Source organism: Rhizobium laguerreae (genome assembly GCF_019778565.1).
GTDB lineage: Bacteria > Pseudomonadota > Alphaproteobacteria > Rhizobiales > Rhizobiaceae > Rhizobium > Rhizobium laguerreae.
The window spans coordinates 339,096-423,209 of record NZ_JAAXQT010000002.1; the positions used below are offsets into that span (position 1 = coordinate 339,096).

Below are 84,114 nucleotides of genomic sequence, written 5' to 3' on the forward strand. Positions count from 1 at the left end.
CCGCGATCAGTCGGCCGCGCTGCAGGAAGTCAACGGTTCGGTCAACGCCATGGACCAGATGACCCAGAAGAACGCGGCGATGGTTGCCGAGACGACGCAGGCAAGCCGCCTGCTTGCTGGCGAGGCCGATACGCTGATGGCGCTGATCGAGCGGTTCCGCATCGTCGCAGAATCGGCACCGGCTCATCTCGGAGCGAGAAGAGTCGCCTGAACCGCGCAACCGCTGCCACTGCGGGATTGCGCCGCGCCCTTGCGCCGCCTTCCGAGGTGGAGGTCGAGCGACGTCAGCCAGGCGGCAAAGCCAATAAGGCTATTGTTTCCGAACTCGGCATAGAATTTGTCCTCTTCCGCCTTGCCATCGCTTCGCTGGGGATAGTGCCGATAGCCGATGGTGCCTGCGATGGTGAGCATGTCGATCATGACAATGTCCTTTCCTATGTAAGACATCACCTGATCTAGGCGTCGAATTTCTCTTTATAAACGGGAAAAATCCCGCTATGTTTTTCATCCATGAAAAATGCGAGTTGGGATTCCTATCAGCTTTTCCTGCAGGTGGCCCGGCTCGGCGGGCTGACGGGGGCAAGCACCGCAAGCGGGCTCAGTCCTGCGACCGTCGGTCGGCGCATGCTCGATCTCGAGCAAGAGATTGGCCGCGCATTGTTTTCGCGCAGCCAGACCGGATATCGTCTGACCCAGGATGGCCAGGCGCTGCTCGATCACCTGCAGGAAATGGAGGCCGCCGCCCGCAAGGTGGCGGCGTGGCGGCAATCCGGCGAGGGCGCCACGACCGTCAGGGTCGCCGCCGGCACCTGGCTCGCCTGGCTGTTGACCGAGAATTTCGCCGCAATCCGCGTGCCGGGCGATGCCTTCGCCATTTCGCTCACCATCGGCGAGGCGCGAGCGAGCCTTGCCTATCGCGAAAGCGATATCGGTATTCGCGCCTTCGAGCCCGAGGAGGCCAATCTTGCCGCACGTCAACTCGGGGAGGTGGCCTATGCCGTCTATGTCAGGCGCAATGCCGCCGAGACCGACGAGCGCTGGATTGCCGTCGCCGAGGAAGAGGCGATATCGGCCTATCTGCGCTGGCCGCACGCCCATGCGGCAGCGGGGATCGTCGCCACCGTCAATCGGCCGCGCTCGCTGCCGGATCTGGTGCGCGCCGGCGCCGGCAAGACCGTACTTCCCTGTTTCGTCGGCGATCTCCATCCCGAATTGCAGCGCCAGGGCGGCGAGTTGCCGGAATTGCGCCACCGGCAATGGATCGTCATGAATGCCGAGGACCGCCACCGCCCGGAGATCCGGACGGTCGCCGACCGCATGACCAAGCTGATCAAAAGTTATGCCGATCTCTTCGCCGGAAAACGACCGAGCCGCGGCTAGAGCATGATGCCGAAAAGTGTGAGCTGTTTTCGGACGACATCCTGTTCTAATGAAATTGTCACTTCGCATGACCGTCTGGCAGAAGTACTCGGCTTGCAAGATTGGCAATTCCGATGACTCCAGCCCGTGCAGCGAGTTTAGCGGGCACTATATTCGATCTTATGGCGGAAGGGATTTGAATGCTGACGTCGCGAACGAGATCGAGATAACCTTCGGCAAGGCCGACTCCGCCGCCGATCACAATCTCTGCGGGATCAAGTATAAGTTGAATATCCCGGCAAAGCATGGCGATCCCATGTGCCGATCGTCCAACGATCGCTTTCGCCCAAGTTTCGTCGTTCCGCGCAGCGTTAAAAATGTCGCGGGCGGACGTGTCGCCAAATCCCTGCCGCGCCGCTTCTGCCTGCATCCAGCGCCCGGACACTTGGTCCTCCAGATAGGTGGAACTGCCACCAAAATTTTGCGTCAGCCCGAAATGCCCGGCGAGACCGCCAAGTGGCCGACCGTTGATAACGATACCTCCACCGACACCCGTCGATACGGTCAGAAAAACCAGATCGCCACCAGACCCGGCGCCAAACCGATACTCACCCCACGCCGCCGCCTGAGCGTCGTTCATCGCTACTGTGCGCGCGCCAAACAAGGCCGAGGTTTTGTCAACCAGAGGATAGTTTTCAGGTATTCCCAATGTCTCAGGATTCATGGCCGACCAAAGCCCATTGCGGATGAAGCCGGTCACCGCAAGGCCGATTGCATCATATTCACCATGCCAACGCTCTGCGGCAGCGTGGGCATTGGCGAGCCAGGTATCCGGTCCCTCAGAACGCTGCGTTGGAACGGTCATTTCATCAAGGACCTCGGCGTCCGACACGAGCGCCGTCATCGTTTTTGTTCCACCGATATCGATGGCAAGCACCGGCCTCGTCACGCGTTAATCTCCAACGCCAGTATGCGATCAAGCTCGTGGGCGGCGTCCCTGTCCAGCACAATGGTCGTATGGGCATGGCGTGCAAGCGCGGAGCCGGGAATGGCATCTGTTATTGGCCCTGCAGGGCTTGCCGCAACTGCGCCGGCCTTGTCGATACCGGTCGCCAGAACAACGATGCTCCGCGATTCCAGAATAGTGCCGATTCCCATCGTGATGGCATGCGTGGGTTGGCGTGAGCCCGGTGCGAAATAGCGCGCATTGGCTTCCATCGTCGAGGCTGTCAGCGCAACCCGGCGGGTGCGGGTGTCATGCGGGGATCCCGGTTCGTTAAAGCCGATGTGGGCGTTGCGGCCAAGGCCGAGAAACATCAGGTCGATGCCTCCACGCGCTGCAATCTGCGTTTCGTAGCGCGTGGCCTCCGCGCTCGCATCCGCAGCTGAACCGTCCGGAATATGGATATTTCTCTGCATGAAATCGATGTGCCGGAACAGGTTTTCACGCATGTAGAAGGCATAGGATGCAGTGTCGGTGCCCGAAATCCCGAGATACTCATCAAGATTGAAGGCGTGGGCACGATTGTAGCAACCACGGCCGTTTCGAAAGTCCTCAATCAGACGAGCGTACACCCCAAGCGGCGTCGCTCCCGTCGGCAAGCCGAGCGCGCTGTCCGGCTTTTCTTCGACTTGCCGGATCAGAATTTCCGCGACGATGGCAGAGGCTTCGTCGACTGTATCCTTGACGATGATTTCCATGGTTTTTCCGTTCAATTCAGGCGCTGTCCAGTCGCGGCGTCGAAAAGGGACGCTTTCTCGGCCGCTATCTGTACCTTGATCGTCTGCCCAGGGGCGGTGCTCCCGGTTTCCAGCCTGGCTGTCGCCGTCTGTCCGTTGATCGATAAAGTGACGTTGTCCTCAGGGCCTGTCGACTCGACCAGGTCGACGATGGCGTCATGACCCTCCTCATCGTGACGGGCCAGCTTTATGTGTTCCGGCCGCACACCAAGAATGACGTCTCCCGAAATGCCTTCGGAAAGTCCTGGGAGCGGAAGAGGCAGTTTCCAATCCTTTCCATCCGTGAAGATCACTGCGGTCCCATCCATAACAAGGCGGCCGCTGATAAACTGCATGGACGGCGAGCCGACGAACCGGGCCACAAAGGTGTTGGCCGGTTTGTGATAGATCTCATAGGGCGAGCCGACCTGCTGAATATCGCCCTTGTTCATCACGACAATTCTGGTCGCTAGTGTCATGGCCTCGATCTGGTCGTGGGTCACATAAACCATTGTCTTTCCGACGCGCTCGTGCAGTCTCTTGATCTCGGCGCGTGTCTCGACACGCAACGTCGCATCAAGATTCGACAGCGGCTCGTCAAAGAGGAAAATCTTCGGGTCGCGCACAAGAGCCCGTCCGATGGCAACACGCTGGCGCTGGCCACCCGAAAGCTCGCGCGGCTTCCGCTCGAGAAGCGGTTCAATTTGCAAGAGGCGTGCGACCTCCGACACCCTTTGCGAAATTGTCTCACGCGAGAGTTTGCGCATCCGGAGCGGAAAGCCGATGTTCTGCGCAACCGTCATGTTCGGGTAGAGCGCATAGGATTGGAACACCATTGCGACATCGCGCTCCCGTGTCGGGATGTGTGTCACTGGTCGACCCTCGATCACGATTTCTCCAGAGTCGATCGAATGCAGACCCGCGATCGCATGCAGCAGGGTGGATTTGCCGCAGCCGGAGGGGCCGAGAAGGACGACGAACTCGCCTTCATCGACCTCGACATCAATCCCTTTCAGCACCGAGATCGGGCCATAGGATTTTGTGATTTTCCGTAGGGAAAGCGACTGCTTGCTGGCCTGGATCATGCCGGTCATCCTTTTATACTTCCGAGTGACATGCCACGTACGACCTGGCCTTGAACCAACATGCCGAGAACGAGCATCGGCAGCATGACAAGCGTTGCGGCTGCCGTGAGCGGTCCCCACTGCACCCCCTGAAAAGTCAGGAACGACGTGATACTGACGGGCAATGTCTGGGTGTCCCGCCCGGTCAGGACGAGGGCGATGAAGAACTCATTCCATGTAAACAGCACACACAGGATCATCGTCGCGACGATGCCGCCCTTGGCAACCGGCAGGAACACGTTCCAGAAGATCGTCAGTTCGCGCGCGCCGTCGACTTTTGCCGCGTCGCGCAACTCCTTCGGTATGTCCTCGAAGAAGGTGATGAGCAGCGATATGGCAAAGGGCACATTGATGAAGGCGTAGACCGCAATGATCACCCAGTGATTGTTGAGCAATTTCAACTGCGCGGCCAGAAAATACGCGGGAATGATGAAGATCAGGGGTGGTGCTATCCTGAGGCTCAGCACGAACTTTTCATTGCTGCGGCGCACCGGTTCTTCCTGTGCCACGAGCCCATAGGCGACAAGCGCACCGATCGCGACCGATATGGCGCTTGCCGTAATTGAGATAAGGACGCTGTTCATGAAGGCGCGAATGAAGACGCCATTGTTGAGAACGCGTTGGTAGTTTTCCCAGGTCGGTTCGAAGAACCAAACCGGCGGGATCGCAAAGGCGTCCTTCGTCGTCTTTACCGATGTGACGACCACCCAGTAGAGCGGAAACAGCACGACCACGATGAGAACGAGGATGGCGATATAGAAGGCCATTTTGCGCATCATGAAGCTCCCCGTGCTTTGGCCTTGAAGGCCAGATTGTACAGCAACAGCAGCGCGACATTGGTGAAGATCGTCAACACCATCGCAACGGTCAGGGCGTAGGAAATGTCGAAATTGGTGAATGCCGAAATATAGCCGTAGAGGTTGAGTGTTTCCGTCGACAACGCTGGTCCGCCGCGGGTCATGATGTAGAAGATGTCAAAGGTCTTCACACTGTCGATGGCGCGGATGAGGGCGACGACAAGAAGCGCACGGTGAAGCGCCGGCAAGGTCATGTGCCAGAGAACCTGCCACTCCCGGGCGCCATCGACACGCGCGGCGTTTTGCGGATCGCCCGGCAGCGCTTCCAGTGATGCCAGCGTCAAGAGTACGACAAAGGGTGTCCACTGCCAGATGTCGGCAATCATGACCGAGAACAAGGCGACGTTTGGGTTGCCAAGCCAATCGACCGGACCGAGATGAAGCAGGGACAGGAGGTAATTCGCCATGCCGCTCGACGGGTCGAACATGAAACGCCATGTCAGCCCGACGACGATGGGCGTCATCACGATGGGCACGAGCATGATAGCTCGCGCGATCCTCTTGCCATGGAATTCCCGGTCGAGCAGCAAGGCGATGAAAAGGCCGATGATCAGTTCAATGGTCGTGGCCAGCACGGTGAAGAGGACCGTGCGCCAGAGAGCATTGAGGCCACGTGGGTCGAGCAGAAGCCGCACGTAGTTGTCCAGCCCTATGAACTGTTCCTGCCCTGGCCGCATCAGACTGATATTGTGCAATGTCAGCCACACGACATAGATCGTGATGACCACCGAGACCGCGCCGAAAAAGGCAATCACCGGCTGATAGAAAAGCTTCGTTGTGTCGTTGAACATAATGATCCCCGCGGTGTAGCCACGTCCGGAAATCCGGACGTGGCGCCCGTTTGTTAGCGGGCGAGTGCTGCGTCGTTGGCCGTGTTGGCTTCCGCCAGTGCGTCCTTTGCCGAAGCGGTGCCGGCTAGCGCCTTGGATACGGCGATACCAGCATTGTTGATGATTTCGTTCGCAGCCGTAACCGTCGGCAGATATTGCGGATTGCCCTGTTTGATCGAAGCCAGCATCGCTTCCTTGAAGGCTCCGTAGCGCTTGTTGAATTCATCCGAATTCAACGCAGCTTCAGACGTGACGCCGGAGTTGGGCGCGATGCTGAACGACTTGATTTGCTGCTCTTTCGCCGTTGCCCACGACACAAACAGCCATGCTGCTTCTTTCTGGGCGGAGGCGGACGTGATATAAAGGCTGTGCACAGCGAGGGACGATGAGCCACCCTTCAATGCGTCGGTTTGTATGGGAACCGGCACGTAGCCAACCTTGCCGACCACTGATGACACAGCCGGGTCCTCGTTGAATGCTCCGTTGACCGTTGCATCCATTGTCATGCCGGCCTTGCCCTGCTGGAAGAGAACGTGGTTTTCTTCCCAACCGAAATTGGCAGCACCGACGGGACCGTAGTCGCGTAGGACTTTTGCAAAGGCATCGAGTGAGGCGGCGGCCTCTGGTGTTCCAAGGGCCGATTTTCCATCCTTGGTGAGGAATTCGCCGCCGTAACCCCATAGCCAGCCCGCCCAGACATAGACGTTCTGGATACCTTGGGCGCCACGCATGGTAATGCCTGCGATCTCGCCGTTGGACTTTTCCTTGATGGTCTTGGCGGCGCTGATAACCTCGTCAAAAGTCTTCGGCGGGGTGAGACCGTATTGCTCGAACAGATCCTTGCGATACATCAGGAACGTGCTCTCGCCGTAAACCGGCAGGCCGTAGAGTTTGCCGTCGACAATATTCGTGTTGAGGTAGCCGGGCACGAAATCGGCGCGGTCCAGATGTTTGGGCAGCTTTTTCGTCAGATCGTCGAGTGGATCGATATATCCGGCCTTAACGAAGCCCGGAATATAGATGATGTTGTTTTGGACGACATCGTAGCGGCCAGAGCCGGAGGAGAACTCCAGGAGCATCTTGGCGGTGATGTCGGATTCCGGGATGACCTCGAGTTCCACCTCGATGCCGGTTTCCTTGGTGAACTCCGGTAACAGCTTCTGGATGCCGTCGGTGGTCGGGTGGCCTTCCATCAGAACCGCAATATGCGTTCCCGCATAGGGCTGATCGGCGTTCTGCGCCATTGCCGGCAAGGCCGAAGAGGTCGCAAGCGCAAGCGTGAGTGCAAGTAGTTGGCGTCGTTTCATGTCATTCCCCTTTTTTTGAACTGTCCATGCGTTGCGTTGAATTGCTTGATCGATGATGCGCTAGAGTCTCTCCACCTCGCCGCTTTCCGCCGAGCGGATGAGGGCTCGGGTCAAATCCAACGAGCGAATGGCTTCTTCGCCGCTGGCCACCTGAGAGGGACCGCCGTCGAGCCATTCGAGAACGCTGGCAAGCTGGAGCTTGAGGTCGCCGCCAACCCGATTTTCGACGATCGGCCAATGCTGGGTGTCGATGTCGCGGGATGTCTGGTTGTCTGCGAAATAAAGCCCGCTATCGCCGCACTGCACTTCGAATGAACCCTCGGTGCCGATGAGTTCCAGGCGTGCGTCGATCATGTGGCGAGCGCCGGCAGGCAATGACCAGGCGCTTTCAAACGTCACGACGGTTCCGCCCGAGAAGCGTACAACCGCCGCGATCGTATCCTGCGTGCCGAGCGATCCGAGGAGAATGTCAGTCTGTTGGGCGTAGACGGAAACCGGAGTCTGACCCTCAAGCATCCAAAGCACCATGTCGACATCATGCACTGTGACATGCAGTGCGAGCGGCAAGGTGCCGCCGTAGCGCTTGGGGCCTTCGGTTCGTGCGCTGTTGCGGCGGGCATAGATGTGAATAGGCGTGCCGATCTTGCCCGACGTAATCAGTTCGCGCGCCTTGTAGTAGCGTGGGTCGAACCGAAGCAGATAGCCGACCCCCAGCTTGACGCCCGCCGCCTTGCACGCCGCGACAATCTTGGCTGCATCTTCCATGGTCGAGGCGATCGGCTTTTCAACGAAGAGATTTATGCCCTTTGCCGCAATGGCGAGCGCCGGATCGAGATGAAGGTGATCCGGGGTGCAGATGCTGACCAGATCAAGCTCTTCGGCAGCCAGCAGTTCCAGATGGGAGCTGTAGGCTTTGACGTTGCCGCGCAACTCACCTGCCAGCGCAGCGGCGCGTCCGATGTCGCTATCGACGACGGCGACGAGTTCAGCGCGGGGTTCGTTTGCGAAAATTGAAGCATGCATAGAGCCCATGAAGCCGGCTCCGATCACGGCAACACGAAATTTCCTTGTCATCTGCTTTCTCCATTGAATTCAGGCGTTGTGCGCGCACCGGCCACAGCATCCGCAAACCGCCGCGTGATCACATCGGGACGGGTGATGGCAGAACCGACCACGACAAACGCTGCGCCATATTCGATGGCTCTACGTGCATCGGTTGGTTCCCAGATGCGGCCCTCGGCCACAAACGGGATGCCCGCGCGGAAAAGATCTTCCATCAGCTTAAAATCCGGCGCCTCGGTCTGTGGCGAATAGGGCGTGTATCCAGACAGGGTCGTGCCCGCGAAGTCGGCACCTGCGGCAACCGCCGCCCGCCCTTCCTCCAAGGTGCTGATATCGGCCATGGCGATCCGGCCCGCCTGATGCACCGCCTCGACAAGGGCAGCGACGCTGTAGGGTCTTGGTCTCGCCGTGGCGTCAAACGCCACAATGTCTGCGCCCGCCTCGCAAAGCTGGCGAACGTCCTCCAGCGTCGGCGTGATGTAAATCTCTGAATCCGGATGCTCGATCTTGGTAATGCCGATGATGGGGACTCTGACGGCATTTCGCACGGCGGACACATTTGTGACGCCCTCGATACGAACCGCCTTCGCGCCACCCAGCACCGCCGCCTTGGCAAGTGCCACAATGTGATCTGTCGGCTGCAAGGGGCTGCCGTCAGCCGCTTGACAGGAAACGGCAAGTGTTCCGCGCAAGGCTTCAAGGATGCTCAAGTTCCAATACCCTTCGTCTCAAATTCGAGTTCACGGTATCCCAGTGAAATAAACCGTCAAGAAATTATTTATGATGAAAATTTCCGTCAAACCGTAAGAGCAGAAATCAACCCGGCGAAAAAGGGGTGCTCGCAGGGGTCTTAAACGTTGCGGTCGGTAACGCTTTGGGCGGTGTCGAGAATGGTAATAAGGCGGTCCGGCTCAGCCATCGTCATATAGGACGCCAGAGCATCGACAATCAGTAACTGGCTGATCTTGGAGGGAAAGGCGCCCCCGGTAAGCGGTGTCTCCGGCCAGGATGCCAACAGCACATGCGTGCACGTGGCTGCCAACGGGCTTTTCGATCGATTGGTGATCCCGATCACGCGTGCGCCCCTCGCATGCGCAAGCTCGGCAATCTTGACCGTATCAAGGGTCGAGCCCGAACTTGAAATCAGGAAGTAGACATCAGCGGGATTTGAGGTGGCAGCGGCCATAGTTGCGAGATGCGCGTCACGGGCGATATGGGAATGTACACCCAGGCGTGCGAGCTTGTATTCCAGATATTGCGCTGTGATCGCCGAAGCGGCGACGCCAAAAATCTCGATGTGTTTTGCCTGCAGCAATTCCTGGGCTACGGCTTGTATTATGCCACGATCGAGCAGCCGCTCCGTTTCATCGAGGGCCGTTCTTGCGGTCTCCACAAGATTCTGAACCGGATCTCCCGTTGATATCGGGACGCTGGTCTGGCTCTGTGTCGCCAACTCCTGCGCCAAAGCCAGCTTGAAATTCTGGAACCCAGTGAATCCCAGTTCACGGCAGAACCGCATCACGCTGGCTTCGGAGGATTGCGCGTCTTCTGCAAGTTCGGTGATACTTTTGTAAAGTACCGCCTGCGGGTCTTCCAACGTGTAATCTGCGACACGCTGCAGCGCGCGCGTCATATTCGGAGCGCGTGAGCGAATACTCGCAACGAGAGCCATATGCGGTGTCGGATTCACGTGATGTCCTTAAAAATGTTCTCCGACCCAGGGGGGCGGGCCGGAAAATATGCGGTCGCATGCCATTACGCCATCACGATCACCGTTTATCCACCCTGCTCTTGCAAGAAAACTCGCGGAGCGAAAGCCGCTATAGAGTGTTGCAAGATGTTCACTTGCGATTTTCACGATGGGTAAGCCGGCTTCATGCGTTCGGCAATACGGTGTGCCGTTTTCGATGGAGAGCGATAGCGTCTCGACCTGTTCGCCCTTCATTATCTCCAACGTGACCTGCTCGGTCACTGAGTTGTAGCCACGCGCCAGAAGCGCGTCCCTTGCGGAAAGGACCCGCATTAGAAACTCCTCCTGGTGGACGAGACGCCATCCCTTGTCCGGCATCGCGAAAACCAACTTGTCCTGCGCCGAACCGTGCCACCGCACCCGCGGGTATACGGTCGAGAATGTCCCCAAAAACCGCAATATGCACCGAGCCGCCCGTCCGGACAGCGCCGCCCAATCCCGGATGATCATACATTCGGGATTGCTCGTATCGATGATCACATACGCAACGTCCTCGTCCTCGTCGAAGACGTAAATGGATGTCGGGGGATCCGGCCACGCCAAAAGAAGGGACCATTGTGCCGCACTACGCTGCAGATTACCTGCCTCCACCACGCATTGTCGCTCATGAATAGAGGCCAAGGTCGGCAGCGCGGCAGATAGCGTCAGCTCCCGGCAACGGTACTTTTCCTTGATTTTATAAAGCTCTGACGTTTCCGCTTCGTAGATGATTTCCGATCCGGCCAATTCATATCCACCTCTTCGATAAACGGGGCGGGTTGATGCAAACAAGGTTGTGAGAAAAGCGCCTCTGTTGGCAGCGATCGCACCCGCATCCTCCAGGATGGTATCTGCGAGACCCATGCCGCGGTATTCGGGTAGAATGGCCACATGTGCAATGTTGCATGCTGGCACGGCTCTGCCACCGAACCAGTGCCCGGTGGTGATGAGAGCGAAGACCGCCGCCGGCCTATCCTCATGGTCGGCGATATAAAAATTTTCGAGGCCCACCTTGCCCACATAGGCTTCAGTCTGTTGCACCGTAAACCCGAAGGACGTTGCATAGGCCTTCACGATGAAATCCGCATCCTGTGTTACTGCAATACGTGACGCCATGGTTCGCCTTGGTGATAATTGCCAGAAAAATTCTAACTCTGAAAAATATTTTTATACGAACGATGCGCAGCTGTCGAGGCCGCCAGCCTATCGGCTCGGTCATTTCCCGGAACGCCGAATAGGCGGCGGTGACAATTGCGACAAGTTGCGAAGAGCAGTGGCGCGCACAAGCCTAAATCGGATGAGCTTTCGAAAAGGATGAACGCCCGCCCGTCTCTCCGACTTGCAGGCGCTCTGATTGAGCAGCGGGGCCGCCACCGTCGGCCCGCCGGCCGGCTTTGGTCAATGCCGGTTGGTGACGACGACCGGAATCAGCAGGTCGCCCCAGTGGCCGTCGCCGCCGTGATGACGGGCCGAGCGCACCAGTTCGACCGAGACGCCAGCCTCGACGGCCTTCATGACCGATTGGTTCAGCCGATGCAGGTCGTTGGCGAGCATGCGGATCGTCGTCTGCTGATCCTCGCTCATGCTGCTTGCCTGCTCTTCGGCCCGTTCTCTGACGCGTGTAATGGATGCCATGATCTTCTCCTCCTCTTCGAGTTATTCCGCAGCCGGCTTGAACTGCGCATGTTCGGTCGAGCCGTGCATCGCCGTGGTCGAAGACCGACCACCGGTGATGGCGAGCGACACGGCGTCGAAATAGCCGGTGCCGACCTCGCGTTGATGTTTTGTGGCGGTATAGCCATTGACCTCAGCGGCGAATTCCGCCTGCTGCAGCTCGGAATAGGCCGACATCTGCCGCTGCCGGTAGCCGCGCGCCAGTTCGTACATGCCGTAGTTCAGCTGGTGGAAGCCAGCGAGCGTGATGAACTGGAACTTGTAGCCCATCGCCCCGAGTTCGCGCTGGAACCTTGCGATCGTCGCTTCGTCGAGGTTCTTCTTCCAGTTGAAGGAGGGCGAGCAATTATAAGCGAGCAGCTTGCCGGGATGAACCTTGTGCACGCCTTCGGCAAAACGCCGCGCCTGATCGAGGTCCGGCTTCGAGGTCTCGCACCAGATGAGATCGCAATGCGGCGCATAGGCGACGGCGCGCGCGATGCAGGGCTCGATGCCGTTTCGCACCTGATAGAAACCTTCGACCGTGCGCCCGGCATCATAGTCGACGAAGGGCTGGTCGCGCTCGTCGATGTCTGACGTCAAGAGCTTTGCCGCTTCCGCGTCGGTGCGGGCAATGACGAGCGTTGCAACGCCCATGACGTCGGCGGCAAGCCGTGCGGCGTCGAGATTGCGGATATGGGCGGCCGTCGGGATCAGCACTTTGCCGCCGAGATGGCCGCATTTCTTCTCCGAGGCGAGCTGGTCCTCGAAGTGCACGCCAGCAGCGCCGGCCTCGATATAGGCCTTCATGATTTCGAAAGCGTTGAGCGGTCCGCCAAAGCCTGCTTCCGCGTCGGCAACGATCGGCGCGAACCAGGTTTCGACGGAGAGCCCCTGGGCTTCCGCGGTCTCGATCTGATCGGCGCGCTGCAGCGTGCGGTTGATGCGTTTGGCAAGTTCCGGACCGGCATTGGCCGGATAAAGGGACTGGTCGGGATACATCGCCGACGCCGTATTGGCGTCGGCCGCCACCTGCCAGCCGGAGAGATAAATCGCCTTCAGCCCGGCGCGCACCATCTGCATGGCCTGGTTGCCGGAAAGTGCGCCGAGCGCATTGACGAAATCCTCCTGATGCAGAAGCCGCCACAACCGGTCCGCCCCCATTTCGGCCAGCGTATGGCTGAGCGCCACCGAGCCCCTCAGTCGCTGCACGTCATCGGCCGAGTACGGTCGGTCGATGCCGTCGAAACGATCGGCTGAAGCGTTTGGGACAAGCTTGTAAAAATCCGTCATGCTGTTCTCCTGACTAAAAGCTTGATAAAGGCTGCTGCGTGACAAGATTGACAATATGACGCGCTATGACCAGAAAAACCTTTGATTTCCGGAGTGGAAAGAGGTTAAGATGAGGAGGATTGACAGAGTGGCGCTGTGAATTTGTAAAATTTTGTAAATATGAGCGCTCCTTCCTGTCAAAGGGTGTGACATGGCGGAACGAAAGATATTCGCAGGCCCGAAAGTCAGGCGCATCCGCAATGCGCTGGCGCTGACGCAGACCGCCATGGCCGAAGCGCTGGAAATATCGCCGTCCTATCTGAACCTGATCGAGCGCAACCAGCGGCCGTTGACGGTGCAGCTCCTTCTCAAGCTTGCAAGCGTCTACAGGGTCGATCTGGAAGAGTTGCGGGGGCAGACCGGCGGCAGTCTCGGCCAGCTCAAGGAGGTCTTTGCCGATCCACTGCTTTTGGGCGAGCTGCCGGGTGATCAGGAGTTGGTGGAGGTGGCCGAGGCCGCACCCAATGCCGCGAGCGGCATGATCAAGCTCTACCGCGCCTATCGCGAGCAGGCGGCAAGGTTGTCCGATCTGACGGCGCTGATGGCCGCCGAAGGGCATGCGCCGGTCGCCGCCGGCCGCTTGCCGCTGGACGAGGTGCGCGAGACGCTGGAGCGTAGGTCCGGCTATTTCGGACAGATCGAGACGGCGGCGGAAGCCTTTGCCGCCACGCTGCCCCGGGGCGTCGATCTTGCCGCCGGGCTGAAGGATTGGCTGCGCTCCGAGCGCGGCATCGCGGTGCGTGTCTTGCCCGTCCACGTCATGCCGGATCTGCGCCGCCGTTTCGATCGCCATTCGATGCGGCTTTTCATCTCGGAGCGCCTGTCACAGGCCGACCGTGCGCATGAGATATCAATCGAGGCCGCGACTCTCGCTTTGCTGCCGGCAATCGATGCCGAACTCGCCGATCTCTCGCTCTCCTCCGCCGAGGCGCGCCGCATCGCTCGCTTCGAGCTTGCCCGTATCGCCGCGCTGGCGCTTGCAATGCCCTACGAGGCCTTTCTTTCGGCGGCGAAGGCAACGCGCTACGATATCGATATTCTGCGTGCGCGCTTCGGCGTCTCTTTCGGCCAGGCGGCCGCGCGCCTTGCCATGCTGCAGCGCCCGGGCGCGGCCGCCATTCCCTTCTTCCTGATCGAGATCGATGCCGCCGGCCACCGGCTGCGCAGGGCAGGCGCCCAGGGCTTCCCGCAGGCCCGTTTCGGCGGCGGCTGTCCGAAGCTCAATATCCATGCCGCCTTCCTGCAGCCGGGCCAGATCCTCGCCGAAACGGTCGTCATGCCTGACGGCGCATCCTTCCTGACGGTCGCCCGCACCCTGGGGGGACCGAGCGTCGAATTCGGCGAAAGGGTCAGACGCACCGCGATCCTGATCGGCTGCGATGCCGCCCTTGGCGAGGGCGTGGTCTATGGGCAGGCGATGGCGCTCGAGCCGGTCGCAGTCGGTCCAGCCTGTCGCCTTTGCGAGCGGCGTGGATGCCTTTCCCGGGCCGAGCCGCCGGTGACGAGACCGCTCGGGCTCGACGAGATGGTGGCAGGCCTCAGCGCCTTCGACTTCCAGTGATTGTGAAATCATTGAGCGCGCAGGATTTTGCGCTTGTGGGCTTAGAAATTCCTTCTTAGTCTGCGTCGAAAACCAGAGGGAAAAGATGCCCCGGGTGCGGAATCTTTGAAAAAAACAGGAGAAGTCATGAGGTCAACCATCCTATGCGTGACAGCCGCCGCCGTTACCGCACTCCTTGCTGCCGCGCCGGCCTATGCGCAGGAGCGCGTGGTCAACGTTTACAACTGGTCGGATTATATCGACGACTCCATCCTGACCGACTTCACCAAGGAAACCGGCATCAAGGTCGTCTACGACACCTTCGATTCCAACGAGACCGTGGAAACCAAGCTGCTTGCCGGCGGCACGGGTTATGACGTCGTCGTTCCCACTGCCGACTTCCTGCAGCGCCAGATCCAGGCCGGCGTCTTCCAGAAGCTCGACAAGTCGAAACTGCCGAACATTTCCAACATGTGGGATGTGATCCAGCAGCGCACCGCCGAATATGACGCCGGTAACGAACACGCGGTCGATTACATGTGGGGCACGGACGGCATCGGCTACAACGTCAAGAAGGTCGCTGAAATCCTCGGTCCCGATGTCAAGCCCGGCCTTGAAGTGATCTTCGATCCGAAGGTCGCCGAAAAGTTCAAGGATTGCGGCATTTACGTTCTCGACACGCCGAAGGACGTCATCTCCACGGCGTTCCGTTATCTCGGCCTCGACCCGAACTCCACAAAGGCTGAGGATTTCAAGAAGGCCGAAGAGCTGCTGACGGCCGTTCGCCCCAATATCCGCAAGTTCCACTCGTCCGAATATATCAACGCGCTTGCCAACGGCGACATCTGCATCGCCTTCGGCTATTCCGGCGACATGCTGCAGGCTCGCGACCGTGCGGCCGAAGCCAAGAATGGCGTCGAAGTCAATTATTCGATCCCCTCGCAGGGCGCCCAGATGTGGTTCGATATGATGGCGATCCCCGCCGATGCGCCCCATGTCGCGGAAGCCCACGAGTTCCTGAACTACATGATGAGGCCTGAGGTCATCGCCAAGGCCAGCGACCACACCTTCTATGCCAACGGCAACAAGGCTTCGCAGCAGTTCGTCAGCAAGGAGATTCTGGAAGACCCGGCGATCTATCCGACCGAAGAGGTGATGAAGAACCTCTTCACGGTCAAGCCGTGGGATCCGAAAACGCAGCGTCTGGGGACGCGCCTCTGGACGAAGGTCGTCACCGGCCAGTAATTCAGCCTTGGGCCCGGACGGAAACGTCCGGGCCTTTCAATTACCGGCAGGGGTGGAGGCCGGCAGAACCTTATATTTCGGGGAATAATATGAAGTCTCTCGGCAATATCCGCCGCGCTTTTGCGCCTTGGACCGATCCGTCTGCAAAACCCTTCATTGCTTTCAAGAATGTCACCAAGCGCTTTGGCGATTTTACCGCCGTCGACGATCTGTCGCTGAACATCTACCACCGCGAGTTCTTCGCGCTACTCGGCGCGTCGGGTTGCGGCAAGTCGACGCTCCTGCGCATGCTTGCCGGTTTCGAACAGCCGACCTCGGGCGAAATCGTGCTCGACGGCACCGACATGGCCGGCACGCCGCCCTACAGGCGCCCGGTCAACATGATGTTCCAGTCCTATGCGCTTTTCCCGCACATGACGGTCGAGAAGAATATTGCCTTCGGCCTGAGGCAGGACGGCATGTCGAAGGACGAGATGACTGACCGCGTCTCGCAGATGCTGAAGCTGGTCAAGCTGGAGCAGTTCGCTTCCCGAAAGCCGAACCAGCTTTCCGGCGGCCAGCGCCAGCGCGTGGCGCTGGCTCGCTCGCTTGCCAAGCGCCCGAAGGTGCTTCTGCTCGACGAACCGCTCGGCGCGCTCGACAAGAAGCTGCGCGAGGAAACCCAGTTCGAGCTGATGGACCTGCAGCAGAACCTCGGCCTCACCTTCGTCGTCGTCACCCACGACCAGGAAGAGGCGATGACCATGGCCGACCGCATCGCCGTCATGAGCCACGGCAAGGTCGTGCAGGTGGCGACGCCGGCGGAGATCTACGAGGCGCCGAATTCCCGCTTCGTCGCGGATTTCATCGGCGACGTGAACATCTTCGACGGCAAGGTCGCCTCATCGGGCAACGGCACCATCGAGATATCAATCGACAGCGGCTTCAGCGTGCGCGTTGCCGCCGCCGAGACACCCTCGGCCGGCAGCGCCGTCGGCTTCGCCATCCGGCCGGAAAAGATGCGGGTCGGGCGCACGCCTCCTGCCAACGCTTCGGTCAACGCCGCCAGGGGCGAACTCTGGGACATCGCCTATCTCGGCGACATGACCGTCTTCCATGTGAAATTGCAGAGCGGCAATATCGTCAAGGCCTCGTCCCTCAATGCGCAGCGCTCCGTCGACGACCCCTTCACCTACGACCAGGAAGTCTGGGTCTCTTTCGATGAGAACGCCGGCATTCTGCTGAAGGATTGACATCATGGGCAAGCTCACCTCCGGCCTCTACAATCGCCTCGTCATCGCCATCCCCTACACTTGGCTGCTGCTCTTCTTTCTGGCGCCCTTCTTCATCGTCTTCCGCATCTCACTGTCAACGACGGCGATCGCCATGCCGCCTTACGAGCCCGTCTTCTCACTTGCCGACGGTTGGGCCGGGCTCTGGAGCAAGATCGGAGAGCTCTCTTTCGACAATTACAGCTACCTCACCGAGGACTCGCTCTATTTCAATGCCTATGTCTCGAGCGTGGTGATTGCCGGGATCTCCACTTTCCTCACACTGCTGATCGCCTATCCGATCGCCTATGGCATGGCGCAAGCGCCGCGCAGCATCCGTCCGACGCTGGTGATGCTGGTCATCCTGCCGTTCTGGACGAGCTTCCTGATTCGCGTTTATTCCTGGATCGCGATCCTGAAGCCGGAAGGGCTTCTCAACCAGCTTCTCCTGTCGCTGCACATCATCGACAGCCCGCTGATCATCCTCAACACCAATACCGCCGTCTATATCGGCATCGTCTATTCCTATCTGCCTTTCATGGTGCTCCCGCTTTATTCGGCTCTGGAGAAGATGGACGGTACGCTGATCGAGGCGGCGCAGGATCTTGGTTGCACGCCGATCAAGGCCTTCTGGCGCGTCACCTTTCCGCTGTCGATCCCCGGCGTGGTGGCCGGCTGCATGCTGGTCTTCATTCCCGCCGTCGGTGAATTCGTCATTCCCGACCTGCTCGGTGGTTCGCAGACGCTGATGATCGGCAAGACGCTCTGGAACGAATTCAACGCCAACCGCGATTGGCCGGTCTCCTCGGCGGTCGCAACGATCCTGCTGATGATCCTGGTGATCCCGATCGTCTTCTTCCAGAACGCCCAGGCCAAGGCCGAAGAGCGGGGGAAATAACTCATGCTGAAATGGACCCGTTTCAACATCATCTCCGTCACGCTCGGCTTTGCCTTTCTCTACCTGCCGATCGTGCTCCTGGTGATCTTCTCCTTCAACGAATCGAAGCTCGTCACCGTCTGGGGCGGCTTCTCCACCAAGTGGTATGTCTCGCTGCTCTCGAACCAGGGCCTGCTTGACGCCGCCTGGGTGACGATCCGTGTCGGCCTGCTGTCGGCGACGGTCGCAACCATCCTCGGCACGATGGCGGCGCTGACGCTGGTGCGCTACACCCGCTTTCGTGGCCGCATGCTGTTTTCGGGCATGATTTACGCGCCGCTCGTCATGCCCGACGTCATCACCGGCCTGTCGCTGTTGCTGCTCTTCGTCGCGATCGGTTTCGACCGCGGCTTCTGGACGATCACGCTCGCGCATACGACGCTGACCATGTGCTTCGTCGCCGTCGTCGTGCAGTCGCGCCTGTTGAGCTTCGATCAATCGATTGAGGAAGCGGCGCAGGATCTCGGCGCGCCGCCGGTGCGGACTTTCTTCGAGATCACCCTGCCGATCATCGCGCCGGCTGTGCTCTCCGGCTGGATCCTTGCCTTCACCCTGTCGCTCGACGACCTGGTGATCGCCAGTTTCACGTCGGGGCCGGGCGCCACCACGCTGCCGATGAGGATCTACAGCCAGGTGCGCCTCGGCGTGACGCCTGAGATCAATGCGGTGTGCACGATCCTGATCGCGATCGTGACCGTTGGTGTCATCTGCGCCTCGGTCGTCACCAAGCGCCGTGAAATCCAGCGCCAGCGGGACGAGCGCGCGGCAGCCGCCGGCGCGTGAGGTCTAAAGCGCGAGCTCCTCGCGCTTTATTGCGCCTGAGGCGTATTGCCGAAAAGCGGAACCGGCGAGATCACCGGGTTCGGCCATGAGCCGCCGATGAAGAACGGCAGAAGCGGCAGCTCCGCCGCCTTGGCAGGATCGGTTGCATCAAGCGATCCGGAAAGCGCCAGCCCGTTCGACTGATAGGTGATGACGCCGGAAAGCGTCAGCGTCTGTGTGGCGCCGGCGATGCGGGCGTCGTGCATTTCGGCGGAACCGTTGGCAAAATCGGCCTGAAGGTTGAGCTGGTTGAAGGCGAAGGCGCCGCCTGCCGCCGCGCTCAGCGGAAAGAACGGTTTTTCGGCCGCCTGCGTCCGGAGTGCTGCGGCATCGATGCCGGGAATCGTACCTTCTCCCGTCCAGAAGTGCAGCTTGCCGGTGACGTCGGCAATGCCGGTCGTCCAGATCGCCTTCGGCGACTGCAGGTCGAGATCGAGCGATCCGGTTGCAAGCGGCAACGGACCTTTCAGCTGCAGGCGCTCGGCAAGGGCTGCGAAATTGGCATTGCGGATCGACAGCCGCAGCTTGCCGCCGCCGTCGAAGTCGCGCTGCGTCGCTTCCAGATGCGCGGTCATTTCACCGCCTTCGAACTGGCTGTCGCCAATATCGAATTTGGCCTCGCCACCGGCAACGATCATGCTGGCGCCGACATCGGAAAGCTCGAAGAGACCCATCTGTGCGCGCCGTGCCGAAAGCCTGACGTCGACATCGAGCGCCCGCAGCGGTCCGCTTATGCCGGCGGAGATTTCCTCCGCCTCGCCGGCGGCGAGCCTGAGCGCAAAGGCGTCGAGGAACGGCTTGAGGTTCATCTGGTCGAAGGCGAGCGTGCCGCCGATCTTCGGTCGTTTGCCGGGTTGGGTGAAAAGGTCCATCACCCCGGTGGCGCTCGCTTCGTTCAACGAAAGACTGAGATTGTTGAAACGCAGGCCGTTGCCCGACGACATGATGTCGGATTCCAGCGAAGCGCTCTTCAGCGTTGCGATGCCGGGGATCGATTTGCCCGACCATGTCAGAAGTGCGGGCAAATCGGGAATGCTGGCGGTGATATTGCCGGAAAGGGCCGAAAGATTGGCGATGCTGGCAATGCCCTGGAAGTGCGCGGTCAAAAGGTTTGATGTGAGCGACGTTCGTGTCTCGGCATTCCTGCCGGCAAAGGCGAGCAGTGGCTGGCGCGAGGCGAAATCGACCTTCAGGTCTTCGCCATTGATACGGGCGATGACCACCGCCGAGATCGCGCCGGATAGTCTCGGCCAGGCGATATCGGCGGTGACGCTGTCGAAGTGATAGGTCGTGGCGGACTTGATGTCGGTGACCACAAGCGTGCCGTCCTCGACGGTCACCGCGCCGATCTCGGCATCGAGATCGGGATCGAGCACCTCAGCTCCGTTTTCGTAACGCACGCCGCTGATCGCGCGTGCGAGCAGGCCGGCATAACTCCAGTCGATCAGCCCTTTCTCGTCGCGCGTCAGCGCCAGCTTGGGGCGCACCAGGTGGAATTCATGGAAGCTCGTCCGGCCTCTCAACGCATCGATGAGGCTAAAATCGGCCGACAGGCTTTCAATGCTGCCGAGCAGCTTGTCGCCGCTTTCGCGCGGCTGGCGGATGGTGATCTGGTTCAGCGTGATGCGCGGCGTCGGCCAGAATTCGAGAACCGGACTACCCTTGATCTCGGCATGGTAGCCGGTCCATTTCGACAGCGCGTCCTCGATACCGGAGCGCACGAAGCCGGTCGAGATGAGATAGGGTGCGGCAACCCTGAGCGCCACGAAAAGCGCCAGCGCGATCAGCAGGAACACCGTCGACAGGCGGGCAAAGGCCGGAAGCCAGCGCGAAACGGGTCCGATCTTCCTGCGCCACCTGCGATGTCTTGACGTGCTCATGATCTCCGCCGGCAAATTCAGCCGGTCATCCCGTTATGCGCTGATTTCGCCGGATATAGGAAATGCCAGGCATATGCAAATCTCTTAGAGCGCCGCACGTCTTTTCAGACGCGCAAAGGACGCTGTAAACTTTGAATTGACGGCATCGGATCGCGCCGGTTCCGTACTTTATAACGCAATGCAGCATGATATAAGGGCGGTATTGGGGAGGAGGATTGAATGCAAGATAACAGACCGCTTTGGGTGCCCTCGGAGGATGCCGTTGCAAAAAGCCCGATCCATGCCTTCATGGAGCGCTGCAATGCCGATTTCGGGCTTTCTCTTTCAGGCTTTGAGGATCTGCATGCATGGTCGGTGGCCGAGCGGGAGAATTTCTGGTCGACCGTCTGGGATTTCTGCGGCGTCAAGGGAGTGCGCGGCGTAGAGGTGTTAGCCAATGGCGACCGTATGCTGGATGCTCGCTTCTTTCCCGATGCGACGCTGAACTTCGCGGAGAATCTTCTGTCGGGCCGCGGTGACGGCGATGCGATCATCTTCCGCGGCGAGGACAAGGCCGAGGACCGCTGGTCGTGGGACCGGCTGCGTGTGCAGGTCTCGAAGCTGCAGCAGGCCTTCGCAGCACTCGGCATCGGCAAGGGCGACCGTATCGCCGCGATGATGCCGAACATGCCGGAAACCGTCGCCGCCATGCTCGCCGCCGCCTCGATCGGCGCCATCTGGTCGTCCTGTTCGCCTGATTTCGGCGAGCAGGGTGTGCTCGACCGCTTCGGCCAGATTGAGCCGAAGCTGTTCATTGCCTGCGATGCTTATTGGTATTCCGGCAAGCTGCAGGATGTCGGCGCCAAGGTCGCGACGGTCGCAAAAAATCTGGGTGTGCCCACAGTCATCGTCCACTACGCCGGCGATGCGGAGGCCGTGGCGCGTAAGACGCCGGGGGCTTTAACGCTTGAGGCCTTTGTCGCGCCCTATGAGGCAAGGGAGGTCGAGTTCACGCAGCTTGGTTTTTCGCACCCGCTCTACATTCTCTTTTCGTCGGGCACGACAGGCGTGCCGAAATGCATCGTGCATTCGGCCGGCGGCACGCTGCTGCAGCATCTCAAGGAGCAGCGGCTGCATTGCGGCCTGCAGGCGGGCGAGAAGCTGTTCTATTTCACCACCTGCGGCTGGATGATGTGGAACTGGCTGGTCAGCGGTCTCGCCAGCGGCGCGACGCTCTGCCTGTTCGACGGTTCGCCCTTCGCCCCCGATGGCAACGTGCTGTTCGACTATGCCGAGGCCGAAAAATTCGCCATCTTCGGCACCTCGGCGAAATATATCGATGCGGTGCGCAAGGGCGGGCTGACGCCGCGCGTCAGCCACGATCTCTCCAGCCTGCGGCTGATGACCTCCACCGGTTCGCCGCTGTCGCCGGAAGGGTTCACCTTCGTCTACGAGGGCATCAAGGAAGACGTACAGCTCGCCTCGATCTCAGGCGGCACCGATATCGTCTCCTGCTTCGTGCTCGGCAATCCGCTGCAGCCGGTCTGGCGCGGCGAAATCCAGGGGGCCGGCCTCGGCCTTGCGGTCGACGTCTGGAACGATGACGGCAAGCCGGTGCGTGGGGAGAAGGGTGAGCTCGTCTGCACCAAGGCCTTCCCCTCGATGCCGGTGATGTTCTGGAACGACCCCGATGGCGCCAAATATCGCGCCGCCTATTTCGACCGGTTCGACAATGTCTGGTGCCACGGCGATTTCGCCGAATGGACGGAGCATGGCGGCCTTGTCATTCACGGCCGCTCGGATGCGACGCTCAATCCTGGTGGTGTTCGAATCGGCACGGCCGAGATCTACAATCAGGTGGAGCAGATGGAGGAGGTGGCCGAGGCGCTCTGCATCGGCCAGGACTGGGACGACGACGTGCGCGTCATCCTCTTCGTCCGCCTTGCCCCGGATGTGACGCTGACCGAGGATCTCGTCAAGGCGATCAAGACCCGCATCCGCACCGGCGCCTCGCCGCGGCACGTGCCGGCGAAGATCATCGCGGTTGCCGATATTCCCCGCACCAAGTCCGGCAAGATCGTCGAGCTTGCCGTGCGCGAGGTCGTTCACGGCCGGCCGGTGAAGAACCAGGAAGCGCTTGCCAATCCAGAGGCGCTGGGGCTCTTCGCCGGGCTAAGCGAGCTGAAGGATTGACAGCGATCGTAGATTACAAGCTTTCACCCTTTATCAATTTCCTGTCATGGAAACCTTTCGTTAAGAAAGGTTTGTCAAAGGTGAAGCTAACTTGGGGGCCGCACATGAACTATGCGGCCTGGGGCCTTCGGGCCTCCGAAACATGACGTTGATCGACTGAGCTCTTGTTGAACAGCACCAAATTCAAAGGCGGCCTCCTGGCTGCCTTTTCTTTATCAACCGGCCAGCACCCGCTGCGACGGGAAGGTGATCTCGACGAGCGTGCCCTCGTTCGGCGCCGAATTGATCGAGAAGGTCGCTCGGTTGGCATCCACCATCGCCTTGGTCAACGGCAGGCCGAGCCCGGTGCCGTCACCGCGGTGACGCGATTGGGTCGAGGAGACCTGCCGGAACGGCTTCATCGCCTGGTCGAGTTCGTTGCGCGTCATGCCGATGCCGGTATCGCGGACCCTCAACACAACGCTGCCATTGGCTTCATAGGAGGTGGAAACGACGATCTGCCCGCCTGACGGGGTGAAGCGGATGGCGTTCGACAGGATGTTGAGCGCGATCTGCTTGATCGAGCGCAGATCCGCCACGACCTCGGGTACCGCATGCGACAGCGCCGTGCGGATGATGACGCGCTGGCCGTTCGCCTGCGGCTGTACCAGAGCCACAGCCTCGGAAACTGCCTCGTTGAGGCCGACGGCGGCAAAATCGAGATCCATCTCGCCCGCCTCGATCTTCGAAATGTCGAGCAGGTCGTTGACGATATCGAGGACGTGCCGGCCGGAGCGGCCGATGTCGTTGGCATATTCGATATAACGCGGATGGCCGATCGGCCCGAAGCGCTCGCCGGCCATCATGTCGGAAAAGCCGATGATGGCGTTGAGCGGCGTGCGGATCTCGTGACTGACGCGGGCGAGGAAATCGGTCTTGTGGGCGTTGGCGGTTTCGGCCGCACCCTTGGCGTTGCGCAGCTCGTCCTCGGTGCGCTTCCACTGGGTGATATCGCGGATGACGGCGCAATAGCCGTTGGAGGAGGTGAGCTGGCCCATCGTCATGAACAGCGGTACGAAGCCGCCGGCGGCCTCGCGGCCGATCACTTCGCGCCCGTCGTTCAACACGCTTGCCACGCCATGGTCGGAGAGGCCGTTCAGATAGTCGATGACTGCCTTCTGGCTCTCATGGGCAAACAGCATGACGAAGGGTTTGCCGCGAGTTTCCTGTTCGTCGTAATTGAAAAGCGCGCTGGCCGACCGGTTCATCGAGCGGATATCGCCCTCCGTGCCGATGACGACGACGCCGTCGGTCGCCGTTTCCAGGATCGAGCGCAATTCTTCCACTTCGACCTGGAGTTTAGCGACCTTCTCGACCATCCGCTCGGGGCGGCCTTCAGAGCGGCCCTCGGACCGGCCATCGGAGCGGCTTGCGTCGCTGCGGCCATCTTCCTTGCCTTCCACCGGCATCAGCGCCAGCATCAGGGCGTTGGCGTCTTCCCAGCGCACAGATTGCAGCCGCGCGGTCACCGGCGCCAGCGTATCATCAGCCTTGACGAGCATCATGGTGCCGGAGCCTGCGGCATTCTCCTCGAGTTCGCGGCGCTGCAGCAGGGCTTCGATGCCGCCCACTTCGCGCAATGCCTCGAGCGTGCCGTAGCCCGTCAGCCGCATGAATTCCGGATTGGCATGGATCAGCGCATCGCCGATATGGATGAGCACGGCAACAGGCAGTTGGTCGACCGTTCCCACCGAAAGCCCGTCCGTCATCTTGATGCGCGGCGGGATGAAGCTGGTGAGAACCTCGATCTGGCTGGTCGTCTCCTCAAGCCCTTCCGTTGCCTCGTCCTCGGCGATGACGTCAGGCTCTTCGGCGGCGCCATCGTCTTCGCGCTCCGCCTCGACGGCATTCTCGAGGATCGCTTCCTGCGGCGCGATCTCCTCGATCGACGATATGTCTGCCTCGTCGGTAGTGGGTGTTTCGCCCTCGAACGCTTCGGGTCCGGAGGCCTCTTCGAAGCCGGTTGTTTCCGTGGCGCTGGGTTCCATCGGCGCCGCGGCGTTGGGTTCCATCGGCGCCGGGGCGACAGGCTCTTCCTTGCGGGTGCCGAAGGCTTCGAGGCGCTTGGCGATCTCGCGGAAATTGGCCTGTTCGGCAGCCGTCAGTCCGGCGCCGCTGTTGTGGAGCTGAACGATCTTGTCGGAGAAACGGCGATTGGGCGTTTCCGAAATCCGAAGCGCCGGCGGCTCGTCCGAAACATCCGCTGCCGGCTCGGCGGCAGGTGCTTCGTCGGCGCCGACCGCCTGTTCTTCTACGGCATTCTCCGGCGCTGATGTCTGCACGATCGCCTTTTCGGCAGTGATCTCTTCCGATCCTGTCTCTTCGGTCTCCGGCTCGGCTGCCGTAAACGCTTGGTCGTCGATCTCTTCCGCTGCGATGGTTTCGGCCGAGACCTCTTGGGGGGCGGCTTCCGCTTCATCTGCCACTTCGGCGACGGGCTCTGCAACTGGACCGAGGCTCGCTGCATCATGGCCGATACCATCAGGGCCGAGTGTCAGGCCGAGCGCCAGCGGATCTTCCTGTGCATCGGAAAGCCGGACCACGCCGAAGCCGCGGAAGCCATCGAAGTCGCGGTTGCGGGTATAGGTCGGCAGCGCCGCCAGATCGACCGGAACGACGAGGCTGGTGCCTTCGACCGGCCAGAGGATCGTCTTGCCCGACCACGTGTCGCGGCGGGCGAGCGCCTCGGAAAGCTTGCCGTCAGGATCGAGATTGAAGAGGGCGGCGACATCGCCGAAGGCAGAACCGATAATGTCGGACGCATGCGGACCGACGGCCTCGGCAAATTCGTGGCTGACCTCTGTGAACCGGCCCTCGGCGTCGATCTTCCAGACGAAGCGCGTGGCGCGGCTGTTCGGCCTGAAGACGAAGCCGGGCTCAGCCGCAAGCTCAGGGGCAGGGGGCGTATCGGGGACGAGAGACGGTGCGATGGCGGGTTCTTCGTGAACCGCTGCCGGCGCCTCTTCGACAGGCGTTTCGCCGGCTTCAACAGGCGGTTCCGCCGCCGTCGCCGTTTCCACCGTCTCCGCAATGGAGGTCACATCGTCCTCGATGATCGCGGCGGGCTCGGTGGCCTCATCCGCGCTTCTATCGATCATGTCGCCGTCGCTCTCCGGCTCCGCATCCGCGGCAGGGTGGGTCTCTTCACTCGCCTCGTCTGCGGATGCCGCGTCTGTCTCGGCTGGCTGTTCGTTTTCGCCGGCGATCTCTTCGAGAGTCTCCTCGACCTCCTCGATCCCCGAAACGGCGTCGATGATTTCGGTAAAGCCTGCTGGGGTGACAGGGTCGTCTTGAAGCACTTCGGCCGGCGGCGCGCTTTCTTCCTGTGCGGGCGCATCGACCGGGTCGAGCGTGGACGCATCGACTGGATCGAGCGCGGGCGCGTCGAGCGGGTCGAGATGACCGATCGCGGTCTCCACCGCAAAGAGCAGATTAAGCGCCGGATCGTCGCTGAGCTTGCCGACCGCGGCCGGAAGATTGCCTCTGCCGGTCGCGACGGGTCGCTTCACCAATCGGTCGGGATGCGCGCCGGCAAGGTTGATCAAGGTCTTTGCAGTCTGCTCGGAGATCCCGAGCGAGGCAAAGCCCGGCGAAGCCGCGATGACTTCGCCATCGGCGCCGATCACCGCCATATGCGTATCGGGATCATCAAGTCCCTGCAGCATCTGGGCGGCCGATGCGCCGGCCGCGAGGGGCTTTGCCGAGACCGGCACCGAAAACAGGATGGCCTTTTCGCCCTGGGAAAGCCGGATCAGTTCGGCCGCCGCCTGCACCTGCGCACGCTGGAAGCCCCTGGCGACGCGGATCATCAGGCTGCGGCTGTCGCCGATATCGGTGAGCTGGCGCGCCGCCGTTTCCAGCTGGCGGAAGGTAATGTCGGTGCGGTCGACCCCCTGATCGAGCAGGTCATAGACTGCCGAATGGCCGAAAAGCTCCGCACCCGCACCGTTCGCCCAGAGCAGGCGCGCAAGATCGGCCGAAAACAGCACCATGGCCTCGCCGCGTGAAAAGCGTTCCCGCACCCGTGCATGCACGGCGATATCGATGAACGGATATTGGACTGCGGGCATGTTCGAACCTTGTCGCTGTCGGCCTTCTCAAATTAACGGCTTATTAATAACTGCGGGGCGCATGCCGGTCCAGAAGAGGAGGGGGTTTTCGGCCGGAAAGGTTAACGTCTTGTGCACTGCACAATAATTGTTGCAATGCACAATGAAATGTCTTATATAAGCATCATCCAACTAACGCAGGCAGCGGCTGCCTCAACCCAAAGGATGCGACCCATGGCTACCATAAAGACCGACGACGTTTTTTCAATCGCTTCTTTCGACCCGTCCAAGTTCACGGAATCCTTCCGTGAATTCGCCGAAAAGGGCGCTCAGCAGTCGAAGGATGCCTATGCCAAGCTGAAGACCGCTGGCGAGGAAGCCGGCAAGACGCTCGAAGCCACCGTCCAGACGGCTCAGGCCGGCAGCGTCGAGATCGGCCTGAAGGCGATCGACATCCTGCGCATCAACTCCGAGAACTCGCTGTCGCACTTCGAAGCGCTGCTCGGCGTCAAGTCCCCGGCCGAATTCTTCGAGCTGCAGACCTCGTTCATCCGCAAGCAGGCCGAACTCACCGTCGAGCAGGCGAAGTCGATCCAGGAAACCACCAAGCAGGTGGCCGAGAAGCTCGCAAAGCCCTCCAAGGACGCCGCCGAAAAGGCCATGGCTTCCTTCAAGGTTGCCTGATCGGTCTTTACCGATCGGAGATAAAAGTCTGGACCTCGCGTCCAGCCTTTTTGTATATTGACGAGGAATGGGGCTTGAATTCATCTCCAAGTCCTCGTATGTGACCCCCGTCGCGCCAAGCGCGATTTATGCGGTTGTAGCTCAGTTGGTTAGAGCGCAGGTTTGTGGCACCTGAGGTCGGAGGTTCGAGACCCCCCAACCGTACCATCTCCCACTTGTCCATATCGAAGACATAGGTAACAGATCGTCCCTAAGACATTGGGTGGCAACCTCGTGCAGAAACGGGTCGTCGATCGGTCGCAAAGTCCTTTGCTTGACGGCACGCGCACATCGCTGGCTAGGCGCTCGACCAGCAGTTCTCTGACCTTCCTGGTACCCCAATGCGGCTCCTTTTGCCAGATGATCATCGCCTCGACCGGCTGAGGTAGTTGGTTGGCGCAACGCACCAGGCGCAAGACAGATCCGTCAGGGCTTCCAGGCCGTCATCTTTGTAGCAATTGAAGATTTTGTAGCCGGTCGTGCCCGAGATGGCGAATTCCGTTCGCGCAGTTGGTCAATCGCATGAAAGCGAATCTCGCTTGATTATGTCGCTGCCAACTATTCCTCTAAGGGTCTCCAGGTGCCCTTCGCAAACCATCTTGACTAGTTCGAGCAGTAACGCAGTTTGTTCTGCGAGCCAGCCAAGCGCTTCCTCGCTGATTTCGAAATGTTTCGAATAGCGCGCCTTCACATATGACTCGTTCAACGTGTTGAACCAGGCGCGTTCACGATGCTGATCGCGAGGAAATGCCTCAGCTAACCGCCGATCCTGTTCTTCGGAAAGGGAGCGGAGGAATTTGATGTTGTGGGAAGGCGGGCCGTAATTTGTTAGGGTCAGGAGAACGCAGGAATAGGCTTGTTCCAACGCCTGATGGAGCTGGAATGCTGCGACTCGGAATTCCTTTTCGCTAACGCAAGATATTCCTATCTTTAGAAATGAGCGCGAAAGTGTTAGCCGATCCTCGTAATGTTCTTTCGCAATTCGCAGTCGATCTTCCGACGAAAGAGGCTCGGCCTCGGCCAGCGGCTCATCGTCGAGTTCGTAGAGAACAATGCCTTCCTTGCGAATGTCTGAGAAGAAATACTGCCCCTCCTTGAGGTAGGTATTCACTTCACGTCTGGAATGGACGATGAAGCTCACCGGTGTTTCGATCGACTTATCGTGCATTAGCCGGTCAGCCGCCTTGTACCAATATTCGGCGAACTCGCAGAGCTTGCGGTTGTTGACGATGATCAAGAGATCGAAATCGGAGCGATACCCCTTCATGGTAAAGGGTTCGTCGACCCATCCGCCCTTGGCGTAGGAGCCGAACAGGATGATCTTCAGGATCCTGCCACGCTTCTTGAAATCGGCCGTACCCTCTTTCAACGCGTCCTCGAATTCCTCGTGCAGGATTTCGAGAACCCGTCCGAGTTCTCGCTGCTTGCGAAGCGGCATATGTTCAAGCGACGATTTCATGAGCAATCGATAGGCGAAAGATCCAATATCGTCTACTGGCAATTTTAGCACCGCTCGACTCCCGTTTTGCCCCTGTGTCCCATCCGGTTGCCAACTCACGCTGGGGGATTGATGAAAAGATTCAAGCGCCTAGGGACAAGGATTATCCGATCCCGGCGTGGTTGGAACGCCGTGCAACAGGGCGAACAAAGCGTGAAATAGGTTTCAGATTAAACTATCTTGAATAAAACAGTTAAATCGCTTATTTGTCGCAGTTGATGTGGACCCGCGCGAAAAAGACCGGAGACAAGCGCGGAGCGAGTCAGTCGTTCGGCCCGACCATTGTAAGAGAGCGACGTCGCTCGCTGGTGCAACTGCTCCGGATATGCGAGGACAATCATGGCGATCATGTTCGTCAGAGCGCAGGTGATCAGCCGGGGAGCGGGACGCAACGTCGTCGCGGCCGCCGCCTATCGTCATCGCACTAGGATGATGGACGAACAGGCAGGCACGTCGTTCAGCTATCGGCGCGGGGCCTCCGAGCTGGTGCACGAGGAACTGGCCCTGCCGGATCAGATGCCGGATTGGCTGCGGTCGGCGGTCGAGGGGCGTTCCGTTGCTGGTGCCAGTGAAGCGCTGTGGAATGCTGTTGAAGCTTTCGAGAAACAGGCAAACGCGCGGCTGGCGCGCGAGCTGATCATCGCGCTGCCGGAAGAGCTGACGCGGGCCGAGAACATCGCCCTGGCGCGCGAGTTCGTCCGTGATAATTTCACGTCCGAGGCAATGGTCGCCGATTGGGTCTACCACGACAAGGATAGCAACCCGCATATTCATCTGCTGACGACCGTGAGACCGCTGACGGAAGAGGGATTTGGGCCGAAAAACGCTCCTGTCTTGGGAGAGAATGGCGAGCCACTGCGTTTCTTCCCGCCCGGGCGGCCCGGGGGTCGGATCGTCTATAAGTCCTGGGGCGGCGACAAGGAAACCTTGCAGGCGTGGAAGATCGCCTGGGCGGAGACGGCCAACCGGCACCTGGCGCTTGCCGGCCACGAGATCCGGCTCGATGGCCGCTCCTATGCCGAGCAGGGTCTCGATGGCATCGCGCAAAGACATCTCGGGCCGGAAAAGGCAGCCCTTTCCCGCAGGGGTGCCGAGATGTATTTTGCTCCGGCCGACCTTGCCCGCCGGCAGGAGATGGCCGACCGGCTGCTTGCCGATCCTGCGCTGTTGCTGAAGCAGCTCGGCAATGAACGTTCGACCTTCGATGAGCGCGATATCGCCAAGGCGCTGCATCGCACCGTCGACGATCCCGCCGACTTCGCCAATATCCGCGCGCGGCTGATGGCGTCTGACGATCTCATCATGCTGAAGCCGCAGGAGGTCGATCCTGAAACGGGGAAGGCGACAGAGCCGGCTGTCTTCACCACGCGCGCGATCCTTCGCATCGAATATGACATGGCGCAGTCCGCGCGGGTTTTATCGGAACGTCGCGGTTTTGCCGTTCCGTCACGGCATGTCGCGGCCGCCGTCAAGAACATCGAAACAGCTGATCCGGAAAAGCCTTTCAAGCTCGATGCAGAACAGGTGGACGCCATCCGTCATGTCGCCGGCGACAGCGGCATTGCGGCCATTGTCGGCCTTGCTGGCGCCGGCAAGTCGACCTTGCTTGCCGCCGCTCGCGTCGCCTGGGAACACGATGGCCGCCGGGTGATCGGCGCGGCCCTTGCGGGGAAGGCCGCCGAAGGACTGGAAGATAGCTCCGGCATCAGATCGCGAACACTCGCCTCCTGGGAACTCATCTGGGCCAATGGACACGAGACGCTTCACCGCGGCGATGTGATTGTCATCGACGAGGCCGGCATGGTGTCGTCGCAGCAAATGGCGCGTGTGTTGAAGATCGCCGAAGAAGCAGGCACGAAAGTCGTTCTGGTCGGCGATGCGATGCAGCTCCAGCCGATCCAGGCGGGTGCGGCCTTCCGGGCGATCACCGAGCGCATCGGTTTTGCCGAACTCGCCGGCGTGCGCCGCCAGCGCGAAGACTGGGCGCGCGAGGCATCTCGGCTTTTTGCGCGCGGCGAGATCGAGAAAGGTCTCGACGCCTATGCGCAACAGGGTCATCTCATCGAGGCGGCGACGCGCGACGAAATCATCGATCGGATCGTCGCCGATTGGAGCGAAGCGCGCAAACTGGCAATCGAGACGTCGGTCCTCGAAGGCAATGACGGCCGTCTTCGCGGCGACGAGCTTCTTGTGCTCGCCCACACCAATGCCGACGTGAAGCGTCTGAACGAAGCGCTGCGATCGGTGATGACAGGAGAGGGCGCACTCGGTGAGGGTCGCTCTTTCCGGGCCGAACGCGGCGCGCGAGAATTCGCCGCCGGCGACCGCATGATCTTCCTGGAGAATGCCCGTTTCGTCGAGCCACGTGCGCCCCGTCTCGGTCCGCAATATGTGAAGAACGGCATGCTCGGTACGGTCGTTTCCACCGGCGACAAACGAGGTGATGCACTGCTGTCGGTCCGTCTCGACAATGGCCGCGATGTCGTCATCAGTGAGGACAGCTACCGCAATGTCGATCATGGCTACGCTGCGACCATCCACAAATCACAAGGTGCCACCGTCGAGCGAACCTTCGTACTCGCCACCGGCATGATGGACCAGCATCTGACCTATGTGTCGATGACCCGACATCGCGACCGCACTGACCTCTATGCCGCGAAGGAAGACTTTGAAGCGAGGCCGGAATGGGGGAGGAAGCCGCATGTCGATCATGCCGCCGGTGTGACCGGTGAGCTCGTGGAAACCGGACAAGCCAAGTTCCGGCCAAATGATGAGGATGCCGACGACAGTCCTTATGCCGACGTGAAGACGGACGACGGAGCCGTCCATCGTCTCTGGGGTGTGAGCCTGCCGAAGGCGCTCGAAGAGGGCGGTGTCTCCGAAGGCGACACGGTCACCCTGCGCAAGGACGGTGTCGAGAAGGTCAAGGTTCAGGTTCCGATCGTCGATGAGCAAACTGGGCAGAAGCGTTACGAGGAACGTGAGGTCGACCGCAACGTCTGGACCGCCAAGCGGATCGAAACCGCCGAAGCTCGCCTGCAACGCATCGAGCGGGAAAGCCATCGGCCGGATGTGTTCAAGCAACTCGTCGAGCGCCTGTCGCGCTCCGGTGCCAAGACGACGACGCTCGATTTTGAGAGCGAGGCCGGCTACCAGGCCCATGCCGACGATTTCGCCCGGCGTCGCGGGATCGACGCTCTTTCTCAAACTGCGGCTGGCATGGAAGAGGAGGTTTCGCGGCGGTGGGCGTGGATCGCGGAAAAGAGGGAGCAGGTGGCTGAGCTCTGGGAGCGGGCCAGCATGGCGCTCGGTTTTGCGATCGAGCGGGAACGGCGTGTTTCCTACAATGAGGCGCGAATTGAAACGCAAACTGTCTCAGATGCCGACACTGGCCGTGTGCGGTATCTGATCGCACCCACCACAGTCTTTGCCAGGAGCGTCGACGAGGACGCGCGGTTGGCTCAGCTTGCGTCGCCGGCGTGGAAAGAGCGCGAAGCCATCCTGCGGCCGTTGTTGGAGAAGATCTATCGTGACCCGGATGCAGCGATTGTCGGCCTGAGCGCCCTGGCGTCGGATACGAGCATCGAACCTCGCAGGCTTGCCGACGATCTTGTTGTTGCGCCGGATCGGCTGGGCCGCCTGCGTGGTTCCGATCGGATCGTCGACGGTCGTGCGGCACGCGACGAACGAAATGCCGCGATCACCGCCTTGACGGAACTCCTGCCGCTCGCCCGTGCCCATGCGACGGAGTTCCGCCGGAGTGCCGAACGCTTCGATCTCAGTGAGCAACAGCGCCGCGCGCATATGTCCCTGCCGATCCCGGCTCTCTCGAAGGCGGCGATGGCACGTCTCGTCGAGATCGAGGCGGTGCGCAGGCAGGGTGGTGACGACGCCTACAAGACCGCCTTTGCGCTTGTCACCGAAGACCGCTCGATCGTCCAGGAGGTCAAGGCCATCAGCGAGGCGCTCACGGCCCGTTTCGGTTGGAGCGCCTTCACATCCAAAGCCGATGCGATTGCCGAACGCAACATAGCCGGGCGTCTGCCGGAAGACCTCGCGAGCACCAGACGCGAGAAGTTGGTTGGCCTATTCGAAGCCGTGAAGCGTTTTGCCGAGGAGCAGCATCTCGCCGAGCGGCGGGATCGCTCGAAGATCGTCGCTGGCGCCAGCGTTGAGCGGAAGAATGAGCATGTCGCCGTATTGCCCATGCTGGCCGCCGTCACCGAGTTTAAGACCCCTGTCGACGAGGAGGCGCGCTCGCGGGTGCTGTCAGCTCCTCTCTATCGCCAGCAGCGCGCAGCGCTGGCTGAGGCGGCACGAGTGATCTGGCGCGATCCGGCCGGCGCCGTCGGCAAGATCGAAGAGCTGCTCCAGAAAGGTTTCGCTGCCGATCGCATCGCCGCTGCGGTGACCAACGATCCGGCCGCCTACGGCGCGCTGCGCGGTTCCGATCGTCTGATGGACCGGATGCTGGCCGCCGGCCGGGAGCGGAAAGAGGCGGTGCAGGCCGTGCCTGAAGTCGCCGCCCGGCTGCGTGCGCTCGGTTCGGCCTACGTCAATGTGCTCGATGCCGAACGCCAGGCTATTGCAGAAGAACGACGGCGCATGGCAGTCGCCATTCCCGGCCTGTCGAAGGCGGCGGAAGAGGCGCTGATGCGCCTGACTGCTGAGGCGAAGAACAACGATCGCAAGCGGAATGCATCGGCTATTTCTCTCAATCCCACCATTCGCGAGGAGTTTGCCGCCGTCAGCCGGGCGCTCGACGAGCGCTTTGGTCGCAATGCCATCATTCGCGGCGAAAAGGATCTCATCCACCGCGTGCCACAGATGCAGCGCCGCGCCTTCGAGGCGATGCAGGACAGGCTGAAAGTCCTGCAGCAGACCGTCCGCAAGGAGAGCAGCAAGAAGATCATTTCGGAGCGCCGCCAGCGGGCTGTCAGCCGTGGGCGTGGCATCGATATGAATGGCCCTTAAGCAAAACAAGAGAGGCCATTTCTGTTGATCTGTATCCATAAAATGGATCAGTCTTGGCTGGAGTGTTCCGGTTGCATTATCCGGGCTGGGAAACGAACGGATGGCAAAGAAGGTATCGCAGCTCAGGCGAGCAGAATACGTTTATCCAGACGCATAGGCGATAAGGGGCGCGCCGGCGAAAATGCCAAACGACTAATTCCGATTGGATTGGAGCCGAATGCCGCTGCTGGAAATGAGGAAGATCTTCACCGACAAAAATACGGATCCTGACGTTTCGATGGAACCCATGTCGCACCGGGTCGTTCTCGATGTTAACGGGAGAATATGCATGTCGAAGACCCTGCTCTACGGTGCGACGAAGATCGACGAGACCAACAGCGCTTATGCGCCGATCGAAAGCCTCGCCCAGTTCCAGTGGAAGAACCGCGTCTTTATCCTATTCGCCGACAGGGATAATTCCCGCGCCGCTCGGCAGGAAAATCAGCTGCTCGCCAACCGCTCGGCCCTCGATGAGCGCGACCTGGTGGTGCTGAAGGTTTCCGGCGCCGACGTCCGTCCGCTCTTCGGTGCGGCTGACGGCCTCGACGGCGAAGCGATCCGCCGCGATCTCGAGGCGCCGGAGGTCGGAGAATTCGCCGCTTTCCTGCTCGGCAAGGACGGCACCGTGAAGCTCAAGGCCAGCGAGCCGATTACCGATGGTGAGCTCTTCGCCATCATCGACAGCATGCCGATGCGTGCTGCCGAATCGCTGAAGCCGGACAAATAACCCCGAACGTCGCGTAAACGGAAATCATGAAAGGGAGGCGGTCATGTCCGTGCCCAACGAACCCATTCCAGACCAGCCGCCGATGCCCGGGCCCGGCTGGAAGCCAGAGCCTCCGATCAAGGAACCGGAGCCTGACCGGCTGCCCGACGAAGCGCCGGTTCCCAATCCCGACGAGAACGACGAACCGGCAAAACACACTTTCGAGACTTAGAGAAAGATGTGCCGTTCGGCGCTGACGAGTTCCTGAAGAAAATCGGCGACGCTCCTGACGCGTAGCAGGTCGCGCGCGGTTTCGTGATAGGTCGTCCAGTAGGCGCGCCGAATCGAAACCTCCGGCAAAATGCGCTGGAGTTCCGGATATTGCCTGGCGATATAATCATGCAGGATGCCGATGCCGGCGCCTGTTCGCACCGCCTCCGTCTGTCCGATCGCCGTCGAAATCTCGAAGCCTGCATCCCAACTGCGCATGACTGCGCCGGAAAAATTCAGGGACGCGGTGAAGATCAGGTCTTCGACATAGCCGATGCGGCGATGCGCTTTGAGCGCGTCAATATCGGCGGGGGCTCCCTGTGACGCCAAATAATTTCGCGAGGCATAAAGGCCGAGCGTGTAATCCGTCAGCTTCGAGGAAACGAGCCGGCCTTGTTCGGGCCGCTCCAGCGTGATGGCGATATCGGCCTCGCGTTGCGAGAGCGAGAAAGAGCGCGGAACCGGCACGAGCTGGATCTTCAGTTCCGGATGGCGCTCGATCAACCTGCCCATGCGTGGTGCAAGAAAGGAAACACCGAACCCATCGGGCGCGCCGACGCGCACAGTCCCGGCAATTGCCGTATCTGTGTGGCCGAGACTGGCCTGCACGGCCAGCATTTCGGTTTCCATCCGCTCTGCGGATGTCAGGAACACTTCGCCTTCGGCAGTCAGCTCGCAGCCATTCGTCCGGCGGATGAAAAGCCGCGTCTTCAGCGCCTCTTCCAGCGACGTCAGTCGACGCGAGAGCGTGGCGTGATTGAGCCCCAGCCGCTTCGAGGCGGCAAGGATCTGCCCGGTGCGGGCGACGGCGAGGAAAATACGAACATCGTCCCAGTTCATGGCTTGGCACGTATTGCGATCGGATCGACCTCGATAAGCGTCAGCGATGTCACCATGTGCGCCGTCTGGTTCTCGTACTTAAGAAAATGCGGTGTCCGCAGATGGGCCTCGTATGCTTCCTGGTCGGCGTAGACTTCAAGGATACGGATCCGGTTTGGGTTGTCCCTGATGGAAACAGCGCTCAGGGAAAGGACGCCGTCTTCCAGCGCGACGGATGCTTCGATTTCTTGCGTGAGCAATGCGCGATAGGTTTCAAGCGTGTCCGGATCGATCTCCAGCTCCGCCATTCTGACGACGGGTTTCCGGCTCATCGCTTTGACCTCCCCCCCAGGGTTTGACTTGTCGGCGTTTGACTTGTTGGCGTGCCGTGCCAAGTTTGGAAGCAGCGGCAGCGCCTGATGCACGATAGAGCTATAATTTTCGCACAACGGATGCTTATATCAGCGCATTGATTTGTGCAAATTGAAGTGCGATTGTCGGCCATCCAAAAACAGGAGGAACACCCATGCGTGAGATCGGTCATTTCATCGGCGGCAAGCAGGTTGCCGGCACCAGCGGCCGCGTGAGCAACGTCTACAATCCGGCAACCGGCGAAGTACAGGCGACGGTCGCACTCGCAAGCGTCGAGGAACTGCGCGCCGCTGTCGAAAACGCCAAGGCTGCGCAGCCGAAATGGGCTGCCACCAATCCGCAGCGCCGCGCCCGCGTCTTCTTCAAGTTCGTCGAACTCTTGAACAAGCACATGGACGAGCTTGCCGAAATCCTCTCCAAGGAACACGGCAAGACGATCGAGGATGCCAAGGGCGACGTCATCCGCGGCCTCGAAGTCTGCGAATTCGTCTGCGGCATTCCCCATCTCGCCAAGGGCGAGTTCACTGAAGGCGCCGGACCGGCGATCGACATGTATTCGATCCGCCAGCCGGTCGGTATCGGCGCCGGCATTACGCCCTTCAATTTCCCCGGCATGATCCCGATGTGGATGTTTGCGCCGGCGATCGCCTGCGGCAACGCCTTTATCCTGAAGCCCTCCGAGCGTGATCCCTCCCTGCCGATCCGTCTCGCCGAACTGATGATCGAGGCCGGTCTGCCGGCCGGCATCCTCAACGTCGTCAATGGCGACAAGGGTGCCGTCGACGCGATCCTCACCGATCCCGATATCGGCGCCGTCTCCTTCGTCGGCTCTACGCCGATCGCCCGCTACGTCTATGGCACGGCAGCGATGAACGGCAAACGCGCCCAGTGCTTCGGCGGCGCCAAGAACCATATGATCATCATGCCGGATGCAGACCTGGATCAGGCCGTCAACGCCCTGATGGGTGCAGGCTACGGTTCGGCCGGCGAGCGCTGCATGGCGATCTCGGTTGCCGTTCCGGTCGGCGAGGAGACCGCCAACCGCCTCGTCGAGAAGCTGACGCCGAAGATCGAATCCCTGCGCATCGGCCCCTATACCGACGACAAGGCCGACATGGGTCCCCTCGTCACCAAGGAAGCCTATACCCGTGTTCGCGGGTTGATCGACCGCGGCATCGAGGAAGGTGCCAAGCTCGTCGTCGATGGCCGCGATTTCAAACTGCAGGGTTATGAAGACGGCTATTTCGTTGGCGGTTGCCTGTTCGATCACGTCACGCCTGAGATGGATATCTACAAGACCGAGATCTTCGGACCTGTTCTCTCCGTCGTTCGCGCCGCGAATTACGAGGATGCGCTGTCGCTGCCGATGAAGCACGAATATGGCAACGGCGTCGCCATCTACACGCGTGACGGCGATGCCGCGCGCGATTTCGCCTCGCGCATCAATATCGGCATGATCGGCATCAACGTTCCGATCCCGGTACCGCTCGCCTATCACTCCTTCGGCGGCTGGAAGGCCTCGAGCTTCGGCGACCTCAACCAGCACGGCACGGATTCGATCAAGTTCTGGACGAAGACCAAGACCGTCACCGCCCGCTGGCCCTCCGGCATCAAGAGCGGCGCGGAATTCGTCATGCCGACGATGAAGTAATCTTCACGACAGTCCAATCTTCAATCTGCAATCCGGGGGCCTTTCGGCCTCCGGATTTTTCGATTCTAAGTTGTTGATTTTTGCCCGATTTGCTTTCAGATGAGCTGCCGGTCGCGTGATTCCCGTCATGAGCCGGTGGGCTTGTTACGCTTTGGGGGAAGCAAAATATGGATAATCGAGTGTCCGCGGGCGCCGCGGCGAACGCATTCGAGCGTGCAAGGTTCACCGGCACGGCATCGGAATATTTCGGCATCTGGATCGTCAACGTTCTTCTGACGATCGTAACGCTTGGCATCTATTCGGCCTGGGCGAAGGTGCGGCGCAATCGTTATTTCTACGGCAACACCGTCCTGCTTGGCCGCAGTTTCGAATATCACGCCACCGGCATGCAGATCTTTATCGGCCGCCTCATTGTGGTGGCCTTCGTTATCGTGGCCAACATTCTGGCGGTGATTCATCCGCTGTTCTCGCTAGTGACCACGATCCTCATCCTCATCGCACTTCCCTGGCTGATCGTGAGGGGCCTTCGTTTCAACGCCCGCGTGACCAGCTACCGCAACGTCCGATTTGATTTCACCGGCTCCGCCGGCGGCGCCTTCGTCTCCGTCATGCTCGGAAGCCTCGTCGCCGTCCTGTCGTTGGGTCTGCTGGCGCCTTTCGCCAGCCGCTGGCTCAACCGCTACATCTTCAACAATCTCCGCTACGGCAACCGACCGTTCCAAACGGATCCCAAAGTTAGCGCGCTTTACGGCGCGCTTGTCATCCCGGCCCTGATGGTCGTGCTGGGCGCGGTCGTGCTCTCTGCCTTGGTTGCGATCATAGTCGTCGGGATACAGGCTTCTGAGAGTGATCCACTTATCTTCATGGTGGTGTCGGGAATGTATCTGGTCGTCTTCGGCCTCATCATCATCTACGGCCTTGCCGGTCTCATCTATCGGGCGGCTGTCCACAACATCGTCTGGTCGTCGACGCGGATCGACGGCCGGCATGTCTTGCGGAGTGATCTTTCCCGTGCACGTTATGCCTGGATCGCCATATCGAACGTCGTGGTGACGGTGCTCACCCTCGGCCTGATGCGCCCCTGGGCGGCGGTTCGGCTGGCGCGTTATGTCACCGAGCACACAGCGATCCGCATCGAAGGCGAGATCGGCGAGGTCTTTACACAGTTTGAAGCCAGCGGCACTTCCGTCGGTTCGGAATATATGAGCATGGAGGGGCTTGATTTTGGTTTCTGACGGAGAAACCATCGTGACGGGGGAATGGTATCCGCCGCATTCGAGCGCCGCCGTTCCCGCCCGCCTGCTGTCGCGGGGCGGGCGCCTCATCGCCGTCACCGCGGAAGATGCGGCTCTTTCCGATGGCGCCATCGGGACGGTCTCCTTTACGGCGCGTGTCGGATCGATCCCCCGGCGTGCGGTCTTTACCGACGGTTCGGTCTTCGAGAGCGCCGACAATGACGCAATCGATGCCTTTCTTCGCGCTGGCGGCAAAAGCGGATGGGTGCATCGGCTTGAGGAGTTTCATCCCCGCATCTTCGTCTTCGCGGTCGCGGTCGTTCTGCTTGCCGTCGGAATCTATCGTTATGCGTTGCCGGCGCTCGTCGAAGTCGCCATCTTCGTGACGCCGCCTGTCGTATCTGAGATGATGTCCTATGGCGCTCTCAACACGCTTGACACGACGGCCCTGTCTCCAAGCCACATAACGGAGATCCGGCAGGCCGAAATCGCCGATCGCTTTCGAAAGGTGGCCGCCAATGCCGAAGGCGGCGCCGACCGCTATGTCTTGAATTTTCGCAATGGCGGTTTGATCGGTCCCAATGCCTTCGCGCTTCCCGACGGCAATATCGTCCTCACCGATCAGTTGATCGAATTGGCAGGTGGCGACGACGAGATGATAACAGGCGTTCTCGCCCACGAGATCGGCCATGTCGAATACAAGCACAGCCTGAGGCAGCTCTATCGGGCCGCGGGCATCGCCGGTCTCGTCATGCTGATTGCCGGCGATATTGGCTCCGGCGTCGAGGATATCCTGACGCAAGGCGGCGGTCTGCTCGCATTGTCCTATTCCCGCAGCGCCGAGGCTGAGGCTGACCGACGCTCGGTCGAACTGATGCGCAAAGCCGGTATGGATCCCGTCGCGATCGCCAGGTTTTTCGATCTGCTGGAAGCCAAGCTCGGCGACCACTCCCGCACCAGCATGCTGTCCACCCATCCAGGCACACCCGAGCGCAAGCAGGCGATTCTGGATTACGTCGAGATCCTGGAGCGGGATTGACGTCGCGGCAAATGGCCTCATAAGCTGAATGCGAATTTCATATTTTGGAATTGTTCAAAACTAGCAAACCGCCTATATAGGTCTGAACAGACGAGTCAGGAGAATGGCATGCGGTTGACGAAGCAGACGAACTATGCGGTTCGCATGTTGATGTATTGTGCTGCCAACGACGGGCACTTGAGCCGGATTCCGGAAATCGCCAGGGCCTATGGCGTTTCCGAGCTCTTTCTTTTCAAGATCCTCCAGCCGCTCAACAAGGCGGGTCTGGTCGAAACGGTGCGCGGTCGCAACGGCGGCGTGCGCCTGGGCAAACCGGCCGCCGACATTAGTCTTTTCGACGTCGTTCGGGTGACGGAAGACAACTTCGCCATGGCCGAATGCTTCGAGGACGACGGTGAGGTCGAATGCCCGCTGGTCGATAGCTGCGGTTTGAATTCGGCGCTGCGTAAGGCGCTCAACGCCTTCTTCGCCGTGCTTTCGGAATACTCGATTGACGACCTCGTCAAGGCGCGTCCGCAGATCAATTTCCTTCTCGGAATCACCGGCGAGCCGGCCTATCGCAAACCTGCGATCGTTGTCCCCGCCGCCTAAATTAAAGATCATAATTTGCTCTGAACCGCGGTTGCCCCCAGCAACCGCGGTTTTTGTTTTTGCGGGCATCTCACACAGCCTCCGGAACGGGATATGCCGGCTGCGTGTCCCGATGGGCGCGTTTTTATACCAAATGCGACAAAATTTCGGTCTTTTTTGTGCGAATATTTCCGAATGAGGCTGATTTTTGACGGAAAATTTCTAAAATTGTCCAGCTGGAAAAATTTTCTGCGTAGCCCGTTGCTTTCAGTAAATAAATATCGTTCCATCGAGCGTCGACCGAGATGGCAATCTACGGTCTCCAAACATCAAAAAAGAACAACCGGGAAACAATATTATGAAAAAGATCTCTGTCCTGCTGGCAGCGACGGCCTTGATTTCCGTCATGGCGACGTCGGCCTGGTCCAAGACCCTTGTTTATTGCTCCGAGGGCTCGCCGGAAGGCTTCGACCCCAGCCTCTATACGGCAGGCACGACCTTCGACGCGTCGTCGCGCACGGTCTATAGCCGCCTCGTCGAATTCAAGCATGGCGGGACCGAGATCGAGCCGGGCCTGGCCGATAGCTGGAGCGTTTCGGCCGACGGCACGGAATACACCTTCAAGCTTCATCCTGGCGTCAAGTTCCAGACTACCGACTTCTTCACGCCGACGCGCGATCTCAACGCCGACGACGTCATCTTCTCGTTCGAGCGTCAGCTCAAGGCTGACAATCCGTGGAACAAGTATGTCGAGGGCGGCTCTTACGAATACGCCGCCGGCATGGGCTTTCCTGAGCTGATCAAGTCGATCGAGAAGGTCGATGACCTTACCGTCAAGTTTGTCCTCAATCATCCCGAAGCGCCGTTCCTGGCCGATCTCGCCATGGACTTCGCCTCGATCGTCTCCAAGGAATATGCCGACAAGCTTGCCGCCGACGGCAAGATGGCGCAGCTCAACCAGCAGCCGCTCGGCACCGGCCCGTTCACCTTCGTCGCCTACCAGCCGGATGCCGTCATCCGCTACAAGGCGAACGAAACCTATTTCAAGGGCAAGGAAAAGATCGACGATCTGGTTTTCGCGATCACCTCTGATGCTGCCGTCCGCGCGCAGAAGCTGAAGGCCGGCGAATGCCACCTCATTCCCTATCCGAATGCGGCCGACGTCGCCGAACTCAAGAAGGACGAAAACCTGACCGTGCTCGAGCAGGCCGGCCTGAACGTTTCGTATCTCGCTTACAACACCTTGATTGCTCCCTTCGACAAGGCCGAAGTCCGCAAGGCGCTGAACATGGCGATCAACAAGCAGGCGATCGTCGACGCCGTCTTCCAGGGTGCTGCGGCCGTTGCCAAGAACCCGATCCCGCCGACCATGTGGTCCTATAACGATGCCGTCGTAGACGACAAGTACGATCCCGATGCGTCGAAGAAGATGCTGGCAGATGCCGGCGTCAAGGATCTGAAGATGAAGATCTGGGCGATGCCGGTTTCGCGTCCGTACATGTTGAACGCGCGCCGCGCCGCAGAATTGATGCAGGCCGACTTGGCCAAGGTCGGCGTCGATGCGGAAATCGTCACCCATGAATGGGCCGAATATCTGAAGCTCTCGTCCGACAAGAATCGCGACGGTGCCGTCATCCTTGGCTGGACCGGCGACAACGGCGACCCTGACAACTTCATGGATACGTTGCTTGGCTGCGACGCGGTCGGCGGCAACAACCGCGCTCAGTGGTGCAACAAGGAATTCGACGATCTGATGACGAAGGCCAAGCAGACGGCCGACGTCGCCGAGCGCACGAAGGCCTATGAACAGGCTCAGCTGATCTTCAAGAAGGAAGCTCCCTGGAATACGATTAACCACTCATTGGTCTTCGTTCCGATGAGCAAGAAGGTCTCGGGCTTCTTCATGGACCCGCTCGGAATTCACCGCTTCGACGGTGTGGACATTTCCGAATAATAAAAAATCTGTAAACTGCCCGGTCAACGCCGGGTGCGGCCGGCGGTCAGGTTCCCCTGACCGCCGGAAACTATTGGAAAACCTGCTATGTTGCGTTTTTTCATCGGCCGCCTCGCGGTGCTGATTCCGACATTCCTTGGCGTTTCGCTGATAGCCTTCTCGTTCATCCGCATGATTCCCGGCGACCCCGTCATGCTTATGTCGGGTGAACGTGTGATGGCGCCGGAACGTCACGCCCAGATCATGCACGATCTCGGTTTCGACCGGCCCATATATGTGCAGTATTTCGATTATCTCGGAAAAGTGCTGCAAGGCGATCTCGGTACCTCGATCGTCACCAAACGGCCCGTTCTCGGCGAGTTCTTCACATTGTTCCCGGCAACGCTGGAGCTTTCGCTCTGTGCCATCATCATCGCCGTCTGTCTTGGCGTGCCCGCCGGCGTCTTTGCGGCCGTCAAGCGAGGCACGTGGTTCGATCAGAGCGTGATGGGAGTTGCCCTCATCGGTTATTCCATGCCGATTTTCTGGTGGGGTCTGCTGCTCATCATCTTCTTCTCCGGCTATCTCGGCTGGACGCCGGTTTCCGGCCGCATCTCGCTGATGTATTTCTTCAAGCCGGTCACCGGATTCATGCTTGTCGACAGCCTGCTGTCGGGCCAGAAGGGAGCCTTCGCCTCGGCCGTCAGCTACCTCATTCTGCCGACCATCGTGCTGGCAACCATCCCGCTCGCCGTCATCGCACGCCAGACGCGTTCGGCGATGCTCGAGGTTCTGGGTGAGGACTATGTCCGCACCGCGCGCTCCAAAGGCTTGAAGCCGCTGCGTGTCGTCGGCGTGCACGCGCTGCGAAATGCGATGATCCCTGTCGTAACCACGATCGGTCTGCAGATCGGCGTTCTTCTTGCCGGCGCCATCCTCACCGAGACGATCTTCTCCTGGCCGGGCATCGGCAAATGGATGGTCGATTCGGTCTTCAAGCGCGATTATGCAGTGGTCCAGGGCGGCCTTCTGCTGATCGCCGGCGTCATCATGCTGGTCAATCTGATTGTTGATGTTCTCTACGGCTTCATCAATCCGCGCATTCGTCATTAGGAGCGGCCCATGAGCACGGTCACCGTCAAAACCGGCCAGCCATCCGCCGTTGCGGAGTTCTGGCATTATTTCTCCCGCAACAAGGGCGCCGTCATCGGCCTGGTGGTTTTCGTCATCATCCTGGTCGTCGCAATCCTTGCGCCGCTCTTTGCGCCGCATGCGCCGAACGAGCAGAACCGCCAGGTGCTGCTGGCCGTACCGTTCTGGATGGAGGCGGGCAGCGCCTCCTACCCGCTCGGAACGGATGCCGTCGGCCGCGATATCCTCTCGCGCCTAATTTACGGCGCGCGGTTCTCGCTCTTCATCGGCGTCGTCGTCGTCACGCTTTCGGTCATTTCAGGTGTCCTGATCGGCCTCGTCGCCGGATTTTTCCGCGGCAAGATCGATACCGCAATCATGCGCCTGATGGATATCATCCTGGCCTTCCCGTCACTGCTGCTCGCTCTCGTTCTGGTGGCCGTGCTCGGACCTGGTCTCACCAATGCGATGATCGCGATTTCGCTGGTCAACCAGCCGCATTTCGTGCGGCTGACGCGCGCCTCGGTCATTTCAGAGCGTGAGAAGGAATATGTGATCGCCTCGCGTGTCGCCGGTGCCGGCACCTTCCGGTTGATGTTCAAGACGATCCTGCCGAACTGTCTTGGGCCACTGATCGTTCAGGCGACGCTCGCTTTCTCGGCGGCAATTCTCGATGCCGCCGCCCTCGGTTTTCTCGGCATGGGCGCCCAGCCGCCGACACCCGAATGGGGAACGATGCTGGCCGAATCCCGTGAGTTCATCTCGCGCGCCTGGTGGGTGGTGACATTCCCGGGTCTTGCCATCCTCATTACCGTTCTCGCCATCAACCTGATGGGTGACGGCCTGCGCGACGCGCTTGATCCCAAACTGAAGAGGTCGTGATGTCACTCCTCGAGATTGAAAATCTGACGGTCGAATTCCAGACCTCTTCCGGTCTCTTCCGCGCCGTCGACGGCGTGTCGCTTGCCTGCGACAAGGGCGAGATCCTGTCGGTCGTCGGCGAATCCGGCTCGGGTAAATCCGTGGCCATGCTGGCCCTGATGGGGCTTCTGCCGTGGACGGCGAAGATCACCGCCGACCGGATGCAGTTCGACGGCAAGGACCTGCGCGGCATTTCCGCCCGCCAGCGCCGGAGGATCATCGGCAAGGATATGGCGATGATCTTCCAGGAGCCGATGTCGAGCCTCAATCCGTGCTTCACGGTCGGTTTCCAGCTCGGCGAGACCCTGCGCTTTCATATGGGCCTCAACCGCAAGGAGCGCCGCCAACGCTCTATCGAGCTCTTGAACCTCGTCGGCATTCCGGCGCCGGAAGACCGCCTGTCGAACTTTCCGCATCAGATGTCCGGTGGCATGAGCCAGCGCGTGATGATCGCCATGGCGCTCGCCTGCAATCCGAAGCTCTTGATCGCCGACGAGCCGACGACCGCGCTCGACGTGACGATCCAGGCGCAGATCCTCGATCTGCTCGTTCGCCTGCAGAAGGAGCAGGGCATGGCGCTGGTGCTGATCACCCACGACATGGGTGTCGTCGCCGAAACCGCCGAGCGCGTGCAGGTGCAATATGCCGGCCAGAAGGTCGAGGAACAGCCGGTGAGGGCACTTTTCCGCGATCCGCATCATCCCTATACCGCAGCTCTGCTCGCCGCCCTGCCGGAACGCGCCAAAGTCGGCCAGCGTCTTCCCTCGATCGCCGGCGTCGTTCCCGGCCAGCATGGTCGTCCGACGGGCTGTCTTTTCGCGCCGCGCTGCGGCTTCGCCACGGTCGAGTGCGATCGCGGTGTCGTCCGTCAGGGACCGGAGCTTGGACTGGCGCTCTGCAACTATCCTTTGAAGGACGGCAAGCCACTCGGACATCCCGGCATCATGGCCGTTGAAACTGCAGGAGACCTGGTATGACGGGCGCTGTTCTCGAGGGCAGGGATCTCGCCCGTTTCTACACCGTCAACCGCGGTCTCTTCAAAGCCGACGCCACGGTCAAGGCGCTGAACGGCGTCAGCTTCAGCCTGCATTCCGGCAAGACGCTCGCCGTCGTCGGCGAATCCGGCTGCGGCAAGTCGACGCTTGCCCGTCTGGTCACGATGATCGAGGATCCGACGGCCGGCGAATTGCTGATTGACGGCAAGCCGGCGCGCGTCGGCGACCGCAGCTTGCGCAGCCAGGTGCAGATCGTCTTCCAGAATCCTTACGGCTCGCTCAACCCGCGCCAGAAGGTCGGCGCGATTCTTGAAGAGCCGCTGAAGATCAATACCGATCTCGATGCCGCCGCCCGCCGTCGCAAGGTGGAGGAGATGATGGCCCGAGTCGGCCTGCGCCCGGAGCATCACGGCCGCTATCCCCATATGTTCTCCGGCGGCCAGCGCCAGCGCATCGCCATTGCCCGCGCCCTGATGCTGCGGCCGAAAGTGCTGGTGCTCGACGAACCGGTTTCGGCGCTTGATCTGTCGATCCAAGCGCAGGTACTGAACTTGCTGATGGACCTGCAGAAGGAGATGGGCCTTGCCTATCTCTTCATCTCGCACGGCCTGTCCGTCGTCCATCACATCGCCGACGAGGTGATGGTGATGTATCTCGGCCGCCCGATCGAAACCGGTCCTGCCGCCGAAGTCTTCGCCCGGCCGCGCCATCCCTATACGGCCGCCTTGTTGTCGGCGACCCCGATCGCCGATCCCGAGCGCGAGAAGACCCGCATCCGCCTGCAGGGCGAACTGCCGTCGCCCTTGAAGCCGCCGTCGGGCTGCCACTTCAACCCGCGCTGCTGGAAGGCGCAGGACTATTGTCGCCAGGTTTCTCCCGAATTAAGGGGAGAAGGCGCACAACAATATGCCTGTCATTTCCCGCTCGACTGAGCGGGAAGCCAAGCTTGAGGAGGAAACATGCCGGATGAGTGGACGAACAAAGCCCATGCGATCATCGTCATGGGGGTCAGCGGCTGCGGTAAATCCTCCGTCGGCGAGAAGCTTGCCGAAGCGCTGCACCTGGCCTTCATAGAAGGTGATGCGCTTCATCCCGCCGCCAATGTCGAGAAGATGTCGAAGGGCATTCCGCTGACCGATGAGGACCGGATGCCCTGGCTCGACCGGATCGGCGAAGACATCAAGGCCTCGCTGGAAAAGCGCGTGGGCATCATCGTCTCCTGCTCGGCGCTGAAGCGCCTCTATCGCGACCGGCTGCGGGCTGCTGCCGGTGGCAATTTGTTCTTCGTCTATCTCGAAGGTTCCAGAGCGCTGCTGATGAAGCGTATGGCCGAGCGCAAGGGACATTTCATGCCGGCCTCGCTGCTCGACAGCCAGCTGGCCACACTTGAGGTGCCGACAGGCGAGCAAGGCGTCGTCACCGTCGATATCGACGACACGGTGGAAGGCATCGCTGCGACCGCTCTCAAAGGTCTCGCTTCTCTCGGCATCACGGGTTGAAACGCTGCGGCGAATAGGCCGCGATATCGATGAACGGCGTCTCGCCGGTGATGAGTTCGGCAAGCACGCGGCCGGTCACCGGCCCGAGTGTCAGCCCGTGATGAGCATGGCCGAAGGCAAACCACAGGCCCTGATGGCGCGGCGCCTTGCCGATAACAGGCATCATATCCGGCGTGCAGGGGCGCGCGCCCATCCACGGTTCGGGATCGAGCCTGCCTCCGAGCGGGAAGATCGTGCGCGCCACGGCTTCCGCGCGGTCGAGCTGGACCGGCGTCTTCGGCGCGTCGAGCGTTGCAAACTCCGCCCCTGTCGTCAGGCGGATGCCGCGGTTCATCGGCGCAAGGAGATAGCCGCGTTCGGCATCGAGCGTCCAGTTGTTGAGCACGGCATTGCCCTCAGTGGCATAGTGCATGTGATAGCCGCGTTTGATGCCGAGCGGAAAGGCATAGCCGAGCCGCCGCGTTGCAACGGCCGCCCAGGGGCCGAGCGCTATCACCGCATCCTCGGCTTCGAGCGGACCTTCCGCGGTCATGATCTTCCAGCCGGAGCCGAACGGACCGAGCGAGGCGGCGTCGCCCGTGACGAACCGGCCGCCTAAGCTTTCGAAATAACGGCGATAGGCCGATGTCAGCGCATGCGGGTCGAGCACCGACCAGGGATCGCGCCAGTGGATACCGCCGGCGAAATCGCCGGTCATATCAGGTTCCATGCGGGCGATGTCGGCCGAAGTCAGGCTGTCATACTCCACCCCGAATTCATTCTGCCAAAGTGCTGCCTCCGCAAGAGCCTGGTCGCGCTTGGCTTCAGTGCGGAAGATCTTTATCCAGCCGTCCTTGCGGATCAGCCCTTCGGCCTGCGACGCCTCTATCAGATCCTGGTGTTCGACAACCGAATTTTCGATCAGCGGCGCATAGGCCCGGGTGATGATCGCGTGGCGCCGCGCATTGGAGTTCCACCAGTAGCGGGCGAGAAAGGCGATCTGGCTCGGCAGCGTGCGCAGGTGATAATGCGCGTCGATGCGGTTATTCAGCGCATAACGCAACAAAAGCCCGAGCTGCTGGGGAAAGCCGTAGGGTGCTACACCTTCGCGCTGGATCAAGCCGGCATTGCCGAAGGAGGTTTCGTTGCCCGGATCCTTGCGGTCGATCAGCGTCACCTGCCGGCCGCGCCGCTGAAGATGGATGGCCGTGGAAACCCCGACGATGCCGGCGCCGAGCACGATTGCGTTCTTCGTCATTTCCGCTTGCATTCCGCTTTGTTTATCGGGTGAAAATGCCCGTGCCTATACCGCGACGCAAACGGAAAGTCGCATTCATTTCAAAATCATTGCCCTTTTCAGTGCGGCATTTTCAGCCTTCACGCGGACATGGAGGATCAGCGCGTTGAGAAGTGTAAAGACGATCGCGTAAAGCGGCAGGCCGAAGGCGAGGGGAAGGGCGGCGATCTCGCCGACGACGATCGCATAGTTCGGATGCCGGAGGAAGCGATAGGGCCCGGATCTGACGAGCGGCGCACCGGGCAGGATGATGATGCGCGTCGTCCAGCGGTCTTTCAGCGTCGCCAGCACCCAGAGCCGCAGCGCCTGCAGCCCCATGAACACCAGAAACCAGAAGAGCGCGACAGGCCTGCCCGGTGCAGTGAGCCAAAGGCCGATGATCCAGCCGGCATGCAGCGCTACCATGACGGGATAATGAGCGGGTGCGACCTCTCTGGCGCCTCTGGCAAGAAGCGCCGCCGTGTTGCGCCGGGCGAGCACGAGTTCCCCCAGCCGCTGCAGCGTCACGAAGGCAAGGAGCGCGACCGACGGCCACATCATGCGACCCTCCTGAGCGTCACGCAGCTCGCCGAAAAGCCCGGCCCCATGGCGATCATCGCGGAGCGCTCCGGCAACCCGGCGCGGATTGCCCGCTCCAGCACGAACAGGATGGTCGGCGAGGACATGTTGCCGTATTCGGCGAGCACGGCGCGCTCGTGATCTAGCGTGCCCGGGACCAGCGAAAGCGCGCTCTCCATCGCGGCCAGCACCTTCGTGCCGCCGGGATGGCAGATGAAGCGGTCGATATCCTCCACCCTCAGCCCGTTTCGCGCCAGAATGGCTGTTACCGCCGGGCCGAGCTCCTTTTCGGCAAAGGCCGGCAGCGATTGCGCCAGCACGATGCCGAAGCCGCCATCATCGATCTTCCAGCCCATGATATCGAGCGTGTCGGGAAAAAGATGTTCGCCGGTCGATTCCACTTCCGCCAGCCCGTCTTCGCCTGATCGCAGCACGCAGGCGGCTGCGCCGTCGCCGAAAAGCGCCGTCGCGATGATGTTCGGCCGCGTCAGCTCGTCCAGCCGAAAGGCAAGCGTGCAAAGCTCGATCGAGACGAAAAGCACCACAGTGCCCGGCCGGCTTTGCGCCAGCCGCGAGGCGATCGCAAAGCCCGACACGCCGGCGGCACAGCCGAGCCCGAAGACCGGCAGGCGTTCGATGTCGGGTCTGAAACCCATCCGGCCAGCTAGCTGCGCATCAAGGCTCGGTGTCGTAAAGCCGGTGGAGGAGACGGTCACGACACAATCGACATCGCCGGCCTCAAGCCCTGCCTGGCGAAGGGCCGAGCTGGCAGCCTCGACGAAAAGCCCGCCTGCCACCTCTGCAAAGGCCTGCATCCGGTCGTGCCAGCCATGCGGCTCGTCGAACCAGGCAAGCGGCCGCGCCGCATGGCGCTTTTCGATGCCGGCGCTATCGAAGACGCGGGCAAGATGGCGGAAATCCTCGAAGCGGTCGGCAAACAGCCGGGCCGAGGCTTCGACCGCCTGCTTTTGGAAAATGACATGTTCGGGTGTGGCAACGGCGAGGCTGACGAGTTTGACGGTATCGGTCACAGAATTCTCCTTGTCCCTCCGGCGGAACGAAGGAAAACACGCGGACGACCAAATTATTCAGCTTTGAACCTTCACGAAAGGGTGAAGAAGAAATGCAAGCGGCAGCCGAATAAAGCTGGATGCAGCGGTGTTCTTTCGTCGCAGCGTCACTTTCGAGGAGTTCCCCATGACGATCATGACAGCCCGCATCGCTTCCATCATTCTCGGCGGCTGCCTTGCCGCTTCTGTTGTCTCCGGCCCGGTTTTTGCGGTCGGTGATGACAGTAGCACGACCCCGGTCTGCAAGAAGGGCGAGATCTACGACCAGAAGACCAAGAAATGCGTCAAGCAGCAAAGCGCCAACGTCTCCGACGAGAACCGCGCCGACTATGCCTATTCGCTGGCCAAGGCCGGTCGCTACGAGGAGGCGCTTGCCATGCTCGACACGGTCAAGGATCAGAACACCGCCGAAGTGCTCAATTATCGCGGCTATGCCACGCGCAAGCTCGGCCGCACCGACGAAGGCATCTCCTATTATCTGCAGTCAGTGAAGATGGACCCGCAATACGCCAAGGTCCGCGAATATCTCGGCGAAGCCTATGTCATCAAGGGTCAGCTCGATCTCGCCAAGGACCAGCTGAAGTCAATCAAAGCGATCTGCGGTACGGCTTGCGAGGAATATCAGGATCTGAACGCTGCAATCCTCGATCCCTCGGAGATCTGATCAGCAGGCCACAGCAGGAAAATGGAAGCACGAAAGGGACGTAAGAATGTCGGTCGCGCGCACGCATTTTCCTGCCTATAGTCGCGCCAGAATGGAATCGCCGGTTCATCCGGCGGTTTCGAAAAATGCAGGATTGGCGGAGGCGGCCATCGCGAGCGAAGCGGATATCAGGAGCGGCCTGACGGAAAATCTGGCAAGGCTCTGGCGTTATGGTCTCGTTCTCTCGCATCAGCGCGATGCCGCCGACGACCTGGTGCAGGCGACTTGCCTTCGTGCGCTGGAGCGCGCCGATCAGTTCATCCCCGGCACCCGGCTCGACCGCTGGCTGTTTTCGATCCTGCATTCGATCTGGCTGAACGAGATCCGCTCCCGCCGGGTGCGCCAGGGCCAGGGTTTCGTCGATGCCGGGGAGACGCTGACCTTCGACGGCGCGCACGACACCGAAACCCATGTGATGGCGAACCAGGTGCTGAAACAGGTAAATGCGCTGCCCGAGGCGCAGAGGACGGTGCTTTTTCTCGCCTATGTGGAAGGACTTTCCTATCGCGAGGTTGCAGGCATATTGGATATCCCGATCGGAACCGTGATGAGCCGGCTGGCGGCTGCCCGCGCCAAACTCTCCGACGCCGGACCGGAAGGGGGACGGCAATGACGACGAAACACACCATTCCCTCCGACGAGGACCTGACCGCCTTCATCGATGGCGAATTGACGGCCGAAGAGGCAGCCCGCATCGAGGCACTGGTCAATGAAGACGAAAGCGTCGCCGAACGGTTGGAATTCCTGGCGCGCGCCAACCTGCCGTTCGAGCAGGCCTTTGCCTCGCTCCTATCGGAAGCGCCGCGCGAGAAGCTGCAGGCGATGCTTGCCGCCATCCCGGCGCACCAAAGCGCAAAATCCGGCCCCGCGCCCATATTCGCCAGCCGACGCCGCTTCCTCGGCGCGCTCGCCGCCTCGCTGGTCGCCGGCATCGCCATCGACCGCGCCGTCATCGGCATCGGAGCACGCTTTTCGGCAAAGGACGAAAACAGCGAATGGCGCGCCGTAGTCGCCGACTATATCTCGCTCTATACCGCCGAAACGTACGCCGGCCCCGCCCCCGGCAGGGAGGACCAGGCCGCCCAGCTCGCCGGTCTTGACGAGAAGCTCGGTCTGTCGCTCTCCCCCGAAGCCGTCTCGCTGCCGGGGATCGATTTCAAACGCGCCCTGCTGCTGCAATATGATGGTAAGGCGCTCGCCCAGATCGCCTATCTCGACCCCGAGACCGGGCCGATGGCGCTCTGCATCGTCAAGTCTGACGCGGGCAGCAAGGCGCCGGACCTCGAAAGCCGCAAGGGCCTGAACGTGATCTACTGGGCGAACGAGACGCACGCCTTCATGCTGATCGGCCGCATTCCGGCCGACCGCATGAAGGAATTGGGAGAGGACGTCAGGGGGAGGCTCTCAGCCTGACCTATATATTCTGCCGAATCGCAGCTATTATTCGACCAGACCACGCAAGTATTGGCCGTAATCGCCTTTGCCCGCTTTGGCGGCAATCTGGGCGAAGTGCTCGTTCGTGATGAAGCCTTTGGCCAGTGCAATTTCCTCCGGGCAAGCGATCTTGAAGCCCTGGCGTTTTTCAAGCGTGCGGACGAACTCGCCGGCCTCGAGCAGGCTTTCGGGCGTGCCTGTATCGAGCCAGGCATATCCCCGCCCCATCATCGAGACCCGCAGCTTCCCCCGCTCCAGATATGTCTTGTTGACATCGGTGATCTCGTATTCGCCGCGCGCCGATGGCTTTAGATTGGCTGCGATATCAACGACGTCGGCATCGTAAAAATAAAGGCCGGTGACAGCCCAGTGCGATTTCGGCTTCGCCGGCTTTTCTTCAATCGAAATTGCAGTCATATCGCTGCCGAATTCGACGACACCGTAACGTTCGGGATCGTGCACGTGATAGGCAAATACCGTCGCGCCATCACCCTTCGATACACCCTCTTCAAGCAGCTCGGGCAGCCCGTGGCCGAAGTAGATATTGTCTCCGAGGATGAGACAGGATGGTCCGCCCGCCACGAAATCTGCGCCGATAATGTAGGCTTGGGCCAGGCCATCGGGGCTCGGCTGGACAGCATAGCTCAGAGACATGCCCCAATCGCTGCCATCACCCAGCAAACGCTGAAAGAGCGGCATATCGTGCGGAGTGGAGATGATCAAAACTTCCCGTATGCCAGCCAGCATCAAGGTCGTCAGCGGGTAGTAGATCATCGGCTTGTCATAGATCGGAAGCAACTGCTTCGAGACCGAATGAGTCATCGGGTGCAGTCGACTGCCGCTGCCCCCCGCAAGCACTATACCTTTCATACGGCCTCCTTCGGCTCTTCCAAGAGCTTTGTCACAGCAGCTCGCGTTGATACCTGCCACTCCGGCATGCTGACGCCATAGAGGCGCTTCAACTTATCGCAGCACAATCGGGAATTGGCGGGCCGTTTCGCGGCTGTTGGGTAGTCGGCGGTCGCAATGTCCCTGACAGTGACACGCCTGCCGGTCTTTTCCTCGAGAATGGATAATATATATCGAGCAAACTCGGCCCAGTTCGTTTCGCCGCTGCCGGCCAAATGAAAAACGCCGCGCGAGTCCGTGCTGGAATCCTTTGCTAGCCTGTCTGCTATTTTGACGATAGCCTCGGCGATGTCGTTGGCGGAGGTTGGGCAACCCAGTTGATCGCTGACAACGCTCAACTCTTCCCGCGTCTCCGCAAGCCTGAGCATGGTTTTCACAAAGTTATGGCCAAACGTTGAATAGACCCAGGCAGTCCGCAGGATGACATGGTTTTCATTGGCTGCGGCGACCGCATATTCGCCCTCGAGCTTCGATCTGCCATAGACGGATACCGGTCCAACCGGGTCGCTCTCGACATAGCGTTCGGGCTTGTATCCGTCGAACACATAATCGGTCGAGAGATGGATGACGGGAAGGGACAGCTCGGCAGCTGCGGCAGCGATGGCTCTTGCGCCGTCTCGATTGATGGCGAAAGCCGCCGCCTCATCGCTTTCGGCTTTGTCAACGGCAGTGTAGGCGGCCGACGAGACGACGATGTCGGGTTTGAGCTTCGCAATGGTTTCACGCACCATCGAAGGCTCGAGCAAATCCAGCTCGGGCCTGCCGATGGCGATGACCTCGATACCTCCGGCGTTCAGCGCTTGCAACGCAGACGTGACCTGGCCGCTCTTGCCTGTTACCGCGATGCGCATCTCATACCTTTTTCAACACGCCAAGGCGTTCACCGGAATACACACGCTCACGCAGCGGCTGCCACCACCATGCATTTTCCAGATACCAATCGACGGTTTTGCGGATACCGCTGTCGAAATTCTCCAGTGCTTTCCAGCCGAGTTCGGTCTCGAGCTTGGTCGCATCGATAGCGTAGCGAGCATCGTGGCCCGGCCGATCGGTAACGTAGCTTATAAGATCGCTATGCGGCGCGGTTCCTGGTCGGACTTCGTCCATGATCGCGCAGATGCGCTCGACAACCTCGATGTTTCGCCGCTCGTTGCGCCCGCCGACATTGTATTTCTCGCCGGGACGGCCTCGTTGCACGATCAGCCAGAGCGCTCGTGCATGATCGTCGACATAGAGCCAATCGCGGATGTTTGCGCCGCTTCCATAGACGGGCAACGGCTTCCGTTCCAGCGCGTTCAATATGATGAGAGGAATGAGCTTTTCCGGGAAATGAAAAGGACCGTAATTGTTCGAACAGTTGGAAATGATCACAGGCAGGCCGTAGGTCCTTTCCCATGCCGTCGCGAGGTGATCGCTTGCTGCCTTGGACGCGGAGTAGGGAGAGGACGGATCGCAAGGTGTCGTCTCCGCAAACAGCCCGTCTTCGCCGAGGGAACCATAGACCTCGTCGGTAGACACGTGCAGCATCTTGAATGCCGCCTTTTCGTCCGCCGGAAGACCTTGCCAATATTGCCGCGCGGCCTCCAGCATGCTGAAGGTGCCGTTTATATTCGTTTCGATAAAATCCGCCGCCCCGGTGATCGAGCGGTCGACGTGGCTTTCCGCCGCCAGATGCATGACGTAATCGGGGCGAAATTCCTCGAAGGCATTGCAGACAGCGCTTCTGTCGCAAATGTCGGCTTTGAGAAACCTGTAGTTGGGAGCATTCTCGATTGCCTTCAGTGAGGCGAGATTGCCGGCATAGGTCAGCTTGTCGATATTGAGGACGTCGGCGCCGATCTCGCTGACGAGATAGCGCACCAATGCCGAACCGATGAAGCCCGCGCCACCTGTTACAAGAACACGCATGAGGCCCTCCGTTTTACGAAAATTGAAAATATGCGGGGAGTTCGGAAAGCAGCGGCTGGTTACTGTCCTTATCAGAAAGAACGTAGGCATCCATCTGCGGCCACTCTATCCCGATCTCGGCGTCGTTCCACCGCACGCCACGGTCATGCTCCGCGCTGTAGGGAGCTGTGACTTTGTAGCTTATGATCGTATCAGGCTGCAAAGTTACGAACCCATGCGCAAATCCGGCTGGCACCCAAAGTTGTGAGCCATTCGCAGGGGACAGTTCTGCGGAGACCCACTTTCCGTATGTCGGAGAACCATGTCTGATATCGACGGCCACATCCAGGAGCGCGCCACGGAGACAGCGCACAAGTTTGCCTTGCGCAAAGGGAGACAACTGAAAATGCAATCCCCGGACGGTTCCCGGCTGTGCTGAAAGGGACTCATTATCCTGTACGAAAGATACGTCGGCCAAGTTGCTGCGGAACCAGGAATCCTTGAAGACTTCGCTGAAATAGCCCCTCGAGTCACCGAACCTGGCGGGAGTGATCTTTTTAACGTCCCCGATCTCCAGTTGTTCTACATTCAACGCATACATCCTTGCATTAGGCTCGATCGCTGGATTGTGACAGCGGCCAACGCCGGCCAATATAGCCAATTGTGCTGCTGAGCACATACCTTGGCGAGGCCTGGACGGCAAGATGAGAATCCAGTTCTGCCGCCGGATGCGTGAAACATCGGAGCAAACGATTGAAGCGAAGGTAATGTATTGGCTTCTAGCGTAAAATTGCGGATCCATGCCGGTCAAAAAGCCTTCATGCGCAGTTATGTCGAGCATCTGGTGTCTCATGACGGGCTGCCTTCAATCGGGACGCGTGGGAGGCCCATGTGCCGGGCGCCTCTATCCGAGATCGCAAGGCGCTTTGGAGTGGCATAACGGCTGCAGGCAAAGAGAATTCACACCCGACATCCTTTGAATTTCAGTTGGCGCTTGGCAGAGATGACGATCATGCTTTATGGCGCACGCTGACATAGGCATTTGCCGCATGGGGTTGCGGTATGTGTGATGAAACAACGGATCGACAAATCGCCAGGAGCCGCGTTGTGCGAACTGGATCGGAGGGGGTGGCTAAGGTTATGGATCCTTCTGGCTGTCACATCGCGGGCCGTGCCAATGCTAGCGAGCGCGCGCCGCCGCCTGTTGAAAATTCGGAGATGTTCGGTTGATAGAGATTCTTTGCGCGACCTATAATGGTATGCGCTATCTTCGGGAGCAGATTGCCTCCATTGAGGCGCAGACGCTCACGGACTGGCATGTCACGTTTTTCGACGACGGCTCGACGGATGGCACCGTAGAAATGCTGGCAGCTCTGGCCGTAAATGATGCTCGTTTCAGCTTGATACAGAATCCCGTCAATCTCGGGTTTTGCGGCAACTTCCTCAACAACCTTTCGAAGCTCAAAAACGCTGACGCTTATGCGTTTTGCGACCAGGATGACATTTGGTATCAGGACAAACTCGAACGTGCGTACGACTGGCTCTCGCGGATCGACCCTGGCGCACCGGCAGTTTATTTCGCTCGGACTGAAATTGTCGACGAACAACTCAATCATGCAGGAATGTCGCCGGATTTCAAACTCGAACCAAGTTTTCGCAACGCCTTGGTCCAAAGCATCGGCGGAGGCAACACCATGATGTTCAATCAGGCGGCGAGGGATCTTGTGGTCAGCACATTGCCGAAAACACGACTCATTTCCCACGACTGGTGGTTCTACATTGTTGTCGCGGGCTGCGGCGGGGTGGTCCGATATGATTCGCAGCCGGTGTTGAAATACCGTCAACACGCCGCCAACCTGGTCGGCGCCAATAACAGCATCTCAATGCAAGTCGCAAGATTGTGGATGGCCTTCCGGGGGCAGTGGCGTGCGTGGAACACTGTCCATGAGCTCGCAATCGCGACTTTCGAGGATCGCCTTACTCCCGAAAATCGTGCCGCGTTCCATGCCTTTCAGCGGGCTCGCCATGGCGGCTGGCCTTTTGAGAGATTGTCCGTGCTCAAGCGAACCGGGATAAAGCGCCAAAGCGCGATCCAAACCAGATTTCTTCCCATTCTCGCTCTACTGAACAGGCTATAGGCGCTGCGCTCCTATCGGCGGTTTCGAAGGAAGCGGGCCTCTCGGGAAAAAGGCTAGCCTTTGTCTCGGAAGGCGGCTAAACGCAATGTCGCCTTCGGGACATAAGTCGCGGATGATATCGAGGAGTTGTTACTTCTGAGTGGAGCCGTCAAGAGAGCAATCATGAATCGCAATAACCTGTCGGATCAAAAGGCTACGTCATGGCTCAATCGGGCCGAGATCTGCGTTTCCTTTATTCTGAGAGATCTTCAAATTCGGGAAGTGGAGCGCGTCGTTGTCGCCGATCCTTGTTCGCGCCTTCTAATCCATATGCGGTTTACGCTGGCCGGAAATAGGTGCAATTCTTGATGTCCGCAGTTCTCACCCCATTTCTGGTTCCGCCTTCCATTCGTCTCCAAAAGAAGGTCAATTATGGTGACGGCTTCATCTTGCGCGCGATTGAGAGGCAGGTTGGCAGGTTTTCTCAGTCGGCGATGTTTTCTCCCAGAACGCCCCTCGTCGATGAGGATTTTGCGCGGCTGCAGTCGCATCGCTATGTGATTCTCGCCGGAGCCAACCAGCTCAAGGATGACTTCGCGCCGATCGCCAAAATGAAGGCAAGCACGCTGCGCAAGTCAAACCTGGTGTTCATACCCTTCGGTATCGGTCTGCACGGAGAAGCCGGTTTCAACGAAGGGTTCACAGACAACGCTAGTGAGATCTTGTCGATCATCCACGAACGAATTGAGTACTCAAGTTGGCGCTGCCCGTTGACGAAGGGGCTTCTGGACACGGCGTTGCCGGCATTGCGTGAACAGACACTGATGACCTGCTGCCCCGTTGTCATGGACCGCCCTCTATTGGACGGCTCTAAGTTCGAGCGCAACCTGTCAACCATTGCGGTAACGATTACAGATCGCGGTGATTTCTGGGATAGAGAGATTCCGGTTTTAAAAGAGGTGGCCGAGTTATTTCCGGACAAGAGGCGGGTTTTGGTGTTCCATCAGAATTTCGATCCTCCGTCTGTCTTTGAGCCGTTGGCCGACCGGTTCGGGAAGCGTTTGGGCAGCCAAAAGGCGAGGACGCCTCGCCACGTGCGGCAACTCGCTCGACAGCTTGGGTACGAGATCCTCCTTGCCGACGACGTTGACAGGCTGCTGGCATTTTACGGGCAAGTGGACTTGCATGTGGGTAGTCGCCTCCATGCGCATCTTCATATGTTGAGTCAGAACAAATGGAGTTTTCTCGTCAAGGTCGACGAACGCTCCCCCGGAATTGCGAGTGCTCTCGGTTTCGAACTCATCGAACCCGGGCAACTCCGCCATCACCTCGATGCGGATCTGGAGACGATCAGAACCTCGGCTCAGGCGTGCCATTTGGTGATGCAGCGTTTCGTAAATGCAATTCCTGGTCGCCCGTAAGCGGATCAACTAAGCATCGCTGTGACGTCAGCTAGAGCAACGCCAGTAAAGTGCGAAGCGGTTTTCCCAGGAATGGCGCAAGAGCAAAGCTCGGGACGGTTCGGCACTTCCGCAAAAAAACTGAACCGCTCTTGAGATCTCGCTCCGAACGACGGACGCAAAGCCCGTGCTGCCGCGATCGGCACAAATAAGGGCGACGAGGTAGGCGAAGATCGGATCGATGCTGCCTCGCTAAGGATCGTGATCACAGCTGTCAAGCTGTGATCACGGTGCAATCTATGGCTTTATTTGACGTGGTATTCCGGCAACAGGCGTCTGGACAGACCTGGTTCTATTCGATGATTGGCGGCAAATGGATTACGACAGGAAGGCCGGCTTCAACAGAAAACACGTTTGAAGTGCGGGCTTGATTTGGATGTGTGATCCTCAAACGGCAAGATCTATGCCCTGCCAGAGGCCGCTGCCTCCGGAAAGCTGTAGATCGCCGGTGTGGCTCGGATAATCGGGGCAGGTTACCAGCCTCCAAGCGCAGCCGAATGAAAGTTCTCCAGCGGGCATATCTGCCGCCCATCCTTTTCAAAACCCAGTGCGGTTCTGCCACCGTAAGCTTCCGGTGAGGGCCGTCTTGCGAGGTTGAGACGAACATCGGAAGTCCTAGTGCAAACACTAGGAGTAGTCCTATGACGAAGCATCAGATTGAAGTGATCACGTCTGTCGAGCGCCGACGGCGCTGGTCTCAGGAGGATAAAGAGCGGCTCGTTGCAGCCTGTCTCGAGCCAGGTGCGGTGCTTTCCGAGATTGCTCGTGCGGCCGGTATCCATGTCAGCCAGCTCTTCCGTTGGCGCAAGGAGCTTTGCCAAATCGAGGAGCCGAGGACGGAAACAGCGAGCACGTTGGTGCCGGTGGTCGTGTCCGATGCCGCGCTTCCAGCCTCGCCTATTCCCTCGGGGCCACCCGCCCCATCGCAGTCCCGCCGGAAGCGCAGCGATGTGACGATTGAACTCGGTCGGGACCGTCGTATCCGCGTAGACAGCGACATCGACACGGACGCGCTGGGCCGCATTCTCGATGTCGTGCTGGGGCGGAGATGATCCCGGTTCCGAGTGGTGTGAAGGTCTGGCTGGCGACCGGTCACACGGACATGCGCAAAGGCTTCCCCGGTCTGTCGCTGATGGTGCAGGAGACGCTGAAGCGCGATCCGATGTGCGGACATCTGTTCGTGTTCCGGGGGCGCGGTGGAGGTCTGATCAAGGTGATCTGGCATGACGGACAAGGAGCCTGTCTGTTCACGAAGAAGCTGGAGCGCGGCCGCTTCATCTGGCCGTCAGCCGCTGACGGCACGGTGGTGATCACACCGGCCCAGCTCGGTTATCTGCTCGAAGGCATAGACTGGCGGATGCCGCAAAAGACCTGGCGGCCAACATCGGCAGGATGAGCAAAAGCACTGGAATGGCGGACTCGAATATGATTCCATCCTGCCATGAGCGACGCGACTGATGAGCTTCCGGACGACCTTGCCAGTGCGCTTGCACTGCTGGCCGAGGAGCGTGCCCGGCGTATCACTGCCGAGGCAGAAGCTGCGACCGCCAAGGCGCAAGCCGCCAGCGCAAAGGCGCTCGTGTCGCATTCCGAATGCGCTGATCGCGCGGTTGAAGCTGGAGATCGAGAAGGTTCGCCGTGAACTTTACGGCAGCCGGTCAGAACGCAAGGCGCGACTCCTCGAACAGATGGAACTGCAGCTCGAGGAGCTGGAGGCTGACGCTGGCGAAGACGAACTGGCGGCAGAGGTTGCGGCCAAAGCCTCGACGGTCAGGGCTTTCGAGCGCAAGCGTCCATCACGGAAACCATTCCCTGAACATCTGCCGCGCGAGCGTGTCGTTATCGCGGCCCCGGCGAGCTGCCCTTGTTGCGGTTCGGGCAAGCTGTCGAAGCTGGGCGAAGACATCACCGAGACCCTGGAGGTCATCCCGCGTCAGTGGAAGGTGATCCAAACGGTGCGGGAGAAGTTCACCTGCCGCGAATGCGAGAAGATCACCCAGCCACCAGCTCCTTTCCATGTGACGCCGCGGGGCTTTGCCGGGCCCAGCCTTCTGGCGATGATCCTGTTTGAGAAGTTCGCGCAGCATCAACCGCTGAACCGCCAGAGCGAGCGCTATGCCCGAGAGGGTATCGACCTTAGCCTGTCGACGCTGGCAGATCAGGTCGGCGCTTGCGCCGCGGCGCTGAAGCCACTCCATTCGTTGATCGAAGCGCATGTCCTGGCTGCCGAGCGGCTGCATGGCGACGACACCACAGTGCCGATCCTGGCGAAGGGAAAGACCGATACGGGTCGCATCTGGACCTATGTCCGAGATGACCGGCCGTTCGGCGGGCAATCGCCGCCGGCGGCTCTCTACTATGCATCGCGAGATCGACGACAAGAGCATCCCGAGCGCCACTTGAAGACCTTCACCGGCATTCTGCAGGCTGATGCCTATGGCGGCTACAATCCGCTGTTCAAGGTAGACCGCGATCCGGGGCCGCTGACGCAGGCGCTCTGCTGGTCGCACGCGAGGCGCAAGTTCTTCGTGCTGGCCGACATCGCCACGAATGCCAAACGCGGCAGCCGCGCCGCGCCGATCTCGCCTATGGCGCTGGAAGCCGTCAAACGGATCGATGCGCTGTTCGACATCGAGCGTGAGATCAACGGGCTTGCCGCAGCGGAACGCCTGGAGCGCCGTCGCAAGCACAGTCTGCCGCTTGTCGGCGAACTGCCCCGCTGGCTTCAAACCGAGCGGACAAAACTGTCGCGCAGTTCTCCGGTCGCAGAGCCGATCGACTACATGCTGAAGCGCTGGAACGGCTTCGAGTCTTTCCTCGACGACGGCCGGATTTGTCTCACGAACAATGCCGCCGAGCGAGCGCTCAGGGGTTTTGCACTGGGAAGGAAGTCATGGCTCTTCGCCGGATCGGATCGCGGCGCTGATCGTGCTGCCTTGATAGTGACGCTGATCATGAGTGCCAAGCTCAACGACATCGATCCGCAGGCTTGGCTTGCTGACGTTCTGGCCCGCATCGCCGACACGCCAATCAGTAAGCTGGAGCAATTACTTCCGTGGAATTGGCAGCCACACGGACTGAACGCTCAAGCAGCCTAACCTGCGGCCCTCACCGGATGCATACCTGCCACCAGCCTTCCGGCGACGATCTTATCGTCTTCATGCATCGGCATCGTTGTCGAATGTTCACGCAGCGCAGATGACCGCGCGTACGGTGAGGAGAGGCGAGGCAGACGCCAACATCGGAGGATTGACAGAGATTCGCTAACGTTTTCGCTGAACGGCAATGGAGCGCTTAATCACCACCGGCACGAACTCAGGTGATTGCGCGAGCCACTGATCCACTGCCTTCCGACATCCGGAATAAGACGAATAGTCGTCAAATATAATGTAACCGCCCTTTACGATATGTGGCGCAAGGCGATCGATGCAAGTCTTTACCGAATCGTACCAATCGCCGTCGATATGAGCGACCACGACTGGTTCTGTCAGGTTCATCGTATCCTGGAACAATCCCTTGATGAAATGGATATTGTGCTCCGATGCAGAAAAGCCGAAAGTTTTGAGGTTGTCGGCGACAAGCTGCTTTGTGTCGCCCAGGTAACCGTAATATTGATCCTGGCCAAGGCCGTGGGACTGCCCAGACTCGATTTGAGCGTAGCGCTCATGTGCATCAAGCCCGTCTTCCGGCCCAGGAGCTGGGATCTGGTCGTAAACGTCATACAGGTCTAGTGGCCTATTGTGAGATTTATAATGGCACATGAAGATGGCCGAGCCGCCAAGGGCGACCCCCGCCTCCACGAACCGCCCTTCCAGTTTGTTCCGTTCCACATCAACAATACAATCGTGAAGGATGGCCAGTTTGTCATAGCCGCAGTATGTCAAATTGCGAGCGCGCAGCTCATCCGAAAGCGTCTTGATTTCGGTGCGTATTTGCTCGCCTTCGTCAGGAACTTTTCTCTCCGTCGCTATCGCGCCGTTGCTCTCCGGCTGTTGTTCGCCACGTCGGGATTCAGCGTGTCGAATCCGCTCCAGCCGCCAAATTTTAAAGAGCGCCCAGGGCAGAAACGGATAGGCAAGGAATGCAGAGGGCCTAAAGGGCATGGCACTTGCGACCGTGAAATACGGCCCCATATAATGCTTGAGATTACCTTTGAAGTGATACAGCCGACACTTCGTCGCCGGCTTGAGGATGTCATGATCGCTCAATTTCGGGGTGAAATTATATTGATCGCAGTCCAGCAAAAGGATGTGTCCCAGCCAGTTTTCGATCACTTGAAGGTTACGCATTTTGCTGTGATGTAGGCCCACAAGATCACGGAGCGCGAGCTGGTCGCCGAACCATGTCTTTTCCTCCTCGCTCATAGACGTGTAGTTATCAATCATCTGAGACATCATGCTCACTACGCGCTTGCGCGCTTCGTCACCGCTATTGACGATCAACAAGCCGCCGTTGATCGGTGAGTTGTGGGAGCGTCGGAAAGTCAACGCGAGATCAAAGTTACCGGTCTTCTGTTCAAATAAGTGGGCGAAGCTTCTGAGGCAAAGCATGTCTGAGTCGAGCAGGAATACCGGGTGTTCGCTGCCGAGGCGCGTGAGTGCATCGCGTTGCCAGACCATGCGCTCATACATTATTCGATCGATGTCGATTTCGCGACGCCAGATCGTAGCACCCGGCAAGTTAAATCGGCTGTCTGTATCCGTAAGAATGGTGAGGGTCGTGCCCGGGTGGTAGCGCCGGAATGACGCCCACATGAGGGCAATCATGTTGTGATAATCCCGCGCGCGGAAGTCTCCATATTTGGTTCGATCGATAACAGCGGCGCCTTTATCGACATGAAACACAACAAGTTGCACTGACCTTTCATTCAGCATGCCCGGACGCCTCGTCAAAGATCTTCTGCTTCTTCAAAATCCACGTCCTCCGGATCCGGCGCAGTAACAGCCAAGCCTGCGAGGTCGATGTGCAGCGGCGGTATATAGTGAGAACGAATTATCTTTCCCTCGGGTCGCAGTACTCGGACACTCTTCTCTTCCACGTGACACAGGATGTCCATTATCGATCCCTGCGAGACGTTGACTCTGATCGAGTAAAGGCCAGGCAAATAGATGACAGGATCAAACTTCATGCGAACCGTGTGCCTGCCTTTGGTAATTTGTACCCATCCCAATTCATCTCGTGTCGAGGAGGGATGATAGACCACTGGTTCGACCACCGGCTTAAACATGACGTTGAAAGCACACTCGTCAAGGTCTTCATGAGCTGTCACGGCTACTTCGACGGTCAAATCCTCGCCAGGAAAAATCTGCTCAATTTCGTGGCCGGCATTGTCAAGCAATCGGACGTCGTCGATGGTTATTTTCTTGCCTGTCGCAATTGATGTCGCAGAGGTTGACGGCTTGTCCCGACTGTTTAGCTTTTCTCTTGTTGTGCTGGCTTGATCGGCTTCATAGGCATCGAGAACGGACTTCGAATCTCCCTCTGCCAGCACCTGGCCCTTCCGCAGATAGATTGCTCGATCTGTCAAGTACTCTATCGAAAGCCGGGAATGGGAGACGAGAATGAGAGATGCCCCTCCCTTGCGGATATCGTTGATCTTGTTGCGGCACTTTACGCGGAAGCTCGCATCCCCGACGGCCAGTACTTCGTCGACGATGAGAAGTTGCGGGTCGGTGTGGACGGCGCATGCAAATCCAAGCCTCATCCTCATGCCCGTAGAATAGGTGCCGAGCGGCGCGTCGATGCTTTCGCCGATCTCCGCAAAATCGACGACCTCGTCATAGCGCGCGCGTATCTCGTCTGTCGTCATGCCAAGAAGCGACATATTGAGGTAGATGTTCTGAGAGCCGCTGAGGCTGGGTTCAAAGCCTGCGCCGAGAGCCAGCATGGGCGCGATCTTGCCACGGGTCTCGATCGTTCCGGATGTCGGGTTTATGACCCCGGCTATCAGGCGAAGCAGGGTGGTCTTGCCACTGCCATTGACGCCGACAAGACCGAGCGACTCGCCTTTTTGAAGCTCCAGATTTATGTTTCTAAGTGCCCAGAATTCGCCGGGCTTCAGCTGGTTGGGGTTCTCTTTGAAGCCACCGCCGATCAGCGTACGAACGCCCGAGGTAAAGGAACCTTTCAAATTGCGACTGAATTTTTTGTTCAAACCGTTGACGCGGACGACGGCATTCTCTGACATCATCGCCCTCCCAACAACATGCGCTCGACGATGAGCGGCTTGGCCTTGATGAAGAAGCGCAAAGCAACGATCAGTAGGCATAACACCGCCAAACCGAACGCAAACGACAGTGGGATGTCGAGGGGCGCACCGGCCATCACCTTACGAGCCGGCAGAGCGATTGGCGCAATCGGGTGAAAATATAAAACGGTCTCTGCTGTCGTGCCGGGCCGCGGTTGAAAGAACACCGGGCTGATTAAGAGCCCGAACGACAAAAACAGCTGGAAGATGCGCTTCACGTCCTCCACCAGCAGCGCAAAGGGCGCAATAAAGGCGCCGAGCATTGCTCCAAAGACCGTCCCGAACAGGATGATCCCGCAGCTGAGCATGACTCTCAACGGATCAATTCCAAAGGCAAGCGCCATCAAGCCGACAAAAAGAATACGGATCAGTCCATCGACGAGAATAGCAAACAGCTGGCTGAGCACGATACTGAGCATTGGAAAGCGCACACGCGCAATGAACGATCGGGAGGCCTCAACCGAGCGCACCCCCAACATGAGAGCTTCGCCAAAATTCAGCCACGCCACCACCCCGATCATATAAAACAGGAAGAAGGGAAGATTGATGTCTGGCGCGAACATGATGCCAGATTGATGTGCTCCGTGTGCTGCCACCGTCAGGACGACAATAGGGAAAATGATCCAGAAATAGCCGAGAAATGACCGGTTGAACTTGGCCTTGAGCTGTGGTCGGAACAATTGATAGGCAAGCGCGATACTATGCCGGATCTGTTTGGCCGGCGAAGGCGTGCCATCGAAATCAATGTTTTCAGTCTGCATGCTGAGAAACAAATGTCCTATCTTGGTGGGTGAGTTGCATGGTCCAGCGGGGAACCGATATTCAGCTTTTGGCCGGTGCGCCAGCGAAAACTTCTCCCGCACGCCGTTTTGAGGCGTCTTGCCCCAGCTCCGAACGGACACGATACCTCGGGTGGGGATAATGTTTGCGATTGCGTTTCTCCTGCTATATCTAAAGCGGGAACTCAAGACCCTTACGAGTATTGCTACCGATGAAGTGCCGTTGAATGCTTCGCCATATCGCCCGTATCTTCCGCCCCGCCCATGAAGGCCAATCGACCGCCAAGCTTTCTCCGCTCATATTCGATCGTCATTTTTCCGACGCTCGGCATAGGGTGGTGATAATGGCGGATGGAGCTGGTGCAACTCAGCGAATAAGCTTTGATTTGCCGCTGACGTTACGCCGGCAGACCGGGGAAGTTGCGCTCGCTCTGTTTGAGGAGTCGGTCTTTTCGACCCCTCAAGATATGCGTGCACTTCTGTCGTCTTTGCATCCGACCGTAGTGGTGGCGAGCCGCTATGGAGGTGTCGGTTCGAAGGAAGTCGTTGCTTACTGTCACAGCGCGGGCATTTCGCTCGTGAGCCATTTCGACGATGACTTGTTTGACGTTCCGCTCTCGCTGGGTAAGGCAAAGTACGATCGGTACCATGATCCTATCCGCCTGCAGAGCATGCGAGCGCTCTGCGAAGGCGCTAGCCTTATTTACCTGTCCACCGAAGAGCTGAAGAGGCGTTTTAACCGCTATGACTTCAGGTCCGAGTCCATCGCCGGCGAGATATATTGCCCCGCCTCAAATGACATAAAGCGAGAACTGTCGGACAAGCTCCTGTTCGGCTACATGGGGACTGCCGGTCACGCGGAGGATCTCGCGCAAGTCCTACCGTCGATCGAGCATGTGCTGGATCGTCTCCCGGAAACGCGCTTCGAAACCTTCGGATCGATCAAGATGCCGCCGGAAATGGTTCGGAAATACGGAAGCAGGGTGCGCGCCATTCCGCCGACGACGGACTATAATGGTTTCCTCGCGAGGATGCGTGAGCTTGACTGGAAAGTGGGCTTGGCGCCGCTGGTGCGCAATCCGTTCAATGACTGCAAGGCAAATACCAAGTTCATAGAGTATGCGAGTTCCGGCGTCCTGCCTGTGCTGTCGACAGGACCGGTCTATGCTCGTATTTGCGATATTACGGGCTTGCCCCAAACCGAGAACGAAACCTGGTCAGAACGGATCATCGAATTGCTTTCGATGCCCCAGAGCCAAGCGGCTTCTTTGTTGCAGAACGTGCAGGATAGGATCGCGGAGTTTTATTCTCTTGCGAGATTGGAGGACCAAGTTGTAAGGGTCCTGCGGTTGCATGTTTGAATGCAAGAGCGGTTCTCGGTGACGCCTTGCGCAGTATGGATCTTTTCCTGGAAGCCACATGAAGATTGCTTGGGTATCGGCAGACATCAGCCCGAACGTTGCCAGTTTTAGGTATCGCGCGCTTTATCCCAGCTTCGCCCTTGCGGACAATGGATTCCAAAATGCCTATTTCTCGGTTCGCGATGCCAAGATCGAGCATTTGAAGGAGTATGATGTCGTCATATTCGTCAAGACGGTAAGCCATGTTTTGACCGCGATTATGCGGGAACTCCGCGAACGGTACGCACGAAAGGTCTTTCTCGATCTATGCGATTATGTCACGCATCCCAGGTACGGCAACAGCTCGGGGGAACTGCGCAGGGTTATCATTCTCTCTCAGGCGCCCTACATCGACGCTATCGTGGTGCCAACGGAGCAGTTGAGGAAGGTTTTATCCGCTTCGCTTTCGGAATCAATTCCCATCGTTGTTATTCCTGATCAAGCGGAGTCTAGTACGCTCATTGAGCGCACGCGTGTTTTCAGCGTCAAAAAGATTGATGCCTATAGTCTTGCTGAACTTCGCCGACTCGTTCGCCCGCGCGCTCGCTTGATCGCCCTGAAATCCAAAATAGGACGCCTGCAACGACAGGCGCGGGGGTCTTTTCTGGCTCTGCGGATGCTGGTCGCAGAGCTGTCCCGCGCGCCGCGCAGCTTGCCGGCGAGGTTTCATCAGCGGCTTCGTAATTCTTGGGCATCCAGCTCTCGAAGGGTCGCTTCTCTAGCGACTGCAAGTCGCAATAAGATGGGGGATCAGGCGCGGGTCTCGGGTCTCAACGGTGGCAAGAAGCTCATCTGGTTCGGCAACGCGGGTTCGGACAGCTTTCAATCGGGCATACAAACCCTGACGCTCATTGCATCCGATCTGATCCGCCTTGCGCAGACGGTTGATTTCGAACTGGTCGTTATGAGCAACCGATCTGATGCTTATAAGACCCTGATAGAGCCACTCCCATTCCGGTCAAGATTTGAGTTATGGAGCCAGGAGGGCTGCTTTGAGGCTGTCAGGGCGAGTGATGCCTTCCTTATGCCCCAGATTGAGGATGAATTTTCAGAGTGTAAATCGGCCAATCGCGCCCTTCTGGCGCTGAGCTGCGGTACGCCGGTGATAGCTTCGCGTCTGATGTCTCTCGAGCCGTTGAAGGATTGCATCGTAACCGATGATTGGGACGGCGGATTTCGACGGTATCTTCTCGATGAAGCGGCGACAAAGGCGGACCTAGAGACGGCAAGATCGATTATTGAAAAAGAATTCTCGGCAGAGGCTACTGGCCGGAAATGGCTCGAGCTTATGCGGCTGGAGAAGCCTCGGCCTGCCAAATCTCCGCGGCTTGCTATATTCTTCCATCTTTTACAGGACATTCACGTACTGCTGCCAGTTGTGACGGCTTTGGTCGCCGACGCTGGCGAAGGCAAGGGTGGCAACCGCCATGATGTGGATGTGGTGCTTCTGAAGTCGGTATACCTTCAGCAGCCGGATATCGTGCGAGAGATCGTAAACACCGGTGCGCGTCTTCGTCTTCTCACGGAGGACACGGACGAGGACAATCTGCGAGCGCTCGATGTGAAGTCCGCGTCCGTACTTATTGTCGGTGCGGAGACTTCCTTGCGCCCCCATCGATTGGTCCACGCGGCTGTGTTGAAAGCCAATGAATTCGGTATTCCAACAATATCCATGCAGCATGGATTGGAAGCGCCGGGTTTATCCTACTTTGACGATCGCCATACCAGCGATGTGAAAATTGCGTCGTCATCCATATTCACCTACGGCGATCCCGCGCGGCTGCCGAAGGAGGCATCATCCGATCTTGTGCAACGCTGTATTCCCGTAGGACGATTTGCGCCAAGCACGTCGCGGCACCTTGTGACGTTGAAGAGCAGCCTCGAGGCGATCAACCCTCGCGGCCTACCGGTGATTGCGATTTTTGAGAATCTACATTGGCATCGGTATGAAGCCGATGGCTATCGTGGGCACTTCAGCGCGCATATTGAACGACTGGTGGACACGTTCAAGGATGTGTTTTTTGTCATAAAACCGCATCCGGCTGGCGTCTGGCTGCAAAAGAATCCTCGCATAACAACCCGGGCCAACACGCTTCTACTGCGGCGGGATGATCCCGAGTTTGCCGGTGTCACCGCCGCTGATTTGCTCTCGGTCTCGCAAGCGGTGATCACAACTCCCTCGACGGTTGCAGTGGATGCCGCACAGCTTTGCCGGCCGGTTCTGGTCTTTGCCAATACGTTGGATTTGCCTCTGTTTGAACCGCTCGAAATCGGTCGTTCCTATGAGGATATAGAGGCTTTCGTAACCCGTGCTCTTGACGGCAGTGCGACTATGGATGCCGTCAGCCGCTTCAAATCGTCCGCATTGGCGGTGGGAAACGTTTCATCCAACATCGCGCGTGAGATTGATCGCCTATTAGAAGATCGCACGCCAAAACCGCCACAAAACAAGCACTTTAGCGAGTGATACCTCGCCCACGGCTCATCATTCTCTGCGGCATCAAAAGCTGTCTATTCCCGCTAATTCCATTTGATCTGATGGCGGGTAAGAATGTATGAGTGAAACACGCAACTTATCGGATCCAGCAGGAAGGCGATTGACGATGCCGACATTCATAACTCAGATCGATGATCTCGCTACCCGCAATCTGGATGATGACACCATCCGCGTATTTGTCGGAACGGACAGCTCGCAGATGCTTGCAGTCAACGTTCTGGAATACTCGATCAAGCGTCATACCAATGCGAAGGTTGAGGTCTTTGGAATGCTGGATTTGCCGGTGCCCGCACCGGTTGATCCGCGTAACGGTCAGCGTACGGGCTTCTCCTTTTCCCGCTTCACCATTCCTGCGCTGAATGGTTATAAGGGGAAGGCGATCTACATGGACGCCGACATGCTCGTCATGAAAGACATCAAGGGGTTGTGGAATATTCCCTTCGACGGCGCGAAGATCATTGTCCAGCAAGAGGTCAAACACGCTGAGGTGACGACGACGAAAGAGGGGGCTCCTGCCGCCCGTAAGAAGCAATGCGCCGTGATGCTGATCGATTGCGCCGCTTGCGACTGGAAGGTCGAGGAGATCGTCCAGGGGATGGATGATGGCAAATACGATTACGATCAGTTGATGAGCCAATTCTGCATCCTCGAGGAAAATGAGGTCAAGTATGGCGTTCCATTCGAATGGAACTCACTTGAGCATTGGGACGCAAACACGTGCCTGCTGCACTACACCGACGTCTATACCCAGCCGTGGACCTATAGTGGCCATCCACTCGGATACATCTGGTTCAATGAAGTGAACCGAATGGTTGCCGAGGGGCAGTTGGCTATGGATCAGATCAAGAAAGAGGTCGATAGGGGCTATTTCCGGCCCTCTCTGATCGCTGATCTCAAGTATCTCAATAAAATTCCGGGTTTTGCACGCAAGGCCTGGTACAATTATCACAAGGCCAATGATAAGCGCCTGGGATATGTTGCGCATAAGGAAGTGTACGAGGCTAAACGTCTCCGCACCAAGGCCATCAAGGAATATGAGGCGAAACTGGCCGCCGAGAAGGCAGCCTGATTCCGACCCCGTTATGATGCCCAAGGAGATTCTTGGTAGTGAAGCAAGACACAGTATTGGTCACCGGTGGCATGGGCTTCATCGGCAGGCGGCTCATTGCACGCCTGGCGCAGCGGCCAGACATTAAGTCCGTCGTCGCGCTCGACAACTTTCATCCCCAAGTCCACGGCGAGAAACCGGCTAAGTCTATCGAGGGGGCGATTGTTGAAGAAGGATCGGTGTCAGACAGGGCTTTCTTTGAAGGGGTGCTTGAGCGACACGATCCCGATCTGATTTTCCATCTTGCGGCCGAAACCGGGACGGGTCAGAGTTATCACGAAATTTCTCGATATTGTGATACCAACATCAATGGAACCGCCTATCTGATTGAAGGGTTGCGCAAGCTTCCCGACAAGGCGAGACGGCTCGTTCTCGCCTCTTCCAGGGCAGTCTACGGGGAGGGCGCCTACAAATCGAGCCTCGGCGAAATCTTCACGCCGAAGCCGCGTCCAAGCGAGACTATGTCTAAGGGGATTTTTGATCTCTACGACAGCGTTGGTGAAGCGGCTACCCCTGTCGCTACTCCTGAAGGCATTACTCTGCGTCCGTCAAGCATCTATGCTTCCACAAAGCTGATGCAGGAATACATATGTGGCCAAGGCCTCGACAACACGCGCATCCAACCCGTAATTCTCAGATTTCAGAATGTTTACGGGCCCGGGCAGAGTAGCCGGAATCCCTATACCGGTGTGCTCTCGATTTTTGGCCAGCAGATTTTAGACGGTAAGATTCTGAACATCTATGAGGATGGCGAGATCGTCCGCGATTTCGTTTACGTCGATGACATCGTCGAGGCGCTGATGCTTGCTGCCGTTGCTGGCAGCGTTGACAGTGAGCCGATAAATGTGGGAAGCGGCATTAGTACGACAATTCGTTATGCTGCTGAGTGCTTGCTCACCGAACTGGGGATCAGCAAAGAAAACCTTCGCATTTCTGGCGATTTCCGGCCCGGGGATGTCCGTTTTGCGCTTGCCGATAATACCCGGGCTCGGACTTTGTTAGGGTACAAACCGAAAGTGACCCTGGAAACGGGCATCGCACAGCTTGCCCGCCACATAAAATCAGAACGCACCCAAAGATAGGCCAACCATATGGCGAACTTGGACCCAATCCAGATATTTATAGGCACCGATGAATACCAGATGATTGGCGCGAAGGTGCTGGCTCACAGCATCACTTCGCGTACAAGTGCTCCGGTGAAGATTCACTATCTCAGCGATTATGCCGCTCCTTCGCCTCAGAATCCGGCACTAAGGTCCAAGACTGGCTTCAGTTTCACACGTTTCATGATTCCGCAAATCTGCGGTTATGAGGGCCGGGCAATCTATCTGGATGCGGACATGCTGGTCTTTACCGATATCGCCGAATTATGGAATTGGCCGATGCCTGAGGGGGTATCGCTTTTGTACGCCGAACAGCCGCCTGAACGCGGTCGTCGACCGCAATACAGCGTTTTCCTGGTAGACTGCGCCAAAGCGCGCTGGGATGCCAAGGAGCTAATGCAAAAGCTCTCTACTGGTGTCTATGACTATCATTCTCTGGTCTACGAATTCTCTCATATGCCTGCCGACGAAAAGGCGATGATCTTGCCGTTCAGATGGAATGCGCTCGAATACTACGACAGTGGCGAGACGAGCCTTATCCACTTCACCGATATGAATCGCCAGCCATGGGTAGAGCCAACCAATCCCAATCGAGACGTGTTTTACGCGGCAGTGAACGCTGCGCTGGAGGCAGGTGCTGTTACATTGGCGGATATCAATCAAGCTATCGACAAAGGTTACATCCATCCCGCCTTCCTCAAGTGGATCGGGCGTTCGAAATCTTCAAGTTTCTTCCGCGATTTGTTCTGGCCTGCCCCCTATCTGCGCCTGCTGCCCGTTCAGCATCGCATCCTTGCCCGTCTTAAGCGATTACCGTCTTTGCTCTGAAATCTTCAATCGCGGCTGGGCGCTGCCTTCGTAAGGATCGCGGCTTGATTGGCCCAAATAAAGCCCACTTCACTGGCGGAGCGAAAGTCAGGCGAGGAACGGCACGAGTATTCATCTTTCTGCCATTTGACCTCTTCTCAAGCCGGTAAAACGGTGGCCTCTTTTCTCATTCGTTCGATAGATGCCGACGCAAATCGTGCGGGGTGGACTTGGAAAGTGAAAAGGTCTAACGCAATTTCATGAACAGAAGAGCGATCAACCTCGTTGAAAACAGCGTGCTCGAATCGGCAAAACGCACGATAAAGACCGAAAGACGCGGTCTTGAAGCGCTCGAACGTGCTTTTGACAACGGATTAGCCGGTCCTTTCACACGGGCCGTCGAAGTCATCGGCGACATCTCCGGCCGCGTGATCGTCACCGGCGTCGGCAAGAGCGGGCATATCGGCGCCAAGCTCGCGGCGACATTCGCGTCAACCGGGACGCCCGCCTTTTTCGTACATGCGGCGGAGGCCAATCACGGCGATCTCGGGATGATCGCGCGCGACGACGTCGTGCTGGCGATTTCCAAGGGCGGCGAGAGCGCCGAGCTCAAGAGCATCATTTCCTTCACGCGGCGCTTCTCCATTCCGCTGATCGCGATCACCTGTAGCGAAGGTTCCTCGCTTGCGGCCGCCGCCGATATCGTCCTTCTGATGCCGAACGAACAGGAGGCCTGCCCCAATGGGCTGGCGCCGACGACCTCGACGCTGATGCAGCTTGCGATCGGCGACGCTCTGGCGGTGGCGCTTTTGGAGGCGCGCGGCTTTACCGCCACGGATTTCCACGTCTTCCATCCCGGCGGCAAGCTGGGCGCGAGCCTGATGCATGTCGCCGATGTCATGCATACAGGCGAGCGGCTGCCGCTCGTTGCCACGGGTACACCGATGCCGGAGGCGATCACGGTGCTGTCGCGCAAGCACTTCGGCTGCGTCGGCGTGCTTGATGAGGATGGGCGGCTCTGCGGCATCGTCACCGAAGGCGACATGGCGCGCAACCTGACGCGCAATCTCTCTGAACTTGCCGTCGACGACATCATGACGAAGACGCCGAAGACGGTGAGGCCGACGGTGCTGGCGACCGCGGCCCTCGCGCTGCTCAACCAGCATCACATCGGTGCGCTGATCGTCATTGACGACGACCGCCGGCCTGTCGGGCTGGTGCATTTCCACGATCTGCTGCGGATCGGCGTTGCCTGAATTGTTCATTCGGGCAATCACAAGGATTCTATGTCTCGATCTGCAAGAAAGGGCTGTGGACTCTCGGAGTACCCCGAACTGCCCCCACTTTCGACCGGCCACTCAGCAAAGGCAGTAATGACCTGCCACTGAGAATTTCCTCCAGAATGGATCAGAGTCCGGCCTGTTAAAAGACGGACGAATGAAGAAGCAGCGACTTACGGAAGAGCAGATTATTGCGGTGCTGAAGGAGCAGGAGCCTGGCGCGAAAGCAGCCGATCTCTGCCGCAAAGCACGGGATTTCAGGTAGGCGGCAAGCTGAGGCCGTTCAGCCCGCGTAGTTCCACGGCATGAGTGCATCGAGATTGCTGCTGGGCCAGCCATTGGCTATGCGCTCGAGGGTCTGGGTGAGCCAGGCCTGCGGATCGACGTTGTTCATTTTAGGTGTCTGAAGGAGCGTGGCGATCGTCGCCCAGGTCCTGCCGCCGCCGTCGCTGCCAGCGAAGAGACTGTTCTTTCTCGTGATCGTCTGGGGCCTGATGGCGCGCTCAACGGATGTTGGAGTCGAGTTCGACGCGTCCGTCGGTGAGAAAGCGTTCGAAGATGGAGCGACGCGAGGTTGGCATAGCGGATCGCCTCGGCGAGCTTCGACTTGCCGGAGATCCGCGGCAGAGTCTTCTGCCAAAGGTCGAAGAGCTCATTGACGACGGCTGCAGATGTCTGCTGACGCGCCGCGACATAGGCGCCAGGGCTTTGCCCGCGGGCCGCTTCTTCGACCTGCCAGAGCTTTGCCATCAGCTCCGCCTTCTCGGTGGCGATCTTAGAGCTGTCCGAAGCGTGGAGCTCGTAGAACTTGCGTCTGGTGTGCGACCAGCAGCCGGCGAGTATCATGCCGTCATTGCCGCCGTCAGATCGGGCAAGCTTGTTGTAGGCACCATACCCGTCAACTTGAAGAATACCACGATAGCCGCTCAGATGCCGGGCGACACGATCGCCAGCGCGACTATCTTCGAAGCGATAGGCGACCATTGGTGGGCCACTGCCGCCGAAGGGTCTGTCATCCCTGGCATAGGCCCATAGCCAAGCCGTCTTTGCCGATCCGGATCCCGGCGCAAGCGTTGGCAATGTCGTCTCGTCAGCGAAGATACGCTCCGCCCGGAAGACATAAAGCGAGCCGTTGAACGGATCACTGCCAGCATCGCGCACCAGTGACAGCAAACTGTCCGGCCCTTTGCGGTTATGCGGAGCCCCGCATAATCGCAATTATGTGAAGCGTGCAGTTATGTGGAGTCCGCCGCGGCAATTGCTTGCCGCTTGCGGTGTTTGAGAGTGGGATTACTCGACATAATTTGTCGATCGTCCGATGGACTTCAGCATCGCGAGCAGCTTGTCGGGAGCAGCAAAGCGACCCGGCTTGAGCGACGGCGGCGCCATCGCGGCAAGCGCCTCCAGTTTTTCGGTTGGATCGGCCCGCAGATAGATTTCCGTGCTTTGCAGGCTGGCGTGACCGAGCCAGAGTGACACCTTGCGTACATCGCGGGTCGCTTTCAGGGTGTGCATGGCGCAGGTATGGCGCAACACATGTGGGGTAATGCGTTTATCGGCGAGAGATGGGAGCTTCTGCGCCGCGGTAGCGGCGTGCTTGGCGAGGATATATTCGAATCCGGCCCGGGTCATCGCGCGTCTCACGGCATTGAGGAAGAGTTCGGCGTCGCCACTCGCCGGGCGGACTGCCAGCCAGGCCTTCAACGCCGCCGTGGTCTCTTTCCACAAGGGCAACACGCGTTCGCGGCGTCCCTTACCCATGACGTGGATGCTGGTGACCGTCTGGCGGTCAATCTGGTCGAGGCGGATGCTGACGAGCTCGGAGACGCGCAGCCCTGCAGCGAAGGCCAGATGCAGCATCGCTCGATCGCGAATGCCGGATACCTGACGCGGGTTCGGTGCATCAAGCAAAGCCTGCATCTCGTCGCGGCTGAGATGGCTGACGAGCCCCTCGTCGACCTTCTTCATCGGGATCGCCCGAACCCGGCGCGCCTGATCCAGATAGGAAGGGAGCCGGTACTCGAGGAAGCGGAAGAAGGCTTTGATGGCAGCAAGACGGGCGTTGCGGGTGCGCGCCGAGTTGCCGCGCTCCCTCTCAATGTGCTCCAAAAACGCAAGGAGGAGCGGTGGATCGAGTTGCTCGATCTCGATGCGGGACGGGGTGGTCCTCAACCGGCTAGCGGCGAAGCACAGCAGCAGTTGGAAGCTGTAGGCGTAAGCCTCGCAGGTGTGTGGGCTTGCCCGCCGCTCTTGCGGCAGGTGTTCTCGTAGAAAGGTGGTGAGATGCGGAGCCAGCGCGGTCATGTGACGGCTCCTTGATGCAAGGCCTCGCCAGCCGCTGCGATCTGCCTCAACAGGATCGGCGTTGCCTGCAGATACCAGTAGGTGTCAGTGACGTGGGCATGGCCGAGGTAGGTGCTGAGGGCGACGATATGGCGGCCGACGGCATGGTGATCGTGCTGGCATTGCTCGAGGGAGCGCACGGCGAATGTGTGCCGCAGATCGTGAATGCGGGGGCCCGTTTGCCCGGGCTCTCCCCGCACACCGAGCGATCGTGCGAGGCGGAGGAAGACAGCAATCACGGTACTGTAGGCCGGCGGGGCGCCCGTAGCGGAAACGAACAGCATGCTGTTCAAGGTTCCGAGCCGACGACGCGCCAACAAATACTTGTCCAGAGCGTCCCGCGTCGTGTCGTGGAGCGGCAGCAAGCGGCTCTTCTGGAACTTGGTTTGTCGGATAACCAGCCCATCGGCGGTCACGTCCTCAAATCGAAGCGCGAGGGCTTCGGAAATGCGCATTCCGGTGGCGGCCAGCAATCCGAACAGGGTCTCGTACATCAGCGGCCGGATCGTGTCTGACGGCTTCAATTGTGCGGCCGCCTGCAACAACGCGGTGATCTCATCCCGGGTATAGATGTGCGGGATCCGCCGCTTGAGCAGGTTGCGCCCCAGGGCTTCGGCGGAAGGAATCTGATGGCGCAGGTCCTCGGCTGCTAGCACCAACGCAAAGCGGCGGACCGTCACCAGCCGGTTGCGGCGCTGCTGTGGGGATGGCGCCAGCGTCGCCCATTCAAGTACACGAGTGACTTCAATGTGCCGATCGCCATGCTTCTCGGCGAAGGTGACGAAGCTCCTCAAAAGCGTGTGCTGGACGCGGAACTTGAAGCCCACCGTGCGCTGGAGTTCCACATATCGCGAGAGATCCTGGCTCAGCATGACGCACTCCCCGGCCAAGGCTGGGCGATCTGGAGCAGCATGTCGATGTCCACCTTCGCATAGTGGGCAGTCGTGTCGACCGATCGATGGCGAAGCACGGTCCCGATCATATCCAGCGTGGCGCCGGCCCGAAGCATGCTGGTCGCCGCGGAGTGTCGCAGGAGATTGGCGCCTCGGGAGGGAGCGTTGTCGATACCCGCCCTTACAAGCGCAAGCTTGACGATGCTAGAGACAGTCGCGCTCGCCAACGGCCGATGCGGCGCGACAGCCCGCAGGAAGATCTGCTCGCAGGCGGCGGGCGGACGGGCCTCGCGTAGATAGTCGATAATCGCTTCGCCGACGTCCTGGGGCAGCGGAAGCCGGATCTCGCGGCGGCCCTTGCCGCGCACACATAAAGTGCCCTCTCGCCAGTCGATGTCTTCAAGGCACATGCTCGAAACGTCGCCGGCGCGCAGACCGAGACGTGCCAGCAGCAGCAGAACCGCGTGATCGCGGATGCCGATCGGTGTCGTGACGTCGCACGACGCAACCACCCGATCAACGTCGGCGGTGGAGATGTAGAGCGGCAAGGCCGATAACCGCCATTGCGGGACCGTCGGTATGGCCTGATCAAGCCCCGGTTGGCACAAACCCTGGGTAGCCAGATACTTGAGGTAGCCTCGCAACGCCATCGTCATCGTCTTGAGGTTGGCGCGCGAACTTCGCTGGGCCTCGTCAAGAATCACGTGCCAAACAAGACGGGCATCGTACAGCTTTGGATCAGGACCGAGGCCGGCAAGCAGCCGCATGACCATACGGCCGTGGCGACGGACGGTGCGCTCGGATATCCCCCGATGCCGTCTCAGCCAAGTCTGGAAAGCAACAATTTGGACCTCGTGAAGGTCCACACCTGGCAGCTCATGTGTCGACGGCGTCACCGCCCCGTATTCCACCAGGAAACCAATGAACCGGCGCGCGCGATTTACATATTTGGCCGACAGACGATCGGCTTGCCGGCTGCCAGGGCAACGGCATCGGTGCTGCGCAAAGCGGCGAACGACATCGTCGTCAATCTCCGTGATGGCAATCTTCGTGCTCTGTAGCCACTGTCCGAAATGACGGGCCGAAGCTTCGTAGCCTGACACCGTCAGGCGGGTATGTCCCAAGTTCAACAATCGGCTCGTGAACGCCTCCAGGAACGGACGCAATTTGCCTGGGTCCATCAGTTGCGTGCATTCTGGTAGAACTTCCGTCGATTTTGGCACGGTGGTCTCCTCTCGATGACAAAAAGAACGTCTTGAGACGACAACAATTATACCGAGTGGGGAAGGCTCATGAGCGATCTAAGCTATTGGACAAAAACGAGGAAGCAGCTCGAGCCGCGGCGGACTCCACATAACTGCACGCTTCACATAATTGCGGAAGTCGATGGGATGGCTGGCAAGGAAGACCTTTACACCTGCGGGGATCATACTGAGCGAACCGCCCGGATCACTCGCTGCAGATGCGCCTCACCGACATGCCGGCCCACCCGCACGCCGATATTGCCGATGATGATTTCGATGACGGGGTCGGATACAACGCTCTGCGGATCCACTGTCGCTGCTACTTGCCCAGGCTCATCACTCCCCGACAGTTCTCTGCGCCAGCGATAGAGCTGAGACGGAAGGATCCCGATCTGCCGCGCGACTGCTGAGACGTTCACACCGGGCTCACAGGCTTGCTCGACCGCGGTGGCCTTGAACTCGTCAGACCAGAACCGCCGCAACTGTCGCGGCGAGCCGTCAAGACGATCGGGCACCGCCTCGATCATCCGCATCAATCCAAGGCTAGCCGCAGGCCTAGACATAGATCCTCACATTTAGAGAACTCGTATGTCCGAAATATCCCGCTCAGCATCAGCAGCGCCAGATGGGGTCTCCTTGCCGCTTACGATTTCAGAAGCAACGTTTCATAATTGGAAAGCCAAGTACGGCGGTATGGAACTCTCCGAAGCGAAGCGTCTGAAGGCGCTTGAGGACGAGAATGCCAGGCTAAAGAAGTTGCTGGCCGAGCAGATGCTGGATGCAGCCGCACTCCGCGAGCTTCTTGCAAAAAAATGGTAGGGCCTGCCGCCAAGCGTGAAGCCGCCACGCATCTGAAGGCCGTCATGGGTCTGTCGGAGCGTCGGGCCTGCCAGATCATATCCGCCGACCGCAAGACGATCCGTTATCGGTCAAGTCGACCGCCGGAGGTCAATCCGCGAGCGAAGCTGCGCGAACTCGCCAACGAGCGGCGGCGTTTTGGCTACCGTCGGCTGTTCATCCTGCTTCGGCGGGATGGAGAGCCGTCCGGCGTCAATCGCATATCTCACCAGCCGGCGTCAGCTATGAACGGGGTTGGGTGCGGCCTCTTTGGAGCGAGCCGTCGGCGAAGTGCAGACCTGCTGCCGATGTCATTCTGTTGCTTCTTCGCCACAACCAATTCGAAATCGGGACGAGGCTGAAATCCCCGTGGCATCGTATTTCTGAGCGAGGTACATCTTGGCAGACAGCCGTTCAGAGGTCAGTGCCGGGAGCGGTAATTCTAGCTTCAGGGAACTAATTCCGCGTGGATGTGCATCGTTTCGCAGCATTTGGACTCCGGTCTGGTGCACTCTGCGGCCTCGCTGCGTTTTGTCGAATTGCGGCAGACCCGGCCCAGCTGCAGCACGACTTGGCGTTGAGGGGGACGGGCGTCCCAGGCCATTTATATTCAGCGAGCTCCCAGGACCATCAGGCTTAAAGCGCGTGTTCAGCTCTTTGTACTCGTCGCCGGCATTGGAAGCACGGTCTCTTCAACGTCGTTTCCCCGTATCCGAGGTCTTGCGCGCCGGCTGCCGCAGCAAATCGAATCTTATGCGTGGAGGAAGCGCTTCATTAGCGCTAGCTGCCAAGACACATGTCTATAAAATGAAGCTTTTAGTTGAATTTCGTCCCCAAATGAAGCAGTAGGGAAATTCGGCATTAGGTGCCGTCCAGTGGAATAGGCAATCGGGGATTTTATGACGAACCTTATTACTTCGACAACAAACGTCGCCTTAACTGGGGATCAGAAAGTTGACGGGCTTTTCGCCGGCGCTGCCTGGAATGCAACGATAACCTATGCGTTTCCCACTACTTCGGCATCATATGCCTATAGCGGCGAGAAAGACTATGATTTCTCTTCGATTTCCTCGCAACAGCAGTCTTTTGCCTTGTTCTTTATGGAGCAGTCCTACGGGAACACGGCAAATGACGGCTTCTCCGTAGAGGGATTTACGAACGCCAACTTTGTCGCCGGAAGCGCGGATACCGCAACGGTGCGGTTCGCTCAATCGTCCCTACCTTCGACGGCATGGGCCTATACTCCAGTTGTTGGCGGCGTCGGCGGCGATGTCTGGTTCGGGACGGAATATGCTGGCACGGAATATGACCTTCGCTTTCCGGAATTCGGCAACTATGCGGGCCATACCGTGGCGCATGAGCTGGGTCACGCGCTGGGATTGAAACATGCGCAGGAAGCTTATGCTTCCAATATGACAGTTGTTCCGAGTGCATATGACTCGCTCGAATACACGATCATGACCTACCACACATATGTCGGAGACGATTTGAGTGGGTACAAGTATGAGCATGATGGCGCGCCACAAACCTTCATGATGCTCGACATCGCCGCCCTGCAGGAAATGTATGGGGCGGACTACACGACGAACAGTGGCAATACCGTCTACAAGTGGAACCCGAACGAAGGCGTCACCTATGTCAACGGGGTTGCGGCCATCACTCCCGATGCCAACAGAATCTTCGCAACAGTCTGGGACGGCGGCGGTATCGACACCTATGATCTCAGCGCCTATTCCACCGGTCTTAACATCAACTTGCAACCCGGGAGCTACTCGGTCTTTTCCCAAGGTCAGTTGGCCGATTTGAACGGCGGCCCGAACAGTGGTTATGCTCGCGGCAACATTTTCAACGCACTTCTTTATCATGGCAATCTTGCCTCGTTGATCGAGAATATTCAGGCCGGTTCCGGCAACGATACGATTGTCGGCAACGATGCGAACAATACGCTTTGGGGCAATGCCGGAAATGATTCGCTTGCCGGCGGTATCGGCAACGACACATTGATCGGCGGTGCCGGATTGGACACGATGTCGGGCGGGGTGGGCGACGACGTCTACATCGTCGACAATGCCAACGACGCTGTGATTGAGAATGCCAATGGGGGGACGGATACGGTCCAGACGGCGCTTGCCAGCTATACCATCGGCACCAACGTCGAAACCCTCGCCTATACCGGCACGGCAGCCTTCACCGGCACCGGCAATGCGACTGCCAACACGATCATTGGCGGCGGCGGCAACGATTGGCTGAACGGCGCGGCAGGGGCCGACACCTTGATCGCTGGCATCGGCAACGACACCTATTTCGTCGACAATGCTGCCGACGTCGTCACCGAAAACGCCGATGAGGGAACCGACACGGTTCGGACGTCGCAACTGATAAGCTATACGCTTGGCGTCAATGTCGAAAACCTGACCTACACCGGCGCCGGGGCCTTCAGCGGTATCGGAAACGGGCTCGACAACACAATCACCGGGGGCGCTGCCGCCGACACGCTCTTGGGCGGCGATGGCAATGATTGGCTGAACGGCGCGGCGGGCGCCGATAGCTTGCTCGGCGACACTGGCAACGACACCTATTCCGTCGACAATATCGCCGACATCGTCACCGAAAATGCCGGTGAGGGGACCGATACGGTTCGGACATCGCAACTGGCAATTTACACGCTTGCCGCCAATGTCGAAAACCTGACCTACACCGGCTTGGAAGACTTCAACGGTACCGGAAACGGGCTCGACAACACGATCGCCGGCGGGGTCGGCAAAGACAGGCTGACAGGCGGTGCCGGCAACGATTGGCTGAATGGCGCGCCGGGCGCCGATACCTTGCTCGGCGGCACCGGCAACGACACCTATTCCGTCGACAATATCGCCGACGTCGTCACCGAAAACGCCAGTGAGGGGACCGATACGGTTCGGACGTCGCAACTGACAAGCTATACGCTTGGCGCCCATGTCGAAAACCTGACCTACACCGGCACCGGGGCCTTCAGCGGTATCGGAAACGGACTCGACAACACGATCACCGGCGGAGTCGGCAATGACAGGCTGTCAGGTGATACTGGCAACGACACATTGATCGGCGGTGCCGGATTGGACACGATGTCGGGGGGGGTGGGCGACGACGTCTACGTCGTCGATATTGCAACGGATGCTGTGATTGAGAATGCCAATGAGGGGACGGATACGGTCCAAGCGGCGCTTGCCAGCTATACCATCGGCACCAACGTCGAAACCCTTACCTATACCGGCACGGGAGCCTTCACCGGCACCGGCAATGCGACTGCCAACACGATCATCGGCGGCGACGGCAACGATTGGCTGAACGGCGCGGCAGGGGCCGACACCTTGATCGCTGGCATCGGCAACGACACCTATTCCGTCGACAATGGCGCCGACGTCGTCACCGAAAACGCCGATGAGGGAACCGACACGGTTCGGACGTCGCAACTGATAAGCTATACGCTTGGCGTCAATGTCGAAAACCTGACCTACACCGGCGCCGGGGCCTTCAGCGGTACCGGAAACGGGCTCGACAACACAATCACCGGGGGCGTTGCCGCCGATACCCTCTCAGGCGGGGCCGGCACCGATTGGCTGAACGGTGCGGCGGGCGCCGATAGCTTGCTCGGCGGGACCGGCAACGACACTTATTCCGTCGACAATGCCGGCGACGTCGTCACTGAAAATGCCAATGAGGGCACCGACACAGTTCGGACGGCGGCATTGATGAGCTATACGCTTGCCGCCAATGTGGAAAACCTGACCTATACCGGCATTGGGACTTTTAGCGGGACTGGCAATGCTCTCGACAATACGATCACTGGCGGTGTCGGCAACGATAGGCTGTCAGGCGGTGCCGGCAACGATTGGCTGATTGGCGCGGCGGGTGCCGATACCTTGCTCGGCGGCGCGGGTAACGACACCTACTCCGTCGAAAATGCTGCCGACGTTGTCACCGAAAACCTCAATGAGGGGACGGATACGGTTCGGACGACGTTGTTAAGCTACGCGCTCGCCTTCGGCTCCAATCTCGAAAACCTGACCTATGTCGGCGGGGGGGGCTTTACAGGCACCGGAAACGGGCTCGACAACACGATCATCGGCGGTGTCGGCGACGACACATTGAACGGCGCGGCGGGCGCCGATACCTTGCTCGGCGGCACGGGCAACGACACCTATTCCGTCGACAATATCGCCGACGTCGTCACCGAAAACGCCGATGAGGGGACCGACACGGTTCGCGCCACGGTAAGCTACACGCTTGGCGCCAATGTCGAAAACCTGACCCACACCGGCACCGGGGCCTTCAGCGGTACCGGAAACGGGCTCGACAACACAATCACCGGGGGCGTTGCCGCCGATACCCTCTCAGGCGGGGCCGGCACCGATTGGCTGAACGGTGCGGCGGGCGCCGATAGCTTGCTCGGCGGGACCGGCAACGACACTTATTCCGTCGACAATGCCGGCGACGTCGTCACTGAAAATGCCAATGAGGGCACCGACACAGTTCGGACGGCGGCATTGATGAGCTATACGCTTGCCGCCAATGTGGAAAACCTGACCTATACCGGCATTGGGACTTTTAGCGGGACTGGCAATGCTCTCGACAATACGATCACTGGCGGTGTCGGCAACGATAGGCTGTCAGGCGGTGCCGGCAACGATTGGCTGATTGGCGCGGCGGGTGCCGATACCTTGCTCGGCGGCGCGGGTAACGACACCTACTCCGTCGAAAATGCTGCCGACGTTGTCACCGAAAACCTCAATGAGGGGACGGATACGGTTCGGACGACGTTGTTAAGCTACGCGCTCGCCTTCGGCTCCAATCTCGAAAACCTGACCTATGTCGGCGGGGGGGGCTTTACAGGCACCGGAAACG

At 59.3% G+C, this 84,114-nt stretch carries 69 protein-coding genes, 1 tRNA gene and 4 pseudogenes (1 of these 74 cut by a window edge); 40 read left to right on the forward strand and 34 right to left on the reverse strand.

Annotated elements, in window-relative coordinates; translation table 11 throughout:
- Positions 1-211: the final stretch of a methyl-accepting chemotaxis protein gene (locus HFO71_RS08560; protein WP_168339379.1), read on the forward strand. 1,637 nt of this gene lie to the left of the window's left edge; the window shows 211 of its 1,848 coding nt (coding positions 1,638-1,848); its start codon lies beyond the left edge, outside the window; its stop codon occupies positions 209-211.
- Here the strand turns inward: HFO71_RS08560 and HFO71_RS08565 are convergent.
- Entirely contained in the window at positions 184-420 is a 237-nt protein-coding gene (locus HFO71_RS08565; protein ID WP_131642105.1) for a hypothetical protein, read from the reverse strand. The two genes, HFO71_RS08560 and HFO71_RS08565, sit on opposite strands and share 28 nt — an antisense overlap.
- A 90-nt stretch (positions 421-510) precedes the next feature.
- On the opposite strand from HFO71_RS08565, the gene HFO71_RS08570 reads away from it, so the two are divergent.
- Positions 511-1,380 (forward strand): LysR family transcriptional regulator, encoded by an 870-nt coding sequence (locus HFO71_RS08570; protein WP_025393197.1) that lies wholly within the window; start codon positions 511-513, stop codon positions 1,378-1,380.
- Positions 1,381-1,438: 58 nt separating this feature from the next.
- Here the strand turns inward: HFO71_RS08570 and HFO71_RS08575 are convergent, their stop codons facing one another.
- From HFO71_RS08575 to aceA, 12 genes are all read right to left on the reverse strand, one after another.
- Positions 1,439-2,296, reverse strand: coding sequence for an ROK family protein (locus tag HFO71_RS08575; RefSeq protein ID WP_338150477.1), 858 nt, complete (start codon positions 2,294-2,296; stop codon positions 1,439-1,441).
- Positions 2,297-2,304: 8 nt separating this feature from the next.
- Complete coding sequence (gene nagB, locus HFO71_RS08580) at positions 2,305-3,060, reverse strand: glucosamine-6-phosphate deaminase (RefSeq protein ID WP_221987828.1); 756 nt, start codon at positions 3,058-3,060, stop codon at positions 2,305-2,307.
- Positions 3,061-3,071: 11 nt separating this feature from the next.
- Positions 3,072-4,172 carry an ABC transporter ATP-binding protein gene (locus HFO71_RS08585; protein WP_221987829.1) on the reverse strand — a complete coding sequence of 367 codons (1,101 nt, stop codon included), beginning with the start codon at positions 4,170-4,172 and terminating at the stop codon, positions 3,072-3,074.
- Positions 4,169-4,978 (reverse strand): carbohydrate ABC transporter permease, encoded by an 810-nt coding sequence (locus HFO71_RS08590; RefSeq protein WP_131664783.1) that lies wholly within the window; start codon positions 4,976-4,978, stop codon positions 4,169-4,171. The genes HFO71_RS08585 and HFO71_RS08590 overlap by 4 nt, the downstream gene beginning before the upstream one ends.
- Positions 4,978-5,850 carry a carbohydrate ABC transporter permease gene (locus HFO71_RS08595; RefSeq protein WP_221987830.1) on the reverse strand — a complete coding sequence of 291 codons (873 nt, stop codon included), beginning with the start codon at positions 5,848-5,850 and terminating at the stop codon, positions 4,978-4,980. The genes HFO71_RS08590 and HFO71_RS08595 overlap by 1 nt, the downstream gene beginning before the upstream one ends.
- A 53-nt stretch (positions 5,851-5,903) precedes the next feature.
- Positions 5,904-7,196, reverse strand: coding sequence for an ABC transporter substrate-binding protein (locus HFO71_RS08600; RefSeq protein WP_221987831.1), 1,293 nt, complete (start codon positions 7,194-7,196; stop codon positions 5,904-5,906).
- A 60-nt stretch (positions 7,197-7,256) separates the two neighbouring features.
- Positions 7,257-8,270: a Gfo/Idh/MocA family protein gene (locus HFO71_RS08605; protein ID WP_221987832.1), complete on the reverse strand. Its 1,014-nt coding sequence runs from the start codon at positions 8,268-8,270 to the stop codon at positions 7,257-7,259.
- The gene (locus HFO71_RS08610; protein WP_221987834.1) at positions 8,267-8,968 is read right to left on the reverse strand and encodes an N-acetylmannosamine-6-phosphate 2-epimerase; all 702 of its coding nucleotides are present in this window, start codon (positions 8,966-8,968) and stop codon (positions 8,267-8,269) included. The genes HFO71_RS08605 and HFO71_RS08610 overlap by 4 nt, the downstream gene beginning before the upstream one ends.
- Before the next feature lie 140 nt (positions 8,969-9,108).
- Positions 9,109-9,930, reverse strand: a complete 822-nt coding sequence (locus tag HFO71_RS08615) for a MurR/RpiR family transcriptional regulator (protein ID WP_131664784.1) — start codon at positions 9,928-9,930, stop codon at positions 9,109-9,111.
- Between the two features lie 27 nt (positions 9,931-9,957).
- Positions 9,958-11,103: a GNAT family N-acetyltransferase gene (locus HFO71_RS08620; RefSeq protein WP_221987836.1), complete on the reverse strand. Its 1,146-nt coding sequence runs from the start codon at positions 11,101-11,103 to the stop codon at positions 9,958-9,960.
- Between the two features lie 282 nt (positions 11,104-11,385).
- A complete protein-coding gene (locus HFO71_RS08625) occupies positions 11,386-11,622 on the reverse strand; it encodes an SMc00767 family acetate metabolism repressor (RefSeq protein ID WP_003545603.1) in 237 nt (78 codons plus the stop codon).
- Positions 11,623-11,643: 21 nt separating this feature from the next.
- Positions 11,644-12,933 carry an isocitrate lyase gene (aceA, locus tag HFO71_RS08630; protein ID WP_221987838.1) on the reverse strand — a complete coding sequence of 430 codons (1,290 nt, stop codon included), beginning with the start codon at positions 12,931-12,933 and terminating at the stop codon, positions 11,644-11,646.
- Between the two features lie 190 nt (positions 12,934-13,123).
- Between aceA and HFO71_RS08635 the strand changes: the two genes are divergently transcribed.
- The 5 genes from HFO71_RS08635 to HFO71_RS08655 all read left to right on the forward strand — a co-directional run bounded on the left by HFO71_RS08635 (position 13,124) and on the right by HFO71_RS08655 (position 18,727).
- Positions 13,124-14,533: a helix-turn-helix domain-containing protein gene (locus tag HFO71_RS08635; RefSeq protein WP_221987840.1), complete on the forward strand. Its 1,410-nt coding sequence runs from the start codon at positions 13,124-13,126 to the stop codon at positions 14,531-14,533.
- A 126-nt stretch (positions 14,534-14,659) separates the two neighbouring features.
- Positions 14,660-15,757, forward strand: coding sequence for a polyamine ABC transporter substrate-binding protein (locus tag HFO71_RS08640; protein ID WP_131708007.1), 1,098 nt, complete (start codon positions 14,660-14,662; stop codon positions 15,755-15,757).
- An 89-nt stretch (positions 15,758-15,846) separates the two neighbouring features.
- Positions 15,847-16,989, forward strand: coding sequence for an ABC transporter ATP-binding protein (locus HFO71_RS08645; RefSeq protein WP_151520240.1), 1,143 nt, complete (start codon positions 15,847-15,849; stop codon positions 16,987-16,989).
- Between the two features lie 4 nt (positions 16,990-16,993).
- Entirely contained in the window at positions 16,994-17,905 is a 912-nt protein-coding gene (locus HFO71_RS08650) for an ABC transporter permease subunit (protein WP_003545610.1), read from the forward strand.
- Between the two features lie 3 nt (positions 17,906-17,908).
- Positions 17,909-18,727, forward strand: a complete 819-nt coding sequence (locus tag HFO71_RS08655; protein WP_020048525.1) for an ABC transporter permease — start codon at positions 17,909-17,911, stop codon at positions 18,725-18,727.
- A 26-nt stretch (positions 18,728-18,753) separates the two neighbouring features.
- Here the strand turns inward: HFO71_RS08655 and HFO71_RS08660 are convergent, their stop codons facing one another.
- Positions 18,754-20,646, reverse strand: coding sequence for an AsmA family protein (locus tag HFO71_RS08660; protein ID WP_221987842.1), 1,893 nt, complete (start codon positions 20,644-20,646; stop codon positions 18,754-18,756).
- A gap of 219 nt (positions 20,647-20,865) precedes the next feature.
- Between HFO71_RS08660 and HFO71_RS08665 the strand changes: the two genes are divergently transcribed.
- Positions 20,866-22,818: an acetoacetate--CoA ligase gene (locus tag HFO71_RS08665; protein WP_221987844.1), complete on the forward strand. Its 1,953-nt coding sequence runs from the start codon at positions 20,866-20,868 to the stop codon at positions 22,816-22,818.
- A 215-nt stretch (positions 22,819-23,033) separates the two neighbouring features.
- On the opposite strand, the gene HFO71_RS08670 is transcribed toward HFO71_RS08665, so the two are convergent.
- Positions 23,034-26,927 (reverse strand): ATP-binding protein, encoded by a 3,894-nt coding sequence (locus HFO71_RS08670; protein ID WP_221987846.1) that lies wholly within the window; start codon positions 26,925-26,927, stop codon positions 23,034-23,036.
- Between the two features lie 213 nt (positions 26,928-27,140).
- On the opposite strand from HFO71_RS08670, the gene HFO71_RS08675 reads away from it, so the two are divergent.
- Complete coding sequence (locus HFO71_RS08675; protein WP_003545621.1) at positions 27,141-27,590, forward strand: phasin; 450 nt, start codon at positions 27,141-27,143, stop codon at positions 27,588-27,590.
- Between the two features lie 130 nt (positions 27,591-27,720).
- Positions 27,721-27,797: transfer RNA gene (locus tag HFO71_RS08680), tRNA-His, on the forward strand.
- Between the two features lie 107 nt (positions 27,798-27,904).
- On the opposite strand, the pseudogene HFO71_RS36400 reads toward HFO71_RS08680, so the two are convergent.
- Positions 27,905-28,128: pseudogene (locus HFO71_RS36400) on the reverse strand (helix-turn-helix domain-containing protein); the annotation flags it as partial.
- 15 nt (positions 28,129-28,143) lie between these two features.
- Positions 28,144-29,139 carry a HEPN domain-containing protein gene (locus HFO71_RS08685; protein ID WP_338150478.1) on the reverse strand — a complete coding sequence of 332 codons (996 nt, stop codon included), beginning with the start codon at positions 29,137-29,139 and terminating at the stop codon, positions 28,144-28,146.
- Positions 29,140-29,466: 327 nt separating this feature from the next.
- Between HFO71_RS08685 and traA the strand changes: the two genes are divergently transcribed.
- The 3 genes from traA to HFO71_RS08700 all read left to right on the forward strand — a co-directional run bounded on the left by traA (position 29,467) and on the right by HFO71_RS08700 (position 35,078).
- Complete coding sequence (traA, locus tag HFO71_RS08690; RefSeq protein WP_221987847.1) at positions 29,467-34,101, forward strand: Ti-type conjugative transfer relaxase TraA; 4,635 nt, start codon at positions 29,467-29,469, stop codon at positions 34,099-34,101.
- A 328-nt stretch (positions 34,102-34,429) separates the two neighbouring features.
- The gene (locus HFO71_RS08695; protein WP_131642095.1) at positions 34,430-34,867 is read left to right on the forward strand and encodes a DUF4174 domain-containing protein; all 438 of its coding nucleotides are present in this window, start codon (positions 34,430-34,432) and stop codon (positions 34,865-34,867) included.
- 43 nt (positions 34,868-34,910) lie between these two features.
- Complete coding sequence (locus HFO71_RS08700; protein WP_017959047.1) at positions 34,911-35,078, forward strand: hypothetical protein; 168 nt, start codon at positions 34,911-34,913, stop codon at positions 35,076-35,078.
- Here HFO71_RS08700 and HFO71_RS08705 read toward each other — a convergent pair.
- Both HFO71_RS08705 and HFO71_RS08710 read right to left on the reverse strand, forming a co-directional pair.
- Entirely contained in the window at positions 35,075-35,956 is an 882-nt protein-coding gene (locus HFO71_RS08705; RefSeq protein WP_221987849.1) for a LysR family transcriptional regulator, read from the reverse strand. The two genes, HFO71_RS08700 and HFO71_RS08705, sit on opposite strands and share 4 nt — an antisense overlap.
- Positions 35,953-36,267 (reverse strand): putative quinol monooxygenase, encoded by a 315-nt coding sequence (locus HFO71_RS08710; RefSeq protein WP_221987850.1) that lies wholly within the window; start codon positions 36,265-36,267, stop codon positions 35,953-35,955. The genes HFO71_RS08705 and HFO71_RS08710 overlap by 4 nt, the downstream gene beginning before the upstream one ends.
- Positions 36,268-36,461: 194 nt before the next feature.
- Between HFO71_RS08710 and HFO71_RS08715 the strand changes: the two genes are divergently transcribed.
- The 10 genes from HFO71_RS08715 to HFO71_RS08760 all read left to right on the forward strand — a co-directional run bounded on the left by HFO71_RS08715 (position 36,462) and on the right by HFO71_RS08760 (position 47,281).
- Positions 36,462-37,958: a CoA-acylating methylmalonate-semialdehyde dehydrogenase gene (locus HFO71_RS08715; RefSeq protein ID WP_018445771.1), complete on the forward strand. Its 1,497-nt coding sequence runs from the start codon at positions 36,462-36,464 to the stop codon at positions 37,956-37,958.
- 167 nt (positions 37,959-38,125) lie between these two features.
- Positions 38,126-39,193 carry a YjgN family protein gene (locus HFO71_RS08720; protein WP_221987852.1) on the forward strand — a complete coding sequence of 356 codons (1,068 nt, stop codon included), beginning with the start codon at positions 38,126-38,128 and terminating at the stop codon, positions 39,191-39,193.
- On the forward strand, positions 39,183-40,232 hold the full coding sequence (locus tag HFO71_RS08725; RefSeq protein ID WP_221987854.1) for a M48 family metallopeptidase: 1,050 nt from the start codon (positions 39,183-39,185) through the stop codon (positions 40,230-40,232). Before HFO71_RS08720 ends, HFO71_RS08725 begins: the two co-directional genes overlap by 11 nt.
- 108 nt (positions 40,233-40,340) lie before the next feature.
- Positions 40,341-40,823, forward strand: coding sequence for an iron-responsive transcriptional regulator RirA (gene rirA / locus HFO71_RS08730; RefSeq protein WP_221987856.1), 483 nt, complete (start codon positions 40,341-40,343; stop codon positions 40,821-40,823).
- A gap of 337 nt (positions 40,824-41,160) precedes the next feature.
- Entirely contained in the window at positions 41,161-42,756 is a 1,596-nt protein-coding gene (locus HFO71_RS08735; protein ID WP_221987858.1) for an ABC transporter substrate-binding protein, read from the forward strand.
- 87 nt (positions 42,757-42,843) lie between these two features.
- Complete coding sequence (locus HFO71_RS08740; RefSeq protein WP_064652512.1) at positions 42,844-43,848, forward strand: ABC transporter permease subunit; 1,005 nt, start codon at positions 42,844-42,846, stop codon at positions 43,846-43,848.
- A 9-nt stretch (positions 43,849-43,857) separates the two neighbouring features.
- On the forward strand, positions 43,858-44,748 hold the full coding sequence (locus tag HFO71_RS08745) for an ABC transporter permease subunit (protein WP_221987860.1): 891 nt from the start codon (positions 43,858-43,860) through the stop codon (positions 44,746-44,748).
- A complete protein-coding gene (locus HFO71_RS08750; protein ID WP_168256673.1) occupies positions 44,748-45,764 on the forward strand; it encodes an ABC transporter ATP-binding protein in 1,017 nt (338 codons plus the stop codon). Before HFO71_RS08745 ends, HFO71_RS08750 begins: the two co-directional genes overlap by 1 nt.
- Complete coding sequence (locus HFO71_RS08755) at positions 45,761-46,714, forward strand: peptide ABC transporter ATP-binding protein (protein WP_017959058.1); 954 nt, start codon at positions 45,761-45,763, stop codon at positions 46,712-46,714. The genes HFO71_RS08750 and HFO71_RS08755 overlap by 4 nt, the downstream gene beginning before the upstream one ends.
- Before the next feature lie 27 nt (positions 46,715-46,741).
- Positions 46,742-47,281 (forward strand): gluconokinase, encoded by a 540-nt coding sequence (locus tag HFO71_RS08760; protein WP_221987861.1) that lies wholly within the window; start codon positions 46,742-46,744, stop codon positions 47,279-47,281.
- On the opposite strand, the gene HFO71_RS08765 is transcribed toward HFO71_RS08760, so the two are convergent.
- The 3 genes from HFO71_RS08765 to HFO71_RS08775 form a co-directional block, all read right to left on the reverse strand.
- Positions 47,271-48,518: an NAD(P)/FAD-dependent oxidoreductase gene (locus HFO71_RS08765; RefSeq protein WP_221978918.1), complete on the reverse strand. Its 1,248-nt coding sequence runs from the start codon at positions 48,516-48,518 to the stop codon at positions 47,271-47,273. The two genes, HFO71_RS08760 and HFO71_RS08765, sit on opposite strands and share 11 nt — an antisense overlap.
- A gap of 75 nt (positions 48,519-48,593) precedes the next feature.
- On the reverse strand, positions 48,594-49,097 hold the full coding sequence (locus HFO71_RS08770; protein WP_221987862.1) for an isoprenylcysteine carboxyl methyltransferase family protein: 504 nt from the start codon (positions 49,095-49,097) through the stop codon (positions 48,594-48,596).
- Positions 49,094-50,146: a type III polyketide synthase gene (locus HFO71_RS08775; protein WP_221987863.1), complete on the reverse strand. Its 1,053-nt coding sequence runs from the start codon at positions 50,144-50,146 to the stop codon at positions 49,094-49,096. The genes HFO71_RS08770 and HFO71_RS08775 overlap by 4 nt, the downstream gene beginning before the upstream one ends.
- Positions 50,147-50,312: 166 nt before the next feature.
- Here HFO71_RS08775 and HFO71_RS08780 point away from each other — a divergent pair, with 166 nt between their 5' ends.
- From HFO71_RS08780 to HFO71_RS08790, 3 genes are read left to right on the forward strand one after another with little or no spacing between them, the layout of a single operon-like run.
- Positions 50,313-50,849, forward strand: a complete 537-nt coding sequence (locus tag HFO71_RS08780; protein WP_132615073.1) for a tetratricopeptide repeat protein — start codon at positions 50,313-50,315, stop codon at positions 50,847-50,849.
- Positions 50,850-50,895: 46 nt separating this feature from the next.
- Positions 50,896-51,501: an RNA polymerase sigma factor gene (locus HFO71_RS08785; protein ID WP_221987864.1), complete on the forward strand. Its 606-nt coding sequence runs from the start codon at positions 50,896-50,898 to the stop codon at positions 51,499-51,501.
- A complete protein-coding gene (locus HFO71_RS08790; protein WP_221987865.1) occupies positions 51,498-52,301 on the forward strand; it encodes an anti-sigma factor family protein in 804 nt (267 codons plus the stop codon). Before HFO71_RS08785 ends, HFO71_RS08790 begins: the two co-directional genes overlap by 4 nt.
- Before the next feature lie 27 nt (positions 52,302-52,328).
- Here HFO71_RS08790 and rfbA read toward each other — a convergent pair whose 3' ends face one another.
- From rfbA to rfbC, 4 genes are read right to left on the reverse strand one after another with little or no spacing between them, the layout of a single operon-like run.
- Positions 52,329-53,192 (reverse strand): glucose-1-phosphate thymidylyltransferase RfbA, encoded by an 864-nt coding sequence (rfbA, locus tag HFO71_RS08795; protein ID WP_221987866.1) that lies wholly within the window; start codon positions 53,190-53,192, stop codon positions 52,329-52,331.
- The gene (gene rfbD, locus HFO71_RS08800; RefSeq protein WP_221987867.1) at positions 53,189-54,082 is read right to left on the reverse strand and encodes a dTDP-4-dehydrorhamnose reductase; all 894 of its coding nucleotides are present in this window, start codon (positions 54,080-54,082) and stop codon (positions 53,189-53,191) included. Before rfbD ends, rfbA begins: the two co-directional genes overlap by 4 nt.
- Position 54,083: 1 nt before the next feature.
- A complete protein-coding gene (gene rfbB, locus HFO71_RS08805) occupies positions 54,084-55,139 on the reverse strand; it encodes a dTDP-glucose 4,6-dehydratase (protein ID WP_221987868.1) in 1,056 nt (351 codons plus the stop codon).
- A gap of 13 nt (positions 55,140-55,152) precedes the next feature.
- The gene (gene rfbC, locus HFO71_RS08810) at positions 55,153-55,719 is read right to left on the reverse strand and encodes a dTDP-4-dehydrorhamnose 3,5-epimerase (RefSeq protein ID WP_221988025.1); all 567 of its coding nucleotides are present in this window, start codon (positions 55,717-55,719) and stop codon (positions 55,153-55,155) included.
- Between the two features lie 625 nt (positions 55,720-56,344).
- On the opposite strand from rfbC, the gene HFO71_RS08815 reads away from it, so the two are divergent.
- The 5 genes from HFO71_RS08815 (at position 56,345) to tnpC (HFO71_RS08835) (ending at position 61,793) form a co-directional block, all read left to right on the forward strand.
- Positions 56,345-57,256, forward strand: coding sequence for a glycosyltransferase family 2 protein (locus HFO71_RS08815; RefSeq protein WP_221987869.1), 912 nt, complete (start codon positions 56,345-56,347; stop codon positions 57,254-57,256).
- Positions 57,257-57,603: 347 nt separating this feature from the next.
- Positions 57,604-58,656 carry a polysaccharide pyruvyl transferase family protein gene (locus HFO71_RS08820; RefSeq protein WP_221987870.1) on the forward strand — a complete coding sequence of 351 codons (1,053 nt, stop codon included), beginning with the start codon at positions 57,604-57,606 and terminating at the stop codon, positions 58,654-58,656.
- A gap of 680 nt (positions 58,657-59,336) precedes the next feature.
- The gene (gene tnpA, locus HFO71_RS08825; protein ID WP_168260279.1) at positions 59,337-59,747 is read left to right on the forward strand and encodes an IS66-like element accessory protein TnpA; all 411 of its coding nucleotides are present in this window, start codon (positions 59,337-59,339) and stop codon (positions 59,745-59,747) included.
- Positions 59,744-60,091, forward strand: a complete 348-nt coding sequence (gene tnpB / locus HFO71_RS08830) for an IS66 family insertion sequence element accessory protein TnpB (protein ID WP_003551791.1) — start codon at positions 59,744-59,746, stop codon at positions 60,089-60,091. Before tnpA ends, tnpB begins: the two co-directional genes overlap by 4 nt.
- 45 nt (positions 60,092-60,136) lie before the next feature.
- Positions 60,137-61,793 (forward strand): IS66 family transposase gene (gene tnpC / locus HFO71_RS08835; RefSeq protein WP_245006890.1). Its coding sequence is split into 2 segments (ribosomal slippage): positions 60,137-60,289 and positions 60,291-61,793, totalling 1,656 coding nucleotides; the frame shifts between segments, so codons are not numbered across the junction.
- A 165-nt stretch (positions 61,794-61,958) separates the two neighbouring features.
- Here tnpC (HFO71_RS08835) and HFO71_RS08840 read toward each other — a convergent pair.
- The 3 genes from HFO71_RS08840 to HFO71_RS08850 are packed head-to-tail and all read right to left on the reverse strand — an operon-like array spanning position 61,959 to position 65,703.
- Positions 61,959-63,569 carry a TylF/MycF/NovP-related O-methyltransferase gene (locus HFO71_RS08840; RefSeq protein WP_221987871.1) on the reverse strand — a complete coding sequence of 537 codons (1,611 nt, stop codon included), beginning with the start codon at positions 63,567-63,569 and terminating at the stop codon, positions 61,959-61,961.
- Positions 63,570-63,583: 14 nt separating this feature from the next.
- Positions 63,584-64,882, reverse strand: a complete 1,299-nt coding sequence (locus HFO71_RS08845; protein WP_221987872.1) for an ABC transporter ATP-binding protein — start codon at positions 64,880-64,882, stop codon at positions 63,584-63,586.
- Complete coding sequence (locus HFO71_RS08850) at positions 64,882-65,703, reverse strand: ABC transporter permease (protein WP_221987873.1); 822 nt, start codon at positions 65,701-65,703, stop codon at positions 64,882-64,884. The genes HFO71_RS08845 and HFO71_RS08850 overlap by 1 nt, the downstream gene beginning before the upstream one ends.
- A gap of 245 nt (positions 65,704-65,948) precedes the next feature.
- On the opposite strand from HFO71_RS08850, the gene HFO71_RS08855 reads away from it, so the two are divergent.
- From HFO71_RS08855 to HFO71_RS08885, 7 genes and pseudogenes are all read left to right on the forward strand, one after another.
- Positions 65,949-67,082 carry a glycosyltransferase family protein gene (locus tag HFO71_RS08855; protein WP_221987874.1) on the forward strand — a complete coding sequence of 378 codons (1,134 nt, stop codon included), beginning with the start codon at positions 65,949-65,951 and terminating at the stop codon, positions 67,080-67,082.
- Positions 67,083-67,140: 58 nt separating this feature from the next.
- Positions 67,141-69,588, forward strand: coding sequence for a hypothetical protein (locus HFO71_RS08860; RefSeq protein ID WP_221987875.1), 2,448 nt, complete (start codon positions 67,141-67,143; stop codon positions 69,586-69,588).
- Between the two features lie 136 nt (positions 69,589-69,724).
- Positions 69,725-70,687 carry a glycosyltransferase gene (locus HFO71_RS08865; protein ID WP_221987876.1) on the forward strand — a complete coding sequence of 321 codons (963 nt, stop codon included), beginning with the start codon at positions 69,725-69,727 and terminating at the stop codon, positions 70,685-70,687.
- 38 nt (positions 70,688-70,725) lie between these two features.
- Positions 70,726-71,808, forward strand: a complete 1,083-nt coding sequence (locus HFO71_RS08870) for an NAD-dependent epimerase/dehydratase family protein (protein ID WP_221987877.1) — start codon at positions 70,726-70,728, stop codon at positions 71,806-71,808.
- A gap of 9 nt (positions 71,809-71,817) precedes the next feature.
- A complete protein-coding gene (locus tag HFO71_RS08875) occupies positions 71,818-72,657 on the forward strand; it encodes a glycosyltransferase (protein WP_221987878.1) in 840 nt (279 codons plus the stop codon).
- Positions 72,658-72,896: 239 nt separating this feature from the next.
- On the forward strand, positions 72,897-73,892 hold the full coding sequence (locus tag HFO71_RS08880) for a KpsF/GutQ family sugar-phosphate isomerase (RefSeq protein WP_221987879.1): 996 nt from the start codon (positions 72,897-72,899) through the stop codon (positions 73,890-73,892).
- A gap of 181 nt (positions 73,893-74,073) precedes the next feature.
- Positions 74,074-74,163, forward strand: a pseudogene (locus tag HFO71_RS08885) (transposase); the annotation flags it as partial.
- Positions 74,164-74,199: 36 nt separating this feature from the next.
- On the opposite strand, the pseudogene tnpC (HFO71_RS08890) reads toward HFO71_RS08885, so the two are convergent.
- The 5 genes and pseudogenes from tnpC (HFO71_RS08890) to HFO71_RS08910 all read right to left on the reverse strand — a co-directional run.
- Positions 74,200-75,029, reverse strand: a pseudogene (gene tnpC / locus HFO71_RS08890) (IS66 family transposase); the annotation flags it as partial.
- Between the two features lie 177 nt (positions 75,030-75,206).
- On the reverse strand, positions 75,207-76,220 hold the full coding sequence (locus HFO71_RS08895) for a tyrosine-type recombinase/integrase (RefSeq protein WP_221987880.1): 1,014 nt from the start codon (positions 76,218-76,220) through the stop codon (positions 75,207-75,209).
- Positions 76,217-77,131, reverse strand: coding sequence for a tyrosine-type recombinase/integrase (locus HFO71_RS08900; protein WP_168250998.1), 915 nt, complete (start codon positions 77,129-77,131; stop codon positions 76,217-76,219). Before HFO71_RS08900 ends, HFO71_RS08895 begins: the two co-directional genes overlap by 4 nt.
- A complete protein-coding gene (locus HFO71_RS08905; protein WP_221987881.1) occupies positions 77,125-78,375 on the reverse strand; it encodes a tyrosine-type recombinase/integrase in 1,251 nt (416 codons plus the stop codon). Before HFO71_RS08905 ends, HFO71_RS08900 begins: the two co-directional genes overlap by 7 nt.
- 203 nt (positions 78,376-78,578) lie before the next feature.
- Positions 78,579-78,923, reverse strand: a complete 345-nt coding sequence (locus HFO71_RS08910) for a transposase (protein WP_221987882.1) — start codon at positions 78,921-78,923, stop codon at positions 78,579-78,581.
- A 61-nt stretch (positions 78,924-78,984) separates the two neighbouring features.
- Between HFO71_RS08910 and HFO71_RS08915 the strand changes: the two are divergent.
- Both HFO71_RS08915 and HFO71_RS08920 read left to right on the forward strand, forming a co-directional pair.
- Positions 78,985-79,457, forward strand: a pseudogene (locus HFO71_RS08915) (transposase); the annotation flags it as partial.
- A 675-nt stretch (positions 79,458-80,132) separates the two neighbouring features.
- The coding region (locus HFO71_RS08920; RefSeq protein WP_221987883.1) for a M10 family metallopeptidase at positions 80,133-84,114 on the forward strand (3,982 nt) is incomplete at its 3' end.

Coding starts and splice junctions, on each gene's coding strand:
- HFO71_RS08565 (WP_131642105.1), bottom strand. CDS start 420: ATGATCGACATGCTCACCATCGCAGGCACCATCGGCTATCGGCACTAT.
- HFO71_RS08570 (WP_025393197.1), top strand. CDS start 511: ATGAAAAATGCGAGTTGGGATTCCTATCAGCTTTTCCTGCAGGTGGCC.
- nagB (WP_221987828.1), bottom strand. CDS start 3,060: ATGGAAATCATCGTCAAGGATACAGTCGACGAAGCCTCTGCCATCGTC.
- HFO71_RS08585 (WP_221987829.1), bottom strand. CDS start 4,172: ATGACCGGCATGATCCAGGCCAGCAAGCAGTCGCTTTCCCTACGGAAA.
- HFO71_RS08590 (WP_131664783.1), bottom strand. CDS start 4,978: ATGCGCAAAATGGCCTTCTATATCGCCATCCTCGTTCTCATCGTGGTC.
- HFO71_RS08595 (WP_221987830.1), bottom strand. CDS start 5,850: ATGTTCAACGACACAACGAAGCTTTTCTATCAGCCGGTGATTGCCTTT.
- HFO71_RS08600 (WP_221987831.1), bottom strand. CDS start 7,196: ATGAAACGACGCCAACTACTTGCACTCACGCTTGCGCTTGCGACCTCT.
- HFO71_RS08605 (WP_221987832.1), bottom strand. CDS start 8,270: ATGACAAGGAAATTTCGTGTTGCCGTGATCGGAGCCGGCTTCATGGGC.
- HFO71_RS08615 (WP_131664784.1), bottom strand. CDS start 9,930: ATGGCTCTCGTTGCGAGTATTCGCTCACGCGCTCCGAATATGACGCGC.
- HFO71_RS08620 (WP_221987836.1), bottom strand. CDS start 11,103: ATGGCGTCACGTATTGCAGTAACACAGGATGCGGATTTCATCGTGAAG.
- HFO71_RS08625 (WP_003545603.1), bottom strand. CDS start 11,622: ATGGCATCCATTACACGCGTCAGAGAACGGGCCGAAGAGCAGGCAAGC.
- aceA (WP_221987838.1), bottom strand. CDS start 12,933: ATGACGGATTTTTACAAGCTTGTCCCAAACGCTTCAGCCGATCGTTTC.
- HFO71_RS08635 (WP_221987840.1), top strand. CDS start 13,124: ATGGCGGAACGAAAGATATTCGCAGGCCCGAAAGTCAGGCGCATCCGC.
- HFO71_RS08640 (WP_131708007.1), top strand. CDS start 14,660: ATGAGGTCAACCATCCTATGCGTGACAGCCGCCGCCGTTACCGCACTC.
- HFO71_RS08645 (WP_151520240.1), top strand. CDS start 15,847: ATGAAGTCTCTCGGCAATATCCGCCGCGCTTTTGCGCCTTGGACCGAT.
- HFO71_RS08650 (WP_003545610.1), top strand. CDS start 16,994: ATGGGCAAGCTCACCTCCGGCCTCTACAATCGCCTCGTCATCGCCATC.
- HFO71_RS08655 (WP_020048525.1), top strand. CDS start 17,909: ATGCTGAAATGGACCCGTTTCAACATCATCTCCGTCACGCTCGGCTTT.
- HFO71_RS08660 (WP_221987842.1), bottom strand. CDS start 20,646: ATGAGCACGTCAAGACATCGCAGGTGGCGCAGGAAGATCGGACCCGTT.
- HFO71_RS08665 (WP_221987844.1), top strand. CDS start 20,866: ATGCAAGATAACAGACCGCTTTGGGTGCCCTCGGAGGATGCCGTTGCA.
- HFO71_RS08670 (WP_221987846.1), bottom strand. CDS start 26,927: ATGCCCGCAGTCCAATATCCGTTCATCGATATCGCCGTGCATGCACGG.
- HFO71_RS08675 (WP_003545621.1), top strand. CDS start 27,141: ATGGCTACCATAAAGACCGACGACGTTTTTTCAATCGCTTCTTTCGAC.
- traA (WP_221987847.1), top strand. CDS start 29,467: ATGGCGATCATGTTCGTCAGAGCGCAGGTGATCAGCCGGGGAGCGGGA.
- HFO71_RS08695 (WP_131642095.1), top strand. CDS start 34,430: ATGTCGAAGACCCTGCTCTACGGTGCGACGAAGATCGACGAGACCAAC.
- HFO71_RS08700 (WP_017959047.1), top strand. CDS start 34,911: ATGTCCGTGCCCAACGAACCCATTCCAGACCAGCCGCCGATGCCCGGG.
- HFO71_RS08705 (WP_221987849.1), bottom strand. CDS start 35,956: ATGAACTGGGACGATGTTCGTATTTTCCTCGCCGTCGCCCGCACCGGG.
- HFO71_RS08710 (WP_221987850.1), bottom strand. CDS start 36,267: ATGAGCCGGAAACCCGTCGTCAGAATGGCGGAGCTGGAGATCGATCCG.
- HFO71_RS08715 (WP_018445771.1), top strand. CDS start 36,462: ATGCGTGAGATCGGTCATTTCATCGGCGGCAAGCAGGTTGCCGGCACC.
- HFO71_RS08720 (WP_221987852.1), top strand. CDS start 38,126: ATGGATAATCGAGTGTCCGCGGGCGCCGCGGCGAACGCATTCGAGCGT.
- rirA (WP_221987856.1), top strand. CDS start 40,341: ATGCGGTTGACGAAGCAGACGAACTATGCGGTTCGCATGTTGATGTAT.
- HFO71_RS08735 (WP_221987858.1), top strand. CDS start 41,161: ATGAAAAAGATCTCTGTCCTGCTGGCAGCGACGGCCTTGATTTCCGTC.
- HFO71_RS08740 (WP_064652512.1), top strand. CDS start 42,844: ATGTTGCGTTTTTTCATCGGCCGCCTCGCGGTGCTGATTCCGACATTC.
- HFO71_RS08745 (WP_221987860.1), top strand. CDS start 43,858: ATGAGCACGGTCACCGTCAAAACCGGCCAGCCATCCGCCGTTGCGGAG.
- HFO71_RS08750 (WP_168256673.1), top strand. CDS start 44,748: ATGTCACTCCTCGAGATTGAAAATCTGACGGTCGAATTCCAGACCTCT.
- HFO71_RS08755 (WP_017959058.1), top strand. CDS start 45,761: ATGACGGGCGCTGTTCTCGAGGGCAGGGATCTCGCCCGTTTCTACACC.
- HFO71_RS08760 (WP_221987861.1), top strand. CDS start 46,742: ATGCCGGATGAGTGGACGAACAAAGCCCATGCGATCATCGTCATGGGG.
- HFO71_RS08765 (WP_221978918.1), bottom strand. CDS start 48,518: ATGACGAAGAACGCAATCGTGCTCGGCGCCGGCATCGTCGGGGTTTCC.
- HFO71_RS08770 (WP_221987862.1), bottom strand. CDS start 49,097: ATGATGTGGCCGTCGGTCGCGCTCCTTGCCTTCGTGACGCTGCAGCGG.
- HFO71_RS08780 (WP_132615073.1), top strand. CDS start 50,313: ATGACGATCATGACAGCCCGCATCGCTTCCATCATTCTCGGCGGCTGC.
- HFO71_RS08785 (WP_221987864.1), top strand. CDS start 50,896: ATGTCGGTCGCGCGCACGCATTTTCCTGCCTATAGTCGCGCCAGAATG.
- HFO71_RS08790 (WP_221987865.1), top strand. CDS start 51,498: ATGACGACGAAACACACCATTCCCTCCGACGAGGACCTGACCGCCTTC.
- rfbA (WP_221987866.1), bottom strand. CDS start 53,192: ATGAAAGGTATAGTGCTTGCGGGGGGCAGCGGCAGTCGACTGCACCCG.
- rfbD (WP_221987867.1), bottom strand. CDS start 54,082: ATGCGCATCGCGGTAACAGGCAAGAGCGGCCAGGTCACGTCTGCGTTG.
- rfbB (WP_221987868.1), bottom strand. CDS start 55,139: ATGCGTGTTCTTGTAACAGGTGGCGCGGGCTTCATCGGTTCGGCATTG.
- rfbC (WP_221988025.1), bottom strand. CDS start 55,719: ATGTATGCGTTGAATGTAGAACAACTGGAGATCGGGGACGTTAAAAAG.
- HFO71_RS08820 (WP_221987870.1), top strand. CDS start 57,604: ATGTCCGCAGTTCTCACCCCATTTCTGGTTCCGCCTTCCATTCGTCTC.
- tnpA (WP_168260279.1), top strand. CDS start 59,337: ATGACGAAGCATCAGATTGAAGTGATCACGTCTGTCGAGCGCCGACGG.
- tnpB (WP_003551791.1), top strand. CDS start 59,744: ATGATCCCGGTTCCGAGTGGTGTGAAGGTCTGGCTGGCGACCGGTCAC.
- HFO71_RS08840 (WP_221987871.1), bottom strand. CDS start 63,569: ATGCTGAATGAAAGGTCAGTGCAACTTGTTGTGTTTCATGTCGATAAA.
- HFO71_RS08845 (WP_221987872.1), bottom strand. CDS start 64,882: ATGTCAGAGAATGCCGTCGTCCGCGTCAACGGTTTGAACAAAAAATTC.
- HFO71_RS08850 (WP_221987873.1), bottom strand. CDS start 65,703: ATGCAGACTGAAAACATTGATTTCGATGGCACGCCTTCGCCGGCCAAA.
- HFO71_RS08855 (WP_221987874.1), top strand. CDS start 65,949: ATGCTTCGCCATATCGCCCGTATCTTCCGCCCCGCCCATGAAGGCCAA.
- HFO71_RS08860 (WP_221987875.1), top strand. CDS start 67,141: ATGAAGATTGCTTGGGTATCGGCAGACATCAGCCCGAACGTTGCCAGT.
- HFO71_RS08865 (WP_221987876.1), top strand. CDS start 69,725: ATGCCGACATTCATAACTCAGATCGATGATCTCGCTACCCGCAATCTG.
- HFO71_RS08875 (WP_221987878.1), top strand. CDS start 71,818: ATGGCGAACTTGGACCCAATCCAGATATTTATAGGCACCGATGAATAC.
- HFO71_RS08880 (WP_221987879.1), top strand. CDS start 72,897: ATGAACAGAAGAGCGATCAACCTCGTTGAAAACAGCGTGCTCGAATCG.
- HFO71_RS08895 (WP_221987880.1), bottom strand. CDS start 76,220: ATGACCGCGCTGGCTCCGCATCTCACCACCTTTCTACGAGAACACCTG.
- HFO71_RS08900 (WP_168250998.1), bottom strand. CDS start 77,131: ATGCTGAGCCAGGATCTCTCGCGATATGTGGAACTCCAGCGCACGGTG.
- HFO71_RS08910 (WP_221987882.1), bottom strand. CDS start 78,923: ATGATCGAGGCGGTGCCCGATCGTCTTGACGGCTCGCCGCGACAGTTG.